Source organism: Rathayibacter sp. VKM Ac-2926, assembly GCF_022815565.1.
GTDB classification, from domain to species: domain Bacteria; phylum Actinomycetota; class Actinomycetes; order Actinomycetales; family Microbacteriaceae; genus Rathayibacter; species Rathayibacter festucae.
On sequence record NZ_JALGRS010000014.1, the window covers coordinates 1 to 109,599 of the forward strand.

Here is a 109,599-nt window from a genome sequence, read left to right on the forward strand (position 1 = left end):
CGACGGCGACTTCGGGAGGGCTCGACCACTGCTCGAGCGGTGCACTTCCCTTGCGTCATCGATAGACTTCTTCTCATGACCGAGCAGGAGCTGAAGTCCGTCGCCGATGTCGCACGAGAGCGCGGCGTCAGTGCGGCGCGCATCCGGCAGCTCATCGCCGAGGGGCGCATCCGGGCGGAGAAGGTCGGAGGCGTGCATGTCATCAGGGGTGATCAGAATGTCCCGGCCCCGCGTGTGTCCCGCCCACTCGGCGACCGGATGGCGTGGGGACTCGTCGCCACGCTCTCGGGTGTTGTGGACCCGGCTCTGACGAGGTCCGAGCGGAGTCGCATCACCCGGATGATCCAGCGACTCGAGAGCGCGGAGGATCCCGTGGCGGTGACGCGCTCGTGGACCGCGAAGCTTCTGCCGCCGGAGTCCCTAGAGCTGTCCACCGGTCTCGTCGAGCAGCTGCGGGGGGAGCGGGAGCTCCTTCCCGTCGGAGTATCGGATCCTCGAGCGGGCCTGCGTGACGCCAGCCGCCTCGAGATCCTCGTCTCCACCCGATTGAAGGCTCGGCTCCGAGGAGAGGACGCCGCAGCCGGCCCGTCAGCGACGTCCGTGATCCTGCATCACGTCCCCGATGCGCGGTGGCCGTTCGTCAGTGAGGGACCGGTGCCGATCGGGCTGAGCATCGCCGCGCTCGCGCGACGGACCGACCGGACGACGGCGCTCGCCGCGCGCCGTCTCCTGAGGCGAGCCCTCCCCTCTCACACGGAAGTCATGGCCGAGGTCGAGGCGGATCGTCTCGACCGTGATCGGTCCCTGCGTCGCGAGACCGCTCGCTCCGTCCAGCTCCACCGCGCCGCGTTGGAGCTCCTCGACCGCTCTCCGGACTCCCGTCCTCGGGCGGAAGAACGGCTCGAGCAGCTGCGAGGCAAGGTCCGCGGGGACGCGCACCGGTGGCTGGACGAGTGGGAAGAGCTGCTCCGCAGCCCGCTCTCCACGCAGATCGAGGCCCTGCTCGTCGAGACGGAGCACGCCCACGACCTGCGCTCGGTGTCACCGCTCGCCGGGCTGATCCCCGACGAGGAGCGATCGGCCGTGCTCGAGGCGAGCGCGTGAACCGGGCCGAGCTGGAGCACGGGATCCGCGCGGCGACGGAGATCATCCAGGCCGACGAGGTGATCATCATCGGCTCCCAGTCGGTGCTGGGCACCTGGAGCGAGTCGGAGCTGCCCGTCGAGGCGACGGCATCGAACGAGCTCGACGTCCTCCCGCTGAACGACACCGACAGTGAGACCCTGGCGACGAGACTCAGCGGAGTAGCCGGCGAGCTGTCCTCGTTCGACGCCACGCACGGGTTCCACCTGGACGGTGTCGGCCGGAGGACGGCGGTCCTGCCTCGCGGCTGGGAGGGCCGTCTCTTTCGAGTGCAGAACGACAACACCCGAGGGCGGATCGGCTGGTGCCTCGACCCGCACGACCTGTGCGTGGCGAAGCTTGTCGCGAACCGGGACAAGGACCGGTCCTTCGTCTCAGCCCTGGTCCGGCACGGTCTCATCGACCCGGAGCTCCTGCTGGAGAGGCTCGTCGACACCGATCTGGACGACGCGACGAGCGACACCGTCTGGAGCACGGCCCAGGGCCTTCTCGACCTCTGACCGCATCGCTCGCGGTCACGGCTGCACGAACCGCCGCCACCAACGAGAAGAACCCCCCGATCTCCATGAGATCGAGGGGTTCTGCCGGTGTCCGAGGGGGGACTTGAACCCCCACGCCCTATACGGGCACTAGCACCTCAAGCTAGCGCGTCTGCCATTTCCGCCACCCGGACGAGTGTTGTTTCCGGCCTGCGTTTCCGCGGCCGAAGAAGACATTAGCACGGTTCGAACGCCTCGGATGACACCGGGGGAGAGGGGGGCCGCGAGCCCGCCCGCTAGCGTGGGGGCATGACGTCCTCCGACAGCGCCGCCGCCCCCTCCGAGTCGGATCTCGACGAGACCGCGATCATCGCGCGGGACCTCATCCGCTTCGACACCAGCAACTACGGCGACGGGAAGGCCGAGCCCGAGCGCGAGGCCGCCGAGTACGTGGCCGCCCGTCTGCGCGATCTCGGCCTCGAGCCCGAGCTGATCGACTCCGATCCCGGCCGCACCAGCGTCGTCGCCCGGGTGGCGGGGGAGGACCGCGAGCGCGGCGCCCTCGTCGTGCACGGGCACCTCGACGTCGTCCCGGCCATCGCGGACAACTGGAGCGTCGATCCGTTCGGCGGCGTCATCAAGGACGGCATGCTCTGGGGCCGCGGCGCGGTCGACATGAAGAACATGGACGCGATGATCCTCGCCTCCCTCGGCGACATCCTCGGCAGTGGCCGGAAGCCCTCCCGCGACCTCGTCATCGCCTTCTTCGCCGACGAGGAGGCGGGCGGCGTCCGCGGCTCCGGCCACCTCGTCAAGACCCGCCCCGAGCTCTTCGCCGGCGCGACCGAGGCGATCAGCGAGGTCGGCGGCTACTCGATCGAGCTCGGCGGCAAGCGCGCCTACCTCGTGCAGACCGGCGAGAAGGCGCTGCTCTGGCTGACGCTGCGCGCCCGCGGCACGGCCGGCCACGGCTCGCAGATCAACGGCGAGAACGCGGTCACCCGCCTCGCCCAGGCGATCGCGCGCATCGGCAGCGAGGAGTGGCCCACCCGCCTCACCGACACCACCCGTGAGCTGCTCGGCGAGGTCGCCCGCATCCTCGGCCACGACCCTCAGCGCAGCACCCCGGAGGAGCTCGCGCTCGCCACCGGCACCGCCTCGCGCTTCATCGCGGCGACGCTGCGCACCACGGCGAATCCGTCGATGCTCTCCGCCGGCTACAAGGCCAACGTCATCCCGGACACCGCGGAGGCGACCATCGACGTCCGCGTGCTCCCCGGCGAGGAGGACGCCGTCCTCGAGCGCCTGAAGGTCCTCGCGGGCGAGCACGTCGAGATCCTGGTCCAGCACCGCGACATCGGACTCGAGGTGCCCTTCGCCGGTCCGCTCGTGGAGAGCATGGCGGCCTCGCTCCGCCGCTTCGACCCCGAGGCGGAGGTGCTGCCGTACCTCCTGTCCGGGGGCACCGACAACAAGGCTCTCTCGACGATCGGGATCACCGGCTACGGCTTCGCGCCGCTGCAGCTGCCGGGCTCGCTCGACTTCCCGGCGCTGTTCCACGGGGTCGATGAGCGGGTTCCGCTCGACGCACTAGTGTTTGGCAGGAAGGTCCTGACCGATCTCCTCCTGCGATCCTGATGGTCAGATCGACGACCACCACCGACCGCCTGCTGGCCGACGACGCCCCAGCCCTCCTCGAAAGTGACGCATGGGCCTGCTCGAAGCGCTGATCCTGGGACTCGTCCAGGGTCTGACCGAATTCCTCCCCATCTCCTCCAGCGCCCACCTCCGGATCGTGAGCGAGCTGCTCCCCGGGCTGGACGGCAAGGACACCGGAGCGGCGTTCACCGCCATCACGCAGCTGGGCACCGAGACCGCGGTCATCATCTACTTCTGGCGCGACATCGTGAAGATCGTGTCGAGCTGGTGCCGCTCGCTGGTCGGCAAGGTCCCGCGCACCGACGCGAACGCCCGGATGGGCTGGCTGATCATCATCGGCAGCCTCCCGATCATCGTGCTCGGCCTGCTCTTCCAGGACCAGATCGAGACGACGCTCCGCTCGCTCTGGGTCGTCGCCACCACGCTCATCGTCTTCGGCATCCTGCTCGGCGTCGCCGACGCCGTGGGCGCGAAGAAGCGCCGGCTGCGCGACCTGAACGGCCGCGACGGTCTGATCTTCGGTGGCGCGCAGGCGCTCGCCCTCGTCCCCGGCGTCTCGCGCTCCGGCGGCACGATCACTGCCGGCCTCTTCATGGGCTACGAGCGGAAGGCCGCCGCGCGCTACTCCTTCCTGCTCGCGATCCCCGCGGTGTTCGGCAGCGGGCTCTACCAGCTGTACAAGAGCATCAGCGACCCCGAGATCCTGCCCAACCAGATCCAGGTCGGCGGGCTCGAGACGCTCGTCGCGACGATCGTGGCCTTCGTCGTCGGCTTCGTCGTGATCGCCTTCTTCATGAGCTACATCTCGCGCCGCAGCTTCCTGCCGTTCGTGATCTACCGCATCGTCCTCGGCGTCGTCCTCATGGTCGCGCTGAGCACGGGCCTCCTCGCCGCGTAGATGCGCACCTGGAACGCGCCGGTCGTCCCGGCCCTGCCCGGTCGCGGACCCGTGCCGGCCGTGCACGACACCGCGACGGGTGCGCCCGTCGAGCTCGTCGCCGCGGACGGCACCGCGCGCCTCTACGTCTGCGGCATCACGCCGTACGACGCGACGCACCTCGGCCACGCCTCGACCTACCTCGCCTTCGACACGGTGCAGCGTCTCTGGCGCGACGCGGGGTACTCGGTGCTCTACGCGCAGAACGTGACCGACGTCGACGACCCGCTGCTCGAGCGGGCGACGCGCGACGGAGTCGACTGGCGCGACCTCGCCGAGGAGCAGGTCGAGCTGTTCCGCGGCGACATGACCGCGCTGCGGATCCTGCCGCCGGACCACTACGACGGGGTCACCGAGACGATCGCGCCGATCGCGGAGGCGGTCGCCCGCCTCGAGAGCGCCGGCATCGCCTACCGCGTCGCCACGCCCGAGGCCGCCGTCGACGGGGGCGAGGACCTCTACTACGACATCGCCGCCGGCGAGAGCGACGTCTGGCGCCTGGGCAGCGAGAGCAACCTGGACGTCGCGACGATGGCCGACCTCTTCTCGCAGCGCGGGGGAGACCCCGACCGCGCAGGCAAGCGCGACCCGCTCGACCCGCTGCTCTGGCGCGCCGAGCGCGCGGGCGAGCCCGCCTGGGACGCGGCCGTCGGCCGGGGCCGGCCGGGCTGGCACATCGAGTGCTCGGTGATCGCGCTCGACCGCCTCGGGCCGGAGTTCACCCTGCAGGGCGGCGGGAGCGACCTGGTCTTCCCGCACCACGAGTTCAGCGCCGCGCACGCCGCGTCGCTGTCCGGCCGACCACTCGCCCGCGCCTACGCGCACGCCGGCATGGTCGCGTACCAGGGCGAGAAGATGAGCAAGTCGCTCGGCAACCTCGTCCTCGTGTCGCGGCTGCGGGCGCAGGGGACGGATCCGCGCGCGATCCGCCTGGCGCTGCTGGCGCACCACTACCGCTCCGACTGGGAGTGGCTGCCCGAGGCTCTGCCCGCCGCCGAGGAGCGCCTCGCCCGGTGGCAGGCGTCGCTCGCCACGAGCGGGCCGGCGTCGGCCGCGGACGTGCTCGAGCGCCTGCGCGCCGTGCTCGCGGTGGACCTCGACACCCCGGGCGCCCTCGCGCTGCTCGACGCCGCGACGGCCGGCGGCGTCGACGACCCCGCGCTCCTGAGCGACGCGATCGACGCGCTGCTCGGCGTCCGCCTGGGCTGAGCCTTCGGCCCGCCGGATCTCGATACGCCCGCTGCGCGGGCTACTCGATCAGCATGAAGGGGACGCGCTGCGCGGGTCGTCCGATCAGCGCGCGGGCTACGGGCGCCAGGGCTCCTCGCCGGAGCGGCCGTCGCCGCGGCGGCGGAGGTAGCGCTCGAACTCCTGGGCGATGGCCTCGCCGCTCGCCTCGGGGGAGTCGACGGTGTCGCGCGCCTGCTCGAGCTGGGCGATGTAGGCCGCCATCTCCTCGTCGTCGAGGGCGAGGGCGTCGATGCCGCGCTCCCATTCGCCGGCCTCCTCGACCAGATCGCCGCGGGGGATCGCCAGTCCGACGACCTCCTCGAGCTTCTCGAGGAGCGCGAGCATCGCCTTGGGCGACGGCGCGTTGTGCACGTAGTGCGGCACGGAGGCCCAGAGCGAGACGGCCGGGATGCCGACCTTCTGCGCGGCCTCGCCGATGACGCTGAGGATGCCGACCGGCCCCTCGTAGGTGGAGCGCTCGAGCTCGAACTGGGCGCGCATCTCCGCGTTCTCGCTCGAGGCGAAGAGCGAGATCGGCCGGGTGTGCGGCACGTCGGCGAGCATCGCGCCGAGGAAGACGACGGCCGAGATGTCGATCGCGAGCATGGCGTCGACGACCTCCGACGCGAAGCTCTTCCAGCTGCGCGAGGGCTCGGTGCCGATCATCACGTAGAGGGCGCTCTCCGCGTCCACCGAGGTGTCGGCCGGTCCGAAGATCTGGGTGCCGGGCCAGGAGAGGCTGCGGCGCCCGTCCTCGCCGATCGACAGCATCGGGCGAGTGTACTGGAAGTCGTAGTACTGCTCGGCGTCGACCGAGAAGAGGGGCACGAACTCGCCCGCGTCCTTCACCAGGCGCACCGCTCCGCTGGCCGCGTCGCCCGCGTCGTTCCAGCCCTCGAAGGCGACGACGAGGACGTTCCCCTTGATCACGTTCATAGGCGAGGTCTCCGTGTTCGGCTCGATGTCCGGGGAGCGCTGCGTGCGCTGAACCCGTTCGTCAAGGATAGGACCCGGCCCCGGACCCCTCCGTCCGGCCCGCGTCTTTCCGCTGTGCGCGTACGGTCGGCCCGATCGGGGCTGCCGGTACGATGGTCGCTCGTGACTTCCGACACCTCCCTCCCCGTGTCCCGGCCGCAGCCCCCGCTCCCGGAGGGCGCTCCCGCCGCGGTCCTCTGGGACATGGACGGCACGCTCGTCGACACGGAGCCCTACTGGATGGCGTCCGAGCACGCGCTCGTCGCCTCGTTCGGCGGCGTCTGGACGCACGAGGACGCGATGAGCCTGGTCGGCTCCGGCCTCCCCGCCTCCGCCCGCATCCTCCAGGGCAAGGGCGTCGACCTCTCCATCGAGGCGATCATCGACCGGATGACCGACGAGGTCGTCGCGCAGCTCGCCGAGAGCATCCCGTGGCGCCCCGGCGCGCTCGAGCTGCTCGCCGCCGTCCGCGACGCGGGGGTGCCCCAGGCGCTGGTCACGATGTCGATCGGCCGAATGGCGCACGCCGTCGTCGACCGCCTCCCGTTCCCCGCCTTCGCCACCGTCGTCAGCGGCGACATGGTCGAGCAGAGCAAGCCGCACCCCGAGGCCTACCTCCTCGCCGCGCGCACCCTGGGCGTCGAGGTGGACGCCTGCGTCGCCATCGAGGACTCGCACGCCGGCCTCGCCTCCGCGGTCGCCTCGGGCGCCGCCGCGATCGGCGTGCCGCACCAGCTCGAGCTCGACGCCGACGCCCCCTATTCCCTCTGGCCCACCCTCGCGGGCCGAACCGTCGCGGACCTCGCGCTGGTGTCCTCCGAGCACCGCTCCCGCGCGCTCACGACCGAGACGGAGGCCCGCCGATGACCGGTGAGGCACTGCAGCATTCCGGACCCTTCCGCGCGGGCGACCGTGTGCAGCTGACCGGGCCGAAGGGGCGGATGAACACCATCACCCTCGTCCCGGGCAAGGTCTTCCACACCCACCGCGGCGGGATCGAGCACGACACGGTCATCGGGCTGCCCGACGGTTCCGTCGTCGTCAACACCGTCGGCGTCGAGCACCTCGCCCTGCGTCCGCTGCTCGCCGACTTCGTGATGTCGATGCCGCGCGGAGCGGCGATCGTCTACCCGAAGGACGCCGCGCAGATCCTCGCGCTCGCGGACGTCTTCCCCGGCGCCCGCGTCGTCGAGGCGGGCGTCGGCTCCGGAGCGCTCTCGCTCTGGCTGCTGCGCGCGATCGGCCCGGGCGGCCGGCTCTCCTCCTTCGAGCGCCGCGAGGAGTTCGCGGACGTGGCCCGCGCCAACATCGAGACGTTCCTCGGCTACACGCCCGACAACTGGAGCGTCACCGTCGGCGACCTCGTCGAGGAGCTGCCCGGCGCCGTCGCCCCCGGCGAGGCCGACCGCGTCGTCCTCGACATGCTCGCGCCCTGGGAGTGCCTCGACGTCGCCGCCGACGCGCTCACGCCCGGCGGCGTCCTGCTCTGCTACGTCGCGACCGTCACCCAGCTCTCGCGCGTCGCCGAGGCGATCCGCGCGTCGGGCCTGTTCACCAACCCGGCGTCGAACGAGACCATGGTCCGCGGCTGGCACGTCGAGGGTCTCGCCGTCCGCCCCGACCACCGGATGATCGGCCACACCGGCTTCCTCATCACCGCCCGCCGCCTGGCGCCGGGTGCGGTCCTGCCGGAGCTCAAGCGCCGCCCGTCCAAGACGGACTTCAGCGACGAGGACGTCGAGGCCTGGACCCCCGGCGCGCTCGGGGAGCGGGCCGTCAGCCCGAAGAGCCTGCGCAAGCGGGTGCGGGAGTCGGCCACCAGCGCCGAGCTCTCGCGGGCGCGGGGCTTCGGCGAGGCCGACGCGGACGGCGACGGCGGTGCCGCGACCGGCTCCGGTGACGACGAGGGCATCGTCTAAGCTGATCCCGGCTTTCCGGTCCCCGGGCCGAGCCGCCGTCCCGATCGTCTCGCACTCGGGCCCCACCACTCCCACTTCGTGAAACGAGGACCCGTGCGCAGGACCACCGCGCTCATCGCCGGCATCGGCATCGTCGCCGCCCTGACCGGATGCTCCGCGTCCTCGTCGAAGGCCGACTGCGACGCCCCCTACTCGTCCGGCGCCTCGTCGTCGGCCGTGAAGGCGACCGGCGACTTCGGCGAGCAGCCCGACGTGACGGTGCCCTCGCCGCTGAAGGCGGACGGCACCCAGGTCAGCACGCTGATCGAGGGCTCCGGCGACCCGCTCGAGAAGGGCCAGCTCGTCACGATCGACTACACGCTGGTCAACGGCGCCGACGGCTCGGTCCTCGAGGCCTCGCCCTACGACGGAGCGAGCACCGCCACCTTCACGGTGGGCGGCGCCGGGCTCGTCGGCCTCAACCAGGGTCTGCTCTGCAGCCAGGTCGGCTCGCGCGTCGCGATCGCGATCGCCCCGGAGGACGGCTTCGGCGACTCCTCCGCCCAGCTCGGCATCTCGGCCGACGACACCCTCGTGCTCGTCGCGGACATCGAGAAGGCGTCGCTGGCCCGCGCGAACGGCGAGGCCCAGCCGGTGCCGAACGGCTTCCCCGCCGTGACGCTGGACCCCGACGGCGTCCCCGGTCTGGCCAAGCCCTCCGGCGACGCGCCCACGACGCTCGAGATCGCCCAGCTGAAGAAGGGCGACGGCGCGGTCGTCGAGGACGGCGACACCGTCGTCGTCCAGTACACCGGCTGGCTCTGGGCCGACGGCAAGATCTTCGACTCCAGCTGGCAGAAGGGCGCCCCGGCGACCTTCGTCGCGACCGAGGGCCAGGGCGGCGTCATCCCCGGCTTCGCCAAGGCCCTGATCGGCCAGCCGGTCGGCTCCCAGGTCATCGCGATCATCCCGCCCGAGGACGGCTACGGGGACAACCCGCCGCAGTCCAGCGGCATCAGCCCCGACTCGACCATCGTCTTCGTCGCGGACGTCCTCGCCATCAACTGAGCGCGCTGCTCCGTCCTCGCTGATGGAGCAGCCCGCTGTGGGGGCGCATCGAGATCCCCTTCTACCCGGAGCCGGGTCTGCAGGCGCGGCCTTCTGACGGAGGCGGGGTCTCGATACGCCCCTGCGGGGCTACTCGACCAGCATGGTCGGGGTGTGGCTCTCCTCTGCTGATCGAGTAGCCCGCGGAGCGGGCGTATCGAGATCCGGCGCTGTCAGGGCTGAGGGCGTGGGTCTCGATACGCCCCTGCGGGGCTACTCGACCAGCCTGCTTGCGCGGGGCGGCCGCCGGTCCGCAAGGCATGTATGGGCACGTCGGGGGCGGCGGGGCCCGGCCCTAGACTGGAGGGCGTGCCCGCCGACGCTTCGACCTCGAGCCGCATCCCGGCCGAGGAGCGTCTGTTCAACCTGGTGCTGGCGCTCGTGGCCGCCGAGAACGGGCTGACGAAGGCCGACGTGCTCTCCACGGTGCAGGGCTATCGGCAGCGGTCCGACCCGGGAGACCGCGCCTCTCTCGAGCGGCAGTTCGAGCGCGACAAGGACGATCTGCGCGAGCTCGGCATCCCGATCGAGACGGTCGACGCGCCCGGCGACCCGGGCAACACCCAGACGGTCCGCTACCGGATCGCCAAGCGCAGCTACGACCTCCCCGCCGACCTCTCCTTCGACCAGGAGGAGATGGCGCTGCTGCGCCTCGCCGGCGCGGTCTGGCGCGAGGGCACGCTCTCCGCGGAGTCGCGCCGCGCCCTGATCAAGCTGCGCTCGCTCGGCGTCGACTCGGTCGACCCGGTGATCGGCATCAGCCCCTCGATCCGGGTGCGCGAGGCCTCCTTCGAGCCGCTCAACGCGGCGCTCGACCGCGGGCAGGTCGTCCGCTTCCCCTACCTCAAGCCCGGTGGCGACGAGCCGCGGACGCGCACCGTCCGTCCGCGCGCGCTCGTCAACCACCAGGGCCGCTGGCACCTGCACGGCTGGGACGAGACCGCCGAGGGCACCCGCACCTTCCTCCTCTCCCGCATCGTCGGACCCGTCGCGACCACCGGTCGCACCGCCCCGGCCGAGCCGGGCGACCACGCCGCCACCGCCCTCGCCCAGCTCGACGAGATCCTCGCCCGCAGCACCGCTCTCCTCCAGGTCGCGCCCGACTCCGACGCGGCACTCCGGCTCGGCGTGCGCGCCGAGGCGGCGGGGGAGGGCACAGACCTGCTGCGCCTGCACTTCACCGACGCCGACGTCCTCGCGGACGAGCTCGCCGGCTACGGCCCCGAGGTCGTCGTCCTCGAGCCGGAGGAGCTGCGTCGCAAGGTCGTCGACCGCCTGCGCCGCATCCTCGCCGACCACGCCGTCACCGAGCACGGGGGAGCCGCAGATGGCTAGGCCCCGCTCGCTCCAGGCGCGGGACCGCCTCGCCGTCCTGCTCTCGCTCGTCCCGTACCTCCTCGACCGCGGCCGGGTGAGCGTGGCCGAGGTCGCCGCGCACTTCGAGATCGCCGAGGAGGAGGTCCGCCGCGCCGTCCGGCTGATCGCCGTCTCCGGCATCCCCGGCGAGACCTCCCAGTACCAGTCCAACGACCTCTTCGACATCAGCTGGGACGACTTCGAGGAGAACGACCACATCGTCCTCACCCAGCAGGTCGCCATCGACGACTCGCCGCGTTTCTCGGCGCGCGAGGCCGCGGCGCTCATCGCCGGGATGCAGTACCTGGCCGCCCTGCCCGAGAACCAGGGCAACGATCGCATCGCCTCGCTGATGGGCAAGCTCGCCCGCGGCGCCTCCTCGGCTCCGACCGCCGTCGCGGTCGCCCGGGGCGTCGGCGCGGACGCCTCGCTCGCCACCCTCCGCACCTCGCTCGCCGCCGGGACGCAGCTCGCCTTCGACTACCGCAGCGCCCGCGGCGAGACCGAGTCGCGGCTCGTCGACCCGTTCCTGCTGGAGTCGGTCGACCGCGACTGGTACCTGCGCGGCTGGGACCACCTGCGCGAGGGCGTCCGCACCTTCCGCGTGGACCGGATGCGCGCGCTCACCGACACCGGGACCCCGATCGTCCGCCGCCGCAACGAGGTCACGCTGCCCGACCGGCTGTTCGAGGCGTCCGCCTCCGACCTCCTGATCGACCTCCGGGTCGCCCCGGGCTCGGTCGCGCTGCTGGGCGACTACGCCGCGGACGCCGAGTTCCCGTCGGTTCCCGCCGGAGACGAGGGTGCGGGAGTGCTCGTCCGGATCCGCGTCGCGCACCTCGCCGGTCTCACCCGCCTGGTCGCCTCGCTGCCCGGGCTCGTGACCGTCGTCGCCCCCGAGGCGGCGCGCACCGCCGTCGCCGAGTGGACCCGCGCCGCGCTGACGGCCAATGGAGAGGAGACCCCGTGACCTGGTGGTCCTGGATCCTGATCTGGCTCGTCCTCGCGATCGCCGCCCTGGCGGTGCTCGTGCTGTTCGGGCTGTCCTACTGGCGGAAGGGCCGGCTGCTGCTCGGCCAGCTGGAGGAGATCACCGCGAAGCTCGACGCCCTGCAGGTGCCGGAGCCCGCCGAGGCGTCGACCCGGCCGCCGTCCTCGCTCTTCGCCGACCGCGACGAGGTCCGCCGCGGCCACGAGTCCCGCCGGGACGCCCGCCGGGAGAGGACCGAGGATCGCCGGTCACTCCGGGTCGAACGGGGTAGGCTCCTGGTACACCGCAACCGACAAGTGAAGTGAGACTGCAATGTTCGCTGGCCTCCAGGGGTGGCACCTCCTCATCATCCTCGCCGTCATCCTCCTCCTCTTCGGTGCGCCCAAGCTTCCTCAGCTCGCGCGCAGCGTCGGGCAGTCGATGCGCATCTTCAAGAGCGAGGTCAAGACCATGAAGGACGAGGACGGGACCGAGCGCAAGGACGCGACGGACTCGACCACGGCTTCGGGCTCGACCACCGCCACGGGTACGACCACCGGCACCGGCACGACGCTGCCGCCCGAGTCCCCGCTCAAGTAATGACCTCCGTGGCAGCGAAGAAGCCACGGACGAAGCGAGCGGGGAAGAACCCCGAGGGACGCATGTCCCTCGGGTCCCACCTGATCGAGCTTCGCAACCGGCTCTTCATCGCGGCGATCGCGATCGCGGTCTGCTGCGTCGCCGGCTGGTTCCTCTCGGACTGGGTGCTCGAGGCCCTCAAGGCCCCGATCGCCGAGGTCGCCCGCGATCAGAACAAGACCGCGGTCCTCAACTTCGAGACGATCACCGGCGCGTTCGACCTCAAGCTCCAGATCGCGATGACCATCGGCATCGTGATCGCGAGCCCGGTCTGGCTGTTCCAGATCTGGGCGTTCCTCGTCCCCGGTCTGACCGGCAAGGAGGTCCGCTACGGCCTGGGCTTCATCCTCACCGCGATCCCGCTGTTCTTCGCGGGCTGCGCCTCGGGCTGGTTCGTCTTCCCGCACATCGTCGAGCTGCTGACGAGCTTCACCGGCTCGGACGCGGCGAGCGTGCTCAGCGCGAAGACGTACTACGACTTCGTGCTCAAGCTCGTGCTGGTCGTCGGCATCGCCTTCGTGCTGCCGGTCTTCCTGGTGCTGCTGAACTTCGTCGGCATCCTGCCCGGCTCGCTGATGATCAAGTCGTGGCGTGTCGCCATCATGGTGATCGTGCTCTTCACGGCGATCGCCACCCCGGCGGCGGACCCGATCTCGATGTTCCTGCTGGCGATCCCGATCACGATCCTGTTCTTCGCCGCCTGCGGCATCGCGATCCTGCACGACAGGCGCGTCGCCAAGCGGCAGATCGTCTTTGACGGCAGTCCCTCCGACCTGCCGGTGTGACCGGCGCCACTCCCGCCGAGCGCTTCGCGGCGTTCCGCACACGACAGGGCCACGCGAGGGTCGAGGCGTTCCGCTCGACCCTCGCGTTCGACCTCGACCCCTTCCAGTACGAGGCCTGCAGCGCGCTCGACGACGGGCGGAGCGTCCTCGTCGCCGCACCGACCGGTGCCGGCAAGACGGCAGTGGCCGAGTTCGCCATCCACCTGGCGATGCAGGATCCGAACGCCAAGGTCTTCTACACGACGCCGATGAAGGCGCTGAGCAACCAGAAGTTCCAGGAGTTCGTCGAGGACTACGGAGCGTCCGAGGTCGGCCTGCTCACCGGCGACTCGAACGTCAACGCGCGCGCCCGGATCGTCGTGATGACGACCGAGGTGCTCCGCAACATGCTCTACGCGGACTCCGACCTGCTCCGCGACCTCGCCTACGTCGTGATGGACGAGGTGCACTACCTGGCCGACCGCTTCCGCGGCGCGGTCTGGGAGGAGGTCATCATCCACCTCCCGCAGTCGGTCCGGCTGGTGTCGCTCAGCGCGACCGTGTCGAACGCCGAGGAGTTCGGCGACTGGCTGCAGACCGTCCGCGGCGAGACCGAGGTCATCGTCTCGGAGGAGCGGCCGGTGCCGCTCGACCAGCACGTCCTCGTCGGCGGCAAGCTGCTCGACCTCTTCGACTCGTCCGGGCGCGCGGCGACCAACCGCGTCAATCCCGAGCTGGCGCGCCTCGCGCAGGGCGGCACCCGCGTCGAGCGCGGCGGTCGCGGCTCCGGTCGCGGCCGGGGTGGCGGCGGCGGTCGCTTCCACGAGACCCGCACCGAGGACCTCGTCCCGCGCTCCGAGGTGGTCGAGATCCTGCGCGGCAAGAACCTGCTGCCGGCCATCTTCTTCGTCTTCAGCCGCAACGGCTGCGACCAGGCCGTTCGTCAGGTGCTGCGCTCGGGCGTCCGGCTCACCGAGCGGCACGAGCGCGACGAGATCCGCGCGATCGTCGAGGAGCGCTGCCGGACGATCCGCGACGAGGACCTCGCGGTCCTCGGCTACTGGGAGTGGCTCGACGGGCTGCAGCGCGGCGTCGCCGCGCACCACGCCGGCATGCTGCCCGCGTTCAAGGAGGTCGTCGAGGAGCTGTTCCTCCGCCGCCTGGTCCGAGTGGTCTTCGCCACCGAGACGCTCGCACTCGGCATCAACATGCCCGCCCGCACGGTCGTGCTCGAGAAGCTCGAGAAGTTCAACGGCGAGTCCCGGGTGCCGATCACCCCGGGCGAGTACACCCAGCTGACCGGTCGCGCCGGCCGCCGCGGGATCGACGTCGAGGGCCACTCGGTGATCCAGTGGCGCGGCGGGATGAACCCTCAGGCCGTGGCCTCGCTCGCCTCGCGCCGCACCTACCCGCTCAACTCGTCCTTCCGGCCCAGCTACAACATGGCGGCCAACCTGATCGACCAGTTCGGCCGGGCGCGCACGCGCGAGATCCTCGAGTCCTCGTTCGCGCAGTTCCAGGCGGACCGCTCCGTCGTCGACCTGGCGCGTCGCGTCCGGCAGCAGGAGACCTCGCTCGAGGGCTACGTCACCGCGATGCAGTGCCACCTCGGCGACTTCGAGCAGTACGCCGCGATCCGCCGCGAGATCGGCGAGCTGGAGCGCCGCGGCGCCGTCCGCGGCGAGTCCGCATCGCACAGCGAGCGCGAGAAGCGGCAGGGGCAGCTCAGCGATCTGCGCCGCCGGATGAAGGCGCACCCCTGCCACGCCTGCTCGGATCGCGAGCAGCACGCCCGCTGGGCCGAGCGCTGGTGGAAGCTGCGCAAGGAGACCGACGAGATCGAGCGGCAGATCCGCTCGCGCACCGGCGCGGTCGCTCGCATCTTCGACCGGATCACGGACGTGCTGAGGGAGCTCGGCTACTTCCGGCTCGACGAGGCCGGCGAGCTGTCCCTCACCCCGAACGGCCGGACGCTCAAGCGCATCTACGGCGACCGCGACCTGCTCGTGGCCGAGTGCCTGCGCAAGCAGGCCTGGACCGAGCTCGACCCGGCCGGTCTCGCCGCGATGGCCTGCTGCCTGGTCTTCGAGCCCCGCCGCGAGGAGGGCACCCTCGGTGAGAAGCACCTCCCGCGCGGCACCTTCCCCGAGGCGCTCGAGAAGACGCAGCTGCTGTGGGCGAAGCTCGACGACGTCGAGCGCGACCACCGGCTCCCGGGCAGCAACCCGATCTCCACCAGCCTGGCGCTGCCGATGAACATGTGGGCGCGCGGGATGCCGCTCGACGCGGTCCTCCGCGAGTCCGACATGGCCGCCGGCGACTTCGTCCGCTGGGCGAAGCAGACGATCGACCTACTCGACCAGCTCTCGCTCGTGGCCGAGGGCAAGGTCGGGCGCGCGGCCCGTGCCGCGCTCGAGCTCGTCCGGCACGGCATCGTCGCCTACTCGACGGTCGCATGAGGGCGATGATCTCGGCGCCCACCGGGCGCACGGCACCGCTGTGGCTGGCGATCCCGCTCGCAGCCCTCGGCGGGGCGACCCTCGACCGCGGCTTCCCCGACTCCGACGTCTGGCCGCTCGCGATCGTCGGCACCGCCGCGATCCTGTTCGCGCTGGCCGGCCGCGGCTTCTGGAGCGGTGCGCTGGTCGGCCTGGTCGGCGGTGCGGTCTTCTGGGGTGTGCACATCCAGTGGCTGACGCTCTACCTCGGCCTCGTGCCGTGGGCGGCGCTGGCAGGGCTGCAGGCGATCTTCTTCGCGCTCTCCTCCGGCCTGACGGCGATGCTGCTGACGCGGGGGCAGCGGGTCTGGACCGGGCCGCTCGGCCGGATGATCGGGCTGCCCGCGCTGGTCGCTGCGCTCTGGGTGGGCCGCGAGACGATCACGATCCAGTGGCCGTACGGCGGGTTCGCCTGGGGGCGGCTCGCGCTCTCGCAGTCGACGGGGCCGCTCGCGGACCTCGCCGCCTGGGTCGGCTTCTCCGGCCTGAGCTTCGTGGTCGCGTTCCTCGCGGCGACGCTGGCGCAGGCGGTTCGGACGACGTCGGTGCCGGCCTCGGGCCGCGCGGCCGTCGTCGCCGGCTTCTCGATCGTGGCGCTCGTCTTCCCGGCCTGGCCCGCGCCGACCGAGGGGACGACGCGGATCGCCGCGGTGCAGGGCGACTCCGACGCGGGTCTGTTCTCGCAGAGCTACCGCGGGCAGATCCTCGAGGACCACACCTCCGCGACGCTGCCGATCATCGACGAGGACGTCGACATGGTGGTCTGGCCGGAGAACGGCGTCGACGTCGATCCGACGCGGAACGCGCAGTCGGCCGCCGTCCTCGACTACCTCAGCAGCCGGATGGACGCGCCCTTCATCGTCGGGACGATCACGAACCCCTCCGACGACGTCTTCTACAACAGCTCGCTGCTCTGGAAGGCGGGGGAGGGCGCGACCCAGATCTACGACAAGGTGCACCCGGTGCCGTTCGCCGAGTACATGCCGGACCGCGCCTTCTGGCGGATGTTCGCGCCCGACCTGGTGGACCTGGTCAGCCGCGACTACTCGATCGGCACCCGCTCGAACGTCTTCGACATCAACGGGATCCTGGCGGGCATCGCGATCTGCTTCGACATCTCGGACGACTCGCTGACGAACGCCATGGTCGACGGCGGGGCGCAGCTGGTGCTCGCGCAGACCAACAACGCCGACTTCGGGCGGACGGACGAGAGCGTCCAGCAGCTGGCCATCGCGCGGCTGCGGGCGATCGAGACGGGCCGCAGCGTGGTCAACATCTCGACGGTCGGCACGAGCGCCATCATCGCACCGGACGGGTCGACGATCGACTCGCTGGAGTGGTTCGAGCCGGGTGCGATGGTGGACGAGGTGCCGCTCGCCTCGGTCACGACCCCGGCGCTGGTCTGGGCGCGGAACCTCGGCTGGTACTTCCTCGCCGCGAGTCTCATCGGGCTCGTGTCGTTCGTGCTCCGAACGCGCGAGCCGCGGCGCCGCCGCTAGCGCTCGATCCGCGTCCGGGCACGAAGAAGGGTCCGCCGGCCGGCGAGGACGCCGGCCGAGCAGGACCCTGGGGCGCTATGCGCCGATCTTGTGCTCTCCGCGACGGGCGCGGAGGTAGGCGAGGCGCTCCTCGAGCAGCTCCTCGAGTTCCGCACGGGTGCGGCGCTCCAGCAGCATGTCCCAGTGGGTGCGCGGTGCCTTCTGCTCGCCCCGGTCGACGACGACGGGCTTCGAATCCACCAGCAGCACGGCCTCGTGGCCGCAGTTGCGGCACTCCCAGGTCTCGGGCGCTTCGGCGTCGGCCGAGAACACCATGTCGGTGTCGTGGCCGCAATCCGAGCAGTGGTACGTGAACGTCGATCGCGGTGAGAAGACGACGCCTTCTTCGCTCTGCAGGCTCTGTGAGCCGAGCCTCATCCCGCGCAAGCTTCGATCTGCCATTGTGTGGTCTCCTCTCGCTGTGCTCCGACAAGTGTCGACCGCGGACCTGGGGGTGGTCCGGGGAGGCCTCCGTTTGCCAGAGGATCGTCAGGTGAACCGGGCTTCTCCAGCGTGATCGGAGGGGCCGTCGTCGCGGCCTGAAGCACCGTCCACGGCGGTGCGGGCGAGGTCGGTCCGGTCGGTCACGAGGCCGTCGACGCCGAGGTCGAGGAGGGCGCGCATCCGCCGCGGATCGTTGATCGTCCAGAGGTGGATCTCGGCTCCGGTGATCCGCAGTCGCGCGAGGATCCGGGGCGCGGTGACCCGCAGTCCGGCCGCGCGCTCGGGGACCTGGAGGGCGTCGATGCCGCGGAGCGCCCGCCGGACGAGGGACGGGGACCCGAGGTGCGCGCCGACGAGGGCGGCGACGAAGCGGGGGGCGGAGGCGGAGGTCGCGACCCCCGGGAGCCGCCGCACGGCCGCGCGGCGTCGCGACTCCGAGAAGGAGGTGATCAGCACGCGGTCCCGCGCACCCGCGGCGCGGACCGCCTCGACCACCGGGGCGACGGCCGTCCTCGCCTTGACGTCGATGTTGAAGCGGGCGTGCGGGAGGAGGCGGAGCGCCTCGGCGAGGGGGAGCAGCCCTTCCCCGGAGGGCAGGACGAGATCGGCCAGCTCCTCCCAGCGGGTGGTCTCGATCCGATGGCGGACACCTCGCTCGTCCGCGACCTCCTCGTCGTGCACGAGCACCGCGACGCCGTCGAGCGAGGCGCGGACGTCGGTCTCGAGCAGGTCCGCGCCCGCGGCGAGGGCGCGCTCGAAGGACTCCAGCGTGTTCCCCTCACCGCCCGGCGCGAAGCCGCGGTGGGCGATGACGCGCGGCCGCCGGCCCAAGAGGAACGGCGGCCGCGTGGTCGTCATGGCGGAGGAGCCCTAGAAGGACGGGGCCGGGGGAGTCTTCCCCGAGCCGTCCTGCTCGCGCTCCGGCCGGGTCGGCGAGTTCTTGCCGAACGCCTGACCCATGCCCTTGAGCGCCTCCGTGAGCTCGCTCGGCACGATCCAGAGCTTGTTGGCGCTGCCCTCTGCGATCTTGGGCAGCATCTGCAGGTACTCGTAGGCGAGCAGCTCGTTGTCCGGGCGGCCCTCGTGGATGGCGGAGAAGACGGTGGTGATCGCCTTCGCCTCACCCTCGGCGCGGAGGACCGCGGCCTTCGCATCACCCTCGGCCGCGAGGATCGCCGCCTGGCGGTGTCCCTCCGCGTTCAGGATCTGCGACTGCTTCGTGCCCTCGGCGGTGAGGATCACCGCGCGGCGGTCGCGCTCGGCGCGCATCTGCTTCTCCATCGAGTCCTGGATGGAGATCGGCGGGTCGATCGCCTTGAGCTCGACGCGTCCGACGCGGATGCCCCACTTGCCGGTGGCCTCGTCGAGGACGATGCGCAGCTGGCCGTTGATGTTGTCGCGGGAGGTCAGCGCCTCCTCGAGGTTGAGCCCGCCGACCACGTTGCGGAGCGTGGTGGTGGTGAGCTGCTCGACGGCACCGAGGTAGTTGGCGATCTCGTAGGTCGCGGCCCGGGCGTCGGTCACCTGGAAGTAGACGACCGTGTCGATCGAGACGACCAGGTTGTCCTCGGTGATGACGGGCTGCGGTGGGAAGGAGACGACCTGCTCGCGCAGATCGACGGACGGGCGGACCCGGTCGATGAAGGGGATCACCAGGTTGAGGCCCGGGAGGAGGGTGCGGTGGTACTTGCCCAGGCGCTCGACGACCCCGGCCGTGGCCTGCGGGACGATGCGGATGGCCTTGAACAGCACCACCAGGGCGAAGAGCACGATGACCGCGATGATCACCGTGGTCACGACTGCTGCGGTGTTCACGAGGAGCTCCTTTCGGCGGGGACGACGACCGCGGTCGCGCCCTCGATGGCGGTGACGACGACACGTTCGCCGAGACCGAGCGGACGGGATTCGACGAGCGGGGACAGCTTGAGCGTCCACGTCTCGCCGTTGACGAGTTTCACCTGGCCGGGGCCGGGCCCCGCGATGACGACGCTGCCGGCGAGGCCGAGCAGCGCGTCGGCTCCGGTCGGCGTCGGGTCGCCGCCGCGCTTGAGCAGCCGCAGCAGCGGGGGTCTGACCAGGAAGAGCAGCAGCACGGCGAGGACCGCGGCGACCGGGACCTGCACCCAGAACGGGGCGCCGGCGAGGCCGGTCGCGAGGCCGCCGATGCTGCCGACCGCGAGCATCAGGAAGGTGAACTCGAGAGTGATCATCTCGACGATCACGAAGATCAGGATGAGGGCGATCCAGAGGATCCAGGCGTACTGAGTCACTGCGTCCATGCGGTGCTCCTTCCCCTTACGAGCACGGGAGTCAACGGTAGCAAGGGGGGCTGGGAGGGGAGTGGGCGGCGCGGGACCGGCGCCGGTGGCGGTGGCTTGGTAGGCTCCTGCGTCGGGCCGTGGGCCCGTCACCCGTGCCCGATCCGGCTCCTGCGCCGGCGTCCTGGAGGATCTCCTCGTGTCCAACCCCCTCGCTCCCGGCTCGCTCGACGGCAAGCGCGTCCTCGTCACCGGCTCCTCGCGCGGCATCGGCGCCGACACCGTCCGCTACTTCGCCGAGGCCGGCGCGAGCGTCGTCGTCAACTACCGCTCGAAGGCGCCGCGCGCGACGAAGCTCGTCGACCAGATCACCGCCGCGGGCGGCTCGGCCTTCGCGGTGGGCGCCGACCTCACCGACGCGGAGTCGCGGACCGCGCTGTTCGCGGAGATCGAGGAGAGGCTCGGCGGTCTCGACGTCCTCGTGCTGAACGCCTCCGGCGGCATGGAGAGCAACATGGGCGAGGACTACGCGATGGTCCTCAACCGCGACTCGCAGGTCGCCACGCTCGAGGCGGCGCTGCCGCTGCTGGGCGAGGGCTCGCGCATCGTCTTCGTCACCAGCCACCAGGCGCACTTCATCCGGACCACGCCGACCATGCCGGAGTACGAGCCGGTCGCGCTGTCCAAGCGCGCGGGCGAGGACGCCCTCCGCGAGCGGATCCCGGCGCTGACCGAGCGCGGTGTCGAGTTCGTGGTCGTCTCCGGCGACATGATCGAGGGCACCATCACCGCGACGCTGCTCGAGCGCTCGAACCCCGGGGCGATCAGCTCGCGTCGCGAATCGGCGGGCAAGCTCTACAACGTCGGCGAGTTCGCGGCCGAGGTCGCCCTCGCGGCGGTCGAGCCGATCCCCGCCGAGAACACCCGCCTCGTCGGCGACACGGCCGACTTCGCCTGACTCCGGCGCCTGAGGGGCGCGTCCGGCGTTGCAGGGCGGAGCCTCATCGGGTTCGGCACCGCCCTGCGGGACCAGGACGTCCTGATGCTGTTCGCAGCGGCGGCCGCGGCGGATTGGTCGGGATCCCCGAGCGGTCAGCGGGTCGCGGTCGTCCTCGGGTCGGTCACGAACCTGATCGCGGGGAGGCCGGCCAGCTCCGGCGACACGCAGGCGAGGACCTCGGCGCAGTGGTCGACGGACCGCCGGCGCAGGAACGACCAGCACTTCAGCGAGGCGGGGCGGCGCTCCAGCGGCAGGTGCGCGGCCTCGACGAGGATCGCGGTGGGCGAGCGGTACAGGATCCGGACCGGGACGTGGATGCTGCGGCCGTCGAGCATCCACTCCGACACGGCCCGCAGGCGGCCGCGCTGCTGATCGACGCCGATGGTGAGGACGCTCCGGAAGTCCTCCGAGGCGGCTCCCATGCCGATCTGGAAGTCGCCGTCGGTGCCGTCGAGGAGGAAGGCGACGTCGAGTCCGCTCCGGTGACGGACGGCGAAGGTCGTGAGCGGGCGCGCGCTCTCGGGCGTCGACGCCGGGGCGCCGGTCTCGCGGGAGCGCTGCTGCGCGACGTCCACGTCCATGGGGGCACTCGTTCCGTCGGTGCGCGTCATCCTCGACACGCCCTGCTGCGAGTTTAGAGGCGGGCGCCCAGCCGTGTCCTCCTCCGCACACTCCGGCCGAGGGGACCGCCGCTGCGGACGCCGGTCACTGCTTCCCGGTCAGGGTGGTCAGCAGCTCCTGGATGCTCGTCTTCTCGGCGGCCGGGTCCGGGGTGCCGGCGCGGACGGAGGAGAGGACGGGGTCGATCTGCTGGTCGACGTAAGTCCACGTCTGGCAGTTCGCAGCGCTCAAGGCGGGCTCGGCGTCGTCCCAGGCGGTCTCGAGGTCGGTGGCGCGGGCTTTCGCGGCGGCCTGGTCGCCGCTGGTGACGAGGGCGAGGGTGTCGGCGGTGATCGTCTGGAAGTTCTGCACGTCGGCGGCCGGGAAGTCCGCCTGAACCGACGCCTGTGCGTCGGCCGCGGAGTAGGTCCCTGATGCGTCGCAGGCCGGGGCTGCGCCTTCCGGTGCCGGAGTGGTGTGCGGCTGGCTGTTCGTGAAGGCGAGCAGACCGACGACAGCGACGGCGAGGACCGCGAACGCGACGAGCGAGCGTCGCTCCCGAGCGACGGGCGGGTTGTGGTGCTCCTGAGCGCCCTTGTCGACGTCGGCCTTGCTGAGGGAGAGGTACACGACCGTGGCGAGGATGGCGAGCAGGAAGATGATGCTGGTGACGAAGGTGCCCAGGCCCAGGCCCTGTTCGTCGGGGGAGAGGCCCAGCCAGTCGCCGATGTTGGCGCCGAGGGGACGGGTGAGGATGTAGGCGATCCAGAACGCGAGGACGGGGTTCGCTCCGTAGCGCCAGAGTCCGGTGACGATGGCGATCAGGGCGAGGGGCAGGAGGATCGAGACGCCGGGGCCCCAGCCGGTGAGTTCGAGGGTCCAGTCGCCGAGGGCGGTGCCGAGCGCGAAGGTGACGAGGACGGTGAGCCAGTAGAAGGCCTCGCGCGGGGTGGTGTCGATGCTGTGGATGGAGAGGGTGCGCTCCTTGGAGTACCAGACGCCGAACACGATCGCGAGGAGCACGGAGAAGACGAGGGAGCTGGCCCAGAGGGGGACGCCGAGCTGGTCGGTGAGGATGTCGGTGAGCAGGGTGCCGGTGACGCTCATGACGACGACGGTCAGCCAGTACGCGGCGGGCAGGTAGCGGCGCAGACGCATCTGGATCGCGAGCACGACTGCGGTGACGATGATGAAGATCACGGCGGTCGCAATGAGGCCGACGCCGAGGACCATGTTGATCCAGTCGGCGAAGCTCTCACCGACGGTGGTGCAGAGGATCTTGATGATCCAGAACCAGATCGTGACCTCGGGGACCTTGCTGAGCAGCCGGTGCACCGGGAAGCGGGTCGTCGTCGTTGAAGTGTCCATGCCCGCAGAGTCCCAGCCGGGACGGGGGCGGCGGCTCGGGATGCGCCCTGCTGCGTTGTGTTTGCTCACAACGACCAGAAGCTCCGCGGTTCAACCAGGTCAGTACCGAGCCGATGGGCTGAGGTTCTGTGCTTTCACAACGGTTGCAGGGGAATCCTCTGCCGCAGGTGGACGTGCGTTCGTAGCGTGGACTCCTTCGGCGCGCTCCGCGTCGAGAGACGAGGACGACACTGATGCCGAACCGGGAACCCGTCACAGACGGTGCGATCGCGTATCGGGCGGCGCGACGCTGGCCGCTGATCTCGGCCGGCCTCGCGGTGCTGCTCACCGGACTCCTGGCCGCGCTGATCTTCTACCGCGAGCACGACAAGCCGTTCGGGTTCGACACCGCGTGGATGAACGAGGTCGTCGAGCACCGGTCCACGTTCTGGCTGGTGCCGTCGCTGGTGATGAACAGCCTCGGCGGCGGGATCGTCGGCACGGTCGTGGTCCCGCTCATCGTGTTCGTGACGCTGCTGGTCGGGCGCGGTCGGTGGGCGGCGACGTACTTCGCGATCGCCGCGCCGCTCAGTGGACTGCTGGTGCAAGTGCTCAAGAACGCGGTCGGGCGTCCGCGGCCGCTGGAGGTCCTCGTGAGCGCCGACTTCGGCTCGTTCCCCTCCGGCCACAGCGCGAACGCCGCGACGACCGCGATGGTCCTCGCGATCGTGTTCCCGCGGTGGTGGGTCCGCATCGCCGGCGCCGTGTACACGGTCGCGATGATGCTCAGCCGCACCTACCTCGGAGCGCACTGGATCTCCGACACCGTCGGCGGACTGCTGCTGGGCGCCGGAGTGGCGCTGATCGTCTGGGCGCCGCTCGCGGTCCGGCTGCACACCGAGCGCGTGTCGTCACCGCCGCCACTCCGGCGCCGCATCGCCCGACGGCGGGCCCTCAGCTGACGGCTCGTCAGGGTCGAGGCCTCACGACGTCGCCGCGGAGGATCGTCAGGAGCACGACGGCGACGATCGACCCGGATGCGATCAGGCCCGCGAGCACGACGATCTGGAAGACGCCCGCCGCGACGGGCGAGAGTCCGCCGAAGACGGCGCCGATGAACGCGCCGGGCAGGACGACGAGACCCGTGGTCCTGGTCTGGTCGGTCAGCGGCACCAGGCCGGTCCAGGCCGCCTCTCGCGCCAGGCCGAGCGTGGCCTGCCGCGGCCGGGCGCCGAGAGCCAGCCAGCCCTCGACCTGATCCCAGCGGTCGGCGAGCGTCGCGGCCAGCGCCCGCCCGGTGACGGTGGCGACGGTCATCGCGCCGCCGAGGAGGATCCCGCCGACCGCGAGGACGTAGCGGCCGGTGAACGGGACGGCCCCGAGCCCGAAGACGATCCCGCCACTCAGCGCGACGCCGGCCGCCATCGCTGCGGTGACGGCGAGGACCGTGCGGCGGGTGCGGCCGAGGCGACCGGACGCCGTGAGCACCGCGGCGCCGAACATGAGTGCGAGGAACAGGAGGACCCAGCGGACGTCCGCGATGACGCCGGAGAGGATCACGGCGAGGACCGCCAGCTGGGCCGCACCGCGCAGGATCGCCAGCGAAGGCCGTGCGAACGAGGCCACTCCGAACACGAGGAGCGCGACCGTGGAGGCCGCCGCGCAGATCGCGACGGCCGCGATCACGGCGAGCGGGGTCAGCTGGTCGATGGGCGTTCCTGGAGGACCCAGGTGTTGCCGTCGAGGTCGGTGAAGAAGACGAACGAGTTCCACTCGCCGCCGCGGCCTTCTAGGCGGACTCCGTCCTCGAAGTGCGTCACCGGGCTGACGTCCACCCCGCGTCCGGCGAGCTCGGCATGGGCGACGTCGATGTCATCGACGACGAGCTGCAGCCCTTCGAGACGGTTGGTGCCGGTCTTGAGCTGGATGCTGCTGTGCGAGCCGGGCGGGGTGAGCTGCACGATGCGCATCTCGTCGCTGATCCGCACGTCGAGGTCGAGGTGGAACCCGACCTGGTCGGCGTAGAACGCTTTCGCTCGGTCGACGTCCTCGACGCTGACGGGCACTACTTCAAGATTCCACTGCACAGGGTGCCCCTTCGAGGAAGTGATGGACGAGGCGATTCGTCGGTCGCCGTCCAGTGTGTCCGGCGGGAGGGCGCCGGGCAATCGGGTGTCAGCTCGCCGTGATCGTCCCGGTCAGCAGCAGCCCGGACACGACGAGGGCGAGGGCGACGCGGTAAGCCACGAAGACACCGAAGCCGTGGCCCGAGACGTAGCGCAGCAGCCACGCGATCGACGCGTACGCGACCACGAAGGAGACGACGGTGGCGACGAGGGTCGGGATCCAGCCGATACTCGCGCTGACCTCGGACGCGGCGGTCGCCGCTTCGTAGGCGCCGGCGGCGGTGAGTGCGGGGATGGAGAGGTAGAACGCGAACTTCGTGGCGGTCACTCGATCGAGGCCGCGGAACAGGCCTCCGCTGATGGTCGCTCCGGACCTCGAGACGCCGGGGATCAGCGCGATGCACTGCACGAGGCCGATGATGACCGCGTCCTTCCGGGTGATCGCGCGGCGGTCCTTGGTCTGGGCGCCGACGCGTTCGGCGACGAGCATCACGATGCTCCAGCCGAGCAGTGCGGCGACGACCACCCACAGGTTCCGCAGGCCCCCGCTGATGAGGTCCTTCCCGAGGAACCCGATGATCCCGATCGGGATCGACCCGAGGATCACGTACCAGGCGATCCGGTAGTTCGTCCGCTTGCGCTGCGTCGGGTGCCGCAGCCCGACGAACCATGCGACGGCGAGTTCGGCGATGTCCTTCCGGAAGTACAGGAGCACGGCGGCGATCGCGCCGACCTGGATGATCGCGGTGAACGCGGTCACCCCGAGGTCGTCGACCTTCAGGCCCATCAGCTTCTCGGCGATGGTGAGGTGCCCGGTGCTGGAGACCGGGAGGAACTCGGTCAGCCCCTCGATGATGCCGAGGATGATCGCCTGGAGGATGTCCATCGGGTCCGTTCCGGTCGGAGAGGAGTCGCGGGGGATCCCGCGAGCGCTTCCGAGAGTAGGGATCGTGACGGCCGTGCTCGGCCGGAATCCGGGTCGCTGTGTGCATCTTCAACGACCCCGGCGAACACCCCAGCATCCGATGCCGCACGCTCCTCGAGCATGACGGGATGACGCATCTCGCCGCCCCGCGCCGAACACCGCCCCTTCGACCTCGCGGCAGTATTCTCGCCGGACGGTACGTCGCCTCGACGGTGCCCGAGGCCACGGCGCTGTTCTGGATCCTCAAGGTGCTGACCACCGGGATGGGCGAGACGGCGTCGGACTTCCTGGCGACCGCGTTCGATCCGGTGCTCGTGGTCGGCGTGACCGGGCTCGCGTTCCTCGCGGCCCTCGCGCTCCAGTTCGCGGTTCGCCGGTACCTCCCCTGGGTGTACTGGCTGGCGGTGCTGATGGTGAGCGTCTTCGGCACGATGGCCGCCGATGTCCTGCACGTCATCGTCGGCGTCTCGTACCTCGTCTCCACGCTCGTGTTCGCGGCGGCTCTCGCGGGGGTCTTCGTCGTGTGGTGGCGGGTGGAGCGGACGCTGTCGATCCACTCGGTCACGACGCCGCGCCGCGCCCTGTTCTACTGGCTCGCCGTTTCGGGGACGTTCGCGCTCGGTACCGCAGCGGGTGACCTGACCGCCTCGACCCTGGGATTCGGTTACCTGCCCTCGGCCGTCCTGTTCGCGGTGATCATCACAGTGCCGGCGCTCGCGCACCGGTTCGCGGGGATGAACGCGGTCCTCGCGTTCTGGTTCGCCTACGTCGTCACCCGTCCGCTCGGGGCGTCCGTGTGCGACTGGCTCGCCGACCCCGAGAGCCGCAGCGGACTCGGGCTGGGCACCGGCCCGGTCACGCTCGCAGCCCTGGCGGTGTTCCTCCTCCTGGTCGCTGTGATCGCTCTCGGACGGAGACCGCGCGCCGGCACGTCGGCGCTCTGACGCGCGGACCGGCCGCCTCAGCCGGCGACCGGGCCGAGGTGGCGGGCGAAGAACCGGGTCGCGTCCTCGGCCGCGAAGTGCGGGACGCCGGTGTGGCCGCCGGTGTTCGCGGAGAGGGTCTTCTCGGGGGAGGCGAAGGCGTCGAAGAGAGCCAGGGCTGCTGCGCGGTCGTTTCCCTCGTCGTCCCACTGCAGGAGGACGTGGAGCGGGACGGTGACCCGCCGCGCCTCCTCCATCGTGATGCGGGGCACGTAGCTCCCGGCGAAGAGCCCGGCCGCAGCGATGCGCGGATCGAGGGCAGCGAGGCGGGTGCCGACGGCGATCACGCCGCCCGAGAATCCGACCTTCCCCGCGATCTCGGGACGACCGAGAACCTCGTCGAGTGTCGTCTGCCACTCCGGTACCGCCCGATCGACGAGGGGGAGGATCAGCCGGTCGACGACGTCCGTCCCCGGCAGGCGGCCGCTGGAGAGTGCCCGGCGGAGGTCTGCTCGAGCCTGTTCGGCGCCGGGCAGCGGGGTGCGGTCGCCGGCCCCGGGCATCTCGATCGCGACGGTGGCGAAGCCGTGGCCCGCGGCGTCGAGTGCTCGCGCGAGGAGTCGGGGACGCATGCGCCGCATCCCGAGCCCGCCGGGCTGGCCGAGGAGGATCAGCGGGACGGGCGCGGTGGCGGAGGCGGCGGGCGGCGTCCAGAGGATGCCGGAGAAGTCGGTGAGGGTGAACTCGCGCTCGAGGACACCCTCGTCGAGGGTGCGTGCGGTGAGGATGTGCATGGTCGTGCCTTTCGGGAGTGCTGCTCGGAGGCGGCGCTCCCGGACGATCTATCGCCCGACCGTGACTCCTCGGAGGAGCACACACGTCGATCCGTTCACGGGTACCACCTCCTGCGTTCCTGCACGGAAGGCAGACGATATCAGCGCCGGGTCGAACGCTGCGAGCAGAGACCCGACGCGCGGGATCGAGGGTCTCCTTCTCGCGTCGCGGTCCAGCAGTGCTCAGGCGTCGCGGCGGGCGCGGTTCTTCTGCCGCCAGTAGGTGAGCGCGATGCCGGCGAGGCTGATCACGACGATGCCGACGAGGACGATGTCGATGTACTTCCCGACGAAGTCCGCGACGCCGGGGATCTGTCCGAGGAAGAAGCCGAGGAGGATGACGCCGGTGGACCAGACGGCCGCGCCGAGGGCGTTGAAGCCGACGAAGTGGGCGTAGTGCATCTTCCCGACTCCGGCGGCGACGGGGGCGAAGGTGCGCACGACCGGGACGAAGCGGGCGATGGTGACGGCCCAGCCGCCGAAGCGGTCGAAGAACTTCTGGGTGCGGGCGACGCTCGAGCGGCTGAACAGGCCGCTGTCCTTGCGCTCGAAGATCCGCGGGCCGGTCTCGCGGCCGATGACGAACCCGAGCTGATCGCCCAGGAACGCGGACGCGGCGACCATCAGGATCACCAGCGGCACCGGGAGGGAGATCACGCCGGTCGCGACGAAGACTCCGGTGAAGAAGAGGAGGGTGTCGCCGGGGAGGAAGAACCCGATCAGCAGGCCCGTCTCGACGAACGCGATCAGGCAGACCAGGGCGATCGCCCAGGGGCCGGCACCGTCGAGGAGGGATTGGGGGTCGATCATCGGTTCTCCTTGCGAGAGGTCGGGTGGGGCTGCGTCGCGGGGATGCGGACGTCGACACCGAGGCCGTGGGGGACGAGGTTGCGGATCGTGAGGTGTCCGCCGGCGGCCCGGCTGAGGCCGGCGACGATCGCGAGCCCGAGGCCGGCACCGCCCTCGCGGGAGCGGGCGGCGTCGGGGCGGGTGAAGCGGTCGGTCGCGACGGCGAGGAACGCGTCGGGGACGCCCGGGCCGTCGTCGTCGACGGAGAGGACGATCTCCTCGGCGCGCTCGACGAGGGTCGCGGTGACGCTGCCGCCGTCGGGCGTCGCGGTGACGGCGTTGGCGAGCAGGTTGTCCAGGATCCGGCCGAAGTCGGTCGGGGAGACCGGGTAGCGGGCTGCAGCGATCGAGGCGGGGGCGACGAAGTCGATCGCGAGCTCCCGGTCGCGGGCGAGCATCCGGGCGCGGTCGACGCTGTCGGCGACCTCCTCGCGCAGGGCCGCCGAGGAGGCGTCCCCGGCGACGGTGCCGGCGTCGATCCTCGACAGGATCAGCAGCCCGTCGGTCAGGGCCTGGAGGCGGTCGATCGAGCGGCGCGCGTCGACGACGTCGGCGTAGAGCGCCGCCGGATCGTCGCGGACGCGCTCGGCGAGCTCGAGGCGGGTGCGCAGGGCGGCGAGCGGGGTGCGCAGCTCGTGACTCGCATCGGCGACGAGCCGCCGCTCCCGGTCCGCGGACTCCCGCAGATCCTCGATCAGCGCGTTCAGCGTCGAGGCGAGGTCGGAGAGCTCGTCGCGGGCCGGCCCGACGGGGAGCAGCTCGGTGGAGCGGCCGCGGCGCAGCCGGTCGGCGATGGCGCGCATCCGGCCGACGGGGCGCAGGGCGAGGCCGACCAGGGCCCAGGACGTGGCGGTGAACGCGACGAACAGGATCGCCAGGGCGATCAGCAGGGTGGTGCTGACGCCGCCGACGACCGCCTCGGCAGTGTCGCGGCTCTCCTCGATCAGCGCCTGCGACGCTCCCGAGCGGACGAGCTCGATCGTGGAGGCGTCGAGGATGTGATCGAGCTGCTCGCGGACGACGATCGCGACGATCCCGAAGAACAGCATCGCGACCAGCAGGCTCGACACCGTGATCCGCACGCGGATCGACAGCGACCGCCAGCTCACGGCTTCACTCCGAGGCGGTAGCCCGCACCGCGCCGGGTGACGATCTCGACCGACGCCCCGCCGGCGGCGAGCTTGCGGCGGAGGTAGCTGATGTACTGCTCCGCGATGTTGTGGTCGACGAACTCCGCGGAGCCCCAGACCTCGAGCAGGATCTCCTCCCGCGGCACGAACTCGCCGGCCCGCGCCGCGAGCGCGCGGAGCACCCCGAACTCCTTCGGGCTCAACGGCAGCACGGACCCGTCGACGGAGGCGGTGTGCGTGTAGGGGTCCACCCGGAGATCGCCGAGCACGACCGGGGCGCGGTTCGTCAGGCGCTCGCGGCGGATCATCGCCCGCAGGCGGGCGGAGAGCTCCTCGAAGTGGAACGGCTTCGCGAGGTAGTCGTCGGCGCCGGCATCGAGGCCGAAGACCCGGTCCTGCAGCGCGTCGCGGGCGGTGAGCATGATCACCGGGAGCGTGGCGCCGGTCGCGCGCAGGTGCCGGCAGATCTCGAAGCCGCTCATGCCGGGAAGCATCACGTCCAGGACGGCCGCCGCGTACTCGGTGCCGCGCGCCGCGTTCAGCGCACCGACGCCGTCGGGGAACAGGTCGACGTCGTAGCCGTCGCCGGTGAGACCTCGCACGAGGAGCTCCCCCATCTCGACGTCGTCTTCCACGACCAGCACCGCGTCACGCATCAGGGCCTCCCACGGTCATGGTCGCACCGACGACGGGCGGGAATCGGCCGGATCCGCGGAGATATGGACGTTCTCAGCGCCGACCGCCGGATGTGGAGGAAGCCACGGGGCGGACCTGCGCGGGTGGTGCGGCGGGTGTGCTGCGGCCCCGGTCCTTGCCGGGGTGGATCTCGATACGCCCGCTGCGCGGGCTACTCGATCAGCATGAATGCGGGCGCGGGCGAGTGCGTCGGGTGTTGTGCGGCAGATGTCCTCGCCGGGGTGGCTCTCCGTGGAAGAAACGCCCGCCCACATGCTGGTCGAGTAGCCCCGAAGGGGCGTATCGAGACCCTCCCACCCCGAGGACGTCGGTCTTTTCCCCGCCCTGCGCTGGCGCCGGAAGCGCCCCCTTCGCTCGATGCGCCCGCTGGGCGGGCTGCTCGATCAGCAGGACGACGCGCGGGGGTGGTCAGCAGCAGGTGCAGGAGGGGCTGCTCTCGGCGGTGAGGGCGGCGACCGGCTGCTTGCAGGCGTCACCCCGCCACGCCTCGAGGCCCTCGCGGACGGCGAAGGCGGCGATGACGAGACCGGCGACCGGGTCGGCCCAGGTCCAGCCGAGGGTGCTGTTGAGCAGCAGGCCGACGAGGACGGCGGCGGAGAGGTAGGAGCAGAGCAGGGTCTGCTTCGAGTCGGCCACGGCGGAGGCGGAGCCGAGCTCCAGGCCGGTGCGGCGCTCGACCAGGGAGAAGGCCGGCATCACGAGCAGGCTGACGGCCGCGAGTGCGATGCCGACGGGGGAGTGCTGCGCCTCGGAGAAGCCGAGCAGGGCGCGGACGGAGTCGACCGCGACGAAGCCCGCCAGGCCGAGGAAGGACAGGGCGATCACGCGCAGGGCCGTGCGCTCGCGGGCGTGCGGATCGCGGCCGGAGAACTGCCAGGCTACGGCGGCCGCCGAGAGCGCCTCGACGACGGAGTCGAGGCCGAAGCCGACGAGCGCGGCGGAGGACGCGACCGTCCCGGCCGCGAGGGCGACGATCGCCTCGACGATGTTGTAGCCGATGGTCGCCGCGACGATCCAGCGGATGCGCCGCTGCAGGACGCGGCGGCGGGCCGGGGCGAGCGGCGCGCGGAGCGGGAGGGCGCTCATGCGCAGTGGCAGCTCTCGCCGGAGCAGCAGTCCGGATCGACCACGAGGACCAGGCGCAGCAGGTCGTCGAGCGCGCCGGCCAGGCGGGTCTCGGCCAGGCGGTACCAGGTGTAGCGGCCGTCCTTGACGGCCTCGACGAGTCCGCAGCCGCGCAGGCAGGCGAGCTGGTTCGACATCACCTGCCGGGACACGCCGAGCGCGTCCGCCAGATCGGAGGGGACGGCCGGCGCCTCGCGCAGTGCGAGCAGGATCCGCGCCCGGGTCTCGTCCGCGAGAGCGGAGCCCAGGCGCGCGAGGGCGGCGGAGTGGGTCACGGTGACGGTGTCGGGCATGCGGCGACGATACACGGACTGCTGTATCGAGCGCGAGGCCCGGGGCGGGCCGGAGGAGCGGGCCGACGGTGGTGGGCGCAGGTGCGTGACGCCTGCGCCCACCAGGTCCTACTCGAAGAGCGAGAGGGTCAGCGAGCCGGAGTAGTCGCCGGCGGCGACGTCGGGCTCGGTGCTCAGGACGAGGTCCGCGGAGGCGGTCCACGCGCCCTCCTCCGCGACCGCGCCGGAGTCGAGGGCCAGGGCGAGCAGCTCCTGATCGACGAGGCCGACCGCGTCGTCCCCCTCGTCCAGCACCGTGTCGACCGGGTCGCCCTCGGTGACGAGACCGGAGTCGCCGCCGTCCAGGAGGCGGGGAGTCCAGCCGAGGTGGTCGGCGCCGATCGGCTCCTGGCCGTCGGGCGCGGTGAAGGCGGATGCGGAGCCGAGCACGTACCAGCCGGCTCCGGCGGGGATCTCCTCCGGGCTCCGCGTGTCGGTGACGGTCACCGTCGGCAGGGCGCCGGTGAACCGGCGGACGAGCTCGGTCGAGCCGTCCTCGGTCAGGGCGGTCGCGCCGGCGGCGACGGTCATCGCGAGCACCCCGGGCGCGGTGGGCTCGGCGATCGAGACGCCGATGTCGACGCTCCGGTCGTCGAGGACGTCGTCGGCGGCGGCCGCGGAGGCGACGGCGGTCAGCAGCAGGGCGCCTGCGGCGACGGCCGCGCAGCGGGCGGCGAGGGCGGGTCTTCTCATGGCGGGGTCTCCTCGGGTCGGGCGGGTCACTTGCAGGTGGTGGCGGAGTACGGGGCGCGCACGGTCGTGGTCGCGGGGGCGCCGTCGACCGTGGCGGTCGCGACGACCTCGACCGCTCCGGCGGGGATCGAGACCGCACGGGTGCTGAACGCGTGCGAGGTGGTCCGGCCCGGGGCGAGCGGAGCGAAGGTCTTCGTCCCGAAGGCCGAGGCGGCCGTCAGCGCGACGGGCACCGCGTCGTCGTTGCGCGCCTGGACGGTGACGACGGCCCTGCCGGCGAGGCAGCGGGTCGACGCGGTGGCCGTGACGGCGACCGCGGGAACGGCGGCCTGGGTGAGGGCGACCTGGTCGAGCGTCCAGAAGGCGCTGTTCTGGCCGGTGTAGCGGAACCGGAACTCGGCGGTGCGGGCGCCGGCCGGGACGTCGATCCGGAGCGTCTCGTTCGCGTTCGTGGTCGCGGTGTAGTTCTTCACCACGACGGGGGCGGCGCCGTCGAAGGAGACCGAGACGACGGCGCTCTGCGGTCCGTCGATGACGTAGTCGGTGGCGTAGGAGAGGGTCGCGGTGGCGCTGCCGTTCACGGGGTACGCCGGGCTGATCAGGGTGGAGTCGAACTGCCCCGCGGCGTGCGTCCTGTCGTCCCACTCGTCGGAGTCCGCGACGGCGAAGACGTCGCGGGCGCGGACGTTGGTCTCGCGCTTCTGGCCGGGCTCGACGCTCGTGAAGAACGAGTCGGTCGCGAAGGACCAGCCCGACCACTCCCGCACGCCTCCGGCGGGCATCGCCGAGTCGTCGATCCGCCAGCCCTGGGGGGCGGTGCGGGTCCAGCCGAGCAGCCCGGCCGCCGGTCGCGTCTCGTCGAGGCGCGGCTGCAGGGCGGGCCGCAGGGTGTCGAAGGCGTCGGTCGACGGCGTGCCGAGGGCGATGCCGTCGAGGGTCCAGGCGGGGTCGTTCGCGAGGCCGTTGACGGCGAGGACGGTGGGGGCGATGTCGACGATCTTCACGTCGTTCCGCGTGGAGCCCGCGGCGATGCCGGGGCCGGACGCGATGACGAAGACCTTCCGCTCGGCGAGGCTGTTCCCGCCGTGCCCGCCGGTGGGGGTGTGGCCGTGGTCCGCGGTGACCAGGATCGTCCACTGCTCGCTCGCGTAGCTCGGGCGGGCGCGGACGGCGGCGATCATCTCGCCCAGCTGGGCGTCGGCGCGGGCGAGGGCCGTGGCGTAGGCGGCCCCGTTCGTGCCGACCGAGTGCCCGGCGCCGTCGACCTCGTCGAGGTGGACGAAGGTGTTGTCGGGGTTGCCGTTCGCCAGGTAGTCGACGGCGGTGGCGGTGGTCTGCGCGTCGCCGCCGCCGGTGCGGCGGACGTCGACGGCCGAGCCGAAGATCGTCTCGGCGACGGGGGACCAGGTGGCGACGACCAGGCTCGAGCGGGAGGGGTCGGCGGCCTCGATGCGGCTGAGGTAGTCCGGGTACTGCCCGAAGCGCGGGGCGGTGAACGCGTTGTCGACGACGCCGTGCTTGTCGGGCCAGGCGCCCGTGGCGATGGTCGACCAGCCGGGCCCGGACACGGTGCCGGACATCGGCGCGGCGTAGAGGTTCGAGCTCGAGGTGAGTCCCTCGGCGCGGAGGGAGTCGAGCGCGGGCATGTCGGCCGCGTCGAGCTGGTCGAAGGAGGCGCCGTCGATGCCGACGACGAGGGTCTTCGCGGTGCGGGTGCCGGAGGGCAGGCCGTTGTAGGTGGTGCCGGCGGCGAAGGCGGACGGCGCGGCGAGCAGCAGGCCGCCGATCACCGCCGAGACGCAGACGGCGCCGAGGGCGCGGAGGGGCAGGGACATCGACGACTCCAGGAGGGGTGAGGTGGAGCGCGGAGGCGACCGCGCGCCGCCAGACTGCCCACGTCTGTACCTATCTGGACGCCGATGGCGAGGATATGAAGACACGTTCAGCGGCTGTTCACCCCGGGCGCGGCGGGCGGGACGGGCGCGGACGAGGCCGGGTGAACGATTCCGCGACGGCGACGAGGGGCCTCCGCCCGTGCGGTACCGTCGTCCCGATAGCGCCTAGGGTTCCGGGACGACACGTCGTCCGGCTGGTTCGAGCGGCGCCACGGATCTCCGCCATCGGAGTCCGTCATCTCAAGGGACAGAAGCCTGGAGGACCGCTGCGGCGCGCGTCGGCGCGCGCGGAAAGGTCCCGAACATGTCTGCCTTCGTCCTCGCCCTCGTGCTGACCGCGGCGCTCTGCCATGCGGCGTGGAACGTCGTCGCGCACCGGGTCAGCGGCATCGGGCTGCCCTTCCTCTGGTGGGGGGCGGTCGCGAGCACGCTGGTCTGGGGACCGCTCGTCCCCTTCACGGGAGGGCTCGGCTCGGGCGACGATCTGCCGCGCGGGCTGCTGCTCGGCGCGGGCGTCTCGGGGCTGCTGCACGTCGGCTACATGGTCGTGCTGCAGGCGGGCTACGCCCGGGGCCGGCTGTCGACGGTCTACGCGACCGCCCGGGGGACGGGTCCCGCGCTCAGCGCCGGGCTGGCGGTGCTGCTGCTCGGGGAGCGGATCTCGCCGGTGGCGGTGCTCGGCGTCGCCGTCGTGGTGACCGGGGTGATCGCCACCGGGCTGATCGACCGGCCGACCGCGCAGGCCCCCTCGGGGCGCCGCCTCGTCGACCCGGGCATCCTCTTCGGTGTGCTCACCGGCGTCGCGATCGCGGTGTACACGATCTGGGACGCGCACGCCCTCCGGACCTGGGGGCTGTCGCCGGTAGCGTTCATGGTCGGCTGCACGATGGTCGAGATCGTGGTCTACCTCGTGCCGCTGCGCCGGCGGCGGGCGGAGCTGCTGCCCGTCCTCCGGCAGCACTGGCCGCGGGTGCTGGCGTTCGGGGTGCTCTCGCCGCTCTCCTACATCCTGGTGCTGCAGGCGGTGACCCTCGCGCCGGTCGCCCTGGTCGCGCCGATGCGCGAGATGAGCGTGGTCCTGGTGTCGCTCTTCGGCGCACTGGTGCTCCGCGAGGGCTCGGCGGTGCGGCGGATCGCGGCCTCGCTGGTGGTGGCCGGCGGGATCGTGCTGCTCTCGGTCTGAGGGCGCGGCTCAGAGACCGACCGGGCGGATGAAGTGGGCGCCGTCGCGGCGCCGTCCGGTCGCCGAGACGGTGAAGCGGACGATGTCGCTGCGGTAGCGGTCGTCCGAGGCCTCGAAGGTCCGGCCGTCGGCGTCGCGGGTGATGCGGTGCAGGCGGAGCACGGGGGAGCCGGGCGCGAGCTCGAGCAGCTGCGCGTCGGTCTCGTCCGCGGCCACGGCGTCGATCTCGTGGTCGACCTCGGCCGACTTCCAGCCGCGCGAGTCGAGGAACTCGGTGATCGAGACCGTGTCGAGGTCGACGTCGAAGAGGTTGCGGCCGGCCGGCTCGATGAAGGTCAGCCGCTCGAGCATCGTCGGCCGGTCGTCCAGCGAGCGCAGCCGGAGGACGTCGACGACGAGCTCGCCCGGCTCGATGCCGAGCAGGGCGGCCTGGTCGGCGTCCGAGCGCCGGAGCGAGACCTGCTGGGTGAGCGCCCCGGGCCGCGCGCCCATCGTCCGCGCCCAGCGGGTGAAGGGGATCGAGACGTCGACGGCCTGCTGGGCCTTGCGCTCGATGACCCGGCTCGGGCGACCGCGGGTGGTCTCGATCAGGCCCTCGCTGCGCAGCGCCGCCAGGGCGTTGCGGATCGGGCCGCGCGACGTCTTCCACTTCGCGGCGAGCTCGCCCTCGGTCGGGACCTCGTCGCCGGGGGCCAGCAGGCCGCTCGCGATCGACTGACGCAGGTCGTCGGCGATCGCCTTGTACATCACATCAGCCACGTAGGCACCTTACTGGGCGGACGGTTCCTTTCTGAGCGGCGCGGCACCGGGCCCGCCGGTGAATCGCGTGCCGCGCGCGGCAGTCGCAGGAGATGGGTGAACACGTCGTGAACAGTGGCGAGATAGGTACATACGTAGGCACCCGGTGCGGCAGAGTTCCAGTCGTCCCCCTCGACGCCCTCCGCCCGAAAGGCCATCATGCAGACCCGTGCCCGCCTGACCCCCTTCTCCCGATCGGCCCTCACCGCGCTGGCCGCCGCCGGCGCCCTCGCGCTCCTGGCCGGCTGCTCCGGCACCGCGTCGGCCGGCTCGACCGCCGCCGGCGACGCCGAGGGCGGCTTCGCCGTCGACTCGAGCACCCTCGTCTTCGGCGTCGTCCCCGACTCCGTCGACACCGAGACCAACTACCAGCCGCTGATGGACTACATCGCGCAGGAGACCGGCAAGACCGTCGAGTACCACGAGTCGACCGACTACGCGGCGCTGATCGAGGCGGCCATCGCCGGGCAGATCGACGTCGCCAGCTTCTCCGGCTTCACCTACGTCACCGCCACGAACAACGGCGCCGAGCTCACCCCGATCTCCTCGATCGTGACCTCCGAGGGGCAGGAGCCCGGCTACTACTCCGAGGCCATCGTCCCCAACGGCAGCGACATCGCCTCGATCGCCGACATGAAGGGCAGGAAGGTCTGCTTCGTGGACCCGTCCTCCACCTCCGGCTACCTCTTCCCGAGCTACAACCTGATCGAGGCGGGCCTGGACCCCGAGACCGACATCACGCCGGTGTTCGCCGGCAAGCACGACGTGTCGGTGCAGAAGGTCGGCGAGAACGTCGAGTGCGAGGCCGGCTTCGCGGAGGACAGCGAGGTCGAGAAGTCCGACGCCGTCACCGTGATCGAGCGGACCATGGTCCCCGGCGCGCCGATCGTCGAGTCGGACGCCCTCCCGGACGACTTGAAGCAGCAGCTGAAGGACATCCTCTCCGACGTCACCATCGACGACATCATCGCCGCGGGCGTCGAGTCGGCCGACAGCGACGGTTTCCGCAGCGTCTTCTACGAGACCAAGCCGGTCGACGACGCGTACTACGACCAGATCCGCGAGATCTGCGAGGCGACCGACGCCACGCAGTGCCAGGCCTGACCCGGCGCCCCGCCGTCGAGCGCTGAACCGACCGACCCGACCTGGAGACTCCGATGACGACTTCCTCCCCTCCCGCGGCCGACGCCGTGGTCGAGATCACCGACCTCACCAAGCGCTTCGGCGCGACGACCGCGCTCGACGCGGTGTCGCTCACCGTGCGCCGCGGGGAGATCGTCGTCCTGCTCGGGCTCTCCGGGTCGGGCAAGTCCACCCTTCTGCGCCACGTCGACGCCCTCGAGGCGCCGACGAGCGGCGCGGTCCGGGTGCTCGGCGAGGACGTGCCCGCGCTGCGGGGCGGTCGGCTGCGCACGCTCCGCGGGAAGGTGGGCTTCATCTTCCAGCAGTTCGAGCTCGTGCCGTCGCTGACGGTGCTCGAGAACGTGCTGACCGGGGCGCTCGCGGAGCTGCGTGGCCCCAGGCTGGGCCTCTGGAGCTACCCGAAGGCGAAGAAGCTGCGCGCGCTGCAGCACCTCGAGCGGGTCGGCCTGCTCGAGCGCGCCTACCAGCGCGCCGACACCCTCTCGGGCGGGCAGCAGCAGCGCGTCGCGATCGCGCGCGCCCTGATGCAGAACCCCTCGATCCTCCTGGCGGACGAGCCCGTCGCCTCCCTGGACCCCGAGTCGAGCGATCAGGTCATGGGTCTGATCCGCGAGATCGCCGCGGAGGAGGGGCTCACCGTGCTCTGCAGCCTGCACCAGGTGGACCTCGCCATCTCCTGGGCCGACCGGATCGTCGGCCTCCGGCACGGCGCGGTCGTCCTCGACACTCCCGCGGCGGGGCTGTCCAAGGCCGAGGTCATGGAGATCTACGGCCGCGTGGCCACGACGACCTCGGAGCTCGAGGCCGTGCAGAACGAGCTGCTCACACCGGAGGCCACCCGATGACGGCCGTGCTGCCGCCGCGCACCGCGCGCCGCCCGGACCCGGCCGTCGCCGCGCGCGCTCCGCGGCCGCGGCGCTCCCCGGAGCGGATCGCCGCGGTCCTGACCCTGCTCGCCCTCGCGGGGCTCGCCGTCGCCGCGCTGATCGAGGTCGACATCTCGGTGCCGCGGATGCTGCAGTCGCTCTCGAACGCCGAGCGCTTCCTCGGCCGGGTCGGCGCGATCAGCTTCCCCGAGCCGGCCGAGCTGCTCGCCCTCACCGCGCAGACCCTCGGCCTGGTGCTCACGGGCACGCTGCTCGCGGCGGTGCTGTCAGTGCCGCTGGCGTACCTCGCGGCGGCCAACACGACGCCCGGCCACGCGGCCCGGGGTGTCGCGCGCTTCCTCGGCGTGCTGGCCCGTGCGATACCGGACGTCGTCCTCGCGATGGTCTTCGTGCTGATGTTCTCGCTCGGCTCGCTGCCCGGCATCCTCGCGATCGGCCTGCACTCCGTCGGCATGATCTCGAAGCTGTTCGCCGACGCGATCGAGCAGATCGACGAGGGACCGCGCCTGGCGATCCGCGCCGCCGGCGGCACGAGGCTGCAGGAGTTCACCTCGGGCGTGCTGCCCCAGGTGCTGCCGTCCTGGGTCGCGACGGTGCTGCACCGCAACGACATCAACCTGCGCGGCTCGGTGATCCTCGGCTACGTCGGCGTCGCGGGCCTCGGGCTCGAGATGTCCTACGCCTTCAAGTCGCTGCAGTACGGGCGGGGCATCGGCATCGCGCTGGTGATCTTCGCGCTCTGCGTGGCGATGGAGATCGTCTCGAGCTCGGTGCGCGCGGCGATGCTCGGCCGCGGCGCGTCCGGGTCCGGCGCGTCGGGCTCCGGCCCGGTCGGCGCGCTCGTGCGCCGGTTCCGAGGCGACCGCGCGAGCGGCACCGCGGGGCGGCCGGCGGCCACGACGCCGCGGTCGACCCCGGAGTCGGCGCTGCGCCGGCCGTGGACACCCGCGCGCCTGCGGAACGCCCTCGCCGGCGTCGTCACGGCCCTCGTGATCGTCGCGGGCGTCGTCGTCAGCGACATCACCTGGAGCGACGCGCTCACCTTCTGGGGCCGCGTCCCCGCCGTCGCGGCGCAGTTCTGGCCGCCGTCGTTCGGCAGCTACGACGCCGGCACGATGGTCGAGGCCATGCGCGAGACGATCGCCATCGCTCTCGCGGCGGCGCTGCTCACCGTCGTCGCGTCGGTGCTGATCGGCTCGCTCGCCGCCCGCAACGTCGCCCCGACCCGCGGCGCCCGCAGCGGCTTCCGGCTGCTGCTGGTCGCGGTCCGCGGCGTGCCCGAGCTGATCCTCGCCATCCTGCTGATCGTCGTCTCGGGGCTCGGCACCCAGGCCGGCACGATCGCCCTCGCGGTCGGCGGGGTCGGGCTGCTCGGCAAGCTGATCGCCGACTCGCTGGAGGAGGTCGACTCCGGACCGGAGCGCGCCCTCGTCGCGACCGGCGCCACCCGGCTGCAGGTCTACGCCGGAGCGACGCTGCCCCAGGGGGCGCGCGCGATGCTCGGCCACACCTTCTACTTGCTCGACACCAACATCCGCGCGGCGACCCTGCTGGGCATCGTCGGCGGCGGCGGGATCGGCTACTACCTGCTCAACGCCGCGCAGGGCTCGAACTACGCGACCGTGACCGCGATCGTCCTGATGATCCTGGTGACCGTGCTCGTCGTCGAGGGCCTGGCGATGTGGCTGCGGAAGGTGCTCCGATGAGCGCCCGGTACGACGTCGCCGTCGTCGGCTCCGGGATCGTCGGTCTCGGCGCGGCCTACGCCGCCGTCCGCCGGGGGCTGAGTGTCGTGGTGCTCGATCGCACCGCCGCGTCGATGGGCTCGACCGTCCGCAACTTCGGTCACCTCTGCTTCACCCCGCAGGCGGGCGAGGCGCTGCGCTACGGGCTCGCGGCCCGGGAGGCGTGGCTGCGGCTCTCGCGGGATGCGGGCTTCGCGCTCGGCCGCCGCGGCACGCACATCGTCGCGCGCCACGCCGACGAGCTCGCGCTGCTGGAGTCGGCGGCCGCGCAGGCGCCGTTCGGCTTCGGCGACGGCCCCGAGATCGAGCTGCTCGACGCGCGGCAGACCGCGGCGGTGACCCCGGTCGACCCCGCGGTCGTCGTCGGGGGAGCGGTGCTGCCCTACGACCTGCAGGCGGATCCGCGCACGGCCGCGGCCGCGATCGTCCGGCACCTCGCCGAGCTCGGCGTCGAGTTCCGGATGCGCACGGCCGTCGGGCGGGTCGCCGAGGGCGTCGTGGAGACCAGCCGGGGCGCGATCCTCGCCGACACGATCGTCGTCGCGGTCAACCACGACCTCGATCAGCTCCTCCCCGAGCTCGCCGAGGCGCACGACGTCGTCCGCTGCTCCCTCGACATGCTCCGCGTGGAGCTGCCGCTGCGCGCTCCGCTGGCCGCGCCGCTGCTGACGGGCTGGTCGCTCGTGCGCTACAGCGGCTTCGCGCGCCTGCCCGAGGCCGCCGCGGTGCGGGCCCGGCTGCACGCCGAGCGGCCGGACCTCGCGGCGATCGACCTCAACCAGATGTACACGCAGCTGCCCGACGGGAGCGTCGTCGTCGGCGACTCCCACCACCGCTCGATCACGCCGGAGCCGTTCCAGTCCGAGGCGACCGCGGAGCTCCTCCTCGAGGAGACCGCCCGCCTGTTCGGGGCGGCGCCGCGGGTGCTGGAGCGCTGGCAGGGCGTCTACGCCAGCGGGCGCGACGAGTTCCTCGTCGCCGAGCCGATCCCGGGCGTCCTCGTGCGCACCGTCACCACGGGCATCGGCATGACCACCGGGCTCGGTCTCGCCGAGACCACCCTCGCGGACCGCTTCGACAGCACCGCATCCCTCCTCGTCTCCTCGGAAGGCCGCTGATGACCAGCACGATCCCCGCTCCCGCTCCCCTCGGCACCGCCGGTCCCGGCCCGGCCCTCGCCGGCATCGAGCTCGTCGTCCTGGACATGGCGGGCACCACCGTCACCGACGACGGGGTCGTCGAGCAGGCGTTCCAGCGCGCGGCCGAGCGCACCGGCGTCGCCGACCGCCTGCCGTGGGCCGAGGCGCTCGACTACGTGCGCGAGACGATGGGGCAGTCGAAGATCGACGTGTTCACGCACCTCGCCGGGGGCGACGTCGCCGCCGCGGAGCGGGCGACCGCCGCGTTCGAGGACGCCTACGCCGAGCTGATCCTCGAGGGCGCCGCCGCGCCGATCCCCGGTGCCGAGGAGCTGCTGCGCGAGCTGCGCGCCGCGGGGGTCGCCGTGGCGCTGACCACCGGCTTCGCTCCCGTCACCCGCGACGCGATCCTCGACGCGCTCGGCTGGCGCGACCTCGTCGGGATCGCCCTCTCGCCGGCCGACGCCGGCCGGGGCCGCCCCGCGCCCGACCTCGTCCTGACCGCCGCTCTGCGCGCGCGGGTCAGCGCGATGAGCGCCGTCGCGGTGGTCGGCGACACGGCCAGCGACGTCCTCTCGGGACTGCGCGCGGGCGCCGGGCTCGTGGTGGGCGTGCTGAGCGGAGCGCACGACCGCAACCGCCTGAGCGCGGCCGGCGCGCACGCCGTGATCGAGGACGTCACCGCGCTGCGCACGCTGTCACTGCGATGAGGACGGCGACCGCGCCGCCGCGCATCGATCCGGAGTCGCGGCGCGTCGAGCTGCGGCCCTCCGCCACCGCCATGGTCTGGCTGGCACCGGACCGCCCGCACGAGGCGGTCGCGTTCGTCACGGTCCGGCTCGCGCCGGGCGACGTGCTGGTCGAGATCGAGCTGGCGACGATCTGCGGCTCGGACGTGCACACCGTGCACGGCGACCGGAGCGCTCCCGCGCCGCTCGTCCTCGGGCACGAGCAGCTCGGTCGCGTCGTCGAGCTCGGCACCGGCGGGCCCCGCGCGCTCGACGGCTCGCTCCTCGCCGTCGGCGACCGCGTGCTGTGGTCGATCGCCGCGAGCTGCGGATCCTGCGACCGCTGCGCGGGCGGGCTGCCGCAGAAGTGCCGGTCGCTGCGCAAGTACGGCCACGAGCGGATGAGCGACGCCTGGGCGCTGTCCGGCGGCTTCGCGACCCATGCGCACGTCGTCGCGGGCACGCCGATCATCCGGCTGCCCGAGGATGTGCCGGCCGCCGTCCTGGCACCCGCGTCCTGCGGGACCGCCACCGCCTGGGCCGCGCTCGCCGCCGCCGAGGCCGTCCGTCCGCTCGCCGGGGCCGACGTGCTGATCAGCGGCGCGGGCCTGATCGGGCTCACCGCGGCGGCGATGGCGACGGACCGCGGGGCGGTCGTCACCCTCCTCGAGCCGGATCCCGCTCGCCGCGCGCTCGCCGAGCGCTTCGGCGCCCGAGCGCGGCGACCGGAGGAGGAGGGCGGCGAGTTCGACGTGGTCCTCGAGGCGTCCGGTGCGCGGGCGGCCGTCGGCTCGGCGCTCGCCCGTGCCGCGGTCGGCGGCGTGGTCGTCCTGGTCGGCAGCGTCTTCCCGACCGAGCCGGTGCCGCTGGACCCGGAGCGCGTGGTGCGCGGGCTGCTGACCGTGCGGGGCGTGCACAACTACACGCCCGAGCACCTCGCCGCGGCCTCGGCGTACCTCGTCGACCGCTGGCAGGCGTGGCCGTTCGCCGGTCTGGTCGGCGAGACGGTGGCGCTGGCGGATCTCGACGAGGGGATCCGGCGCGCCTCGGGCGGTGCGGTCCGCGTGGGCGTCTCGCCGATCGCGCCGCACTGACACCGCCGCACTGACACCGCCGCACTGACACCGCCGCACTGACACCGCCGCGCGTGCTCAGCCGGAGTCCGGGCCGTCGCCGGGGACGAAGCGGTAGCCCATCCCCGATTCGGTGAGCAGGTAGCGGGGGCGAGCCGGCTCGGGCTCGAGCTTCTTCCGCAGCTGGGCGAGGTAGAGGCGGAGGTAGCCGGTGTCCGTGCTGTGGCTCGGTCCCCAGATCTCGTGCAGGAGGGTCTGCCGGGTGACGAGCCGGCCGGGGTTCCGGACGAGCAGCTCCAGCACCCGCCACTCGGTGGGGGTGAGCCGGACCGCGATCGGGCCGTCGCCGGTGCGCCGGGTGACGGCCCGCGCGGTGAGGTCGACGACGTGGTCGCCGAGGGCGACCAGCGAGCCGGTCTCCTGCGTGCCGAGCCGCCGGGTGAGGGCGCGGAGGCGGGCGAGCAGCTCGTCCATCGCGAAGGGCTTGGTGACGTAGTCGTCGGCGCCGGCGTCGAGGGCGTCGATCGTGTCGGCGGCGCCGGTGCGCCCGGAGACGACGAGGATCGGCGCGGTGCTCCAGCCGCGCAGTCCGCGGATCACGTCGAGGCCGTCGAGCCCGGGCAGGCCGAGGTCGAGCACCACGAGGTCGGGACGCCGCTCGGCGGCGAGCGCGAGGGCGCTGGTGCCGTTCTCGGCCGTGACGACCTCGTAGCCGCGGGCGCCGAGGGTGATCCGGAGGGCGCGCAGCAGCTGCGCGTCGTCGTCGGCGAGGAGGACCCTCACCGGTCTCCCTCCCGGGGCGTCGGTGTGGGCGTCGGTGCGGGTGCGGGTGCGGTCGGTGGCGGCGCGAGCGGGAGGGTGACGACCATGGTCAGCCCGCCGCCGGGGGTGTCCTCGGTGTCGAGGGTGCCGCCCATCCCCTCGGTGAAGCCCTTGGACAGGGCGAGGCCGAGGCCGAGGCCGGTGGTGTTGTCGGTGTCGCCGAGGCGCTGGAACGGGACGAAGACGTCGGCCCGGCGCTCGGGGGCGATGCCCGGTCCGTGGTCGGCGACCCGGATCTGGAGCGTGCCGCCGAAGCCGCTGGTCGAGATCCGCACGCGCCGGTCGGGCGGGGAGTGCCGGACGGCGTTGGCGAGCAGGTTCACCACCACGCGCTGGAGCAGCCCCGCGTCGGCGAGCGCCGGCGGCAGGTCGAGGTCGAGATCGAGGTCGAGCTCCGCCGGTCCGAGGCCGAGCTCGTCGATCGCGGGGAGGACGACGTCGGAGGGGTCGACGGGTGCGAGGGAGACAGCGAGCACTCCGGCCTGCAGCCGGGTGACGTCGAGGAGGTTCGTGACGAGGTCCGCGAGGGTGCCGAGGCTCTCGTCGGCGGTGGCGAGCAGCTCCGCGCGGTCCGCGGCGCTCCAGGCGATGTCGGTGGAGCGCAGTCCGCTGATCGCGGCGGTCGCGGCGGCGAGCGGCCGGCGCAGATCGTGGCTGACGGCCGAGAGCAGGGCGCTGCGCACCCGGTCGGTCTCGGCGAGGGGGGCGAGGCCGCTCGCCGTCTCGCTGAGGTCCTCGTGCTCGAGGGCGGCGTCGAGCTGCGCGACGACGACGGAGAGCAGGCGCCGCTCGCCCGCGCCGACGGGGCGGCCGTGCAGCTCGAGGACGGCGGTGCGGCCGACGGGGACGGTCTCGTGCTCGCCGCCCGGCTCGCCATCGGCGCCGACGAGCTCGGAGCCGCGGAGCAGGCGGACGCCGGTCAGCCCGAAGGCCTCGCGGGCGCGCTCGAGGATCGCCTGCAGGGCGTCCTGGCCGCGGATGACGCCGCCGGCGATGGTGGCGAGCAGCTCGGCCTCGGCGCCGGCCCGGCGGGCGGTGCGGGCGCGGCGGGCGGCGCGATCGACGACGGCGCTGACCAGGATCGCGTTGGCGATGTAGAGCAGGAGGGCGAGGGCGTGCAGCGGTTCGTCGACGGTGACGGTGTAGAGCGGGTCGACGAAGAAGAAGTCGAGGGTGAGCCCGGACAGCACGGCGGCGAACAGTGCCGGACCGAGGCCGCCGGCGAGGGCGACCAGGACGACGAGGACCTGGTAGGCGAGGACGTCGCTGGTGATCGACTCGTCGCTCCGGAAGGCGGCGAGCAGCCAGGTGAGCAGCGGCCCGCCGACGAGGGCGAGCAGCAGGCCGAGGACGCGCCGCTTCAGCGTCAGCGCTCCGCCGAGCCGGGGCAGCGCCGGGGAGCGGCCCGCCGAGGCGTGGGTGACGATGTGGACGTCGATCGTCCCGGACTCGCGGATGACCGTCGCGCCGATGCCGGGGCCGGTGAGCGCGGCGGCGAGCCGGCTCCTGCGGCTGACGCCGAGGACGAGCTGGGTGGCGTTGACGGAGCGGGCGAACTCGACGAGGGCGCGGGGCACGTCCTCGCCGACGATCTGGTGGTAGCTGCCGCCGAGGGTGTCGACGAGGGCGCGCTGCTCGGCGAGCACCTCCGGGCGGGCGGCGCGCAGGCCGTCCTGGCTGGTGACGTGCACGGCGAGGAGCTCGCCGCCAGAGGAGCGGGCGGCGATGCGGGCGCCGCGGCGGAGCAGGGTCTCGCCCTCGGGTCCGCCGGTGAGGGTGACGACGACGCGCTCGCGCGCCTCCCAGGTGCTGTCGATGCCGTGCTCGACGCGATAGCCGTTCAGCGCCGAGTCGACCTCGTCGGCCAGCCAGAGCAGCGCGAGCTCGCGCAGCGCCGTGAGGTTGCCGAGCCGGAAGTAGTTGGACAGGGCGGCGTCGATCCGCTCGGACGGGTAGACGCGGCCGGCCGCGAGGCGGTCGCGGAGGGCCTGCGGGGCGAGGTCGACGACCTCGATCTGGTCGGCGCCGCGCAGGATCGCGTCGGGGATCGTCTCGCGCTGCGGGACTCCGGTGATCTGCTGGACGACGTCGTTGAGCGACTCGATGTGCTGGATGTTGACGGTGGAGACGACGTCGATCCCGGCGTCCAGGAGGGTCCGCACGTCCTGCCAGCGCTTCTGGTGGGCCGAGCCGGGCGCGTTGGTGTGCGCGAGCTCGTCGACGAGGGCGATCCCGGGCCGCCGGGCGAGGACGGCGTCGAGGTCCAGCTCGTCGAGCCGCACGCCGCGGTGCTCGAGGGTGGTCCGCGGGACGACCTCGAGCCCGGTGACCATCGCGGCGGTGGCGGCGCGGCCGTGGGTCTCGACGAAGGCGACGACGACGTCGCGGCCCTCGCTCCGCAGGCGCCGGCCCTCCTCGAGCATCTCGTAGGTCTTGCCGACGCCCGGGGCGGCGCCCAGCAGCACCCGGAGCCGCCCCGTCCTCATCGCCGCCTCAGCTCGCCTGCGCCGCGAGGGCGAGGTTGAGCTCGAGGACGTTCACGGTCTCGTCGCCGAGGAACCCGAGGTCGCGTGCCCGGGTGTGCTCGGCGACGAGGGCGCGGACGTCCTCCTCGGTGAGCCCGCGGGCGGCGGCGACGCGGGCCACCTGGATCGCGGCGTAGGCCGGGCTGATCTGCGGGTCCAGACCCGAGGCGGAGGCGGTGAGGGCGTCGGCGGGGACGGCGGCCGGGTCGACGCCGTCGAACGCGGCGATCGCGGCGCGGCGCTCCTCGATCGCGGCGATGAGGTCCTCGTTCTCGGGGCCGAGGTTGGAGCCGCTGGAGGCGCTCGCGTCGTAGCCGTCGCCCGCGGCGGAGGGCCGGGACTGGAACCACTCGGGCAGCGGGTTCCCGTCGGCGTCGGTGAAGGACTGGCCGATGAGGCTGGAGCCGACGGTCTCGCCGTTCTCGGTGAGCAGGGAGCCGTTCGCCTGGCGGGCGAAGGCGAGCTGGCCGAGGCCGGTGATCGCGAGGGGATAGAGGACGCCGAGGGCGACGGTGAGCACGAGGAGGGCGCGGAGGGCGACTCCGTACTGCCGGAGCCCGGTGCGGGGGGTGGTCATGGGGTGGTCTGCTTCCTGGTGAGTCGTGGTGAGGAGTGCTGGGAGTGCTGGGAGTGCTGGGAGTGCTGGGAGCGCCGAGGACTGCGGGGTCCGGCTAGAAGCCGGGGAGGAGGGAGACGACGAGGTCGATCAGCTTGATGCCGACGAACGGCGCGATCACCCCGCCGAGCCCGTAGACGAGGAGGTTGCGGCTGAGGACCTTCGAGGCGCTGAGCGCGTGGTAGGCCACGCCGCGGAGGGCGAGCGGGATCAGGGCGATGATGACGAGCGCGTTGAAGACGATCGCCGAGAGGATCGCCGAGGACGGCGAGTGCAGCTGCATCACGTTCAGCACCGCGAGGCCCGGGAAGACCCCGGTGAACATCGCGGGGATGATCGCGAAGTACTTCGCGATGTCGTTGGCGATCGAGAAGGTGGTGAGCGCTCCGCGGGTGATCAGCAGCTGCTTGCCGATCCGGACGATGTCGATGAGCTTGGTCGGGTCGGAGTCGAGGTCGACCATGTTGCCGGCCTCCTTCGCCGCCGACGTGCCGGTGTTCATCGCGACCCCGACGTCGGCCTGCGCGAGCGCCGGGGCGTCGTTGGTGCCGTCGCCGGTCATCGCGACGAGGTTGCCGCCCTCCTGCTCCCGGCGGATGTACGCGAGCTTCTGCTCCGGTGTGGCCTCGGCGAGATAGTCGTCGACGCCGGCCTCCGCGGCGATCGCCTTCGCGGTGAGCGGGTTGTCGCCGGTGATCATCACCGTGCGGATGCCCATCGCGCGCAGGTCGGCGAAGCGCTCCTTGAGCCCCTCCTTGACGACGTCCTTGAGGTGGACGACGCCGAGGATCCGGCCGGTGCCGCTCGCGTCCTTCACCGCGACGACCAGCGGGGTGCCGCCGCTCTCGGAGACGCGGTGCACCTGCGCCTCGAGCTCCGCGGCGGCGAGCGGGCCGCCGTCCGCGAGCCAGGCGGTGACGGCCGAGCCGGCGCCCTTGCGGATCATCGCGCCGTCGGGGAGGTCGAGGCCGCTCATCCGGGTCTGCGCGGTGAAGGGCACGATCTCGGCGGAGAGGACCTCGCTCGCGAGCGCCTCCTCGCGGATCCCGCGGGCGGCGGCGAGGTCGACGATCGACTTCCCCTCGGGTGTCGGGTCGCTGAGGGAGGAGGACGCGGCGGCGCGGATCAGCTCGTCCTCGCCGGTCCCGCCGACGGGGACGAACTCGGTGGCGCGGCGGTTGCCGTAGGTGATGGTGCCGGTCTTGTCGAGCAGCAGCGTGGTGACGTCGCCGGCGGCCTCGACGGCGCGGCCGGACATCGCGAGCACGTTGCGCTGCACGAGCCGGTCCATCCCGGCGATGCCGATCGCGGAGAGCAGGGCGCCGATGGTGGTCGGGATGAGGCAGACCAGCAGGGCGACCAGCACCGGGACGCTGACGGGGGCGGCGGCGTAGGAGGCGATCGGGTTGAGGGTGAGGGTGACGACGAGGAAGACGATCGAGAGGCTCGCGAGGAGGATGTTCAGCGCGATCTCGTTCGGCGTCTTCTGGCGCGAGGCGCCCTCGACCAGGCCGATCATCCGGTCGACGAAGGTCTCGCCGGGCTTCGAGGTGATCCGCACCACGATGCGGTCGGAGAGCACCCGGGTGCCGCCGGTGACAGCGCTGCGGTCGCCGCCGGACTCGCGGACCACGGGGGCCGACTCGCCGGTGATCGCCGACTCGTCGACCGAGGCGATGCCCCAGACGATGTCGCCGTCGCCGGGGACCAGGTCGCCCGCCTCGACGACGACGTGGTCGCCGAGCTGCAGGTCCGCCGAGGAGACCTCGCGCACCTGGCCGTGGGCCGCGGCGCCGTCGCCGGCGCGGTACTCCAGCAGGCGGCGGGCCATCGTGCTGGTGCGGGTCTGCCGGAGGCTGTCGGCCTGCGCCTTGCCGCGGCCCTCGGCGACCGACTCGGCGAGGTTCGCGAAGACGACGGTCGCCCAGAGCCAGAGCGCGATGCCCCAGGTGAAGGAGCCGGGGACCGGGGAGCCGCCGGACTCCTGCGCGCCGCCGAGGAACGGCTCGGCGATCGCGAGGACCGTGGTCAGCGCGGCGCCGACCTCGACCAGGAACATCACCGGGTTCCGCACCATCAGGCGCGGGTCGAGCTTGCGGAACGCGCCGGGCACCGCGGCGAGGATCTGCTCGGGGCTGAACGCGGAGGCGCCGCGCCGCGGGGTCTTCTCGGGGGTGGGGGAGGCGGCGGGTCGGTCGAGAGTGGCGGTCATGACTGCAGTCCTTCTGCGAGGGGTCCGAGTGCGAGCACGGGGAAGTAGGTGAGGGCGGTCACGACGGCGGTGACGCCCACGAGGAGGCCGACGAACTGCGGCCGGTGGGTGGGGAGCGTGCCCGCGGTCGCCGGTGCGGCGCCCTGCCGGGCGAGCGAGCCGGCGAGGGCGAGCACCATCACGATCGGCAGGAACCGGCCGAGCAGCATCGCGACTCCGAGAGCGGCGTTGAACCACGGCGTGTTCGCGGTGAGCCCGGCGAACGCCGAGCCGTTGTTGTTGGCCGCGGAGGTGAAGGCGTAGAGCACCTCGGAGAGACCGTGCAGGCCGGGGTTCCAGATCGACGTGCTCTCGACGTCCGCCCGCACCGCGGGGATCGCGAAGCTGAGCGCGGTGCCCGCGAGCACCAGGGTCGGCGTGATCAGGATGGAGATGCTGGCGAGCTTGATCTCGAGCGGGCCGAGCTTCTTGCCCAGGTACTCCGGCGTCCGGCCGACGAGCAGCCCGCCGATGAAGACCGCGAGGACCGCGAGCACGAGCATCCCGTAGAGGCCGGAGCCGACGCCGCCGGGGGCGACCTCGCCGAGCATCATGTTCAGCATCGGCAGCATCCCGCCGAGCGCGGTGTAGGAGTCGTGCATCGAGTTGACCGCGCCGGTGGAGGTGAGGGTGCTGGTGGCGCCGAAGAGCGTCGATCCGGCGATCCCGAACCGGGTCTCCTTGCCCTCCATCGCGCCGCCGGCGGCCTGCGGGGCGCCGCCGCTCCCGCCGAGCTCCAGGAGCGTCAGCGCGGTGAGGGAGACGAGGAAGATCGTCGCCATCGCGGCGAGGATCGCGTAGCCCTGCTTCGCGTCGCCGACCATCCGCCCGAAGGTGCGGGGGAGGGAGAAGGGGATCGCCAGCATGAGGACCACCTGCAGCAGGCTGGTCCAGGCGGTGGGGTTCTCGAACGGGTGCGCCGAGTTGGCGTTGAAGAAGCCGCCGCCGTTGGTGCCGAGCATCTTGATCGCCTCCTGCGAGGCGACCGGGCCGCCGGGGATGCTCTGCGTAGCGCCGGTGACCGTGGTGACGTCGGTGAATCCGGTGACGTTCTGGATCACCCCGCCGGCCAGGAGCAGGACCGCGCTCAGCACGGCCAGGGGCAGGAGCAGCCGGAGGAGGCCGCGGGTGAGGTCGACCCAGAAGTTGCCGATCGTGCCGCTGCCGCGCCGGGCGAAGCCGCGGACGAGGGCGATGGCGACGGCGACGCCGACCGCGGCCGAGACGAAGTTCTGCACGGCGAGGCCGATCAGCTGGACGGAGTAGCCCATCGTCACGTCGGGGGAGTACGACTGCCAGTTCGTGTTGGTCACGAACGAGATCGCCGTGTTGAAGGACAGCCCCTCCGGGATCGCCGGGAAGCCGAGCGAGTAGGGCAGGACGGCCTGCGCCCGCTGGATCGCGTAGAGCAGCAGGACGCTGACGAGCGAGAACGCGAGGACGCCGCGCAGGTAGGCCTGCCAGCTCTGCTCGGCGCGGGCGTCCACGCCGATGAGCCGGTAGAAGCCGCGCTCGACGGCGAGGTCCTTCGGCGAGGAGTACAGGTGCGCCATGTAGTCGCCCAGCGGGCGGTGCAGCAGCACGAGGATCAGGGCGGCGGAGGCGACCTGCAGGATCGCGAGGAAGGCGTCCATCAGAAGCGCTCCGGCTTCACGAGGGCGACGACGAGGTAGCCGATCGCGGCGATCGCGAGGACCGCGGCGAGGGTGTCGAGGACGATCACGCCCGGTCCCCTCCCTTCCGCACGTCGCGGGGGTCGGCGACGCCGGCCCGGGGGCTCAGCTTCTCGACCCCCTTGGCGAGGACGCCGAGGAGGGTGAAGACGGCGAGGACGCCGATCACGGAGACGAGGTCGAGCACGGGAGGACTCCATCCGGAGGCGGATCGTGACCGCGGAACCGCGGGCACGTGCCAGAGCTGGCACGAGCACTCACTAGACACCTCCGCGGCCCGCCGTCCGGCGGTGCTCACGGTTCCCATACGGGTCGACGGCAGAACCTCACGGGTTCCCTACGACCGCGGCCCGAGCGCCTGCCGTCGGGAGCCCCGGACGCCGCGTCACTCCGGGACGGCGGCGGCCCTCCTCGCCTTCCGCTCGCGACGGCCGCTCCTGGCGACGCTGACCACCAGCGCGATCGAGAGGCCGATGAGGATGTACTCGACGAGCGCGGTGAACGCGTCGCCGCTGACCTCCGGGGCGGCCGACTGGTCGTCGCCGCCCTGCTGAAGGAAGCGGGCGAAGTCGCCGAGGCCGTGCAGCAGGATCGGCACCCACAGCGTCCCCGTCGCGCGCAGGGCGCCGTAGAAGATCGCGCCGTCCATGGCGAGGAAGGCCACGGCGACCGCGGTCGCGGGCAGCGGGACGCCGTTGAGGAGGTAGCCGGCGACGTGCCCGAGGCCGAACGCGATCGAGGTGATCAGCAGCGCGGCCAGCTCGCCGTGGTGCCCGCGGACGGCGACCCGGAAGAGACCGCGGAAGTAGAGCTCCTCGCCGAAGCCGATCAGCAGGCAGCCGACCAGGTAGACGAGGACCATCGGCAGCGCCCGCTCCGCCCACGGCACGGCGAGCAGGAGCTGCAGGGTCTGGACGGCGAGCACGACGGGGATCGCGAGCAGCCACCAGCGCCGCCGCTCGGTGAACGGCGACGGCGCCGTCCACGCCTCCCGCAGCCAGCCCGCACGCCGCGCGAACAGCAGCCCGATCACGATCAGGACGCCGACGGGCAGCCAGGTCCCGATCACGAAGTCGAGAGTGTCGTCGCCGCCGGCGAGCGGATCGAGCAGGGTGCCGACGCCGGCCGCGATCAGCACGTAGAGGACGGCGGCGGCGAGCCCGACTGGGATCGTGCGCGGGACCGGGCGCTGATCGGTGCTCGCGGTCATGCGAGTGCTCCCTCCGAGACGGCGCTCCGGGTCCGACGGCGCTCGCCGAGTATGAGGACGAGCAGCAGGACCAGCCCCGTCGCGATGACGAGGAAGGTGCTGAGGGCGGGCAGGAGACCGGCGATCGTGCCGGCGGGGTGCGCGCCGTGCAGGAAGAGCGTGGGATCGGTGGAGGCGTGCAGCAGGATCGGCCCGAGCAGGCTGCCGGTCACCCGGAGCGCCAGGTACATCACGATGCCGAAGCCGAAGGTGTAGGCGACCTGGAGCGCGGTGACGGCGACGCCCTGGTCGCTGGTGAAGACGTTGCCGATGTGCAGAGCCGCGAAGATCCCGGCCGAGACCAGCGCGACGCGGATCTCGCCGTGGCCGCGCTTGCGCATCAGGTTCACGACGAAGCCGCGGGTGAGCGTCTCCTCGGCGAAGCCGACGAACAGGCCGGTCAGCAGCCAGGAGGCGATGAGCGCGCCGCCCGCGCCGGCGTAGTCGAGATCGAGCAGGGCGGACACGTTGATCGCGAGGACGACGGCGACCCCGATCCACATCCAGCCGCGACCGCGGATCCGCTGCGGGGCGAACAGCTCGCGCAGCCAGCCGAGGGAGAGCGCGAAGAGCACCAGGAGCACGCTCGCGAGCAGGATCGGCAGCCCGATCGAGAAGAAGACATCGGTCGCCGATCCCTCCTCGCCGCGGAGGGGGCTGCCGGTGTCGCCGACCACGAAGCCGAGGAGGTAGCCGATCAGCTCGTAGAGGCCGTAGTAGACGGCCGCCAGCAGCAGCGCCCGCCAGCCCCCGCCGCGCTCCCAGAACCGCCGCCAGGCCGATGCCGTCCGCTGATCGTCCACGAGTACCCCCCTCGAGCCGGCCCGGTGCGGAGCCGACGGCCCCAGGCTAGCGGCGGGGGAGGCGCCGGCGTCGGTCGTGATCCCCCTCGGGGATCAGGCGGGGGCCGGTCGCCCCGGGAGCGCTCTCAGCCCGTCCGCTCCCCCCGCAGGAGGCGGCTCAGCTCGTCGTCGATCGTGGCCAGCGGGGAGCATCGGGCGATGGCCGCCGCCATCTCGACGGCTCGCGCGCGGTAGGCGGGGTCGCGCAGGACGGCGCGGATCGCCGTGCGCAGCGCCTCGACGGAGGGACGCCCGGTCCGCAGGTCGAGGCCGACGCCGAAGTGCGCGACGCGGGCGGCGACCTCGGGCTTGTCCTCGGCGGCGCCGGCGACCACGAGCGGGACGCCGTGGCGGAGGGCGAGCAGGGTGCCGCCGAAGCCGCCGTTGGTGACCATCACGGAGGTCAGCGGCAGCAGCTGCTCGTAGGGCAGGAACTCCGCGGCGCGGGCGTTCGCCGGCAGCGGGCCGAGGGAGGCGAGCGGCGCGCGGCCGGTGCTGACGACGACGAGCACGTCCTCGTGCGTGAGCGCCTCGAGGGTGGGTCGGACGACCTTCCCGAGGTCGTGGTTGTCGAGCGTGCCCTGGGTGACGTGCACCACCGGGCGGCCGTCGTGGAGGTCGGACCACCAGTCGGGCAGGGCGGCCGGAGAGGGGGTGCTCGGGATCGGTCCGGCGAAGACCACGTTCGCGCTGAGGTCCGAGCGGGGGTACTCGAACTCCGCCGGGCCCAGCTGCACGAAGCGGTCGAACGCCGCGGTGAAGTCCAGGACGAAGGTGCGGAGGGGCACGCCTGCGGACTCCTGGGTCAGCCGCTCCGCGAGCCGCTGGGTCTTCGCGAAGAGCAGGCGGGCCACGAGCAGGTTCAGCGCGCGGTTCCGCAGCCGCCCGAGCGGCGTGGCGGAGGGCGGCAGCGCCGTGTTGAACGGGGCGACGTCGCGGCTGACCTGGACCAGCGGGCCGATGCCGACGCCGAGGATCGGCGGTCGCGAGGCCGGGTCCGCCTCGAGCAGCGGCAGGATCCCGGCGAAGAAGGAGTCGGTCAGGACGGCGTCGATCCGCTCCCGGTCGAGGACCGCCCGGACGGCGCGGTGCTGCTCCGGCAGGGTCGCCACGAAGGTCTGCTCGACCTGGTACCGCGAGAGCGCGAGGCCGCGGTGCCGGTGCAGGTCGGGCAGGAAGCTCGCCTCGTCACGCTCGTCGAAGTCGGCTCGACCGGTCAGCGCCTCGTGGTGCAGGCCGGGGTCGTGCACGCGCTCCTCGAAGGCGGAGCCGGTCAGCACGATGACGTGGTGCCCCCGCTCGGCGAGATGCCTGCCGATGGCGAGCAGCGGTGCGAGGTGACCGTAGAGGGGAGTGCTGCAGAGCAGGATGGTGGCCACGACGGCTCCTCGATCAGGTCGATGCGGGGTGGTGCTCGGGGTCTTCGGGGTGGTGCGCGGGGCTCTCGGCGTGCGGCGGGAGGAGCAGGCGGGTGAGCGCGTCCCCGAGGAACCGCTCGAGCTGCTCGGCGCTCCAGCCGCGGTCGAGGGCGAGCATGTTCCAGAGCTGCGGGCTGGCGAGGGCGTAGAGGATGTCGCCCGCCTGCTCCGGGGTCATGTCGTCGCGCAGCGGACCGCGCACGAGCCGGGCGAACGCCTGCTGGTCGGCGAGGCGGCCGGCGCTCTGCCGGGCCAGGTCCTCGCTGAGGGCGGGGTCGTCCTGCGCGGCGGCGGCCATCACGTTCCAGAGCGGCGCGGCCCGCTGCGCGAGGGCGACGGAGTGGTGCGCGAGCTGCCGCAGCTGCCGCTCGGGATCGGACTCCGCCGCGACCGCCGCGACCCAGTCCTGGTCGGTGACGCCCGCCTCGGAGTCCGCCCCGGTCGTCATCGCCGCCGTGAGCGCGCGGAGCACGTCGGCCTTGCCGCCGATCGCGAGGTAGATGGTCTGCACGGAGGTTCCGGCCGCGCGGGCCAGCTGCGAGATCGTCGTCCCCGCGTAACCCTGGCTGAGGAACAGTCCCGCCGCGGCGTCGAGGATCCGCGCCCGGGTCTGCGCGCGATCGGTGTCGCCGCGCTCGCGCCGCCGACGGGCGTCGTAGGGCCGGGAGGCCGCCTTCTGCTCGTCGCCGCTCATCCCGTCGGACTCGCAACGGCGGGCGCCGGGGAGGTTGCGCCACGGGTGGCGATGAGTGCTGTCATGGAGGCGTTCCCAGGAGTAGAGAGGTGGCGGGTTCGGAGGGAGGCGGATCGCCTGTGGCGCCCCCGCGTCCCTCTGTGTTTCTCACTATAACCTTACTCCAGTGAGATAGGGGGGATCTCGTGGTCAGCGGGAGTCGTTCCCGTCCGCCGCACCCTCGGTGGGGGCCGCCCGGTCATCGACGACGCCGAGCTTCGCGACCGCGCTCGCGAACCCGCGTCGATCCCGGGTGGCGAGCACCCCGACGAGCGCCGCCAGGACGAGCAGCGTCGCGCCAGTGCCGGAACCGGGCAGCGGGGAGGCGAGCGCGGCCGCCCATCCGCCGGATCCCAGCGCCCAGCGGACCAGCCGCTGCCACAGCGCCGGCAGCGTCGAGGGCGTCAGGCGAACGACGGCCTCGCCGATCGTGCGCCCGGTGCGCAGCACGAGCACGAGCTGGATCGCCGGCGCTGCGAACGCGAGGACGCCCAGCACCAGCGGGCTGAGCCCCGCCGGCACGCCCGGCTCGAGGAGCGCGAGGCCGAGCGCGGTCACCGACGCCAGCGCTCCCGACACCAGGGTCAGCACGAGCGCGTCGCAGAGCATCCCGAACAGCCGGCGCCGCAGGGTGACCGGCCGCGGCTGCCCGGTGTCGCGCTCGCCGCGCCGCCCGGTGAGCAGGACGAGCACAGGAGCGAGCGCCGTGCCGAGCAGGGCACCGGCGGTGTTCGCGAGCAGATCGTCGACGTCGAAGAGGCGGTAGGCGCAGGGGAAGAGGAACCAGTCGCCCGTGAGCTGGGTGAACTCGATCAGCAGCGACACCGCCAGCCCGGCGAGACCGCCCGCGGCGACGCCCGCCGCGAGCCGGCCCCGCAGGACCACCTGGCGCACGAGCATCCCGAGCGGCACGAAGAGGATCACGTTGAACACGACCTGCGCCGACGCCCGGTTCGTCACGATCGAGAGCGGTCCGCTCAGCCCGCCCTCCTTCGCGATGTCGGCGAGGAAGGTGAAGGGCCGCAGCTGCGGCGACGACGGGGTGCGGCACAGCGCCTCCACGGTGCTCGCGTCCGGCAGCGGCAGCAGCGTGTAGGTGACGAGCGCCAGCGCGTAGACGACGGTGAGGAAGGCGAGGACCGCCGGCCCGAGCCCCAGCTCGCCCCGCCGCCGGTACTGCAGCGCCGCCCACGGCACCAGGCCGACGATCGCGAGAGCGGATCCGCCGAGCAGGGCGACGACGGCGGGCCAGACGGAGTCCAGGACTCGACCCTAGACAGCAGGCTTCGGGGGAGGAGCCCGTCGCGGGCGGGACGGTCTCGGTCGAGCCGGCGACCGGCGTCGTCAGAGGGGGTGCCGCTGACGGCGTCCGGCAGGAGACGACATCCTCGGCTTCGCCTGCTCCACCCGGAACGTCGGGATTATAGATTGGGCTATAGGAGGTGGTTCCCTTGTCCAGCATTCAGACACCCGACGCCAACACCGTCCGTCATCTTCGAGGTCGTGGCCCCCGTGTGACGGGTGCGATCCAGGCGATGAAGCAGCGACGCCTCGATCGAGCACAGCAGCCCTCGACGGTCTTCCGTCGTCCGGAGGTCGGTGGCGAGCCCCGCCAGGCGTCACAGGCGAATGGCGGTCCAGCGATGGGAGAACCGCGCAAGCCCGGCGTTCTCGACGAGACGCAGGGGGGCGTCGCCGGGACCGATCTCCTCCGCCGTCTGCGGAGCCGACAGGTCGTGACGAGAGTGTCGTACCTGCGGGAGCTGCGCCGGGTGTCGCAGGACACGACGCAGACGCAGCTCGCCCGGCTCATCGGCATCTCCCAGCCCTCGGTCAACAGCGCCTTGAAGTCCGCGGCCGCCGTACCGGACGTGCGCCCCGGATTCTCCGGCGCCACCACGTACGAGATCGCCCAGCGCTACGACGCGGGCGAGCTGACGCGCGAGCAGACCATCGACGAGCTCGGCCGCTGGTCCTACCGGCCCGGCTCGCCCAGCGACGGCTACGACTGGATCACCGGAGACGAGGGGGAGTTCGCGGATGTCGCGCGCGCCCATACCGAGCACCTGATCGACGGGGCGATGTACGAGGAGATCCTGCTCCGCTACAGCGAGCAAGGTCGGTGACGGGGGAGGACTCGTCAGCGATCGCCGCGCATCGCGAGACGGTCCGTGAGTGGAGTCGGGCGGACGGACCGCTGAGCCCTGCCGGTGCGTGCGCGACGGTCAACAACCCCGACTGGTTCATCCGTACCCCTGACGGCAGGCGTCGGCCGTTGCTCGAGCGCAAAGCCCTGCACGATCGTCTCGTCTCCGCTCACCGGAGGGAGTTCCCGGAGGCGCGCGCGGAGCGCAAGGCGATAGTCCTCGCAGGCCCTCCGGGAGCGGGGAAGTCGACCGCGCTCACGGACATCCTCGGCGCCGACAGCGGCGACTGGATCACCGTCGACCCGGACGCGTTCACGTGCGCCCTTCTCAGCGAGGCGATGAAGGACGGCAGCTACCACCGTTCGATCGTCCCGCCCGAAGTCCGCGCCGCCGAGGCGGCGGGGGAGCGGTTCTTCCCGCTCGAGCTGGCCTCCCTCGTTCACGAGGAGTCCACTCAACTCGCGATCCGCGTCCGCAACGACGCGGTGCGAGAGGGGCTGAACGTCGTGATCGACACCGTGCTCTCCTCTCCGGAGAAGGCCGTCGAGCTGGGACAGCGCCTCGGATCCGTGGGCTACAGCGTCGAGGTCATCGACGTGGAGGTGCCCTTCGAGCTGTCGGAGTCGAGGATCGCCGATCGCTGGCAGCAGTCCTATGAACGCGCCCTCGCCGGCGGCGATCAGCTCGGCGGCCGCTGGGTGCCCAGCGAGTACGCCCGCAGCGTCTACGCCGGACCGGACGGCCGCTCCCTACCCGAAGTCGCCGCCGAGCAGCTGGCCCACACCGGACCGACCGTCCTGCGATACCGCCGATACAGCACCCCCGCCGAAGGAGAGCCGCGCACCCTCGACGTCGATAAGTCCCGCACCGCCTTCGGAGAACCGCTGGTCGACACGGCCCTTCTTCAGGAGTGACCGATCGTCACCCGCAGTCTCGCCACCACGGCGATGGCCGAGACCCCTGAGCGCGCTCATCGAGCAGTTGCGGCCAGATCTCCGACGCAAGCGCCGGATCGCGGCGACCGCGGCCGCTGCGCTGACGGCCGCTGCGCCGGCCGTTCGGTGTGGGGTTCCTGCTCGGGCGTCATCAGGCGGAACGCTCGACCGTGCCGCCCGAGCATGGCGGCCTACTGGCTACCTCTCAAGGGAGACGGACCCGAAGGACGGGTAATCGGGGCCTTCGTAGTTCATGGCGGTGAGGGTTCTCATCGCCGGCATGGTGTGCGCTCCGGGTATGGCGATCTCCTGGTCCGGTTGTTCCGGGTCCAGAGGGCCGATGTCGAAGGAGTAGCCGGCAGTGTCGACCCAGGCGCCCGAGCTGTCCTGCTCGAGCGCGCCCTCCTTGAGCTGCAGCCTCAGGTCAGAGGCGTCACCGGTTGAGAATCCGGTGACGGTCGCCCAGGTCGATCCGTCCGCGCGGCGCTCGATCAGGACTGATCCTGTCGTCTCGGTCTGCTGACTGACGAAGTCGCCCCTCAGCGGGAGTTGCTGCTCGAACGCACTGAGCTGAGGGTCGTCGGACGCGTCCGGATCCGGCGAGCCCGCCGGATCCACGCCTGACGATTCGACAGCGACTGTCGACGATTCGTCGCCGGCGGTCTCGTCCGCGGTGCAGCCGGAGAGCACGAGTACGCCGGCGAGAGCCGTGATCGAGAGCGTGATTCCGGTTCTGCTGATCCCCATGGCCCGATCCTGGCATGAGGGCGCCCGCGAGACGAGCCGACGTGAGGTGGCGTCCCGCAAGGGCATCGTCTGGCGGGCGCTGATGGCCCGCTAGTCGCGGACGAGGACGAGAGTCCCGCCGCCTCCGAAGGCGAGGACGCTCACGAGGAAGCCGACCGTCGCAGGGAAGTCGTCGTGATGAATCGTCTGCGGGCCGATGTCATCACCGTCGGCGTCGTAGGTGCAGCTCACCCCCAGGGGCAGGAGCGTCGAATCGCCGGTGACGCGGACGGACTTGTCGGACAGACCGCCCGCCTCCGGGATCGGCCCTCGAAAGCGTCCCTTGGGGGGAACGTCGACCGGTGCGGAGTGGCGAGGCGGTTCTCGCGTCAGCGATCGAGGTCGACCGCCGCGAGCCGGAACACGGCGCAGCGAGGAGCCGCCGCTGCGAAGTCGTCCGGGCCCGCGTTCTCGCCTGCCTCGAAGATGCGGGCGGCCACTTTTCGTCCTTGGCTGTGCTGGTGCCAATACGCGCGGAGGACAGGGGCGCGCTGCTCCTCGGGGAGCTCCGTGAAGGCCACCCTCTCTCGTCGCCGGCCGCGCTGTATCTCGCCCTCGCCCGCCGCGCGGACGTTCTTCACCCACTCCATCCGCCGCCCGGCGACGACGTAGCGGGCGCCCTCGAGAGTGACGATCGAGACGGGCGTGGAACGCGGTTGTCCGCTGACGCGTCCGCGGACGGTGAGGATCCTCGGCGGCCCGGCCGGGACGCCGAGTCGGTTCAGGAGCTTCACCGCAGCGTTGCCGTACTTGAGCAGGGGCGGGAGGTCCGGTCGGTCGTTCATCATGCGTCCTTCGGGCGGGAGTCTGTGTCGTGGGCCTGGACCGCGGTGCCGATCGCGTGGAGCACGCGTCGGGCGGTGTCGACGGCGGCCGGATCGAGCCCTGCGGCGGCGTTCCCCGCCCAGGGCGCGGCGCGGGCGGCGGCGGCGGCGAGCACGGTCTCGCCCTCCGGCGTCAGGGTGACGAGCTGCGCGCGCCGGTGGTGCGGGTTGGGCTGGAAGGCCACGAAGCCGTCGCGTTCGAGGTCGTTCACGATTCGCTGGACGTTCTGCCGGGAGACGTCGAGGTCGCGGGCGAGCCACGCGACCGGCCGCGGCGCACCTGCGGCGAGGGCTCCGAGGATCTGCCAGCGCGCCGAGGTCAACCCGAGATCCGCGACGAGGCGGTCCCCGGACGCGGACAGCACGTTGCTCAGGTGGAAGACGCTGAGCACCAGATCCTGGAAGGGCGGGTCGTGCTCAGTGAGCTGCGGAGGGTGCATCCGACCACGGTATGTCATCATGCTGTCAAAACGTCACGTTAGTGACGGTATGGGAGGCTGCCCGCCCATCCCGTATGGGGATCGTCCACCGGTACATGGAGATGCGCCACCGAGCGCCGCGAGAATCTGTGCATCGCGGCACTGCGTGGCGGTGTTCTAGCGCCAGTTCGTGTCGCACCCACATGAAGGGCTGTCGTCGTTGTAGATGACGCGGGCGACGCCGGCGACGGTGCTCGTGCACTTCTGCAGTGCGTCGCCGGTCGGCTGGGCGCGGGTGTCGAAGAGCAGCGGACGAATGCGCAAGGGCTCTCGAGGTCGTCGTCGAACCGGTTCACTGGCGGGATGGATGGTCTTCCTCTTCTCGTGCTCGTCGTGATCTTCCTCGCCGCTGCGGCCGTGGTCTGGGTGGCAGGGATCCAGCTCTCGAAGGCGACGGATGTGCTGGACGCGCGCCTCCACCTCGGCAGCGCTCTGGGCGGGCTGATCGTCCTCGCTGTGGCCACGAACCTGCCGGAGATCGCGATCACCGTGTCCGCGGCGCTCTCGGGGAACCTCGACGTGGCCGTCGGCAACATCCTCGGCGGGATCGCTCTGCAGACGGTCGTGCTCGTCGTGCTCGACGTCTTCGGCAAGCGGGGGAAGGGCGTGAAGCCGCTCACCTACCGCGCGGCGTCGCTGACGCTCGTGCTCGAGGGCCTGGTGGTCGTCGCGGTGCTCACCGTGGTCGTCGCCGGCAGTCAGCTGCCCTCCGGTCTGGAGGTGCTGCGCCTGACACCCGATGTGGTGCTGATCGCAGCGCTGTGGGTGGTGGGCCTGCTGCTCGTGCAGCGAGCCGGCCACCACCTCCCGTGGCACGAGGACGGTCGCGCGCCCGACGCGACACCGCCCCGCTCCAGCGACACGAAGAAGCAGTCGATGAGCACCCGGAAGGCGGCGATCGTCTTCTCCGTCTCGGCCCTCGCGACTCTGATCGCCGGCGTCGTCCTCGAGCGCACGGGCGACGCCGCGTCCTCGCAGCTCGGCCTGTCGGGAGTCCTGTTCGGAGCAACGGTCCTCGCGCTGGCCACCTCCCTTCCCGAGATCTCGACCGGACTGCAGGCGATCAAGCAGGGTGACGACAACCTCGCCATCAGCGACATCTTCGGCGGGAACGCATTCCTGCCCGTCCTCTTCCTGGTTGCGACCGTCCTCTCCGGGAATGCGGTCCTCCCGCAGGCCGGCTCGTCGGACATCTACCTCACGGCGCTCGCCGCGCTGCTGACCCTCGTCTACGTCGTCGGCCTGATCTTCCGACCCTCGCGCCGCATCGCCGGCATGGGGGTGGACTCGTTGATCGTCCTGGTCCTCTACGCCGTCGGGATCGGCGGGCTCTTCGCGATCACCGCGGCATGAATCAGTTCGGTAGGGGGCGTCGACCGGTCCCTGATTCGGCGCGGGTCGGACCTGTGTGATCAGAGCGGGAGCGTGCGGTCCTCGATCACGTTCTTCATCACGAGGGTGGAGGTGAGGAGCTGCACGCCCGGGAGGGCGGCGAGCTGGTCGTCGTAGAACTGCTGGAAGGCGGGGAGGTCGCGGGCGGCGACGCGGAGGAGGTAGTCGGGCTTCCCGAAGAGGCGCTGCGCGTCGAGGATGTTCGGCTGGTCGCTGACGGCGCTCTCGAAGGCGCGCAGGGTGTCGCGGTCGCTGGAGCGCATCGTGACGAAGATGAGGGCCTGGAAGCCGAGGCCGAGGGCGGCGTGATCGAGCCGGGCGCGGTATCCGGTGATGACGCCGGCCTGCTCGAGCGCGCGGACGCGGCGGTGGCAGGGGGAGACGCTCAGCGTCACTCGCGCAGCGAGGTCGGTGAGCGAGATCCGCCCGTTCGCCTGCAGCTCGGCAAGGATCTTCCTGTCCACGGCGTCCATGTCGATGATTCTTCCCGATCGGGGTGTATCCCAGGCAGTATTCGCAAGCACTTCGCGCCGGATCCTCCCTACTCTTGCGTGCTGACGGCGCGGATCACGGCCGGGATGGAGCGTCGATCGTGCCGGTGGAGACTGTCGGAGCGTTCTGGCTGGTGTCGATCGCTCTGGCGATCACCCCGGGTGCGGACTGGGCGTTCGCGATCGCGGCGGGCCTGCGCGGGCGCGTCGTCCCGGCTGCTGTCGCCGGTCTGCTGCTCGGGCATGCTCTGCATGCCGCGATCGTCGCCGCGGGAGTCGGCGCGCTGCTCGCCGCTCTCCCGGGCGCGCTGACGGTCCTGACGATCGCCGGTGCCGGCTACCTGCTGTGGCTGGGTGTCGGGACGCTGCGCCGTCCGCCGGTGCCGCGGGCGGACGGCGAGCTCGCGCCGGATCGGCGGAGCCGGTGGCTGCTGCGCGGATTCGGGATCAGCGGCCTGAATCCGAAGGTGTTCCTGCTCTTCCTCGCGCTGCTGCCGCAGTTCACGAGGCCCGACGCGCCGCTGCCGCTGGTCGTGCAGATCGTGCTCCTCGCGGCGCTGCACATCGCGACCTGCGCTGTCGTCTATCTCGGCGTCGGCTTCGGCGCTCGAGCCGTTCTCTCCACTCGGCCGGCGGCGGCCCGGGTCGTCTCGCGGGTGTCGGGAGCGGCGATGATCGGCATCGGCCTGTTCCTGCTCGTCGAGCAGATCGCGCACCTCACCACCTCCCTCACCTGACCCACGAAGAACTCCCGATGCCTGAACAGCCCGCCCCCTACGCCGCCATTCCCGAGCCGGCCGCGCCCCGGCCGCGCGTGCGGATCCCGCACCTGCAGGCGATGAAGGAGCGCGGCGAGAAGTGGGCGATGCTGACCGCCTACGACATGTACACGGCCGCGATCTCCGACGACGCCGGGATCCCGGTGCTCCTGGTGGGGGTCTCCGCGTCGAACAACGTGCTGGGGAACGAGACGTCGCTGCCGATCACGGTGGACGAGCTGCTGCCCCTCGTGCGCGCGGTCGCCCGCGCGGCGACGCGCTCGCTCGTGCTCGCGGACCTGCCGTTCGGGTCGTACCAGGGCTCGCCGGAGCAGGCGTTCCACACCGCGGTGCGGTTCCTGAAGGAGGGCGGCGCGCACGCGGTGAAGCTCGAGGGCGGGATCGAGACGGTCCCGCAGGTCGAGAAGCTCGTCTCCTCCGGCATCCCCGTCATGGCGCACATCGGCTTCACCCCGCAGTCCGAGCACGTCCTCGGCGGCTACCGCGTCCAGGGTCGCGGCGGAGACGCCGAGCGCCTGATCGCCGTCGCGCGCGCGTTCGAGGCCGCCGGCGCGTTCGCGCTGCTGGTCGAGATGGTCCCCGGCGAGGTCGTCGCGGCGATCACCCGGGCCGTCTCCCTCCCGGTCGTCGGGATCGGCGCCGGCGTCGAGTGCGACGCGCAGGTCCTGGTCTGGCAGGACATGGCGGGACTGCGCACCGGGCGCCTCCCGCGCTTCGTCAAGCAGTACGCCGACCTGCACGGCGCCCTGCACACCGCCGCCCGCGACTTCGCGGCGGACGTCGCCGCGAGCACCTTCCCCGCCGACGAGCACACCTTCTGAGGACGACACCGTGACGCACCGATCCAACGACCTCGCCCTCGACGCTCGCATCCGACGCAGCTTCGACCGGCAGGGACTCATGCACCACCTCGGCGCCGAGCTGACCGGCGTCCGTCCCGTCGGGCAGCAGACCCTGATGCGAGTAGGGACGACACTGTCCCGTGAGGGGGCGGATACCCGGACGTCGCCGTGAATCAGGACGCATGAGGCACGGCCTCGCGCGGGAGGGGTGTCGCGGCGACGCTGCGGAGGATGTCGAGGGCGTCGGCCGACGCGCTGCCGGGGTCGGTGAGGTAGACGGCCAGGTGCAGGCCGGCGGCGGACGGGACGGGGAGCGACTCGTAGGCGACGGTCATCTCTCCGACGTCGGGGTGGTGGAGGCGCTTGGTGCCGGAGGTGTGGGTGCGGACGGTGTGCCCTCCCCACCAGGTGCGGAACTCGTCGCTGCGGGTGGACCTCACCCCGGACGAGGTCACCGCACTCGAGGAGCACTACCGGGTGCGCCCCGCGGGCGGCTTCTGAGCACCTGCTCCACCACCACGATGAAGCGGCCCGACGGCGCGCATGTGCCCGGGCCGCTTCGGCTGCGCGACCCGCGGGACCGGAGCATCGCCAGGGGATCACGGAGCCGCGACGTCTCCGTGTCTCCGTGTCTCCGCCCGTTCGTCGTCAGTCGCCCTGGAGCGGGAAGACGTCCCCGCTGAACGGGGAGAGGTCGAGCCACAGGCACCGGTAGCTGCGCTCGGCGAAGAGCCAGCGGCCGTCGCGGCGGACGAGGCGGTCGGTCCAGATGCCGTTGGTGCGGTAGTAGCGCTCGGGGCCGCGGGCGAACTCCTGGCAGAGGGACTCGGAGTGCGCCTCGTCGCCGTCGATGTCGATCGGCCCCTGAGTCGTGAACTGCAGGAAGTAGTCGTTGCCCTGCCAGAGCCGGTCGAGCATCTCGACGCAGGCGTCCGGCCCGGTCGCCTCCTGCGCGAAGGGCTCGCCGATGCGCCAGGTGCCCTCCTCCGCCCAGAGCGCGCGGAACGCGGGGGTGTCGTGCTTGGTGCACGCCAGGCCGAACCGCGCGACGAGGTTTCGGATCTCGGTGTCGGACGCCGGGTCCATGGCGGGGGCGGGGTCGGTCATAGGGTGCTCCTCGATCGGTCGTGGCAGCGGCCTCGTCGAGCCGCCCGGGTGCGGAGCCGGTCCGCGGTCCGGCCGGCGGGTGAGTTTCCGGACTCAGAGAACAGCGATCGCGGACGCCCGGCAAGAGCGGATCGGATGCTTGACAGCGAGCGCTCCGACTCGACGGGGTCCTCCACGAGGACGGTTCACCACCGTTCCGAGGGCTCTCACGCTAGGAAGGGACCATGCCGTCCACTCCCGATCGTCTCCGTCCCCTCCGCCGCAGCACGCGGGTCCGCTGATGACCTCGGACTCCAGCGGTTTCGACGCGGCGGTCGTCGCGTTCTCGGCCGCCCTCGAAGGGCGGATCGATCCAGAGGTCAGGACCTTCCCCGACCTCTTCTGCGAGGACGGGACGATCGAGGTGCCGTTCGACGGCGACGGCGACAGCGCGCCGATCGTCGGCCGGCCCGCGATCGAGCGCATGGTCGCCGGTCTCGCGGGCTTCCTGCGCTTCGAGCGGGTCGACTTCACCAGCGTCCTGCCGACCGATCGACCCGATGTCCTGGTCTGCGAGTACGTCGGCGTCCTCGTCCGCGCCGACATGCCGGGAGCGCAGCGCCGACGGTACATCTCCGTTCTCACCCTCCGCGACGGGAGGATCGCGCACATCCGCGAGTACGGCGGGCCGTTCCTGCCCGCTGACCGGTGACCGGGTCCGCTGTCCACGGGTGCCGGCACCTCGGATGACGGGACGGCTGTCCGGACGCTGCGTTGGCGCGCTTCTGTTGCCGCAGGAGCGACGATGAAAACGACCTCTCCGGTGAGCAGTGCAGCGACTGCCAGCCGGTGACGGCTGCGCGCTCGAGGTCCGGAACGCGAGCGCCACCACGATCGGTCTGCCGCTCTCTAATCCGTTCCGCGTCGTTTCGAGCGGGCGCGGAGAAGCGCCGCGATGACCAGGAGAGCAGCCAGGACAGTCAGGGCCCCGGGAAGCCATGCGGGCGTGACGAGCACGCGAGCATCGACCGAGGAGACGCCGTCGTTGCCGTCCGCGACGCTGACGCGGACCTGGCACCAGCAGAGGGGAGGCGGTGCCTCCACGGTGCCTGTGAGCACGCCGCTGGAGGCGGGCCGGACGGGGTTCCCCGCAATGACGAACGGCTGCCCGCCGTCGCTGATCGTCCCGGCGACTCCGCCGTCCGTGGAGCCGGGGACCACGGTGACGTTGCCGTCGTTGATCAGGGTGGCGGTGACGGGGAACGAACCGGTCGCGAAGCTCGGCACCGTCAGGCCCTCGACCCGGGCGCTACGGGAAGGAGTGCCGGTGCCCTGTACGTAGACGGAGGTGGTGATCGCGGTCGCCATTCCCACAGAACCCTCGCTCGAGTCGACGACTTCGGCGAAGGTCACGCCGACCCGGCGCTCTTCCGCACCGCGGTCGGCCGGCGCCTCGATGCGCACCGCTACGGGAGCCGAGGCGCCGGCGGACACCGTGACCCGCTGCTGATCGAACGAGACCCACGCGCCCGCATCGCCGGTCGCAGCGCTGATCGGTCGACCGCTGGAGTCGAGCTCGGCGGCCGACGCCTTGTAGGTCTTCTCCGCGTCGCCGACGTTCCCGATCGTGTACGCGAGCGTCACGTCCGGGGTCTCGGCAGGCACGACGCTCCGCACGGGCGAGACCGAGATCGCTCCCGCTCCGCCGCCGGTCGGCGCAGCACCGTCGCTCACATCAGGGACGACGGCCTCGCCACGGCCGAGCACGACCGCGATCAGAGCGACCGCGACGACTGCGAGAAGGACCGCGACGAGGATCCTGCGCCTCACCGTCAGTAGGTGACGGTCGCCGTCAGAGTGTCGGAGTAGCTGCCGACCGGCGAGTTCTGTCCCGCCGGGATCGTCCCGTAGACGGTCAGCGTCTGCGCGGACCCGGTGCCCACTTGCTGGACGACGCCACCCGCGGAGGAGCCCCAGACGTTCGTTCTGGCCGAGTCCGTGTACACCTGATACATGAGCGTGGACGCGCCAGCCCCCGAGTTGAGACGGCGTCCGGACGGGTCCTGGGAGTTGGTGCCGTTTCCGACAGCGACGGAGTACATCGTCCCGTTCGTCGAGGTCACCGTGATCGTGGAGGTCGCGTTGACGGCGGCACCGGCGTAGTTGCCGAAATCGAGCGGAGACGCGCTCAGGGTCGCGCTGCTGGCGATCCTCGCCGAGACGGGGATGCTCGACGTGCTCGACGCCGCGTAGGACGCGCTGGGCGCGGCGACCGCGAGGACGCCTCCCGCGAGGAGGGAGAGGGCGAGAGCAGAACGGGAACGCACGGCAGAGTCCTTCGATAGAGACGGCGCGGATTCGCCGTCGTGGGCCGCGCGAGAACTCGCCGGACCGGCCGGCGTTCCCTGACGAGCACACCGCACTGGCAAAATTAGGGACCGCGCCGAGCGTGCCGCTACCCCCCGAAAAGCCCGCCTCGCCCACCGGAGGACGGAGGGGGACGGTCGAGCGGGGTGGCGGCCACGTCCTACTCTCGGAGGACTCGTGATCGCGACAGAAGGGCATCGCCGTGCGGATTCTCATCATCGGAGCGGGCGCGACCGGTGGTGCGTTCGGGAGCCGCCTGCAGGAAGCCGGCCGTGACGTCACCTACCTGGTGCGTGCCGGCAGGGCCGAGTCGCTGCGGAGAGACGGACTCCGCTTCGTCTCGCCGTCGGAGGATCGCACCCTCGACGTGACGACACTGGTCGTGGGGGAGGAGGCGCCCGCCTTCGATCTGGTGCTCGTGACGGTCAAGGCGTCGGCGCTGGAGGACGCTGTGGCCGATGTTCGCGCCTGGGTCACCGAGAAGACGCTCGTGCTGCCGATCCTCAACGGCATGGCGCACATCGACCTGCTGGAGACCGAGTTCCCCGGGCGAGTGCTCGGCGGCTCGGCCAAGATCGTCGCGACTCTCGACGGCGGCGCGGTCCGCCAGATGACCGGGCTCTCGGTGCTCACGATCGGCTCGCTGACGGACGCACCGGTGCCGGCTCACGTGACCGAGGCGCTCGACGTCCCCGGTATCGACCTGCGGGTGTCCGATGACGTGCTCTCCGCACTGTGGGAGAAGTGGGTCTTCATCGCCGCAGCGGGCGTCGTCACCTGCCTCTTCCGCAGCGCGATCGGCCCGGCCCTCGAGGCGGGCGCCCTCCCGTGGATCCTCGACGCGATCGAGGAGGCGGAGACCGTCGCCGACGCGGCAGGCCTGCCGGTGTCCGGCGCGGCGCACGAGCAGTCCCTCGCGATCCTCACCGAGGAGGGGTCAGCCTTCACGACCTCGCTCTACCGCGACCTCGTCGCCGGCCTGCCCACCGAGGCCGAGCACCTGCTCGGCGACCTCGCTCGCCGAGCGCGGGAGCTGAGCGTCCCGACGCCGCTCCTCGACCTCACCCTCGTGCAGATCCGAGCAGGAGCTCCGGCTCAGGCGCCCGCCATCGCCGCTGAAGCCTCCCGCACCCCCCTTCGGGGCGACCTCGAGCATCGTCCGTGAGGGGATGGTCGACCGGCCCGTCGCCCGTCGACGCCGATCAGGTGCGGTAGCGCTTGCGCATTCCGTCGAGGAAGAGCTTCCTGGGCAGGAGGGTGTGCAGCGCGGCGACGCGTCGTGCGTCAGCTCCGACGAGCTTGTGGAGTGGGGGCCGGGACGACAGGAGGACCTGGGCGACGGCGTCGGCGACGGTCGAAGGAGCGGCGCCGGCGGCGACGTCGTCGTCGAACGCTGCTTCGACGCGTCGTCGCGCTCGGTCGTAGACGTCGAGGCGGGTGGCGACAGGGGATTTCCCCGCACGCAGGTCGGTGCGGATGAACCCCGGCTCGATGATCGTGCAGTGGATCCCGAACGGCCCGACCTCCAGCTGCAGAGCCTCGATCCAGCCTTCGAGCGCGTGCTTCGATGCGGTGTAGAACGCGTCGAAGGGCACAGGGACGATCCCGGACAGCGACCCGACGACCACGACGCGGCCCGCACCGTTGCTGCGCAGGTGGGGGAGGACTTCGCGGGTCACGCGGTGCACCCCGAAGAAGTTCGTCGCGAAGAGCGCCTCCGCCTCGGCGACGGTGGTCTCCTCGATCGCTCCGGACGTGTCCACACCAGCGTTGTTCACGAGCGCGTCGAGGCGGCCGGTCCTGCCGATGAGGGTGCAGATGGCGGCGCGGACGCTGTCGTCGTCCGTGACGTCGAGAGGAAGCGAGTCCTCATCACTCGGATCCGTCCGGCGCTGCCCGCCGAACACTCGCCAGCCGTCGCTGCGCAGGCGCTCGGCGACGGCGCGCCCGATGCCGCTCGAGGTCCCGGTGACCAGTGCGACCTGCTGCTCGCCCATGACGCCAGCGTAGAACCGACCGGCCGTCGGTGGCGAACGTCTGCCTTCGCCATCGAGCTCGCCCGGCTCGGCCCGGTGCAGGGCTCCGGATCGTGCTGGTCGATGTGCGGGACGTCCTCGTCGCCCGGCTGTCCCGCACGAGGATCGCGACGTGCCTCACTCGGCTCTTCAATGCTGTGAGAGGTCCTGCTCGAGGGGAGCCCGGATGGAGGGTGTGACGACGGTGTCGCCCAGGGTCTGTTCGAGGTCGGCTGCGGCCGTGCCGATCGCGTCCGCACCGTCCGCGCCGAGGTCTTCGAGGAGCCGGGTCCGGACGCCGCCGGGGGTCGAGGCCCACACGCCGACGATGCGGCCGTCCCACCAGATCGTCGGGCCGACGTTGCCTCGGCTGTCGTAGAGGCCGGCGGTGTCGGCTGGGCTGTACCAGTGGCGGTGTCTCCATCCCATGGCTGTCGAGTCGAGAGACGGGAGAAGCGCCGCGACGGGCTCCGTCGCCTCGATGTCATCCGGAGCATCGTGTCGATGAGGCAGGTCGATGCCGTCAATGCCGTCGAGGTCGGTGTCGACGACGGCGAGAGCGGTCAGGGTCGCGCGGGTCGCAGTCTTCGTCCACCCGGTCCACCACTGCAGGTCGTCCACCGTCGCCGGCCCGTACGACTGCAGCCACCGTCGGGCGATCCGCGTCCGAGCCTCGAGGGCGTCCCGAGGGGGTACGCCGTCCTCCCACCAGGCCTCGACGGCCTGCCACCGATGCTGTCGCGTCGTCCACGCACCGACGGGGGTGCCCCGGACGATCTCTCCGGCGGCGCTCATCAGGGCGAGGAGACTGCTCGTGACCGTCTGCTTCGTGTCGGACGGAAGCCGAGGCGGAATCGGTGTCTTCAGGCCCGGCACCGCAGCGCTCAGCTGCGCGCCGGTCGCGTCACCGATCTCGCGGAGACCCGCCCGGACGTCCCTCTCGACGCTGCGGACCCACGCGGGGACGTCCGGGACGTCCGGTAGAGCCTGATTCTTCTCCAGTGTCGTCACGAGGCGGCGCCGCAGGACGTCGGCGAGGGGCGCGCTCACGGCGGCGTGCACGTCCGGTACGAGGTCGCGGTCCAGCAGGAACACGGTGCGCCGCATCGCGAGCCACCGCACCAGCAGTCGTCGCTCGTACATCTCCGCCGCGATGTCCTCGAGGGTGACGCCCGTCGTCCGGGCGAGGATCGAGAGGTACGGGGTCGCGGGGTCGGTCGCATGCACGGCGACGAGTGCATTCGTGATGTGCCGAGGAGACGTGCCGGACCGATCGAGAAGATGCCGACGCACGAGGAGGCGCCGGCGCTGCACGCTGGAGACGTGCACTGGTCTCATCCGACGTCCTCACCCTGTGGCAGTGATCGAGATGTCCGCGTCACGCCGGGCCGGCTCGGTGGACCCAGGGGCTCGGAGCGATCGCGGGAGGGTCAGTCGCAGCCGATGATCCAGGTCGTGCCGAACATGTCGGTAAGCATGCCGTACAGGGGAGCGAACGGGCTCGGTCCCAAGTCGGTCAGCACGGTTCCCCCGTCGGCGAGGCGCCGCCACTGCTCGCTGATCTCGGCCTGATCGTCGCCGTGCAGGGTGAGGTAGAAGGGGTTCCGGCCGGCGTCGTACGGCTTCGCCGTCTGGACGTCGTAGGCCATGATGCTGAAGCCGTTGGGCGCGGTGAGCCGACCGAACGAGACAGCGTCGGCCTGAGCGGGGTCGTCGACCTGATGCGTGTCCGCATACGTGGCGAGTGCGACGTCGCCTCCGAAGACCGATCGGTAGAAGGCGAGCGCCTCCCGGGCCTGACCGCGGAAGTTCAGGTGCGGGGTGACGGAAACGGTCATGGTGGGGCTCCTGGGGGATGTCGGGGTGGGAATCACCGACGTCCGCGCAGCGCGGGGACGACGACGTGGTCGATGAGGTCGGCGACGAATTCGCGGGTGACCGGTGTGCGCTGGACGGCGGTGCGGTGCACGCACATCGTGGGGATGACCGTCGCCAGCGTGTCGATGTCGCCAGGGGGGAACTCCCCGCGGTCGATGGCACGGCGCAGGAGCGATCGACTCACCTCGACCCAGGGATCAGCGCTGGCCGACGCGGTCAGGCTCGCCAGAGCAGGGTCCGTGCGGCCGGCGTCCGCGAGGGTGCTCATCACATCGATGCGGAGCTGCTGTTCCGCCTCGGACATCGTCACGGTCGTGGCCAGGAGGTCGTCGCGGAGGCTCCCGAGATCCGGCAGGTCGGTGCTCCCGGCATCAGCCGCGGTGAGGTGAGCAACAGCCGCTGCAGCGAGGGCCGTCTTCGTCGGCCAGCGACGGTAGACGGTCGCGCGAGCCGCACCAGCACGAGCCGCAACGGCATCCACTGTCGCCGCCTCGTACCCGACCTCGGCCATGACGGCGAGTGCCGCGTCCAGGATCACGCCGTCCCGAGAGCGGTCGAGCTTTCGACCGGGCTGGCGACGCGGGGAGGAGGTCATGAGTGAAAAAGATACTGCTACGTATCGATATACACAAGACTCGAAAATGATTCGACGAAGCTCCGCTGGTTCGTCCCTGAGGGGGACGGGTGAGCGGGACGCTTGCGAGCCGGGGAAGGCGTCAGCGTCACACCGTCGTCGCCTCCCGAGCGAGCAGCTGCTGGATGACCGGTCCGACCGTGGCGACGATCCGGTCGAGATCTGCGGCGAGCAGGGCCGGCACGCCGACGACGCGGCGGCCGACGACGACGCCGATCAGCATCGAGGCGGCGAGGCCGGCGCGGAGCGTCGCGTCCTCGCCCCGGCCGGCCGTGCCGTGGGTGAGCCGGGACTGGATGAAGTCCCGCAGGGTCTCGCTCGCCTGCGTTTTCGTGACGGCGCCGCGGAGCATCGCCATCAGCGGCTCCGACTCCGCGTCGTCGCCCTCGAAGGCTTCGAGGTAGGCGCGGACGACCCGCTCGCCGAGGTGCTCGTCGGCGCCGTCGAAGGCGGTGTCGAAGCGGTGCAGCGCGGAGGCGGGGACCGCCATCACCGCGGCGAACAGCTCGTCCTTCGAGCCGAAGAACTGCATGACCTGGGACGGGTCGACTCCGGCATCCGTCGCGATCCGGCGGATGGTCGTTCCGGCGTAGCCGTCGGCGGCGAAGCTCGCCCGAGCCGCCGTCAGCACGGCGCCCCTCGTGGTGGCGGAGCCGGGGCGTCGACCGGGGCGCGCCGACCGCGGAGTCTCGTTCATGCTCCGACGCTACCTCGCCGTGCCCAGATTCTCAACGCCTGTTGAGTTCGTGACCGATCGGACGTACGCTCGGCCCGACGCGAGCCCACGGAGGACTCACCGCACGATCGCCAGAACCTGGAGCACGCCATGACCGAGAAGATCTACACCGCCTCCCACCCGCTGCCCGCCGTGCGCAGCGGAGTGCTCACCGCGTTCGAGCCCGGTGCCCGCGTCCTGGAGGCAGGCTTCCGCCTCGCCCCGCCGTTCCGGGAGCTGCCGGTCGACGTCGTGCTCGAGAAGGACGTCGCTGTGACGCTGCGCGATGGAGTGACGATCCGCGTCGACGTGCTCCGCCCGGTCGGCTCGGAGCCGGTCCCGGTGATCGTCGCGTGGAGCCCGTACGGGAAGGGTCAGGGCAGCTCGCCCAGCGTGATGGGAGTCTTCGGGCTGGTCGGCCTCGACAACGGCGTCGTCTCCGGGCTGGAGAAGTTCGAGGGCCCGGACCCGGCGTACTGGTGCGCCCGCGGCTATGCGATCTGCAACCCGGACGTGCGCGGCGTGGTCGGCTCCGAGGGCGACAGCGTGCTCTGGGATCGACAGGAGGGCCGCGACTGCCACGACCTGATCGAGTGGCTCGCCGAGCAGGAGTGGTGCACGGGCAAGGTCGGCATGTCCGGCACGTCCTACCTCGCGGTCTCGCAGTGGTTCACCGCGGCCGAGCAGCCGCCGCACCTGGCGGCGATCAACCCGTGGGAGGGCGTCAGCGACGTCTACCGCGACCTCGTCTTCCGCGGCGGAATGCCCGACACCGGCTTCGCGCGGCAGCTGCAGGACGGCAGCTTCTTCGGCAGGAACCGCAAGGAGGACGTCCTGGCCGAGGCGGAGGCGCACCCCCTCGTCGACGAGCTGTGGGAGCAGAAGATCCCCGCATTCGAGAGGATCACCGTCCCCGCCTACGTCGTCGCCAGCTACTCCAACACCCTGCACACCGCCGGCACCTTCCGCGCCTGGCGCCGGATCGCGTCCGAGGAGAAGTGGCTGCGCATCCACAACACGCAGGAGTGGCCCGACTACTACGACGAGGCCAACGTCGTGGATCTGCGCCGCTTCTTCGACCACTACCTCCGCGGCGAGGACTCGGGCTGGGAGCACACGCCCCGGGTCCGCTACTCCCTCCTCGACCTCGAGGGCGGCGACCGTGTCGGCCTCGAGGCGGAGTCGTTCCCGCCCGCGGACGTCGTGCCGACGCGGTACTACCTCGACGGCGCAGCCCGCGTGCTGACGGCGACCGCGCCACCTGCTCCGGTCGAGGCCGCGTACACGGTCGACGCGAACCCCAGCGCCGTATCGTTCCTGACCCGGTTCGACGAGGAGACGGTGCTCGTCGGCTACCCGAAGGCGCACCTGTTCGTCGAGGCGCGCGGTTCCGACGACCTCGACCTCTTCGTCCTCGTGCAGAAGCTCGACGCGCACGGCACCCCGCTGCAGGCGTTCACTGTGGCGAACCGCACCGCCCGGGCGCACGACCTCACCGACCACGGCGCCACGATCCTCCGCTACAAGGGCTCCGACGGACGCCTGCGCGTCTCGGCCCGCCGCCTGGACCCGGCGCTCACGACCGACGACGTCCCCGCGCACGCCTTCGACCGCGTCGAGAAGCTCGCCGACGGCGAGATCGCCGAGGTCGAGATCGATCTGCTGCCGCTCGGCCTGCTCTTCCACCCGGGGGAGCAGCTGCGCTTCGTCATCAGCTCGCGCAACCTGATGGGCACCCTCATGCCCGGCATCCGCGAGTACGTCGGTGCGAACGCCGGGCAGCACATCGTCCACACCGGCGGCGAGCACGCCTCTTTCCTCCAGCTGCCCGTCCAGAGCCGCTGACCGTCCTCGAATCGAAGGAGCACCCCTCATGACCGTCACTCTCGGCGATGTCCGCCTCGCCGCTCTCGACCCCTCGCTTCCCGGGGGAGCGGTGGACGTCGAGTTCGACCGCACGATCCGCGGCATCCGCCGCTCGGGCAGCGGGGTCGCGCGCGGCGACGTCATCGACGGGGCGGGCCGGTTCCTCGTGCCCGGGCTGATCGACACGCATGTCCACCTCGGCTCGCGCGGCGCGCTCGAGTCCGCTGCCCGCGCGGGCGTGACGACGATGATCGACCTCGGCACGCATCCCGACAGCCTCGTCGCCGAGCAGCGGATGCTGCGGGGTGCCCCGTCGCTGCGGAGCGCCGGCTCGGCCGCCTCGGCGCCGGGCAGCACTCAGATCGCGCTGATGGGGAACCCCGAGGAGAGCGCGGTCACCGGCGCGGCGGACGCCGAGCGATTCCTCACTTGGCGGAGCAACAACGGCTCCGACCTGATCAAGATCATCATCGAGGACCCGGACGCGACCGACGTCCCCGCCCTCGACGTCCCGACGATCACCGCTCTCGTCGAAGGCGCCCACCGCCGCGGCTGGACGACCGTGGCGCACGTCGTGACCGCGAACGCGTTCTCACGCGGTCTCGACGCCGGCGTGGACGTCCTCACCCACGCGCCCCTCGATCGGCCGCTGCCGGAGGAGACCGCCGCGAGGATGCTCGCGCAGGGGACGATCGCGTCGCCGACCCTGGTGATGATGCAGGTCATGGCCCGCGCCCGCCTCGGCGACCGCGCCGACGCGGCGATCGGCAACGCCGTCGAGAGCGCGCGCCGGATGCACGCCGCGGGCGTCCGGATCGTCGCCGGTACCGACGCCAATGAGAGCCCGTTCGCCCCCGTCCCGCATGGCGCGTCCCTGCATACCGAGCTCGGCCTCCTCCGTCAGGCCGGTCTCTCCGCTGTCGACGCGGTCCGCGCCGCGACGAGCGGAGCCGCTTCCGCGCTCGGCCTCGCCGACCGGGGAGTCGTCGCCGTCGGCCGGCGCGCGGACCTGCTCCTCGTCGACGGCGACCCCGTGAGCGACGTCTCCGTCCTGACCCGGCCGGTCGCCGTCTGGATCGCCGGACAGCCGGTCGCGTGACGACTCCGCTCCGCTGCCGCTCCGCTGCCACTGCACCGACCTCTCCGCTGCAGCCCTCATCCGCTGATCCTGACCAGCGTCGAGTTCCGCTGACGGTGCGTCCCGAAAGGGGATGGCTGAGCGGTCATCGGCGGTCTGCCGTCACGGCTGGCGTCGTGCGTGCTTCGAGCGTGCGGCCCAGTCGTTCGGCAGGTCCTCGGGAGGTCGATCGCCGACGACGGCCGTGAGTCCTCTGAGGTAGTGGTCGCCGGTCCGGACGAGGGCGATGGTTCGGGGTCGGTAGCCAAGCGGCCGTTTGTCCCAGACGGCCTGCGCATCGACTTCCCAGAGGGAGAGCCAGTTGCGAGTGAGCAGGAAGGGGACGCCCACCCACATCGCGCTGTACTTCTTGCGGCGTTCGATGCTGACCAGGGTGCCCGGGTCGAGGAAGGTGGCCAGCAGCCCCGAGGTGGTGACCAGGTCGATCGCGGGGCGATCGGTGGGCGGGTGAGGTGGCCACTCCGGTCGGGTTCGTGAGAATCGTGCTTCCCAGGACCGGTTGGGTCGAGCTCGTGCGATCTCCGCGAGGCGGACGGCGGCGTACCCGTCGAAGAAGCCGCCGGTCATCGTCACTGCGAGAAGTGCCCACTTCCTGCCCAAACCGATGACGAACCCGTCGATCGTCTCGCGGTTCCCGAACGTGAAACGGACGGTGATGTGCGTCTGGTCACGCTGAGCGGTGGTCAGCAGTGCTCGGATCTTCTTCGGACAGGACACCAGCACAGTCTGCCGACTGAGAGGAGCCGCCGCTCAGCCGGCCGCGCTCGACCGCGGCGTCCCACATGGGGATCGTCTGGCGGGCGCTGGTGGTCGCTAGTCGCGGACGAGGACGAGGACCCCGCCTCCGCCGAAGGCGAGGACGCTCACGAGCAGGCCGACCGTCGCGGGGAAGTCGTAGTGGTGAATCGTCTGCGGGCCGATGTCGTCGTGGTCGGCGTCGTACGTGCAGTCCACCCCCAAGGGTAGGAGCGTCGGATCGCCGGTGATGCGGACGGACTCGTCGGACAGATCGCCCGCCTCAGGGAACGTTCCTCGCGAGCACTGAACGCTGAAGGGATCGATCCCATCGAAGGTCCATCCGAGGGCGATCGAGGCCAGACCGAGCGGGATCGACAGGAGCACGAGCGCCCAGCCGGGCAGTCGTCTCCTCAGCGGCCGCATGCCCACAGGCTACGGGCGGCGTCCCGGAGAAGGATGGTCGTCTGGACGCCGCGATCATCCGACGTCGAACTCGCCTACGAGGGTGGTGCCGTCCGAGTCGTAGACGGGGATGGTGTGGGTGATCCCCTTGTTCTGCTCCTGCCATTCGAGGGCGTCCTCGGGTGTGGTGAAGGAGCGTTGAGCGGTGGTGCCGTCGGCGTCTTCGAGGTCGCCGCGATGCACGTAGCCCTGCGCGCCGTTGTTCGCGACGACGGCGATGAGGTCCGGATCACCGTTCTCGTTGGTGACGCCGTAGCTCTGGCCGGCGGCGTTCTCCGCCCACGCGGTCGTCTCGGACGTGGCGTACGCGACGATCGCCCGCCATCCACTGCCTGCGGAGGCAGTGACGGTGAACGCTCCATCGGGGGCGTCGGTGAGGGGAGTGAAGAAGGAGTTGAAGCCCGGCACCTGCTCTGGTCGGAGGAAGTCGTTCGCGGAGCAGGTGAGACTCGTTCCTCCGGTGAGCGTGAAGGTGCCCGGGGTGAGGCAGTTCAGCGAGACGGTCAGCCCTGTCGCGCCGTCCGGGGCGGGTCCGAGCTGGAGGGTCGCGGTGCCGGTGTAGGTGCCGACCGCGGACGCGCTCACCGGTGTGACGACCGCGGCGCCTGGCAGAGGGAGCAGGCCCGTGGCGGCCGCTGTGGCGGTGCCGGCGAATATCGCGACCGCGCCGATTCCGCCTCCCAGCAGCCATCGGTGTCGGCGGGAGCGGGAGGGGATCTCGACGTGCTCGATCAGCGCGCGCCGGAAGGCGGCGGTGAACTCGTCGCTCATCTGCGGGGCGGTCATGACGGATCTCCTAGCGTCGATTGGACGTAGAGGCTGAGGGTCGGGTGCCCGAGCTGATCGCGCAGCGCCGCGCGAGCGCGGTGCAGCCTGGTCCGGGTGGCGCCGGCGCTGAGCCCGAGGAGGGGCGCGGCGTCGGTGGGGCTGTAGCCCTCGATCATCACGAGCGTCACGAGGTGCAGGTCCGCCGGCGAGAGGCGTCCGAGTGCTTCGGAGAGGCGCCGGTCATCGATCACGTCTTGCAGCGCAGCGTCCTCCGCGGAGGACTGATGTTCGCCGTGGGGGAGCGAGGTGAGGAGGGCGCGGTACCGGCCGCGGCCGCGGCTGAGGTTGCGGGCGGTGTTGGTGACGGTCACGAGTAACCAAGGGAGGACGGATCCGTTGACGAGCTCGACGTTGCGGCGCCGACGCCACAGCTCGAGGAACGCGACCGCTGCCGCGTCCTCCGCATCGGTCGTATCGACAAGGAGTCGGTACGCGTGCCGGAATACCCGAGCGCGGTGCTCGTCGAAGATCGACGCGAACGCCGCACCGTCACCGGAGGACGCACGCGCCCAGGCGGCGGCTTCGTCCGTCCTGATGATCCCCACATCTACTAGTGTCCGCAGGTCCTCGCAGCGTTACACCGATCCCGACCGGAGGCGCGTCCCGTATGGGGATCGATCAGTGAGATGAGCGTGGGTTGTGTTGTCCCTGCCGCTCTCAGAGGCTGACGGTGAGGTCATAGGGGTCGGCGCGCCAGCCGCATCCCGGGCCATTTGGTTCGTCGACGAGGTTCCAGTCGATGTCGTGGTCCTGTTCGTCGAGGGCGCGGCCTGCGTTGTCGAGGAGTGTGAGGTGCACTGTGTCGGGGTGGTGGTCACTGAAGGCGTATATCCACAGACCGGAGGTGTTGTGGACGACCCAGTAGGAGCGTCCGGTTGCGGGGGCTGCATCGACGGAGGGATAGGCGCAGATCTCATCCGCACACAGCCGGATGTCGGCGACATCAACGGATCGCGCACCTGCCGCCGTCACGCGAAGCTCGTTGGTGTAGCCGATTTCATGGCAGCCGTACCCGCAAGACGTCAGCGAGAGGGCGGCGACGACGCCGACCGCGCCGGATGCTACTGCGAGGAGATGGCGGTCGAGCCTCGTTCGACTGGTCACGGTCAGCTCGCACAAGATGTGCGCCGAAGGCGCTGCTTCGCGGCCCTCTCGGTGAGAACGGATAGGTAGTCGCGCACGGGCCTGTCAAGGAGTTCGCGCAGCTCCTCGCGAACGACATGGTCGACATCGGGGACAGTAGTCATGCCGCTAGCGTGCAGGACAAAGGCTAACGACTCCGCGAAATACGTTCTCTATTCGCTTCCCTGGACAGCGGGACCTGCGGCTCGCCAACACGCTGGCGGAATGTTTTGTGTGGGATCGCCAACCGGTTCGGCCGTTGGCCCTCGTCCGAGCGTCGGCCTGTCGTGAGCCATGAGTGGCCGGGAACCGAGTGCGTCGCGAGGGTGCTAGCTGCTGGTCGCTCGAAGCGTCTTCACGAGCTCCTGGAGTTCGGTCGCGTGGTCTTGCTTCCACTCGCGGATCGCAGAGGTCGCGAGCGGGTCCGTTTCCTCGGACACGGAGTCGTACTGCACCACGGCCACGTCGAGAACAGTGGCGAACACGTCATCGTTCGGCTCCATGGAAGTGCCGGCGACACCGACAGTCGCAGTGTGATCGATGCCTACTCCGGAGAGGGCGATCGTCCACATCTGGATCGGACCGTCGGGTGTCGGAGTCGCGTCACCGATTCTCGCGTGCGTGACCTCGATGAGGACTCCGCCTACTGTGCGCTGCATGGCCCGATCGTACTCAGCTGCTCTCTGCGCAGCCGGGTGTTCCGTATGGGGATCCGCTAGCGGCCGTGGTCGGCCGTAGTAGTGCCCGCGGTCGGGAGCCGGCGCTGTGAACCCGAGGTGAATGGGGACGGGCTGGCAGTGAGTTCTCGACTAATCGTCGTGAGAGTGGGTGGTGTCGTCGCTCCCTCCTTCACGAGACCACCTCTATTTCTCAGTCCTAGCGGTAGCTCTGCTCTGATCGGGTGATCGGCCAGGAGTCGCCCTCGGGGCTCAGGTGCTGGTTCGCTACGACCTCGAGGGCCCGGACGAGGGCGTTCTGATCACCCTTCGGACCGACACGGATCTCGCTGATCAGATCGAAGGGCAGTGGGTTGAGCGGCTGTCCGTTCGGGCCCCGTGGTGAGAGAAGCAACTCGATGTAGGGGGAGAGGCCCACCTCCCCTTCCCGGAACTGCACTCGGGCCGCCTCGCGGCCTCCATCGTGCGAGTGCACGAGGCCAACGAACCTGTACTCCTTCTCGTCGGACCAGTGGGCGCTCTTATGGCTTGCCGCCAGGATCGCCACCTCGTAGGGGCCTGCGGGGTCGGTGCTGTCGGGTGCCAGGAGCGTGCTGAGCCGTTCTTCGAGGTCGATCTCCTCGTAGCTTGTCTGTGCGAAGCGGGCACCGACGTCGCGGTTCAGCTCCTCGACCGTCGCGACCAGCCGCTCGGTATTGAAGACGATCTCGATTCGAGAGTTGTATGGGCGCCACATCCCGAGGTGGTCCTGTGCGGCGCTGAGTGAACTGACGAACAGGTCATCCCTGTCTCGCACCTTGTATGTCTGCACGTACAGCTGCTCGTCGATCGCATGTACCTTCTCCAGCACGCCGACGGCCGTCTGATTCTCGTTCGGGTCGTTCAGCTGCGTGATATGAGTGGCCCAGAGCGCTGACGACTTCATGATCCCGATCAGCCCGGCGATGCTCGTGTAGTGCGAGACGTGCTCAGGCAGAAGCAGATCGTGGGTCACATCCCGATAGCAGGTCGACCGGCGCGACCTCCTGTTCCGACCGTTCGATAGCGGATGGTTGAGAGAGGGTCAGCGCCGACTCTTCGCGTTCCGTCCTCGGCTGAACTCGCGTCCGACGACGACGAGGACGAGGACAGCAAGAGTGGCTCCGCTGAGTGCGGCCAGGTTCATCGATCCGAAGCCGACGACGGCCGGCCAGACGGGTTGCGGGCCGTCGAGGCTGCTCCATTCCTGGCCGAAGCTTCGTCCTACCGATACGTAGGCGATCACCAGGAGTAGTGCGGCGATGCTCAGCCCGAGAACGCTCGCAGCAATGACGATGGCGCGCTTCATCAGGTCCCCCTTGGTTGACTGCACCATGAGGCTACGCGACGGCAAGAAGCCGCGGTCTGACCTCAAGGCAGGACGACGGGTTCAACCCGAAGTCCGTCCCATAAGCGGATGGTCATCCGGACGCGTGGTCAGTCGTTCGCGGACGTGGCGAGTGCTGCGGCGACGTCGGCCTACGGACTGTCGAGTTCGGCAAGTCGACGGGCATAGCGGGCCAGCTCGTTCCGCATCTGCTCGATCGACCTCGGCATGAAGCGCCTCACCTGCATGTCGAGAATCGCATCGGCCACCACGTCGCTGACCTCGAATGCCGCGGCGACGGCCGCCCTCTCGTCGTCGCGACCTCCCGAGACGTTCGCGCACACCCGAAACAGCTTCTCGGGGTTCTCGACAGCTCTGATGCAGGCGTTGAGGATCTCGATACTCGTCACAAGGCTCTGACGTTCGGTGTCGTCGTCCATGCGGTCACCGTACCGGCCCGATTCGATGTGGACCCAAGTACTCACCGCATCATCTACTCATGTGAGTTCGGACAGCATGCGTCCCGTCAGCGGATCGATCAGTGAGACGAGTGTGGGTCGGGTTGCCCTCGCCGCTTCGCCGGCGCGACGGCGAGTGCGAGCCCGCCGAGTGTCAGGCCCAGAGCCGCAAGCGTGCGTGGCCAGCGCCCGGAGTAAGTCGTGACGGTCCCTTCACCATCGGCGCGCGCCCACGCGCACGCGCGACCGAGTGGCCACAGCGCCGCGGAACCCTCCACGATGCCGGAACGTTCGGAGACCTCCGCGTCCGGTGAGAAAGGCCCATCCACCATGCACTTGTAGGTCGCTCCCTGATACTGGCTCACCCAGACCTGTCCTGCGCCGAAGAGCAGCCCCACCACCAGAAGAAACGACCCCCACGCGATCCGCTGCGCACGCAGATGACCAGGGGAACTCATCGCGTGATCCCAATCGGTAGTTCGACGTCGATCGGGTCGCTGCTCTGTGTGCGCAGGGCAAGCACGGCAGGGCCGATAGGGAGATCGGCGGGGAGGTCGAAGGACGCGTCGACCGTCGACCGTTCGCCCTGAGGGGTCGGTCGACCGAGCAGTATCTCCTCGCCGCTCGCGGAGGGGGTGATGGTGACCGTGACATCTGAAGCGGCGCGGCTCGTGCCTCCGGTGTCCTCGCAGGTCTCCCAGATGAAGTCGGCGCTGAGGTGGACGACTCCGCCGGGGTGCAGGGACGACTCCTGGAGTTCGATCACCTTGACGGCACAGGATCCGGCCGAGCTCGACGTGATGCCGGTGCAGCCGCCGGCGCTGAGCGCGATGGCGGCAACGACGAGAATGGATGTCATTCGTCTTCGCCGTCCCTGCATCATGCGGGTCAGTGAACCACTGCTCGCCGCCGCCTGCATCGTGAGTACCGCGAACGTCATCAGATCGTTGATGCTCGCGGCCGATGACGTGCAATTCGCGCTCGGGCAAGCTGATCGGAGTGTCGACCGATCGTCGTCCCGTATGGGGATGGTGCTCCGGGTGCTTCGCGGCTTGATTGCCGGAACCGATAGAGGCGGGGTCGTCGCAGTGCAGGTCTGCGCGCTGTGCAGCCCTGTAGTCCTTTCCGCTTCGACCTAGGCTGATCGGTGTTGGGTGCCGCGCAGAGGAGGAACGATGAAGGCCGCTGTGCTGCGTTGTGCTGGCCTGCTCCTGGTCACGAGTGCGATGGCAGGGTGCGCTCCCGTCTTCGTGTCGGAGTTCAATGAACCGGCCTGCCTGGACTGGAGGTCGTACGACTCTCTGGAGGAGGCCGCTGGCTCGCACGACTTCATCGTGCGAGCCGAGCTCGAGCCGACTGAGACGACAGTGACGATGTACGGCGAAGAGGCGTCGCTTCACCGCGCGACCGTCACCCAGGTCTTCGGCGGTGAGGCGGAGGTGGGTGACGTCCTCGACGTCGTGTCGACGCCAGCGAGCTGCACCACCGGAGCGCCCTACCCGAACGGAGATCCAATGCTGCGCGAGGAGGCGACCCTCGTTCTGATCCCCGGCGATCCTGCGTGGGGAAGCGCAGAGTTCATGAAGACGATCACGCCCTACGACGGGGTCTGGGACGAACGACCCTCAAGCTGATCGGCGTCAATCGGACCCGTCTCCTTCGTCCCGTATGGGGATCGGTGACCGGACGCGTTGAGTCGGTCACGCTCGGTCTGTGATTCCAGTCCCTTACGGGCCGTGCGCGACTGGCGCGGCTCGAGGGAGAGTGGAGGCCTCTCGCTCCGCAATGCTGACTTCAAGAGGGAAAGCTGGCCGCGGCTCACCTCGCGACGAGGCGAATGTACATGTCTCCGGTGACGAAAACGGTGTCGCTGGCTACCTTGCCGCCTTCGCACGTGGCTCTCACGTCGTACTCCCGGAATCCGAAGACTCGAAACGGCCATGGGAACGTGCCGTCCCGGCGCGTGGACATACCCGACTCCTCTCCCGTCAAGGAATCGAGGAGGCATCGACCCATCGGCTCATCAGCCTCATTCACGACGACGCCCGAAACGGAGAACTGAGGCGGCGGCGATGACCGGGGGAACCATGTCTCGGCAGCGCAGACGAGTGCGGTCACCGCGACCCCCGTCACCAACAGCCAACGATCCCTCATCCCCTGACGATACGAGCAGACCGTCATCTGCGGGCGTGCAGGAAAGATGACGGTCGAGCAACCGCGTCCCAAGAGGGGATCGGTCAGCGGTGCGCTATCAGTGTCGTCGGTCAGACATCGCCGATCCGTCGGCATCAGGCGCCTGCTCCGCGGCGTCGCCTTCTGCGGACGGGTAGCCGAAGAAGTACCCGCGCAACTGTTCGAAACCGCTCGCGGGTCGCCCCTGTCGCGTCCGGCGAGACGCGAACCCGACTATCTCGTTGAGTCGGTGACCGAGGCTTGCTGCGAAGCAGAGGAGCAGCAGCACCCACCACGTCGCCTTGAAGATCGGCTCGTCGTAGCCGAGCGCGATGGGGATGTGGCCGATCACGGCAGCGACGCTGCCCAGCACGTACAGCACGATGAGCGCGAGCCAGAGGTTCTGACGCTTCGTCCGTTGCATGGGTAACCCTCAGTCAGTCCTCTCGCGCGAGCGAGGCCGGCGGTGGTTGTGTCGGTCATGTGCGTTCCCCCTGCCTCAGGCGCCGGCGCCGCCGTCGACGGGCACGATGGCGCCCGTCACGGCTGAGGCGCGGTCGCTCAGGAGGAAACCGGCGACTTCGGCGACTTCGAGGGCGGTCGCCATGCGGCCGAGGGGGCTGGCTGCGTCGCTCGCCTCGATGATGCCCGGCGTCCTCTTCTCCCACTCGTCCATCATTTCCGTTGCGGTTCCACCTGGCGTGATCCCATTGACGCGGATGCCCTCCCCGGCCCAGGTCACGGCCGCGGTCTCGGTGATGCTGTTCAGTGCTCGTTTCATCGCCCCGTAGGCGGGCAGGGGTGGAACGGCGCGGCGGCTGCCGATGCTGGAGGTGTTGACGATCGCACCTCCTCCGGACTTCCTCATGAGGGCTGCTTCGGCGACCATCGCGACCCAGTGAGCACGGAAGTTCACCGCGAACTGCTCGTCGATGTCGTCGTCGGAAGTGGTGTCGAGGGGACCGGCGTTCTGCTGGTTCACGCCGCCGTTGTTGAAGGCGCCGTCGAGGCGTCCGTGGAGCTCCTCGACGTGGTCCACGGCGGCACGGATACTCGCCCGGTCAGCGAGGTCCATGGCAACGGCATCAGCCGTGCCGCCCTGACCGCGGATCTCGTCGACGATCGAGCCGAGCGCTTTCATGTTGCGGGCCGCCAGCACGACAGCGGCACCCTCGCCGGCGAAGAGGCGAGCCGCTGCGGCGCCGATGCCACGGCTGGCTCCGGTGATGAAGACGACTTTGCCGGTCAGCAGGCCGACCCGTGTGGATTCGTTGGTGTGTGTCATACGACCACCGTCGCCGCCCGCAAGATCCGCATCCAGGCACGAACGGTACGGGGATCCATCGCCGGCTCGGGCGCACACTGGGGAGCATGGACAAGGGTGAGCTCGCAGCGTTCCTCCGAAGTCGCCGCGAGCGTCTTCGGCCGGAGGACGTCGGACTGCCGTCGGGACCACGCCGCAGAACACCGGGACTGCGCCGGGAGGAGATCGCCGTTCTCGCGCACATCTCCACCGAGTACTACGCCCGACTCGAACAGGGCCGCGCTCCTCGACCCTCGGACGTCGTCCTCGGTGGTATCGCAGGTGCTCTCCGTCTCACGTCCGAGGAGTCCGACCACCTGCACCGGCTCGCCGGCACCGCTCCGACCCCGTCGGGCTTGCACCGTCGCGACGTTCGACCGAGCGTTCTCGCGCTCCTCGAACGACTCCCGCACACCGCCGGCATCGTCCTGTCCGCCACCTTCGAGGTGCTCGCGTGGAACGAGCTCGCAGCAGCCCTCATGGAGGACTTCTCGCTGCTGCCGCCGCGCGACCGCAACCTCGCGAGGAAGACCTTCCTCGCCGCAGAGCAGCCACCGGAAGCGATCTACGGCATCTCGGACGAGATCGCATTCCAAGAGGGCGTCGTCACGCAGCTCCGCAACGCTCACGCCACGTACCCCTCGGACCCCGTCGTCGTGGAACTGATCGACGACCTCCGGACCGGCAGCGCCGAGTTCGCACGGCTCTGGAAACGGCACGACGTCCAGACGCCGCCACCCCTGCGGAAGACGTTCCGCCGCACACCGGTGGGGGCGATCACCGTCGACTGCGACTCCCTCGCCATCACCGAACGCGACCAGCACATCGTGCTCTACACCGCACCGGCAGGCTCACGCGACGCCGAGAACCTCGCCTTGCTGGAGGTCATCGGCTCCGAGCCACTCACCGCCCGGCGAGACCTCTGACCAGCGAGCTCCGGGCCGCGCGTCTGTCGAGTCGAGCGGTGGGCGAAGCGAGTCCGATGAGAACTTGTCACCCCGGTCCAAGCCGGCGCGCTTGTCCCGTGAGGGGATTCCTCATCGGGACGGCGAGGAGTCCTGCGCGAGCCGCTCGAGCACCTGCATCAGGGTCGCGCGATCGATGCCGTCAGTGCGATCGACGAGGTGCCTGCGGACAGCGGCGGCGTGGATCGGCCGGGCAGCGCGGACGACATCCCGCCCCTCATCGGTGATCTGCACGTGAACGCCGGCGTCCACGCTCCGACGACCGAGCAGACCGCGCTGCTCCATGCGGGTCAGTTGGTGCGAGAGCCGGCTGCGGTGCCACTGCATCGAGGTGGCGAGGTCGCTCTGGCGGAGCTCCCCGCCGCCGAGCTCGACCAGGCGCGTCAGGATACCGAAGTCCGGGTCGGAGAGACCCGTGCCGGTCTTGATCTCCTCGGCGACGCGCTGCCGGACCTGGTCCGCTGCGATCTTCCACGCATGCCAGAGAAGTTGGTCCTGCTCGCTCAGCGGTGCGGTCATCCGCCCAGCCTACGGTGCCGGTGTTGACACGACAACGGCCGGAGCACAGAGTGTTGACATGACAACACTTGAAAATTCAGCGACGAAGCTCGCCCTCGTCACCGGCGGCAACAAGGGCATCGGCCTCGCCATCGCGCGCGGCCTCGCACGGCAGGGGTTCACCGTCCTGCTCGGAGCGAGGAGCATCGACGCCGGCCGGGACGCGGCGGGGACCCTCGACGGCGACGTCCGGCCCGTCCTTCTCGACGTCACCCGGCAGGACCATGTCGATGCCCTCGCGGCGCGCGTCGCGGAGGAGTTCGGGCATCTCGACGTGCTGGTGAACAATGCCGGCGTCAACACGCTCACCTTCCACCCGATGGATCACCTGCCGACGCCGACCGAGGAGACGGTCGACGACATCAGGAGCGTGTACGAGGTCAACGTCTTCGCCGTCGTGCGGATGATGACGGCGTTCCTGCCGCTCCTCACCCGAGTGAAGGATGCGCGGGTGGTGAACGTCACGAGCAAGCGCGGCTCGCTCGGCGAGGAGGGCGCCTGGGTGGGGCAGCCCTCCATGGCCTACTCCAGCTCGAAGACCGCCCTCAACGCGCTGACCGTGCACTACGCCCGCGAGTTCGCCGCCACGACGCTGAAGATCAACGGCGCGGCCCCGGGGCACGTCGCCACTGACTTCAACGACTTCCGCGGCAGCAGGACGCCGGACGAAGGCGCGGCGGTCGCCGTCCGCCTGGCCACCCTGCCCGCCGACGGCCCGACCGGCGCGGTCTTCGAGGACGACCACCGGCTCGCCTGGTGAGCGACCGGCAGGCCATGGCTCAGTGCGTCGCCGTTCGGTTCTCTCGGCGCGATGCTTTCGAGCGGGCCGTCCAGTGGTGCGGGAGATCTTCGGACGGGGGACTGTCGGCGACCACGGTCAGTCCCTGGAGGTAGAGGTGGCCGGTCCGGACCAGGGTGACGGTTCGGGGTCTGTAGCCCCGCGGTGCGGGGTCCCATACGGCGTTCGCATCGACCTCCCAGAGGTAGAACCAGTTGCGTGTGAGCTCGTTCGGTACGCCGACCCACATCGCGTGCTTCTTCCTGCGTTCGATGGAGAGAAGGACGCCCGGCTCGAGGAAGGTCGCCAGCATGCCCGACGTGGTGTCCAGATCGATTGCAGACCTGCCGGCGGGTGGTCGCGGCGGCCATTCGGGCAGTGTTTGGAAGAAGCGGTGCTCCCAGGAGTCGTAGGGTCGCGCGCGGGTGATGTCGGTCATGCGGATCGTGGCGTAGCCGTCGAAGAAGCCCCCTGTCGTCGTCGTCGCGATGAGCGTCCATTTGCGACCGACTCCTACGACGAACCCTTCGATCGTTTCGGCCCGCTTCCAGCCTCGGTGGATCCTGACGGCCGAGTCTTCCGCGCGAGCGGTGAGCAGTACTTTCCGGATCTTCTTCTGCTTCGACACCGGCCTATTCTCGCGGAGACGAAGACACTCGGTGCGTCCCGTATGGGGGTCGTTCACCGCGTCACCTCGACGAGCGGGGTTCACCCCGCAGGGGCGCGGGCGGCAGCGTCCCGTTAGACCCGCCCGATGAGATGCCCGGTGACGGGGCGGCTATCGGGACACGGGGACGGTGGATTTCAAGACGAGGCCCCGTACCCGAGCCGTGGTGCTCGGCGCTCTCGAGCGGCAGCTGCGTTCCGATCCCCGTTTCGCGGAGGAGCGGATCGTGTGGACAGAGAACGCAGACGGCAGCCGACAAGCCGCACCGCCCGCTCGGACGCGCGCTTGAGTTCGTCGTGTCGGAGTTGCGGATAGGGCGCTCGCTCCCTCACGGATGTCGCCGCCGAGCAGACGGCCTGCACCGGACCGGCCGTCATGCGGTACCGCTGCAGCACCCCGGCGGAAGGGGAACCGCGCACGCTCGACGTCGACGAGTCCCACACCGCCTTCGGAGAGCCGTCGATCGACACGGCCTCCCGCAGGAACGACCGACCATCGCCCGCAGCATCCTCACGGCGGAGTTCCGCAAGCGGGCGGTACGACGATCGCGGGGACCCGGCTGCTGACCTCGGACTCGGTTCAGCGTCCGCTCGCGTCCGCGCCTCAGCGCCGCAGCGCCTGCACGTAGTCGAGCACGTCCCGGCCGAGCGTCGAGGTGTGCGGCCAGGAGTCCGAGATCCGGCGGGCGAGAGGGGCGAGCAGCGCGGCCTCGGCCTCGCGGTCGCCCCGGAGGCGCGCCTCCAGCGCCGCCGTCAGCGTGTGGTGCGCGTCGGCCCGCACGCCCGGGGGGAGGTCGTCGTCCGCGGCGTCGGTGGTCCGCTGGATCAGCCGCTCGAGAGTCGTCGTCATCGCCGTCGTCGCATCCCTCGGAGGCTCAGCAGCCTGAGCCGTCCGCGCCGAGAGCCGCCGCCGTGCCGAGCGCGATCAGCGACTGGTCGGTCGCGACGGCGACCCGCGGGAAGCCGAGCGCGCGCAGCTGCCGGGCGCGGTCCGGGTCGCCGGCGTAGGCACCGGCGCCCCTGCCCGCGTTCCTGGCGGCCGCGGCGATCCTCGGCAGCGGGTCCCCGGGTCCGTCCGCGGCGAGCAGGTCGGGCAGCGCCCGGCCGAGTCCGATCGCGAGGTCGAACGGGCCGACGAAGACGCCGGCGACCCCCGGCACCGCGAGGATCTCCTCGACCGCGTCGAGGCCGGCCTGCGTCTCGATCATCAGCCACAGGGCCGGCCGCGCCTCGGCGGCCGACGGGGGCGCCGCGTCCCAGAGGTCGGTCATCGGTCCCCAGCTGCGTCGGCCGAGCGGCGGGTAGTGCGCGGCGCGGACCGCCGCGGCCGCGTCCTCGACCGACTCCATCATCGGGACGACGACGATGTCCGCTCCGGCGTCGAGCGCCCGCCCGATCAGCGGGTCCGAGAGCCCGGCGACACGGACGGCGACGGGCGGACGCTCGCTCACGGTCGCCAGCGCGCGCATGGTCGCGAGGACCGCGGCGTCGTCGAAGGCGCCGTGCTGCGCGTCCAGGCAGAGCCAGGCGGGTCCGCCGCGCGCGATCTGCGCCACCGTCAGCGGCTCGCCGAGCCGGCACCACACCCCGTCGGCACGACCGTCTCCGAGAACCCGCTCCGCATCCACGGGTCCGATCCTCGCGCATCGGAGGCGGCCGCGAGCGAGGAGCCTCCGGTGCCGATGTCGGTGGGGTCGACCTACACTCGGACATGTTCGAACACATGTTCGATCCCGTGAGGAGGGCCGAGAATGAGCGTGACCGTGGTGGACCGCATCGCGACCCCGGCCCGGGACGCCGTGGCCGTCTCCCTCCTCGTCCCCGCCGACGCGGTGGCGGCGGGCTTCCCGTCGCCGGCGCAGGACTACTTCGACGGCTCCCTCGACCTCAACGACCACCTGATCCGGGACAAGACCTCGACGTTCATCGTCCGCGTCTCGGGCGAGAGCATGACCGGCGCCGGCATCAGCGACGGCGACGAGCTGGTGGTCGATCGCTCGCTGACCCCGACGCACGGCAGCGTCGTGATCGCGATCCTCGACGGTGAGCTGACCGTCAAGCGGCTCGAGCTGAGCCCCGGGGGAGTGGTGCTGCGCGCGGAGAACCCGGACTATCCGCCGATCCTCGTCGCGGAGCTGAGCGACCTCCAGATCTGGGGCGTCGTCACCGTCTGCCTGCACCGGCTGCACCGTGCGCTCTGAGCGGCGGATCGGCCTGGTCGACGTGAACAGCTTCTACGTCTCTTGCGAGCGGCTGTTCGACCCGAAGCTGCAGGGGCGGCCGGTCGTCGTCCTCTCGAACAACGACGGCTGCGTGGTCGCCCGCTCGGACGAGGTGAAGAGGCTCGGGATCGAGAACGGAACGCCGTGGTTCACGGTCGAGCCGCTCATCCGCTCGGGGCGCCTCCCGGAGGTGATCGCCCGCTCCAGCAACTACGAGCTGTACGGCGAGCTGTCCGCGCGGGTGATGGAGCTGCTGGGCCGCTACTCGGCCTGGCAGGAGGTGTACTCGATCGACGAGAGCTTCCTCGGCGTCGACGGCGACGTGGCCGAGCGGGCGAGGATCGGGCGGGCGATGCGCGCCGCCGTCGCGAAGAACGTCGGCCTGCCCGTGTGCGTCGGGTTCGGGCCGAGCAAGACGCTCGCGAAGTTCGTCAACAAGGGCGGTGCGAAGAAGCACCCGCGCCTGGGAGGCGTCTGCGACACCGACTGGTACACACCCGAGCAGCTCGACGCGCTGATGGCGTCGCAGCACGTCACCGAGCTGTGGGGAGTCGCCGGCCGCACCGGGAAGCGCCTCGCCGAGCTGTCCATCCACACGATCCGCGACCTGCGCGATGCAGACCCGGCGCTGATCCGGAAGAAGTTCTCAGTGGTGCTGCAGCGCTCCGTCTACGAGCTGCGCGGGGTCGACTGCATCCCGCTCGAGGCGGCCCGCACCGTCCGAGATCAGCTGATCTTCTCGCGCTCGTTCGCCACTCCGGTGACGACGATCGCGGACATGGAGCAGGTGCTCTCCGTCTACGCGCAGCGCGCGGCCCACCGGCTGCGCGCGCAGGGGTCGGTGACGAAGACGATGAGCGTCTTCGCGTCGACGTCGCCGTTCTCGGACGCGCCGTACGAGTCCGCGGGCGGCCTCGCCGGCTTCCCCGTGCCGACCGACGACCCGGTGGCGATCGTCAAGGCGGCGATCGGCACGCTGCGGCCGCGACTGCGCGAGGGCGCGCGTTACGTGCGGGCCGGCGTGATCCTGACGAACCTGTCGCCGCGGGACTCGCACGCCCTCCTCGAGGTGTTCGACACCGCGTTCGACAGCAAGGGCCTCGGCGCGACGATCGACGCCGTCACCAAGCGCCACGGCCGCTCCGCCGTCGGCCTCGGGCTCGCCGGGATCCGCAAGGGGCCGGTCTGGACGATGAAGCGCGGCGCGCTGTCGCTGCGCGCGACGACCCACTGGGGGGAGCTGGCGACGGCGCACGCGCGGTGATCCGCTTCGTTCGGCTCGAGCGGATGTCCGTGAAGGTGCGCGGGCAGGTGAGCGACGGTGGGGGACGGGATCGCGCTGAGCGTCGTCGCGTGCAGCGCCGGATTGCCGTCACCGCTGCATGCCAGAATAGTTCCTCGACGGGAGGTTATCTGCAATGGCCGAATTGACGACGTCCGAGCTCGCCGCGCGCCTCGAGATCTCGCGGCGCCACGCCACGGACCTCGTGGCTTCCGGGTCCATCGGTGGCCGTCGACTCTCGTCGGGCGTGTGGCTGGCCCACAGTGACTCAGTCGTTCGCTACGAGGCCCGTGCCCGCCGCGGCAAGGGCCGGAAGATGGATCCGGCGACCGCCTGGGGGCTGCTGTGGGAGTTGAGCGGTCTCAGGGCGACCTGGCTCCAGCCCAGCACCCGCTCCCGCGTGAGAGGGCGCATCCGAGAGATGACTCCCGACGAGATCGCGCGCGCGGTCGCCGGTCGGACGCGCGCCTACTCCTTCACGGCGGCCAACCCGGCCAAGGCGGCCGCCGGCCTGATCGCGACCGGCCGCGCCGTCGGCAGCGCTCTGAACGTCGGCCTCATGGATGATGCTCGGCAGGTGTCCGGGTACACGCGACAGGGGAGCGTCGAGGACTACGCCCGGAAGAGCTTCATGGTCGCGTCGCCGTCCGGGGGCGACACGATCTACGCCAACACTCTCCCCTTCGACTACGACGGTGATGTGATGCCCGTGGCGGTCATCGCCGCGGATCTCGCAGCCGGCTCGGACACCCGCGAGCGCAGCGGCGGGTTGCGGGCACTGGCGGACTTGAGGCAGGAATGGCAGGCGCGGCACTGACGGTCGACACGGCGGACGACGACCTCCTCCCCGCCTGGCAGACCGTCGTCGAGGTCGCCGGCAGCGGCATCGCGGAGAACCTCAGCGTCGGCGCGCTGCGGCGCCGGCCCGGGCGCGGGCCGACTCCGATGCGGGCCATGGCGGGTTCATCGGGAGTGCATAGCGTCGTCGCCGATCCTGATCTCCCGGCGGGGACCCCGCGAAGGGTGACGCTCAGGGAAGGTCGATGCGATGAGCACGGTGCTGCGAACAGTTCGACCGGCGCCCGCAGCGGCGGACGGCCCGGGGGTGGACGTCTCTTCGGGTGAGCGCCGCCGCCGGGCCCTCCGGCGGCGGAGGCGTTCGGCCGACGCGCTGGTGACCGCGTGCGTCGTCTCGGTCGCCGTCGCGATCGCGCTGTTCCTCGCCTCCGGTGGTCCCGAGGCCGTGACCGGCATCGCGACTGCGCTGTCGGCGGCGGGGATCGTCGCCGGGCTGGTGGGGACCGATCTGCTCCTGCTGATGCTGGTGCTCGCCGCGCGCATCCCGTGGATCGATCGCACCTTCGGTCAGGACGTCGCGACGGCGCTGCACCGGCGGCTCGGCAAGCCCGCCCTCCTGCTGATCCTCGGTCACGGCCTGCTCCTCACGGTCGGCTACGCCATGACGGACGGGCTCGACCTCGTGCAGGAGAGCCTCGCCCTGTACTCCGGCAGCGACCTGCTGCTCGCCCTGCTCGCGACCGCGCTGCTGCTGCTCGTCGTGGTCACCTCGCTGGTCGCGGTCCGCCGCCGGTTCGCCTACGAGGCGTGGCACGCGATCCACCTCCTCAGCTACGCGGCCGTGCTCGTCGCGGTGCCCCATCAGCTCTCCGCCGGTCAGGTCCTCGCCGAGGGGTCCGTGCAGCGCGCCTACTGGATCGCCCTCTACGTCGCGGCGTTCGGCTCCGTCGCGTGGTTCCGATTCGCCGTGCCCGTCGTGCGCACCGTCCGCCACCGCATCCGGGTCGAGGCGGTCGAGACGATCGCACCCGGGGTGTTCTCGCTGCACCTGACCGGGCGACGGATGCGCTCCCTCGGCGCCGTCGGCGGTCAGTACGCGATCTGGCGGTTCTGGAGCGCCGGCACCTGGTGGCACGCCCACCCCGTCTCCTTCTCCGCCGTCCCCACCGACCGCACCGCCCGGATCACCGTCCGCGTGCTGGGCGCCGGCACCGCACGCCTCGCTCGACTGCGGCCGGGCACGGCCGTGTCGATCGAGGGCCCCTACGGGATCTTCACCGACACGGCGCGCACCGCTCCACTCCTCGCCGTCGTCGCCGCGGGCATCGGCATCACCCCCGCGCGCGCACTCCTCGAGCACAGTGCCCTGCAGCCGGGCGAGGCCACCGTCCTCCTGCGCGGGGCGGACCACGCGCAGGACCGCCTCTGGGACGAGACGGGCGAGCTCGTGCGCCGCGGGGGCGGCACGCTCTACTGGATGCAGGGGCATCGCCCGTCCGGCAGCGACACCTGGCTGTCCGCCGAGGCTCTCTCGCGAGGCGTCACGCTGACCTCGGTGTTCCCGAGGCTGCTCGACTCCGACCTCTACGTCTGCGGACCGGACGCCTGGAGCGAGCTCGTCCTCCGCGACGCCCGCAGCGCGGGCCTCCCCGAGCACCGGATCCACGTCGAGAGGTTCAGCTGGTGAGGACGCGCGCCGCCCTCGCGAGCGTCCTCGCGTCCACGGCCGTCCTCGTCATCGGCTGGGACCTCGGCGCCGCGGGGAGCACTCCCGCCGGACCGGCACCGGAGGCCGCAGCGCCGGCCGTCTCGACTCCGACTCCGGTTCCGACCTCCTCGAGCGGCCCGGGCGGCTCGGGCACGTTCGAGGTGCCGACGCCGAGCTCCACCCCGTCGACGCCCTCGGCGCCCGCCGGCACCGGAGGAACCGACAGCAGCGGCGGCACCGACAGCACCGACAGCACCGGCGGCACCGGCAGCACCGGCGGAACGGACGGCACCTACACGGGGACCGCCGTCTCGACCCGCTACGGCGACGTGCAGGTCGCGATCACCGTCGCCGGTGGCGCGATCACGGACGTGACCGCGCTGCAGCTGACGGACAAGGAGAACCGGTCGGTCTCGATCTCGAACCGTGCCGCACCGATCCTGCGCAGCGAGGTCCTCGCCGCCCAGAGCGCCGACGTCGCCTCGGTCAGCGGCGCGACCTACACCAGCGACGCCTACCTCGACTCGCTGCAGTCCGCGATCGACCAGGCCGGCCTGTGATCTCGACCTTTCCCACGATGGGAACGGTCGCGAGCCTCCGGGCCGAGGCCGACGCGCCGCTGGCGGCGATCCGGGCGGTCTTCCGGTCCGCGGACGAGCGGTTCAGCCTGTACCGGCCGGAGTCGGAGGCGAGCAGGATCGCCGACGGCCGCCTCCGCCTCGCCGACGCGAGCGCGGAGATACGCGACGCCTACGCCGAGGCCCTCGAGTGGCGGACCGCCACCGACGGCGCCTTCACCCCGCACCGCCCGGACGGCGTGCTCGACCTCGCCGGCACGGTCAAGGCCCGCGCGATCGCGGCGGCGGGGAGGCTGCTGGAGCGCGGCGGCGACGCGCCGTGGCTCCTGACCGTCGGGGGCGACGTCCTCGGATCCCGCGCCGTCGACGCCCACGACGCACCGGTCCGGATCGGGATCGTCGATCCCGACGACCGCCGATCGCTCCTGTGCGCCGTCCCGCTCACCGGCGACCGGCGCGCCGTCGCGACGTCGGGCACCGCGGAGCGCGGGGAGCACGTCTGGCGGCGCCCGCACGACGCGGACGGGGTGCGCTTCCGCCAGGTCACCGTCCTCGCGGGCGACATCCTCACCGCCGACGTCCTCGCCACCGCGGTCCTCGCCGGCGGCGAGCCGACCCTCGACCGCGTCCTCTCCCGCTGGGACGTCGACGTCCTCGCCTGCGGCACCGGGGGAGACCTGCTGGTCTCCGAACGGCTCCGCGCGGCGATCAGCGCCCGCCCGACGATGCAGGCGAGCGTCATAGACGGGTCATAGGAAGCGCAAAGGACGCGGCGGCTGAATGGGGACACCTCGCTCGCCGACCTCGGGTCGGCCCGTCTTCAGGAGTTCTCGTGCTCGCATTCGCCACCGTCGCCATCGACCTCGTCGCCATCGCTCTGCTGACGTTCGGCATCTACTTCCCCCGCCACCGGCGTCGGGACCTCGTCGCCGCGTTCCTCGGCGTGAACGTCGGCGTCCTCGCCGTCTCGCTGGTCCTGGCCTCCAGCACGGTCGGAGCGGGACTCGGGCTGGGTCTCTTCGGGGTCCTCTCGATCATCCGTCTGCGCTCGGACGAGATCGAGCAGCACGAGGTCGCCTACTACTTCTCCGCTCTGGCCATCGGCCTCATCAGCGGCCTGGGCACCGCGCCGTCCGCGCTGACGGTCGGTCTGATCGCGCTGATCATCGCGGTCCTGTTCATCGCCGACCACCCGCGGCTGTTCCCGCGCACCCGTCAGCAGACGATCACCCTGGACAGCGCCTTCACCGACGAGGGCGCCCTGACCGCTCACCTGGCCGCGCTGCTCGGTGGCCGCATCCGGTCGGTGCAGGTCCGTCAGCTCGATCTCGTCAACGACACCACGCAGGTCGACGTCCGCTTCGACGTCGCGGAGCGCCGCGCCCGCGGCGGGCAGCACGACGAGCTCGCCCCGGCCACCTCCGCCGTCGGCGTCCCGGTCTCGCGATGACCGCCGTGACGACGTCGCGTCTGCAGTCTTTCGAAGCGATCAGCCTCCCCGAGCTCGTCGACCAGGCGTCCCTGCAGACCCGCATCGACCGCAAGTACCTGATTCCCGCCGGCAGCCTGGACGCCGTGCTCGCCCGGCTGGACGACAGCACGCGCGTGCTCGAGATCGGCGGGCGCCGCGACTGCGACTACGAATCGGTCTACTTCGACACCCCGCAGCTGGACAGCTACCACCTCGCCGTGCGCGGCCGCCGGCGGCGCTTCAAGATCCGCACCCGCACCTATCTCGACTCCGCGACGAGCTACCTCGAGGTGAAGACGCGCGGATCCCGCAGCAGCACCGTCAAGGAGCGGATCGACCACCCGGCCGGTCGGCGCGACGAGCTCACCGCGGAGGGTCTCGCCTACATCGACGAGACCCTCGCGGCGACGGGAATCGCCCTGGACTCCCGAGAACTCGCCCCGGTGCTGTCCACCGAGTACGCCCGGACGACGCTCTTCCTCCCCGGATCCGCCACCCGCGCCACGATCGACACCCGCCTCGTCTGGCGGCTGCGCAGCGCACCCGCCCGAGTGCTGGATCGACCGGCCGTGGTCGTCGTCGAGACCAAGTCGGCCTCCCGCCCGTCCGAGGTCGACCGGGCGCTCTGGGCCGAAGGCCACCGCCCCGTCTCGCTCTCGAAGTACGGGACCGGGATGGCCGCGTTCCGCTCCGAGCTCCCCGCCAACAAGTGGACCCGCACCCTCGACCGACATTTCGACCGGGCCCCCGCCCGAGTCGGCTCTCCCCGATAGGACCACCATGCACAACCGCTCCCGCCCGCTGTCCGTCCTCGCCGTCCTGGGTCTCACCGGTGCTCTCCTCACCGGCTGCAGCGCCGCCGCGGTCGCCGGCTCCGCCTTCGGCACCGCGACCGACTCGAGCTCCACCGCCCCCACCGGCACGAGCACCGACGACACGGAGGCGGGCACCACCGTCGAGGCCGTCGGCACCTCCCTCGACTCCACCGCCACGCAGATCCTCGCGGCGAACACCGCCGTGCACGCCACCGACCAGGCCGCGGACGCCGCCTCGACGAGCATCACCCTCTCCGGCGACAGCGCCGCGGCCGACGGGGACGCCGTGCGCGTCGACGGCTCGACCGTCACCATCACCGACGCCGGCACCTACGTCCTCAGCGGCACCCTCACCGACGGCCAGGTCGTGGTGGACACCACCGCCGAAGGAACCGTGCAACTCGTGCTCGACGGCGTCGACATCACGAGCTCCACCGGCTCCGCGATCACGGTCACCGCCGCCTCCGACGTCGTCGTCGAACTCGCCACCGGATCGACGAACACCCTCAGCGACACCGCCTCCTACGCCGAGGACGCGGAGTCGAACGCCGCGCTGTACAGCGCCGCCGACCTCACCGTCACGGGCGAGGGCTCGCTCGAGGTGCACGGCAACGGCAACGACGGCATCACCGGCAAGGACGGCCTCGTCATCCTCTCCGGTACCATCACCGTCGATGCGGTCGACGACGGCATCCGCGGCAAGGACTACCTCGTCGTCCGGGGCGGCACCCTCGCCGTCACCGCCGGCGGCGACGGACTCACCTCCGACAACGAGGAGGACGCCACCGCGGGCTTCGTCTCGATCACCGGCGGCGACATCACCGTCGACGCGCAGGGCGACGCCGTCGTCGCCGTCACGGACATCGTCGTCACCGGGGGCACCCTGAACCTCACCGCGGGAGGCGGGAGCGGCGCGCAGCTCGCGACCGACGCCTCCGCCAAGGGTCTCAAGGCCGGGATCATCGTCGACCTCGAGGGCGGCGACGTGACCATCGACTCCGCCGACGACGCCGTGCACTCCGACACCTGGGTGCACACCACCGCCGGAACCCTGACGCTCGCCACCGGCGACGACGGCATCCACGCCGATTCGGCCCTGCTCCTCGATGGAGCCGACATCGCCGTGACCGACTCGGTCGAGGGGATCGAGAGCGCCGACATCCGGATCACCGACGGCGACGTCTCCGTGGTCTCCAGCGACGACGGCCTGAACGCCTCCGGCGGAACCGGCACGGACTCCGACGGGGCCGCGACCGGCACGACGGGCGGCCCCGGCGGAGGCATGGGCGGCGAGGGCGACGACGGCTCCGTGATCACCCTCAGCGGCGGCACGGTCACCATCGATGCCGAGGGCGACGGCTTCGACTCGAACGGCAGTGCGACGATCAGCGGCGGCAGCCTCGTCGTGAACGGCCCCGAGCAGAGCGGCAACGGCGCACTCGACGTCAACGGCACCCTCGTCGTCACCGGCGGAGAGGTGCTCGCCACCGGCAGCGCCGGGATGATGGTCTCGCCCGACGCGTCCTCGACCCAGGGCTGGATCTCCTCCGCCCTCAGCAGCACCCTCCCCGCGGGCACCGATGTGACGATCACCGACGCGGACGGCACCACCGTCACGACGTTCACGACGTCGAAGACGATCGCGGGCGTCGTCTACGCCGGCCCGGAGATCACCTCCGGCGAGAGCTACACCCTCACCGCCGACGGCACGACCCTCGCCACCGTCACCGCGGGCACGGCCGCCGCCGGAGGTGGCGGCATGCGCGGCGGCCGCTGACCCTCGAGGATCGACACCACTGAAGGGCCGGCCGGACTTTCTTCGGGCCGGGTGTCGATCCGGGATCGCGCCGTTCGACCTCGAGGTGAGAAGGTCGCGAGACGCTCCTTCCATCACCGAGAGACGGGAATCCCCTGATGCCGAAGTACATGCTGATCTGGCGCGCGACCGACGAGTCGCTGGCCGCGATGATGAACACCGATTTCAGCCAGATGCTGGAGTCGATGGGTCGCTTCAACGACGAGCTGATCCGGGCCGGAGTGCTTCTGGCCGCGGAGGGGCTGGACGACCCGAGCCAGGGGGTCGTCGTCGACTTCAGCGGCGAGACTCCGGTCGTCACGGACGGGCCCTACGGGGAGACGAAGGAGCTGTTCAACGGCTACTACGTCCTCGACGTCGCCTCGATCCAGGAGGCGGTCGAGTGGGCCAAGCGCGCGCCGATGACCGGCGGCGGCAAGGCCGAGATCCGCCGGATCCCCTCGATCGACGAGTTCCCGCAGGACAACGAGTACGTGCAGCGGGAGCGCGCCTGGCGTGAGCAGACCGGCCAGCTCTGACGCGAGGGCCGCCGTCGAGACGGTCTGGCGGATGGAGTCCGCCCGCATCGTCGGCGCCCTCGCCCGCTACACCGGCGACGTCGATCTCGCCGAGGATCTCGCCCAGGAGGCGGTCGCGGAAGCGCTCGTCTCCTGGGCGGTCGGCGGCGTGCCGGCGGAGCCCGTCGGCTGGCTGCTGACCACGGGCCGGCGCCGCGCGATCGACGCCTTCCGCCGGCGCGGGGCGCGCGACGCGCGGTACGCGCTGCTCGCCCGCGATCTCGACGAGGCGGGCCCGGGTCCGGATGCGCTCTTCGATCCCGACGCCATCGAGGACGACGTGCTCGCGCTGATGTTCACGGCCTGCCATCCGCTGCTGGCGAAGGAGGCCCGGATCGCGCTGACGCTGCGGCTGGTCGGCGGGCTCACCACGACGGAGATCGCGCAGGCGTTCCTCGTTCCGGTGGCGACGATCCAGGCCCGGATCACGAGGGCGAAGAAGACCCTCTCCGCCGCCCGGATCCCGTTCGCCGTCCCCGACGCGGAGGAGCGCCCCGCCCGCCTGGGCTCGGTGCTGCAGGTGGTCTACCTGATCTTCACGGAGGGCTCGTCCGCCACCGCCGGGGACGACTGGATGCGCACCGACCTCGCCGACGACGCCAGGCGCCTCGCGCGGGGACTGGTCGCCCTCGCACCCGAGCCCGAGGTGCTCGCGCTCCTCGCCCTGCTCGAGCTCACCGCCGCCCGGTTCCCCGCCCGGCTCGGGGCGGACGGGCGCGCGATCCTGCTCGAGGACCAGGACCGGCGGCTCTGGGATCGGAGCGCGATCCGGCGCGGGCGCGCCGCTCTCGCTCAGGCCGTCTCGCCGCGCGGTCTCGGTGCCTTCGGTCTCCAGGCGTCGATCGCGGAGTGCCATGCGGTCGCCCCGTCGGTCGCGGAGACCGACTGGCGGCGGATCGTGGTCCTCTACGAGGCGCTCGGCCGGCTGACGCCCTCGCCGATCATCGAGCTCAACCGGGCGGTCGCCGTCGCGATGGCGACCGGACCCCGGGACGCGCTCGCCCTCGTCGACGACCTCGACGCGCGCGGGGTGCTCGCCGGCAGCCACCTCCTCCCCGCGGTCCGCGGAGAGCTGCTCGCCCGGCTCGGCCGCACCGCCGACGCGCGCGCCGAGTGGACGCGGGCGCTCGCGCGGTGCACGAACGCGGCGGAGCGCACCGTCCTCGAGGAGAAGATCGCCCGCTGAGTCACCGCCCGGGTCGCTCCTCCCCTTCGAGGCGCCGGCGGTCAGGCCGCCGAGCCGGCGAGCTCCGCGCGGACGATCGCGGCACCGGCGGTCAGCGCGCTCAGCTTCCCGAGCGCGACCCCGCGCGGCAGGGGAGCCAGGCCGCAGTTCGAGCTCGGCAGGAGATCCGCCGCGTCGACGAACCGCAGTGCCTTGCGGAGGGTGTCGGCGACCTCCTCCGGGGTCTCGACGGTCTCGCTCGCCACGTCGATCGCGCCGAGCATGACCTTCTTGCCGCGGAGGAGCTCGATGAGCTCCATCGGGACGCGGGAGTGGTGGCACTCCAGCGAGACGATGTCGATCGTGGAGCGCTGCAGCAGCGGGAACGACGTCTCGTACTGGCGCCACTCCGGCCCGAGGGTCTGCTTCCAGTCGGTGTTGGCCTTGATCCCGTAGCCGTAGCAGATGTGCACGGCCGTCTGGGCGCGCAGCCCCTCCGCCGCCCGCTCCAGGACCGCGACCCCCCAGTCCCGCACGTCGTCGTGGAAGACGTTGAAGGCCGGCTCGTCGAACTGGACGATGTCGACGCCGGCGGCCTCGAGCTCCCGCGCCTCCTGGTTGAGGATCGCCGCGAACTCCCAGGCCAGCTCCTCCCGGCTCCCGTAGTAGCGGTCGGCGAGGGTGTCGATCATGGTCATCGGCCCGGGGAGCGCCCACTTGATCGGCTGGGACGTGTGCCGGCGGAGGAACGTCGCGTCGTCGACGAACACGGGCCGCTCGCGGCTCACGGCGCCGACGACGGTCGGCACGCTCGCGTCGTAGCGGTCCCGGATCCGCACCGTCTCGCGGTTCACGTGGTCCACTCCGGCGAGGTGCTCGATGAAGGTCGTGACGAAGTGCTGGCGGGTCTGCTCGCCGTCGCTGATGATGTCGATGCCGCGCCGGTGCTGCTCATGGGCGGCGATGCGCAGGGCGTCCTGCTTGCCCTCGACCAGCTCGTCGCCCTCGAGCTTCCAGGGGGACCACAGGGTCTCCGGCTCCGCGAGCCAGGAGGGCTTGGGCAGGCTGCCGGCGATGGAGGTGGGCAGAAGAGTGTTCACGGGTGGCGATCCTTCTCTGATCAGCGGGCAGGGGTCCGGTGCTTCGACACCCAGGCGTCCAGCAGCTCCCGGTGCGGCTCGATGAAGTGCTCCGCCGTGTACGCGCCCTGCTCGACGGCGAGCCGATCGCGCTCGGCACGGTCGTAGTCGATCTGCGTCCGCGAGTAGTCCTGCTGCTGCAGGCTCGGCCGGAAGACGTCCGCCGCGGCGGAGTTCGTGTTGTAGATCTCCGGGCGGTAGATCTTCTGGAACGTCTCCATCGTGCTGATCGTGCCGGCCAGCTGGAGGTTCGAGTGGTCGTTGAGCAGGTCGCCGCGGAAGTAGTACGCGAGCGGCGCGACGGAGCCGGGGGCCAGGAAGTAGCGGACCTGCAGTCCCATCCGGCCGAAGTACTCGTCGGTCAGGGACCGCTCGTCCTGCCGGTACTCGACGCCGAGGACCGGGTGGTGGTTCGAGGTCCGGTGGTAGGTCCTGCTCGTCGACACGCTGATGCAGATGACGGGCGGCTCGGAGAAGCGCTCCCGATAGGCGTCGGAGTCGAGGAAGCTCTGGAACAGGGCGCCGTGCAGATCGCCGAAGTCGTCCGGAACGGTGAACTCCGCCGCCCCCTTGTTCGCGGCCGGCAGCCGCACGCTGAAGTCGAAGTCGCGGACGTAGGAGGAGAAGTTGTTGCCGACGATCCCGCGGTGGCGCACGCCGGTCAGCTTGTCGCAGATCGTGACGTCGAGGACCTCGAGGAGAGGGAAGTCGCGGACCGCCTCCTCGGCGGGGAACCGCACCTCGACCGAGACGATCTCGAGCTCGACGGCGTAGCGGTCCCGGCCGGGGTTGTCCCAGTGCGCGAGGTCGTTGAACCGGCGCTCGATCATCGTCAGGGCGTTGCGGAGGTTCTGCCGGCGGTGCTCGCCCCGGGCGAGGTTGGCGAAGTTCGTGGTGGCCCGGGAGCTCGACGACGGCGAGTAGTGCTCGTCGAAGCAGGTCGTGGTGATCCTGAAGGTGACGTCGTTCGCCATGAGCGCCCAATCCGATGATCAGCAGGCCGCACCGGCCCTGGTGGAAGCGTGCGGGACCAGAGTGCCCGTCACCGGGAGGCATCGAAGAATCCGGCGCGACTATGCCGAGGTATAGTCCCGACCTATGGCACGTCGAACGGGCGGGATCTCGCTCCAGCAGCTGCACTACTTCGTCGAGGTCGCCTCCGAGGGGTCGATCTCCGCTGCGGCCGATCTGCTCTACGTCGCCCAACCGACCATGTCCGCGGCGATGAAGGACCTCGAGACCCGGGTGGGACGCGCCCTCCTCGTCCGCGTCGCGCGCGGGGTCACGCTCACCACCGAGGGGACCGAGTTCCTCGGCTACGCCCGGCAGGTCATCGAGCAGGTGGCGCTCCTCGAGCAGCGCTACCTGGGGCGTCCGCCGTCGCGGCGCCTGCTCGGGGTCTCCACCCAGCACTACTCGTTCGCCGTGGACGCCTTCGTCCGGATGGTCCGGGGCACGGAGGGGGAGAAGTACGAGTTCTCGCTGCGCGAGACCCGCACCCGCGACATCATCGAGGACGTCCGCACTCTCCGCAGCGAGCTGGGGATCCTGTACCGGAACGACTTCAACCGGGACGTCATCGACAAGATCCTCCGGGACGCGGGGCTCGCCTTCCATCCCCTCTTCCTCGCCCTGCCGCACATCTTCGTCTCGCGGAGGAACCCGCTGGCCTCGCGCGAGCGGGTCACCCTCACCGATCTCGCCGACCTGCCGCGGCTCACCTTCGACCAGGGGGCGGACAACTCCTTCTACTTCGCCGAGGAGATCCTGTCCACGCTGTCGAGCGACCGGGAGATCCGGGTGTCCGACCGGGCGACGATCTTCAATCTGATGATCGGCCTCGACGGCTACACCATCTCGACCGGGATCATCAGCGACGACCTCGACCCGGCCATCGTCGCCGTCCCGCTCGACGTCGACGAGCGCATCGAGATCGGCTGGATCGGGCATTCCGCGATCCCCCTCACCGAGCAGGCCCGGCGCTACCTGACCGAGGTGCGGGCCGTCGTGACCGAGGGCGGCCTCGACCTGCTCGGCTGAGCGGGTCGGCGACGGCGGCCCCGCCCCGCCCATGCTGGTCGAGGAGCCCCGCAGGGGCGTATCGAGACCCGCCACTACCAGCAGGGTGGCTCTGCAGACTCGCGTTCCGACGGTGGTGGATCTCGATACGCCCGCTGCGCGGGCTACTCGATCAGCATGGAAGGGATGCGTCCGCTGCGCGGGCTACTCGATCAGCAAGCTCTTCCCCCTACGGACCAGGTGATCTCTCCCAGGAGCGGCGAAGCCGCTTCGCGTCTCGGTGGTGAGGGAGAGGACGCGGCGCCGCGTCATGGTGGTCACGAACGCGGGGCACTCCGAATCTCGCGCTCCTCCGATCCGGTGACCGCCGGCCGGCCGAGGGACCGGAGGTCGAGGCCTCGGTCCCGGTCCGCGGCCGACCGTCGCTCCTTCTCGACCTCGAGCACCGCGCTCCTCACCCTCCCTGGGTGAGGCCGGTGATCAGGTTGATGGCGACGGCGACGACGAAGGTGCCGAAGAAGTAGGACAGCAGAGCGTGGGCCAGCGCGATGCGGCGTGAGGGGGTGGAGGACTGGGTGATGTTGCTCGCGCTGTAGGCCATGCCGATCGAGAAGGCGGTGTAGGCGAAGTCGCTGTAGGACGGGTCCTCGTCCTGGTCGAAGTCGAAGCGGTGGCGGTCGTCGAGGTAGTACATGCGCGCGTATTTGAAGGCGTAGACGGTGTTGATGAGCGCCCAGGCCGCGACGACCCCGACGACCGCGAGGATCGCGGCCGCGGATCCGACGGGGTCCTTCTGCTGGCTGCGGAGGAGCGCGACGACCACGAGGACGAGGCTGAGGAAGGTGGCGGTGATGATGAGCGAGTCGACCAGCTTCCGGGACCGGTCCTCGTGGCGGGCGAGGTCACGGGTGCGCTCGGGGTCGGCCGGCCACGCCGTCGACCAGGCCCAGACGAGGAACACCGCCGCGGCGATCGCCCAGCCGAGCAGAGGCGACAGATCGGGGACACCGAGGAGCGCGGTGATCGCCGCGACGGCTGCCCCGACGAGTGCGGCGACACCGGCCTTGACGGACAGGTGGGACATGACGGTTCCTTTCTGAACGGTGGTTCGCCCGGTCGCGCAGTGCAGTGATGCCCCACACGGAGCTCATCCGGGGTGGACTCACCCGGCCCGGGCTCGTGAGAGGGGGACGTAGAGGCCGGCGCGCTCGGCGCGGACGGCGGCGAGCGTGCGCGACGTGGCGTCCAGCTTGACCAGGATGTGCTCGAGGTGAGCGGCGACCGTGCGGGGAGCGACTCTCAGCGCCCGGGCGATCTCGAGATTGGAGCACCCCTCGATCACGTGGCCCAGCACCTCCAGCTCCCGTGGTGTCAGGCCCCGCAGGCGCGTCGCGGGGGAGAGCACGACGACTCCGCGGGTCACTGCGGCCAGTTCTCTCTCGCAGGCCAGCACCGTCACCCGCACGTAGCCGTCCGGCGACCGCCGGCGTCCGCGGGGCCAGAGGAACGAGGCGTAGTTCTGCCCCTCGGCGAGGGCCTCCCTCGCGGCGTCGATCAGAGCCGAATCGGCGGTGAGCAGCTCGTCCGCGGAGAGGCCCGGAAGGGAGGTGACGCCGTGGTCGGGGAGGAGGACCACGCCTGCTCCGGCTCCGCCGACGACCGAGGCCGACGCGGCGAGCGAGCGGACGGGGTCGATGCCCGAGGTGAGCGTCGGCAGGAGTCGTGCGAGGCGTCGGCGGATCGCCGGCGACGGCGGTTCCGCGCTCCGGAACAGCACCGTCATGAAGCCCACGTGCCGGCCCCCGTCCTCGAACAGGGCGACGGACAGGGTCTCGTGAAATCCCGCGGGGAGCAGGCACTCCGCCCAGGTCTGCAGGTCCCGCGGCGAGTAGGGGACGTCCGACAGGCTGGTGGGAGGCCGTTCGCGATCGGCACCGGTCCTCTCGATGTCGTGCGCCATCTGCGGGCCGCTGAGGTAGCGGACGCAGGACTCGTCGAGGTCGGTGCTGGCGACCGAGCGGTATCCCGTGCCGTTCGGCTCGGCCAGCGCCAGCCACGCACCGTCGAAGGGGAGGTGGTGGTGCAGCTCGTCCAGCATCGCCTGAGCCCGCTCGCGGACCGGGCCGGGGCGCGCGGCCGTCTCGGCGAGCTGGAGCGCAGCAGTGCGTGACACGGGACTCGACCACCTCAGGACCGGGGGCAGGGGAAGCGAAGGAATTGTCCGAAGACCGTTGCTACTGGGGTACCACCAGGAGCCCCTTCACGGGGACCCCCTCGACGGAGGACCGCATCGGCAGTCCTGCCGATGGTGCCTTTCGTCCCGCAGGGCGTGAGATCGAGGTGTCGCCGGGTCGACCGACCTGCGGCGGCTTCCACGGAACGTCACGCACGGGAGGGAAACGAGCATGAGAGCAGTGGTGTACGAGGGGCCGCGCACAGTCGCGGTGAGAGACGTCCCGGATGCGCGCATCGAGCGCTCCACCGACGTGCTGGTGCGCATCACGACCACGAACATCTGCGGGTCCGACCTGCACATGTACGAGGGGCGCACCAGCTTCGAGACCGGGCGGTGGTTCGGTCACGAGAACATGGGCGAGGTGATCGAGGTCGGCGACGGCGTCGACAAGGTCGCGGTGGGGGACCACGTCGTCCTGCCGTTCAATGTGGCGTGCGGGCACTGCAAGAACTGCGAGCGCGGGCTGACCAACTACTGCCTCACCGCTCAGCCCGTCCCGGAATGGGCCGGCGCGGCCTACGGCTTCGCCGACATGGGGCCGTGGGCCGGCGGCCAGGCCGAGCTGCTGCGGGTGCCCTGGGGCGACTTCAACTGCCTCCGCCTGGGAGAGGACGCGGAGGAGAAGTCCGCCGACTACGTGATGCTGGCCGACATCTTCCCGACCGGCTATCACGCGACGGAGATGGCGGGGGTGAAGCCGGGGGACCAGACCGTGATCTACGGTGCCGGCCCCGTCGGCCTGATGGCCGCGCTGTCCGCCACCATCAAGGGTGCGAGCCGAGTCATGGTCGTCGATCGGCATCCGGATCGTCTTCGACTGGCGGAGTCCCTCGGCGCGATCGCGATCGACGACTCGAAAGTCGATCCCGTGGAGGCCGTGCTGGAGCACACGATGGGGCTCGGCGCCGACAACGGCTGCGAGTGCGTCGGCTATCAGGCGCACGACCCCGGCGGCGACGAGCAGCCGAACCTCACGCTGAACCGCCTGGTCCAGTCGGTGCGCTTCACCGGGCGGATCGGCACCGTCGGCGTCTTCGTGCCGCAGGATCCCGGCGGCCCCGACGAGCTCGCGAAGGAGGGGCGGATCGCCTTCGACATCGGCCTGCACTGGTTCAAGGGCCAGACCATGGGAACCGGGCAGGCGCCCGTCAAGAAGTACAACCGCCGGCTCCGCGACCTGATCGCCGCGGGTAAGGCGACGCCGTCCTTCATCGTCAGTCACGAGCTGCCGCTCGAGCAGGCACCGGACGCCTACGAGCACTTCGACAACCGCGACGACGGCTGGACCAAGGTCGTCCTCAAGCCGGGAAAGGCGGCGTGACCATGGCCGGCAAGGTGGCTGCCGCCGTCGGCATCGTGGGTGTCGCGGCCGGCCTCGTCGCCCGTTCCCTGGTGAAGAAGGAGCGCGAGTCGGACGGGGACGGAGCGCATCCCCAGGGGTGGAAGGCCGTCACCGTGCTGGGCGACGCCGAGGACTTCGCCGTCGGCGGGTATCCCGAGCCGCTGGAGCGTCTGGCGGAGTCGCTCGACATCCGCATCGACCCGGCTCCCGGGGACAAGGGCTTCGAAGTCCATGCGCGAGTCCGCGACGGGGTCGATCTCAGCGAGGACCGCGATCCGGGCAAGGCGCTGCGGGAGGCTCTGCGCGACGCGAAGCAGGTCTTCGAGACGGGCGAGATCCTCCGCGCCACGCCGAGACCGCACGGAGAACGTCCGCGCACGCTGCTCGGTGGCGTGGTCGACAAGGCAAAGGACGAGGCGAAAGGCGGAGGTGTGCTGTGAAGGCTCTGTGCTGGACCGGAGTGAACGAGCTCTCGGTCGAGACCGTCGAGGATCCCGGGATCCTCAATGCTCAGGACGCGATCGTCAAGGTGACCCTGAGCACGAGCTGCGGCTCGGATCTCCACCTGCTCGGCGGGTACGTCCCGACCATGCGAGCGGGCGACGTGCTCGGGCACGAGTTCCTCGGCGAGATCGTCGAGGTCGGATCCGCCGTCACGAAGCACCAGGTCGGCGACCGTGTCGTGGTCTGCTCGTTCATCAGCTGCGGGAAGTGCTGGTACTGCCGCAACGAGCTCTACTCCCTGTGCGACAACGGCAACCCGAACGCGGGGATCCCCGAGATGCTCTGGGGCCAGGCGCCCGGCGGCTGCTACGGCTACTCCCACGCGCTGGGCGGGTGGGCCGGCAGCCACGCCGAGTACATCCGCGTGCCGTACGCGGACCAGGGCGCCTTCCCCGTTCCCGACGGGATCAGCGACCAGCGGGCGCTCTTCGCCTCCGACGCCGCTCCGACCGGATGGATGGGAGCGGACCTCGGCGGCGTCCGGCCCGGAGACACCGTCGCGGTCTGGGGCGCCGGCGGTGTCGGGCAGATGGCGGCGCGCGCGTCGCTGCTGCTCGGCGCCGAGCGCGTCATCGTGATCGACCGCTTCCAGGAGCGGCTGACCCAGGTCGAGCAGGTCATCGGCGCGGAGACCATGAACTACGAGACCAGCGAGGTGACGGCCGAGCTCCGCGAGCTGACGGGCGGACGCGGCCCCGACGTGTGCATCGAGGCGGTCGGCATGGAGGCGCACCGCGACGGACCCGACTTCGCCTACGACCAGCTGAAGCAGCAGCTGCGGCTGCAGACGGACAGGCCCACCGCCGTGCGTGAGGCGATCTTCGCCGCGCGCAAGGGCGGCAGCGTCTTCGTGCTGGGCGTCTTCGGCGGCTTCGTCGACAAGTTCCCCCTGGGGGCGGTGATGAACAAGGGCCTCACGCTCCGATCCGCTCAGCAGCACGGGCACCGGTACATCCCGATGCTCCTCGAGCGGATGGCGCGGGACGAGATCGTCACCGAGCACCTCGCCACGCACGTCCTGCCGCTCGAGGACGGCCCCGCCGGCTACGCCATGTTCAAGGAGAAGACCGACGGGTGCGTGCGGGCGGTCTTCCGACCCTGAGCGTCGAGGAACCGCTCCCGCTCCACCCGAGGAGCAGAGGCGGTTCCGTCACCGGGTGGACGTGATCCAGGGCCGGTTGCGCCGACCAGCAAGGAAGACCGATGATGGCGACCCGAATGAGCAAGGGAGACCGATGATGGCAACCCAGGTGAGCAAGGCACTCCTCGTCCGTCTGGAGGCGATGCCCGGCAAGGCGGACGACCTGCGGGCGTTCCTGAACCAGGGGCTGACGATCGTGGAAGGGGAGCCGAAGACGGTCCGGTGGTTCGCGCTGGAGTTCGGACCCACGTCGTTCGGCATCTTCGACGCGTTCCCCGACGACTCCGGGCGCCAGGCGCACCTGTCGGGCGAGGTCGGCCGAGCGCTCGGCGAGAACACCGGGGTCCTGTTCGGGGAGCCCCCCGTCGAAGAGGTCGATGTCGTCGCCGAGAAGCAGCCCGCGTAGGCGCGGCAGGACGACGCTCATGGAGCACCGCCCCTTCGGCCGCCCTCCGTCGGAGGTCTCCGTGATCGGGCAGGGCACCTGGTACATCGACGATGCCCACCGCCCGACCGCCGTGGCCGCGCTGCGTCACGGGATCGACAGCGGCATGACGCACATCGACACCGCCGAGATGTACGGCGACGCCGAGCCGGTGGTCGGTGCGGCGATCAACGGCCGGCGGGACGAGGTCTTCCTCGTCTCGAAGGTGCTCCCGAGCAACGCCTCGCGTGCCGGAGTGGTGGCGGCGTGCGAGCGCACGCTGACGCGGTTGGGCACCGACACGCTGGACTGCTACCTCCTGCACTGGCGCGGCTCGCACCCCCTGGAGGAGACGTTCGCCGGCTTCGAGCAGCTGCGCGAGCAGGGCAAGATCCGGTCGTGGGGCGTGAGCAACTTCGATGTCGACGATCTGGAGGAGGCCTGGCGGTCGGGCGGGGAAGGACACCTCGCCTGCAATCAGGTGCTGTACCACCTCGAGGAGCGCGCGATCGAGCACGCCGTGCTCCCGTGGTGCGAGCGGCGGGGCGTCGCCGTCGTCGCGTACAGTCCCTTCGGTCACGACCGCTTCCCCGATCCGCGGACGCCGGGGGGCCGCGTGCTGGAGCAGATCGCGGCGGAGCACGGCGCGAGCGTCCGGCAGGTCGCACTGCGCTTCCTCGTGCGCCGGCCGGCCGTCTTCGCCATCCCCAAGGCCTCCACCGCCGCGCACGCCGCCGACAAT

The 109,599-nt window shown here is 71.3% G+C and carries 124 protein-coding genes and 1 tRNA gene (1 of these 125 only partly in view); 55 read left to right on the forward strand and 70 right to left on the reverse strand.

Annotated features, from left to right (window positions below; all coding sequences use genetic code 11):
• Positions 1–198 (reverse strand): hypothetical protein (locus tag MT351_RS16760; RefSeq protein WP_243582728.1); only part of this gene is annotated, 198 nt, incomplete at its 3' end.
• 651 nt (positions 199–849) lie between these two features.
• Here MT351_RS16760 and MT351_RS16765 point away from each other — a divergent pair.
• On the forward strand, positions 850–1,104 hold the full coding sequence (locus MT351_RS16765; protein WP_132436212.1) for a hypothetical protein: 255 nt from the start codon (positions 850–852) through the stop codon (positions 1,102–1,104).
• A complete protein-coding gene (locus tag MT351_RS16770) occupies positions 1,101–1,643 on the forward strand; it encodes a DUF6036 family nucleotidyltransferase (RefSeq protein WP_243582729.1) in 543 nt (180 codons plus the stop codon). The genes MT351_RS16765 and MT351_RS16770 overlap by 4 nt, the downstream gene beginning before the upstream one ends.
• Before the next feature lie 88 nt (positions 1,644–1,731).
• Here MT351_RS16770 and MT351_RS16775 read toward each other — a convergent pair.
• Positions 1,732–1,816 (reverse strand) — tRNA-Leu (locus MT351_RS16775).
• Between the two features lie 115 nt (positions 1,817–1,931).
• On the opposite strand from MT351_RS16775, the gene MT351_RS16780 reads away from it, so the two are divergent.
• From MT351_RS16780 to mshC, 3 genes are all read left to right on the forward strand, one after another.
• Positions 1,932–3,260 (forward strand): M20/M25/M40 family metallo-hydrolase, encoded by a 1,329-nt coding sequence (locus MT351_RS16780; protein ID WP_123735753.1) that lies wholly within the window; start codon positions 1,932–1,934, stop codon positions 3,258–3,260.
• A 70-nt stretch (positions 3,261–3,330) separates the two neighbouring features.
• Positions 3,331–4,179, forward strand: a complete 849-nt coding sequence (locus tag MT351_RS16785) for an undecaprenyl-diphosphate phosphatase (protein ID WP_123446324.1) — start codon at positions 3,331–3,333, stop codon at positions 4,177–4,179.
• Positions 4,180–5,427 (forward strand): cysteine--1-D-myo-inosityl 2-amino-2-deoxy-alpha-D-glucopyranoside ligase, encoded by a 1,248-nt coding sequence (mshC, locus tag MT351_RS16790; protein WP_243582730.1) that lies wholly within the window; start codon positions 4,180–4,182, stop codon positions 5,425–5,427.
• Between the two features lie 96 nt (positions 5,428–5,523).
• On the opposite strand, the gene MT351_RS16795 is transcribed toward mshC, so the two are convergent.
• Positions 5,524–6,384, reverse strand: a complete 861-nt coding sequence (locus MT351_RS16795; RefSeq protein WP_123704219.1) for a proteasome assembly chaperone family protein — start codon at positions 6,382–6,384, stop codon at positions 5,524–5,526.
• A gap of 162 nt (positions 6,385–6,546) precedes the next feature.
• Here MT351_RS16795 and MT351_RS16800 point away from each other — a divergent pair, with 162 nt between their 5' ends.
• The 10 genes from MT351_RS16800 to lnt all read left to right on the forward strand — a co-directional run bounded on the left by MT351_RS16800 (position 6,547) and on the right by lnt (position 17,154).
• A complete protein-coding gene (locus MT351_RS16800) occupies positions 6,547–7,290 on the forward strand; it encodes an HAD family phosphatase (RefSeq protein WP_308197773.1) in 744 nt (247 codons plus the stop codon).
• A complete protein-coding gene (locus MT351_RS16805) occupies positions 7,287–8,342 on the forward strand; it encodes a tRNA (adenine-N1)-methyltransferase (RefSeq protein WP_243582731.1) in 1,056 nt (351 codons plus the stop codon). The genes MT351_RS16800 and MT351_RS16805 overlap by 4 nt, the downstream gene beginning before the upstream one ends.
• 93 nt (positions 8,343–8,435) lie before the next feature.
• Entirely contained in the window at positions 8,436–9,389 is a 954-nt protein-coding gene (locus MT351_RS16810; protein ID WP_243582732.1) for an FKBP-type peptidyl-prolyl cis-trans isomerase, read from the forward strand.
• Between the two features lie 348 nt (positions 9,390–9,737).
• Positions 9,738–10,763 (forward strand): YafY family protein, encoded by a 1,026-nt coding sequence (locus MT351_RS16815; protein ID WP_243582733.1) that lies wholly within the window; start codon positions 9,738–9,740, stop codon positions 10,761–10,763.
• Complete coding sequence (locus MT351_RS16820) at positions 10,756–11,754, forward strand: YafY family protein (protein WP_123735748.1); 999 nt, start codon at positions 10,756–10,758, stop codon at positions 11,752–11,754. The genes MT351_RS16815 and MT351_RS16820 overlap by 8 nt, the downstream gene beginning before the upstream one ends.
• On the forward strand, positions 11,751–12,080 hold the full coding sequence (locus MT351_RS16825; RefSeq protein WP_243582734.1) for a hypothetical protein: 330 nt from the start codon (positions 11,751–11,753) through the stop codon (positions 12,078–12,080). The genes MT351_RS16820 and MT351_RS16825 overlap by 4 nt, the downstream gene beginning before the upstream one ends.
• A gap of 7 nt (positions 12,081–12,087) precedes the next feature.
• Entirely contained in the window at positions 12,088–12,354 is a 267-nt protein-coding gene (gene tatA, locus MT351_RS16830) for a Sec-independent protein translocase subunit TatA (protein WP_123446332.1), read from the forward strand.
• Positions 12,355–12,416: 62 nt separating this feature from the next.
• The gene (gene tatC, locus MT351_RS16835; RefSeq protein ID WP_243582735.1) at positions 12,417–13,178 is read left to right on the forward strand and encodes a twin-arginine translocase subunit TatC; all 762 of its coding nucleotides are present in this window, start codon (positions 12,417–12,419) and stop codon (positions 13,176–13,178) included.
• Positions 13,175–15,616 (forward strand): RNA helicase, encoded by a 2,442-nt coding sequence (locus tag MT351_RS16840; protein ID WP_132436206.1) that lies wholly within the window; start codon positions 13,175–13,177, stop codon positions 15,614–15,616. The genes tatC and MT351_RS16840 overlap by 4 nt, the downstream gene beginning before the upstream one ends.
• A 5-nt stretch (positions 15,617–15,621) precedes the next feature.
• The gene (lnt, locus tag MT351_RS16845; protein ID WP_243582736.1) at positions 15,622–17,154 is read left to right on the forward strand and encodes an apolipoprotein N-acyltransferase; all 1,533 of its coding nucleotides are present in this window, start codon (positions 15,622–15,624) and stop codon (positions 17,152–17,154) included.
• 75 nt (positions 17,155–17,229) lie between these two features.
• Here the strand turns inward: lnt and MT351_RS16850 are convergent, their stop codons facing one another.
• From MT351_RS16850 to MT351_RS16865, 4 genes are all read right to left on the reverse strand, one after another.
• Complete coding sequence (locus MT351_RS16850; protein ID WP_123446336.1) at positions 17,230–17,595, reverse strand: RNA polymerase-binding protein RbpA; 366 nt, start codon at positions 17,593–17,595, stop codon at positions 17,230–17,232.
• Between the two features lie 87 nt (positions 17,596–17,682).
• Positions 17,683–18,495 carry a glycerophosphodiester phosphodiesterase family protein gene (locus tag MT351_RS16855; protein WP_243582737.1) on the reverse strand — a complete coding sequence of 271 codons (813 nt, stop codon included), beginning with the start codon at positions 18,493–18,495 and terminating at the stop codon, positions 17,683–17,685.
• A gap of 12 nt (positions 18,496–18,507) precedes the next feature.
• Positions 18,508–19,425, reverse strand: coding sequence for an SPFH domain-containing protein (locus MT351_RS16860; RefSeq protein ID WP_374204785.1), 918 nt, complete (start codon positions 19,423–19,425; stop codon positions 18,508–18,510).
• Between the two features lie 23 nt (positions 19,426–19,448).
• Positions 19,449–19,916 (reverse strand): NfeD family protein, encoded by a 468-nt coding sequence (locus MT351_RS16865; RefSeq protein WP_132436202.1) that lies wholly within the window; start codon positions 19,914–19,916, stop codon positions 19,449–19,451.
• Between the two features lie 178 nt (positions 19,917–20,094).
• Here MT351_RS16865 and MT351_RS16870 point away from each other — a divergent pair, with 178 nt between their 5' ends.
• Positions 20,095–20,853, forward strand: a complete 759-nt coding sequence (locus MT351_RS16870) for an SDR family oxidoreductase (RefSeq protein ID WP_243582739.1) — start codon at positions 20,095–20,097, stop codon at positions 20,851–20,853.
• Between the two features lie 134 nt (positions 20,854–20,987).
• Here MT351_RS16870 and MT351_RS16875 read toward each other — a convergent pair whose 3' ends face one another.
• Both MT351_RS16875 and MT351_RS16880 read right to left on the reverse strand, forming a co-directional pair.
• Positions 20,988–21,476 carry a hypothetical protein gene (locus MT351_RS16875; RefSeq protein ID WP_243582740.1) on the reverse strand — a complete coding sequence of 163 codons (489 nt, stop codon included), beginning with the start codon at positions 21,474–21,476 and terminating at the stop codon, positions 20,988–20,990.
• 124 nt (positions 21,477–21,600) lie between these two features.
• The gene (locus MT351_RS16880) at positions 21,601–22,863 is read right to left on the reverse strand and encodes a hypothetical protein (protein ID WP_243582741.1); all 1,263 of its coding nucleotides are present in this window, start codon (positions 22,861–22,863) and stop codon (positions 21,601–21,603) included.
• 233 nt (positions 22,864–23,096) lie between these two features.
• Between MT351_RS16880 and MT351_RS16885 the strand changes: the two genes are divergently transcribed.
• Positions 23,097–23,804 carry a phosphatase PAP2 family protein gene (locus tag MT351_RS16885; RefSeq protein ID WP_243582742.1) on the forward strand — a complete coding sequence of 236 codons (708 nt, stop codon included), beginning with the start codon at positions 23,097–23,099 and terminating at the stop codon, positions 23,802–23,804.
• Positions 23,805–23,811: 7 nt separating this feature from the next.
• On the opposite strand, the gene MT351_RS16890 is transcribed toward MT351_RS16885, so the two are convergent.
• The 3 genes from MT351_RS16890 to MT351_RS16900 all read right to left on the reverse strand — a co-directional run bounded on the left by MT351_RS16890 (position 23,812) and on the right by MT351_RS16900 (position 25,854).
• Complete coding sequence (locus MT351_RS16890; RefSeq protein WP_243582743.1) at positions 23,812–24,528, reverse strand: ABC transporter permease; 717 nt, start codon at positions 24,526–24,528, stop codon at positions 23,812–23,814.
• A gap of 11 nt (positions 24,529–24,539) precedes the next feature.
• Positions 24,540–24,908, reverse strand: coding sequence for a VOC family protein (locus tag MT351_RS16895; protein WP_243582744.1), 369 nt, complete (start codon positions 24,906–24,908; stop codon positions 24,540–24,542).
• A gap of 109 nt (positions 24,909–25,017) precedes the next feature.
• Positions 25,018–25,854, reverse strand: coding sequence for an undecaprenyl-diphosphate phosphatase (locus MT351_RS16900; protein ID WP_243582745.1), 837 nt, complete (start codon positions 25,852–25,854; stop codon positions 25,018–25,020).
• A gap of 167 nt (positions 25,855–26,021) precedes the next feature.
• Between MT351_RS16900 and MT351_RS16905 the strand changes: the two genes are divergently transcribed.
• A complete protein-coding gene (locus MT351_RS16905; protein ID WP_243582746.1) occupies positions 26,022–26,837 on the forward strand; it encodes a hypothetical protein in 816 nt (271 codons plus the stop codon).
• 17 nt (positions 26,838–26,854) lie between these two features.
• Here the strand turns inward: MT351_RS16905 and MT351_RS16910 are convergent, their stop codons facing one another.
• The 8 genes from MT351_RS16910 to MT351_RS16945 form a co-directional block, all read right to left on the reverse strand.
• Positions 26,855–27,610, reverse strand: a complete 756-nt coding sequence (locus tag MT351_RS16910) for an alpha/beta hydrolase (protein ID WP_123735736.1) — start codon at positions 27,608–27,610, stop codon at positions 26,855–26,857.
• A gap of 222 nt (positions 27,611–27,832) precedes the next feature.
• Positions 27,833–28,459: a DedA family protein gene (locus MT351_RS16915; RefSeq protein WP_243582747.1), complete on the reverse strand. Its 627-nt coding sequence runs from the start codon at positions 28,457–28,459 to the stop codon at positions 27,833–27,835.
• Positions 28,456–29,607, reverse strand: coding sequence for a cell wall metabolism sensor histidine kinase WalK (locus MT351_RS16920; protein WP_243582748.1), 1,152 nt, complete (start codon positions 29,605–29,607; stop codon positions 28,456–28,458). Before MT351_RS16920 ends, MT351_RS16915 begins: the two co-directional genes overlap by 4 nt.
• Positions 29,604–30,284: a response regulator transcription factor gene (locus MT351_RS16925; RefSeq protein WP_123735733.1), complete on the reverse strand. Its 681-nt coding sequence runs from the start codon at positions 30,282–30,284 to the stop codon at positions 29,604–29,606. Before MT351_RS16925 ends, MT351_RS16920 begins: the two co-directional genes overlap by 4 nt.
• A 448-nt stretch (positions 30,285–30,732) precedes the next feature.
• Positions 30,733–31,410 carry a cation diffusion facilitator family transporter gene (locus MT351_RS16930; RefSeq protein ID WP_243582749.1) on the reverse strand — a complete coding sequence of 226 codons (678 nt, stop codon included), beginning with the start codon at positions 31,408–31,410 and terminating at the stop codon, positions 30,733–30,735.
• A complete protein-coding gene (locus MT351_RS16935; protein ID WP_243582750.1) occupies positions 31,407–31,742 on the reverse strand; it encodes a helix-turn-helix transcriptional regulator in 336 nt (111 codons plus the stop codon). Before MT351_RS16935 ends, MT351_RS16930 begins: the two co-directional genes overlap by 4 nt.
• Positions 31,743–31,850: 108 nt before the next feature.
• Positions 31,851–32,474: a hypothetical protein gene (locus MT351_RS16940; RefSeq protein ID WP_243582751.1), complete on the reverse strand. Its 624-nt coding sequence runs from the start codon at positions 32,472–32,474 to the stop codon at positions 31,851–31,853.
• Between the two features lie 26 nt (positions 32,475–32,500).
• Positions 32,501–34,309: an alkaline phosphatase family protein gene (locus MT351_RS16945; RefSeq protein WP_243582752.1), complete on the reverse strand. Its 1,809-nt coding sequence runs from the start codon at positions 34,307–34,309 to the stop codon at positions 32,501–32,503.
• A gap of 364 nt (positions 34,310–34,673) precedes the next feature.
• On the opposite strand from MT351_RS16945, the gene MT351_RS16950 reads away from it, so the two are divergent.
• Entirely contained in the window at positions 34,674–35,552 is an 879-nt protein-coding gene (locus MT351_RS16950) for an EamA family transporter (RefSeq protein WP_243582753.1), read from the forward strand.
• 9 nt (positions 35,553–35,561) lie between these two features.
• Here the strand turns inward: MT351_RS16950 and MT351_RS16955 are convergent, their stop codons facing one another.
• A complete protein-coding gene (locus MT351_RS16955; protein ID WP_243582754.1) occupies positions 35,562–36,311 on the reverse strand; it encodes a GntR family transcriptional regulator in 750 nt (249 codons plus the stop codon).
• Between the two features lie 198 nt (positions 36,312–36,509).
• On the opposite strand from MT351_RS16955, the gene MT351_RS16960 reads away from it, so the two are divergent.
• From MT351_RS16960 to MT351_RS16985, 6 genes are read left to right on the forward strand one after another with little or no spacing between them, the layout of a single operon-like run.
• Entirely contained in the window at positions 36,510–37,454 is a 945-nt protein-coding gene (locus tag MT351_RS16960) for a phosphate/phosphite/phosphonate ABC transporter substrate-binding protein (protein ID WP_243582755.1), read from the forward strand.
• 53 nt (positions 37,455–37,507) lie between these two features.
• Positions 37,508–38,338 (forward strand): phosphonate ABC transporter ATP-binding protein, encoded by an 831-nt coding sequence (gene phnC / locus MT351_RS16965; protein ID WP_123733147.1) that lies wholly within the window; start codon positions 37,508–37,510, stop codon positions 38,336–38,338.
• A complete protein-coding gene (locus MT351_RS16970) occupies positions 38,335–40,086 on the forward strand; it encodes an ABC transporter permease (protein ID WP_243582756.1) in 1,752 nt (583 codons plus the stop codon). The genes phnC and MT351_RS16970 overlap by 4 nt, the downstream gene beginning before the upstream one ends.
• Positions 40,083–41,243 (forward strand): TIGR03364 family FAD-dependent oxidoreductase, encoded by a 1,161-nt coding sequence (locus MT351_RS16975; protein ID WP_243582757.1) that lies wholly within the window; start codon positions 40,083–40,085, stop codon positions 41,241–41,243. Before MT351_RS16970 ends, MT351_RS16975 begins: the two co-directional genes overlap by 4 nt.
• The gene (locus MT351_RS16980; protein WP_132436184.1) at positions 41,243–41,974 is read left to right on the forward strand and encodes an HAD-IA family hydrolase; all 732 of its coding nucleotides are present in this window, start codon (positions 41,243–41,245) and stop codon (positions 41,972–41,974) included. Before MT351_RS16975 ends, MT351_RS16980 begins: the two co-directional genes overlap by 1 nt.
• A complete protein-coding gene (locus tag MT351_RS16985) occupies positions 41,971–43,086 on the forward strand; it encodes a zinc-binding dehydrogenase (RefSeq protein WP_243582758.1) in 1,116 nt (371 codons plus the stop codon). Before MT351_RS16980 ends, MT351_RS16985 begins: the two co-directional genes overlap by 4 nt.
• A 57-nt stretch (positions 43,087–43,143) precedes the next feature.
• Here the strand turns inward: MT351_RS16985 and MT351_RS16990 are convergent, their stop codons facing one another.
• From MT351_RS16990 to MT351_RS17045, 12 genes are all read right to left on the reverse strand, one after another.
• On the reverse strand, positions 43,144–43,848 hold the full coding sequence (locus tag MT351_RS16990) for a response regulator (RefSeq protein ID WP_243582759.1): 705 nt from the start codon (positions 43,846–43,848) through the stop codon (positions 43,144–43,146).
• Positions 43,845–46,373 carry an ATP-binding protein gene (locus tag MT351_RS16995; protein ID WP_243582760.1) on the reverse strand — a complete coding sequence of 843 codons (2,529 nt, stop codon included), beginning with the start codon at positions 46,371–46,373 and terminating at the stop codon, positions 43,845–43,847. The genes MT351_RS16990 and MT351_RS16995 overlap by 4 nt, the downstream gene beginning before the upstream one ends.
• A 7-nt stretch (positions 46,374–46,380) precedes the next feature.
• Positions 46,381–46,989: a potassium-transporting ATPase subunit KdpC gene (gene kdpC / locus MT351_RS17000; protein ID WP_243582761.1), complete on the reverse strand. Its 609-nt coding sequence runs from the start codon at positions 46,987–46,989 to the stop codon at positions 46,381–46,383.
• A gap of 94 nt (positions 46,990–47,083) precedes the next feature.
• Positions 47,084–49,240, reverse strand: coding sequence for a potassium-transporting ATPase subunit KdpB (gene kdpB / locus MT351_RS17005; protein WP_243582762.1), 2,157 nt, complete (start codon positions 49,238–49,240; stop codon positions 47,084–47,086).
• Complete coding sequence (kdpA, locus tag MT351_RS17010; protein ID WP_243582763.1) at positions 49,237–50,913, reverse strand: potassium-transporting ATPase subunit KdpA; 1,677 nt, start codon at positions 50,911–50,913, stop codon at positions 49,237–49,239. The genes kdpB and kdpA overlap by 4 nt, the downstream gene beginning before the upstream one ends.
• Positions 50,913–51,002: a potassium-transporting ATPase subunit F gene (locus MT351_RS17015; protein ID WP_123446358.1), complete on the reverse strand. Its 90-nt coding sequence runs from the start codon at positions 51,000–51,002 to the stop codon at positions 50,913–50,915. Before MT351_RS17015 ends, kdpA begins: the two co-directional genes overlap by 1 nt.
• Positions 50,999–51,139, reverse strand: a complete 141-nt coding sequence (locus MT351_RS17020) for a hypothetical protein (protein ID WP_243582764.1) — start codon at positions 51,137–51,139, stop codon at positions 50,999–51,001. Before MT351_RS17020 ends, MT351_RS17015 begins: the two co-directional genes overlap by 4 nt.
• A gap of 198 nt (positions 51,140–51,337) precedes the next feature.
• On the reverse strand, positions 51,338–52,162 hold the full coding sequence (locus tag MT351_RS17025; RefSeq protein WP_243582765.1) for a CPBP family intramembrane glutamic endopeptidase: 825 nt from the start codon (positions 52,160–52,162) through the stop codon (positions 51,338–51,340).
• Positions 52,159–53,004 (reverse strand): CPBP family intramembrane glutamic endopeptidase, encoded by an 846-nt coding sequence (locus tag MT351_RS20385; RefSeq protein ID WP_243582766.1) that lies wholly within the window; start codon positions 53,002–53,004, stop codon positions 52,159–52,161. Before MT351_RS20385 ends, MT351_RS17025 begins: the two co-directional genes overlap by 4 nt.
• A 125-nt stretch (positions 53,005–53,129) precedes the next feature.
• The gene (locus tag MT351_RS17035) at positions 53,130–54,422 is read right to left on the reverse strand and encodes a glycosyltransferase (RefSeq protein WP_243582767.1); all 1,293 of its coding nucleotides are present in this window, start codon (positions 54,420–54,422) and stop codon (positions 53,130–53,132) included.
• A 13-nt stretch (positions 54,423–54,435) separates the two neighbouring features.
• Positions 54,436–55,155: a TetR/AcrR family transcriptional regulator gene (locus MT351_RS17040; protein WP_243582768.1), complete on the reverse strand. Its 720-nt coding sequence runs from the start codon at positions 55,153–55,155 to the stop codon at positions 54,436–54,438.
• Positions 55,156–55,344: 189 nt separating this feature from the next.
• Positions 55,345–56,391, reverse strand: coding sequence for a VanZ family protein (locus MT351_RS17045; protein ID WP_243582769.1), 1,047 nt, complete (start codon positions 56,389–56,391; stop codon positions 55,345–55,347).
• A 245-nt stretch (positions 56,392–56,636) separates the two neighbouring features.
• Here MT351_RS17045 and MT351_RS17050 point away from each other — a divergent pair, with 245 nt between their 5' ends.
• Positions 56,637–57,320, forward strand: a complete 684-nt coding sequence (locus tag MT351_RS17050) for a hypothetical protein (protein ID WP_243582770.1) — start codon at positions 56,637–56,639, stop codon at positions 57,318–57,320.
• 149 nt (positions 57,321–57,469) lie between these two features.
• On the forward strand, positions 57,470–58,255 hold the full coding sequence (locus tag MT351_RS17055) for a zeta toxin family protein (RefSeq protein WP_243582771.1): 786 nt from the start codon (positions 57,470–57,472) through the stop codon (positions 58,253–58,255).
• A 219-nt stretch (positions 58,256–58,474) separates the two neighbouring features.
• Here the strand turns inward: MT351_RS17055 and MT351_RS17060 are convergent, their stop codons facing one another.
• From MT351_RS17060 to MT351_RS17080, 5 genes are all read right to left on the reverse strand, one after another.
• Positions 58,475–59,023: a hypothetical protein gene (locus MT351_RS17060; RefSeq protein ID WP_243582772.1), complete on the reverse strand. Its 549-nt coding sequence runs from the start codon at positions 59,021–59,023 to the stop codon at positions 58,475–58,477.
• A 90-nt stretch (positions 59,024–59,113) separates the two neighbouring features.
• Complete coding sequence (locus MT351_RS17065; RefSeq protein WP_243582773.1) at positions 59,114–59,254, reverse strand: hypothetical protein; 141 nt, start codon at positions 59,252–59,254, stop codon at positions 59,114–59,116.
• A gap of 137 nt (positions 59,255–59,391) precedes the next feature.
• Entirely contained in the window at positions 59,392–59,847 is a 456-nt protein-coding gene (locus MT351_RS17070; RefSeq protein ID WP_123735708.1) for a nitroreductase family deazaflavin-dependent oxidoreductase, read from the reverse strand.
• Positions 59,847–60,326, reverse strand: a complete 480-nt coding sequence (locus MT351_RS17075; RefSeq protein ID WP_243582774.1) for a MarR family winged helix-turn-helix transcriptional regulator — start codon at positions 60,324–60,326, stop codon at positions 59,847–59,849. Before MT351_RS17075 ends, MT351_RS17070 begins: the two co-directional genes overlap by 1 nt.
• Before the next feature lie 156 nt (positions 60,327–60,482).
• Entirely contained in the window at positions 60,483–60,629 is a 147-nt protein-coding gene (locus tag MT351_RS17080) for a hypothetical protein (RefSeq protein WP_185020130.1), read from the reverse strand.
• 39 nt (positions 60,630–60,668) lie between these two features.
• Here MT351_RS17080 and MT351_RS17085 point away from each other — a divergent pair, with 39 nt between their 5' ends.
• The gene (locus MT351_RS17085; protein WP_243582775.1) at positions 60,669–61,718 is read left to right on the forward strand and encodes a sodium:calcium antiporter; all 1,050 of its coding nucleotides are present in this window, start codon (positions 60,669–60,671) and stop codon (positions 61,716–61,718) included.
• Between the two features lie 59 nt (positions 61,719–61,777).
• Here the strand turns inward: MT351_RS17085 and MT351_RS17090 are convergent, their stop codons facing one another.
• Positions 61,778–62,230 carry an Lrp/AsnC family transcriptional regulator gene (locus MT351_RS17090; protein ID WP_243582776.1) on the reverse strand — a complete coding sequence of 151 codons (453 nt, stop codon included), beginning with the start codon at positions 62,228–62,230 and terminating at the stop codon, positions 61,778–61,780.
• Between the two features lie 119 nt (positions 62,231–62,349).
• Between MT351_RS17090 and MT351_RS17095 the strand changes: the two genes are divergently transcribed.
• The 3 genes from MT351_RS17095 to MT351_RS17105 are packed head-to-tail and all read left to right on the forward strand — an operon-like array spanning position 62,350 to position 64,041.
• Positions 62,350–62,985 (forward strand): LysE family translocator, encoded by a 636-nt coding sequence (locus MT351_RS17095; protein WP_243582777.1) that lies wholly within the window; start codon positions 62,350–62,352, stop codon positions 62,983–62,985.
• A gap of 17 nt (positions 62,986–63,002) precedes the next feature.
• Positions 63,003–63,848: a 3-methyl-2-oxobutanoate hydroxymethyltransferase gene (panB, locus tag MT351_RS17100; RefSeq protein ID WP_243582783.1), complete on the forward strand. Its 846-nt coding sequence runs from the start codon at positions 63,003–63,005 to the stop codon at positions 63,846–63,848.
• Between the two features lie 10 nt (positions 63,849–63,858).
• Positions 63,859–64,041: a hypothetical protein gene (locus tag MT351_RS17105; RefSeq protein ID WP_123735702.1), complete on the forward strand. Its 183-nt coding sequence runs from the start codon at positions 63,859–63,861 to the stop codon at positions 64,039–64,041.
• Position 64,042: 1 nt separating this feature from the next.
• On the opposite strand, the gene MT351_RS17110 is transcribed toward MT351_RS17105, so the two are convergent.
• Together MT351_RS17110 and MT351_RS17115 are read right to left on the reverse strand one after the other, a co-directional pair.
• A complete protein-coding gene (locus tag MT351_RS17110) occupies positions 64,043–64,309 on the reverse strand; it encodes a hypothetical protein (RefSeq protein WP_132436165.1) in 267 nt (88 codons plus the stop codon).
• A 208-nt stretch (positions 64,310–64,517) separates the two neighbouring features.
• Complete coding sequence (locus MT351_RS17115) at positions 64,518–64,976, reverse strand: nuclear transport factor 2 family protein (RefSeq protein WP_123735700.1); 459 nt, start codon at positions 64,974–64,976, stop codon at positions 64,518–64,520.
• A 280-nt stretch (positions 64,977–65,256) separates the two neighbouring features.
• On the opposite strand from MT351_RS17115, the gene MT351_RS17120 reads away from it, so the two are divergent.
• A complete protein-coding gene (locus MT351_RS17120) occupies positions 65,257–65,667 on the forward strand; it encodes a nuclear transport factor 2 family protein (protein WP_123735699.1) in 411 nt (136 codons plus the stop codon).
• Between the two features lie 197 nt (positions 65,668–65,864).
• On the opposite strand, the gene MT351_RS17125 is transcribed toward MT351_RS17120, so the two are convergent.
• Both MT351_RS17125 and MT351_RS17130 read right to left on the reverse strand, forming a co-directional pair.
• Positions 65,865–66,785: a hypothetical protein gene (locus MT351_RS17125; RefSeq protein ID WP_243582785.1), complete on the reverse strand. Its 921-nt coding sequence runs from the start codon at positions 66,783–66,785 to the stop codon at positions 65,865–65,867.
• 2 nt (positions 66,786–66,787) lie between these two features.
• A complete protein-coding gene (locus MT351_RS17130; protein ID WP_165909048.1) occupies positions 66,788–67,282 on the reverse strand; it encodes a spore coat U domain-containing protein in 495 nt (164 codons plus the stop codon).
• A gap of 242 nt (positions 67,283–67,524) precedes the next feature.
• Here MT351_RS17130 and MT351_RS17135 point away from each other — a divergent pair, with 242 nt between their 5' ends.
• A complete protein-coding gene (locus tag MT351_RS17135; protein ID WP_243582787.1) occupies positions 67,525–68,487 on the forward strand; it encodes a 2-dehydropantoate 2-reductase in 963 nt (320 codons plus the stop codon).
• A gap of 37 nt (positions 68,488–68,524) precedes the next feature.
• Here MT351_RS17135 and MT351_RS17140 read toward each other — a convergent pair whose 3' ends face one another.
• The 5 genes from MT351_RS17140 to MT351_RS17160 form a co-directional block, all read right to left on the reverse strand.
• The gene (locus MT351_RS17140; RefSeq protein WP_243582790.1) at positions 68,525–69,319 is read right to left on the reverse strand and encodes an SDR family NAD(P)-dependent oxidoreductase; all 795 of its coding nucleotides are present in this window, start codon (positions 69,317–69,319) and stop codon (positions 68,525–68,527) included.
• 168 nt (positions 69,320–69,487) lie between these two features.
• Positions 69,488–70,675, reverse strand: a complete 1,188-nt coding sequence (locus MT351_RS17145; RefSeq protein ID WP_243582791.1) for a winged helix DNA-binding domain-containing protein — start codon at positions 70,673–70,675, stop codon at positions 69,488–69,490.
• Positions 70,676–70,767: 92 nt separating this feature from the next.
• Positions 70,768–71,175 carry a VOC family protein gene (locus MT351_RS17150; protein ID WP_123735693.1) on the reverse strand — a complete coding sequence of 136 codons (408 nt, stop codon included), beginning with the start codon at positions 71,173–71,175 and terminating at the stop codon, positions 70,768–70,770.
• A 32-nt stretch (positions 71,176–71,207) separates the two neighbouring features.
• Positions 71,208–71,810 (reverse strand): TetR/AcrR family transcriptional regulator, encoded by a 603-nt coding sequence (locus MT351_RS17155; RefSeq protein WP_243582792.1) that lies wholly within the window; start codon positions 71,808–71,810, stop codon positions 71,208–71,210.
• A 127-nt stretch (positions 71,811–71,937) separates the two neighbouring features.
• Entirely contained in the window at positions 71,938–72,546 is a 609-nt protein-coding gene (locus tag MT351_RS17160; RefSeq protein ID WP_243582793.1) for a TetR/AcrR family transcriptional regulator, read from the reverse strand.
• 129 nt (positions 72,547–72,675) lie between these two features.
• Between MT351_RS17160 and MT351_RS17165 the strand changes: the two genes are divergently transcribed.
• Both MT351_RS17165 and MT351_RS17170 read left to right on the forward strand, forming a co-directional pair.
• The gene (locus MT351_RS17165) at positions 72,676–74,409 is read left to right on the forward strand and encodes a CocE/NonD family hydrolase (protein ID WP_243582797.1); all 1,734 of its coding nucleotides are present in this window, start codon (positions 72,676–72,678) and stop codon (positions 74,407–74,409) included.
• Positions 74,410–74,437: 28 nt separating this feature from the next.
• Positions 74,438–75,529, forward strand: a complete 1,092-nt coding sequence (locus MT351_RS17170) for an amidohydrolase family protein (RefSeq protein WP_243582798.1) — start codon at positions 74,438–74,440, stop codon at positions 75,527–75,529.
• A 141-nt stretch (positions 75,530–75,670) separates the two neighbouring features.
• Here the strand turns inward: MT351_RS17170 and MT351_RS17175 are convergent, their stop codons facing one another.
• The 11 genes from MT351_RS17175 to MT351_RS17220 all read right to left on the reverse strand — a co-directional run bounded on the left by MT351_RS17175 (position 75,671) and on the right by MT351_RS17220 (position 82,138).
• Positions 75,671–76,285, reverse strand: coding sequence for a hypothetical protein (locus tag MT351_RS17175; protein ID WP_243582799.1), 615 nt, complete (start codon positions 76,283–76,285; stop codon positions 75,671–75,673).
• A gap of 96 nt (positions 76,286–76,381) precedes the next feature.
• Positions 76,382–76,522 carry a hypothetical protein gene (locus tag MT351_RS17180; protein WP_243582800.1) on the reverse strand — a complete coding sequence of 47 codons (141 nt, stop codon included), beginning with the start codon at positions 76,520–76,522 and terminating at the stop codon, positions 76,382–76,384.
• Positions 76,523–76,783: 261 nt separating this feature from the next.
• Complete coding sequence (locus tag MT351_RS17185; RefSeq protein ID WP_243582801.1) at positions 76,784–77,554, reverse strand: peptidase M56 family protein; 771 nt, start codon at positions 77,552–77,554, stop codon at positions 76,784–76,786.
• The gene (locus MT351_RS17190; protein WP_243582802.1) at positions 77,551–78,141 is read right to left on the reverse strand and encodes an RNA polymerase sigma factor; all 591 of its coding nucleotides are present in this window, start codon (positions 78,139–78,141) and stop codon (positions 77,551–77,553) included. Before MT351_RS17190 ends, MT351_RS17185 begins: the two co-directional genes overlap by 4 nt.
• Positions 78,142–78,253: 112 nt before the next feature.
• The gene (locus tag MT351_RS17195) at positions 78,254–78,700 is read right to left on the reverse strand and encodes a hypothetical protein (protein ID WP_243582804.1); all 447 of its coding nucleotides are present in this window, start codon (positions 78,698–78,700) and stop codon (positions 78,254–78,256) included.
• A 2-nt stretch (positions 78,701–78,702) separates the two neighbouring features.
• Positions 78,703–78,843, reverse strand: a complete 141-nt coding sequence (locus tag MT351_RS20440) for a three-helix bundle dimerization domain-containing protein (protein WP_374204783.1) — start codon at positions 78,841–78,843, stop codon at positions 78,703–78,705.
• Positions 78,844–79,047: 204 nt separating this feature from the next.
• Positions 79,048–79,377: a hypothetical protein gene (locus tag MT351_RS17200; protein WP_243582805.1), complete on the reverse strand. Its 330-nt coding sequence runs from the start codon at positions 79,375–79,377 to the stop codon at positions 79,048–79,050.
• A gap of 217 nt (positions 79,378–79,594) precedes the next feature.
• The gene (locus MT351_RS17205; RefSeq protein WP_243582806.1) at positions 79,595–80,389 is read right to left on the reverse strand and encodes a hypothetical protein; all 795 of its coding nucleotides are present in this window, start codon (positions 80,387–80,389) and stop codon (positions 79,595–79,597) included.
• A gap of 69 nt (positions 80,390–80,458) precedes the next feature.
• On the reverse strand, positions 80,459–80,722 hold the full coding sequence (locus tag MT351_RS17210) for a hypothetical protein (RefSeq protein WP_243582807.1): 264 nt from the start codon (positions 80,720–80,722) through the stop codon (positions 80,459–80,461).
• A 170-nt stretch (positions 80,723–80,892) separates the two neighbouring features.
• On the reverse strand, positions 80,893–81,180 hold the full coding sequence (locus MT351_RS17215) for a hypothetical protein (RefSeq protein ID WP_148060243.1): 288 nt from the start codon (positions 81,178–81,180) through the stop codon (positions 80,893–80,895).
• A gap of 472 nt (positions 81,181–81,652) precedes the next feature.
• Positions 81,653–82,138, reverse strand: a complete 486-nt coding sequence (locus tag MT351_RS17220; protein WP_243582808.1) for a hypothetical protein — start codon at positions 82,136–82,138, stop codon at positions 81,653–81,655.
• 235 nt (positions 82,139–82,373) lie between these two features.
• Here MT351_RS17220 and MT351_RS17225 point away from each other — a divergent pair, with 235 nt between their 5' ends.
• Positions 82,374–82,832, forward strand: coding sequence for a hypothetical protein (locus tag MT351_RS17225; RefSeq protein WP_243582809.1), 459 nt, complete (start codon positions 82,374–82,376; stop codon positions 82,830–82,832).
• A gap of 184 nt (positions 82,833–83,016) precedes the next feature.
• Here MT351_RS17225 and MT351_RS17230 read toward each other — a convergent pair whose 3' ends face one another.
• The 3 genes from MT351_RS17230 to MT351_RS17240 form a co-directional block, all read right to left on the reverse strand.
• On the reverse strand, positions 83,017–83,352 hold the full coding sequence (locus tag MT351_RS17230; protein ID WP_243582810.1) for a hypothetical protein: 336 nt from the start codon (positions 83,350–83,352) through the stop codon (positions 83,017–83,019).
• Between the two features lie 97 nt (positions 83,353–83,449).
• Entirely contained in the window at positions 83,450–83,794 is a 345-nt protein-coding gene (locus MT351_RS17235; protein ID WP_243582811.1) for a hypothetical protein, read from the reverse strand.
• Between the two features lie 75 nt (positions 83,795–83,869).
• Complete coding sequence (locus tag MT351_RS17240; protein WP_243582812.1) at positions 83,870–84,655, reverse strand: SDR family NAD(P)-dependent oxidoreductase; 786 nt, start codon at positions 84,653–84,655, stop codon at positions 83,870–83,872.
• On the opposite strand from MT351_RS17240, the gene MT351_RS17245 reads away from it, so the two are divergent.
• Complete coding sequence (locus MT351_RS17245; protein WP_243582813.1) at positions 84,649–85,599, forward strand: helix-turn-helix transcriptional regulator; 951 nt, start codon at positions 84,649–84,651, stop codon at positions 85,597–85,599. The two genes, MT351_RS17240 and MT351_RS17245, sit on opposite strands and share 7 nt — an antisense overlap.
• 111 nt (positions 85,600–85,710) lie before the next feature.
• On the opposite strand, the gene MT351_RS17250 is transcribed toward MT351_RS17245, so the two are convergent.
• The gene (locus tag MT351_RS17250; RefSeq protein WP_123735675.1) at positions 85,711–86,157 is read right to left on the reverse strand and encodes a MarR family winged helix-turn-helix transcriptional regulator; all 447 of its coding nucleotides are present in this window, start codon (positions 86,155–86,157) and stop codon (positions 85,711–85,713) included.
• A gap of 58 nt (positions 86,158–86,215) precedes the next feature.
• Here MT351_RS17250 and MT351_RS17255 point away from each other — a divergent pair, with 58 nt between their 5' ends.
• On the forward strand, positions 86,216–86,956 hold the full coding sequence (locus MT351_RS17255) for an SDR family NAD(P)-dependent oxidoreductase (RefSeq protein ID WP_243582814.1): 741 nt from the start codon (positions 86,216–86,218) through the stop codon (positions 86,954–86,956).
• A 19-nt stretch (positions 86,957–86,975) separates the two neighbouring features.
• On the opposite strand, the gene MT351_RS17260 is transcribed toward MT351_RS17255, so the two are convergent.
• From MT351_RS17260 to MT351_RS17270, 3 genes are all read right to left on the reverse strand, one after another.
• Positions 86,976–87,602 (reverse strand): hypothetical protein, encoded by a 627-nt coding sequence (locus MT351_RS17260; protein ID WP_243582815.1) that lies wholly within the window; start codon positions 87,600–87,602, stop codon positions 86,976–86,978.
• Positions 87,603–88,244: 642 nt separating this feature from the next.
• Positions 88,245–88,490 carry a hypothetical protein gene (locus MT351_RS17265; protein WP_243582816.1) on the reverse strand — a complete coding sequence of 82 codons (246 nt, stop codon included), beginning with the start codon at positions 88,488–88,490 and terminating at the stop codon, positions 88,245–88,247.
• Positions 88,491–88,515: 25 nt separating this feature from the next.
• Positions 88,516–89,268: an aldolase/citrate lyase family protein gene (locus tag MT351_RS17270; protein WP_243582817.1), complete on the reverse strand. Its 753-nt coding sequence runs from the start codon at positions 89,266–89,268 to the stop codon at positions 88,516–88,518.
• Positions 89,269–89,391: 123 nt separating this feature from the next.
• On the opposite strand from MT351_RS17270, the gene MT351_RS17275 reads away from it, so the two are divergent.
• From MT351_RS17275 to MT351_RS17325, 11 genes are all read left to right on the forward strand, one after another.
• A complete protein-coding gene (locus MT351_RS17275; protein WP_123446383.1) occupies positions 89,392–89,841 on the forward strand; it encodes a LexA family transcriptional regulator in 450 nt (149 codons plus the stop codon).
• A complete protein-coding gene (locus MT351_RS17280) occupies positions 89,831–91,126 on the forward strand; it encodes a Y-family DNA polymerase (protein ID WP_243582818.1) in 1,296 nt (431 codons plus the stop codon). Before MT351_RS17275 ends, MT351_RS17280 begins: the two co-directional genes overlap by 11 nt.
• A 154-nt stretch (positions 91,127–91,280) precedes the next feature.
• Positions 91,281–91,961 (forward strand): hypothetical protein, encoded by a 681-nt coding sequence (locus MT351_RS17285; RefSeq protein WP_243582819.1) that lies wholly within the window; start codon positions 91,281–91,283, stop codon positions 91,959–91,961.
• Between the two features lie 231 nt (positions 91,962–92,192).
• Positions 92,193–93,629, forward strand: coding sequence for a ferric reductase-like transmembrane domain-containing protein (locus tag MT351_RS17290; RefSeq protein WP_243582820.1), 1,437 nt, complete (start codon positions 92,193–92,195; stop codon positions 93,627–93,629).
• Positions 93,626–94,210 (forward strand): FMN-binding protein, encoded by a 585-nt coding sequence (locus MT351_RS17295; protein WP_243582821.1) that lies wholly within the window; start codon positions 93,626–93,628, stop codon positions 94,208–94,210. Before MT351_RS17290 ends, MT351_RS17295 begins: the two co-directional genes overlap by 4 nt.
• The gene (locus MT351_RS17300) at positions 94,207–94,983 is read left to right on the forward strand and encodes an FAD:protein FMN transferase (protein WP_243582822.1); all 777 of its coding nucleotides are present in this window, start codon (positions 94,207–94,209) and stop codon (positions 94,981–94,983) included. Before MT351_RS17295 ends, MT351_RS17300 begins: the two co-directional genes overlap by 4 nt.
• 77 nt (positions 94,984–95,060) lie before the next feature.
• A complete protein-coding gene (locus MT351_RS17305) occupies positions 95,061–95,678 on the forward strand; it encodes a DUF4956 domain-containing protein (protein ID WP_123733210.1) in 618 nt (205 codons plus the stop codon).
• Positions 95,675–96,472 carry a polyphosphate polymerase domain-containing protein gene (locus MT351_RS17310; RefSeq protein WP_243582823.1) on the forward strand — a complete coding sequence of 266 codons (798 nt, stop codon included), beginning with the start codon at positions 95,675–95,677 and terminating at the stop codon, positions 96,470–96,472. The genes MT351_RS17305 and MT351_RS17310 overlap by 4 nt, the downstream gene beginning before the upstream one ends.
• 7 nt (positions 96,473–96,479) lie before the next feature.
• Positions 96,480–98,291, forward strand: coding sequence for a carbohydrate-binding domain-containing protein (locus MT351_RS17315; protein ID WP_243582824.1), 1,812 nt, complete (start codon positions 96,480–96,482; stop codon positions 98,289–98,291).
• Positions 98,292–98,428: 137 nt separating this feature from the next.
• A complete protein-coding gene (locus MT351_RS17320; RefSeq protein WP_123704001.1) occupies positions 98,429–98,848 on the forward strand; it encodes a YciI family protein in 420 nt (139 codons plus the stop codon).
• 31 nt (positions 98,849–98,879) lie between these two features.
• On the forward strand, positions 98,880–100,073 hold the full coding sequence (locus tag MT351_RS17325; protein WP_243582825.1) for an RNA polymerase sigma factor: 1,194 nt from the start codon (positions 98,880–98,882) through the stop codon (positions 100,071–100,073).
• A gap of 41 nt (positions 100,074–100,114) precedes the next feature.
• Here the strand turns inward: MT351_RS17325 and MT351_RS17330 are convergent, their stop codons facing one another.
• Both MT351_RS17330 and MT351_RS17335 read right to left on the reverse strand, forming a co-directional pair.
• A complete protein-coding gene (locus MT351_RS17330; RefSeq protein WP_243582826.1) occupies positions 100,115–101,152 on the reverse strand; it encodes a methionine synthase in 1,038 nt (345 codons plus the stop codon).
• A gap of 20 nt (positions 101,153–101,172) precedes the next feature.
• Complete coding sequence (locus tag MT351_RS17335) at positions 101,173–102,165, reverse strand: putative oxygenase MesX (RefSeq protein ID WP_243582827.1); 993 nt, start codon at positions 102,163–102,165, stop codon at positions 101,173–101,175.
• A 124-nt stretch (positions 102,166–102,289) separates the two neighbouring features.
• Here MT351_RS17335 and MT351_RS17340 point away from each other — a divergent pair, with 124 nt between their 5' ends.
• Positions 102,290–103,231, forward strand: a complete 942-nt coding sequence (locus tag MT351_RS17340; protein ID WP_243582828.1) for a LysR family transcriptional regulator — start codon at positions 102,290–102,292, stop codon at positions 103,229–103,231.
• A gap of 433 nt (positions 103,232–103,664) precedes the next feature.
• On the opposite strand, the gene MT351_RS17345 is transcribed toward MT351_RS17340, so the two are convergent.
• Positions 103,665–104,294: a DUF1345 domain-containing protein gene (locus MT351_RS17345; protein ID WP_243582829.1), complete on the reverse strand. Its 630-nt coding sequence runs from the start codon at positions 104,292–104,294 to the stop codon at positions 103,665–103,667.
• A 78-nt stretch (positions 104,295–104,372) separates the two neighbouring features.
• Positions 104,373–105,383: a LuxR C-terminal-related transcriptional regulator gene (locus tag MT351_RS20390; protein WP_243582830.1), complete on the reverse strand. Its 1,011-nt coding sequence runs from the start codon at positions 105,381–105,383 to the stop codon at positions 104,373–104,375.
• Positions 105,384–105,654: 271 nt separating this feature from the next.
• Between MT351_RS20390 and MT351_RS17355 the strand changes: the two genes are divergently transcribed.
• From MT351_RS17355 to MT351_RS17375, 5 genes are all read left to right on the forward strand, one after another.
• A complete protein-coding gene (locus MT351_RS17355) occupies positions 105,655–106,767 on the forward strand; it encodes a glutathione-independent formaldehyde dehydrogenase (RefSeq protein WP_374204784.1) in 1,113 nt (370 codons plus the stop codon).
• 2 nt (positions 106,768–106,769) lie between these two features.
• Positions 106,770–107,228, forward strand: coding sequence for a hypothetical protein (locus tag MT351_RS17360; RefSeq protein ID WP_243582832.1), 459 nt, complete (start codon positions 106,770–106,772; stop codon positions 107,226–107,228).
• Entirely contained in the window at positions 107,225–108,394 is a 1,170-nt protein-coding gene (locus tag MT351_RS17365; RefSeq protein WP_243582833.1) for a zinc-dependent alcohol dehydrogenase, read from the forward strand. Before MT351_RS17360 ends, MT351_RS17365 begins: the two co-directional genes overlap by 4 nt.
• Positions 108,395–108,530: 136 nt before the next feature.
• Complete coding sequence (locus MT351_RS17370; RefSeq protein WP_374204786.1) at positions 108,531–108,839, forward strand: putative quinol monooxygenase; 309 nt, start codon at positions 108,531–108,533, stop codon at positions 108,837–108,839.
• A gap of 19 nt (positions 108,840–108,858) precedes the next feature.
• Positions 108,859–109,599, forward strand: partial view of an aldo/keto reductase gene (locus MT351_RS17375; RefSeq protein ID WP_243582835.1) — the 5' portion only. It continues 99 nt past the right edge of the window; 741 of the gene's 840 nt are visible here — the first part of the coding sequence; its start codon is at positions 108,859–108,861; its stop codon lies beyond the right edge, outside the window.

Bases quoted from the DNA above. Each gene is read 5' to 3' on its own strand.
- MT351_RS16780 (WP_123735753.1), top strand. From the start codon at position 1,932: ATGACGTCCTCCGACAGCGCCGCCGCCCCCTCCGAGTCGGATCTCGAC.
- MT351_RS16785 (WP_123446324.1), top strand. From the start codon at position 3,331: ATGGGCCTGCTCGAAGCGCTGATCCTGGGACTCGTCCAGGGTCTGACC.
- mshC (WP_243582730.1), top strand. From the start codon at position 4,180: ATGCGCACCTGGAACGCGCCGGTCGTCCCGGCCCTGCCCGGTCGCGGA.
- MT351_RS16795 (WP_123704219.1), bottom strand. From the start codon at position 6,384: ATGAACGTGATCAAGGGGAACGTCCTCGTCGTCGCCTTCGAGGGCTGG.
- MT351_RS16805 (WP_243582731.1), top strand. From the start codon at position 7,287: ATGACCGGTGAGGCACTGCAGCATTCCGGACCCTTCCGCGCGGGCGAC.
- MT351_RS16820 (WP_123735748.1), top strand. From the start codon at position 10,756: ATGGCTAGGCCCCGCTCGCTCCAGGCGCGGGACCGCCTCGCCGTCCTG.
- tatA (WP_123446332.1), top strand. From the start codon at position 12,088: ATGTTCGCTGGCCTCCAGGGGTGGCACCTCCTCATCATCCTCGCCGTC.
- tatC (WP_243582735.1), top strand. From the start codon at position 12,417: ATGTCCCTCGGGTCCCACCTGATCGAGCTTCGCAACCGGCTCTTCATC.
- lnt (WP_243582736.1), top strand. From the start codon at position 15,622: ATGATCTCGGCGCCCACCGGGCGCACGGCACCGCTGTGGCTGGCGATC.
- MT351_RS16850 (WP_123446336.1), bottom strand. From the start codon at position 17,595: ATGGCAGATCGAAGCTTGCGCGGGATGAGGCTCGGCTCACAGAGCCTG.
- MT351_RS16855 (WP_243582737.1), bottom strand. From the start codon at position 18,495: ATGACGACCACGCGGCCGCCGTTCCTCTTGGGCCGGCGGCCGCGCGTC.
- MT351_RS16865 (WP_132436202.1), bottom strand. From the start codon at position 19,916: ATGGACGCAGTGACTCAGTACGCCTGGATCCTCTGGATCGCCCTCATC.
- MT351_RS16875 (WP_243582740.1), bottom strand. From the start codon at position 21,476: ATGGACGTGGACGTCGCGCAGCAGCGCTCCCGCGAGACCGGCGCCCCG.
- MT351_RS16880 (WP_243582741.1), bottom strand. From the start codon at position 22,863: ATGGACACTTCAACGACGACGACCCGCTTCCCGGTGCACCGGCTGCTC.
- MT351_RS16885 (WP_243582742.1), top strand. From the start codon at position 23,097: ATGCCGAACCGGGAACCCGTCACAGACGGTGCGATCGCGTATCGGGCG.
- MT351_RS16900 (WP_243582745.1), bottom strand. From the start codon at position 25,854: ATGGACATCCTCCAGGCGATCATCCTCGGCATCATCGAGGGGCTGACC.
- MT351_RS16905 (WP_243582746.1), top strand. From the start codon at position 26,022: ATGACGCATCTCGCCGCCCCGCGCCGAACACCGCCCCTTCGACCTCGC.
- MT351_RS16910 (WP_123735736.1), bottom strand. From the start codon at position 27,610: ATGCACATCCTCACCGCACGCACCCTCGACGAGGGTGTCCTCGAGCGC.
- MT351_RS16915 (WP_243582747.1), bottom strand. From the start codon at position 28,459: ATGATCGACCCCCAATCCCTCCTCGACGGTGCCGGCCCCTGGGCGATC.
- MT351_RS16925 (WP_123735733.1), bottom strand. From the start codon at position 30,284: ATGCGTGACGCGGTGCTGGTCGTGGAAGACGACGTCGAGATGGGGGAG.
- MT351_RS16930 (WP_243582749.1), bottom strand. From the start codon at position 31,410: ATGAGCGCCCTCCCGCTCCGCGCGCCGCTCGCCCCGGCCCGCCGCCGC.
- MT351_RS16935 (WP_243582750.1), bottom strand. From the start codon at position 31,742: ATGCCCGACACCGTCACCGTGACCCACTCCGCCGCCCTCGCGCGCCTG.
- MT351_RS16940 (WP_243582751.1), bottom strand. From the start codon at position 32,474: ATGAGAAGACCCGCCCTCGCCGCCCGCTGCGCGGCCGTCGCCGCAGGC.
- MT351_RS16945 (WP_243582752.1), bottom strand. From the start codon at position 34,309: ATGTCCCTGCCCCTCCGCGCCCTCGGCGCCGTCTGCGTCTCGGCGGTG.
- MT351_RS16950 (WP_243582753.1), top strand. From the start codon at position 34,674: ATGTCTGCCTTCGTCCTCGCCCTCGTGCTGACCGCGGCGCTCTGCCAT.
- MT351_RS16960 (WP_243582755.1), top strand. From the start codon at position 36,510: ATGCAGACCCGTGCCCGCCTGACCCCCTTCTCCCGATCGGCCCTCACC.
- phnC (WP_123733147.1), top strand. From the start codon at position 37,508: ATGACGACTTCCTCCCCTCCCGCGGCCGACGCCGTGGTCGAGATCACC.
- MT351_RS16970 (WP_243582756.1), top strand. From the start codon at position 38,335: ATGACGGCCGTGCTGCCGCCGCGCACCGCGCGCCGCCCGGACCCGGCC.
- MT351_RS16975 (WP_243582757.1), top strand. From the start codon at position 40,083: ATGAGCGCCCGGTACGACGTCGCCGTCGTCGGCTCCGGGATCGTCGGT.
- MT351_RS16980 (WP_132436184.1), top strand. From the start codon at position 41,243: ATGACCAGCACGATCCCCGCTCCCGCTCCCCTCGGCACCGCCGGTCCC.
- MT351_RS16985 (WP_243582758.1), top strand. From the start codon at position 41,971: ATGAGGACGGCGACCGCGCCGCCGCGCATCGATCCGGAGTCGCGGCGC.
- MT351_RS16995 (WP_243582760.1), bottom strand. From the start codon at position 46,373: ATGAGGACGGGGCGGCTCCGGGTGCTGCTGGGCGCCGCCCCGGGCGTC.
- kdpC (WP_243582761.1), bottom strand. From the start codon at position 46,989: ATGACCACCCCCCGCACCGGGCTCCGGCAGTACGGAGTCGCCCTCCGC.
- kdpB (WP_243582762.1), bottom strand. From the start codon at position 49,240: ATGACCGCCACTCTCGACCGACCCGCCGCCTCCCCCACCCCCGAGAAG.
- kdpA (WP_243582763.1), bottom strand. From the start codon at position 50,913: ATGGACGCCTTCCTCGCGATCCTGCAGGTCGCCTCCGCCGCCCTGATC.
- MT351_RS17025 (WP_243582765.1), bottom strand. From the start codon at position 52,162: ATGACCGCGAGCACCGATCAGCGCCCGGTCCCGCGCACGATCCCAGTC.
- MT351_RS17040 (WP_243582768.1), bottom strand. From the start codon at position 55,155: ATGAGCGGCGACGAGCAGAAGGCGGCCTCCCGGCCCTACGACGCCCGT.
- MT351_RS17060 (WP_243582772.1), bottom strand. From the start codon at position 59,023: ATGGGGATCAGCAGAACCGGAATCACGCTCTCGATCACGGCTCTCGCC.
- MT351_RS17070 (WP_123735708.1), bottom strand. From the start codon at position 59,847: ATGAACGACCGACCGGACCTCCCGCCCCTGCTCAAGTACGGCAACGCT.
- MT351_RS17075 (WP_243582774.1), bottom strand. From the start codon at position 60,326: ATGCACCCTCCGCAGCTCACTGAGCACGACCCGCCCTTCCAGGATCTG.
- MT351_RS17085 (WP_243582775.1), top strand. From the start codon at position 60,669: ATGGATGGTCTTCCTCTTCTCGTGCTCGTCGTGATCTTCCTCGCCGCT.
- MT351_RS17090 (WP_243582776.1), bottom strand. From the start codon at position 62,230: ATGGACGCCGTGGACAGGAAGATCCTTGCCGAGCTGCAGGCGAACGGG.
- panB (WP_243582783.1), top strand. From the start codon at position 63,003: ATGCCTGAACAGCCCGCCCCCTACGCCGCCATTCCCGAGCCGGCCGCG.
- MT351_RS17115 (WP_123735700.1), bottom strand. From the start codon at position 64,976: ATGACCGACCCCGCCCCCGCCATGGACCCGGCGTCCGACACCGAGATC.
- MT351_RS17120 (WP_123735699.1), top strand. From the start codon at position 65,257: ATGACCTCGGACTCCAGCGGTTTCGACGCGGCGGTCGTCGCGTTCTCG.
- MT351_RS17140 (WP_243582790.1), bottom strand. From the start codon at position 69,319: ATGGGCGAGCAGCAGGTCGCACTGGTCACCGGGACCTCGAGCGGCATC.
- MT351_RS17145 (WP_243582791.1), bottom strand. From the start codon at position 70,675: ATGAGACCAGTGCACGTCTCCAGCGTGCAGCGCCGGCGCCTCCTCGTG.
- MT351_RS17150 (WP_123735693.1), bottom strand. From the start codon at position 71,175: ATGACCGTTTCCGTCACCCCGCACCTGAACTTCCGCGGTCAGGCCCGG.
- MT351_RS17155 (WP_243582792.1), bottom strand. From the start codon at position 71,810: ATGACCTCCTCCCCGCGTCGCCAGCCCGGTCGAAAGCTCGACCGCTCT.
- MT351_RS17160 (WP_243582793.1), bottom strand. From the start codon at position 72,546: ATGAACGAGACTCCGCGGTCGGCGCGCCCCGGTCGACGCCCCGGCTCC.
- MT351_RS17165 (WP_243582797.1), top strand. From the start codon at position 72,676: ATGACCGAGAAGATCTACACCGCCTCCCACCCGCTGCCCGCCGTGCGC.
- MT351_RS17170 (WP_243582798.1), top strand. From the start codon at position 74,438: ATGACCGTCACTCTCGGCGATGTCCGCCTCGCCGCTCTCGACCCCTCG.
- MT351_RS17185 (WP_243582801.1), bottom strand. From the start codon at position 77,554: ATGACCGCCCCGCAGATGAGCGACGAGTTCACCGCCGCCTTCCGGCGC.
- MT351_RS20440 (WP_374204783.1), bottom strand. From the start codon at position 78,843: ATGACTACTGTCCCCGATGTCGACCATGTCGTTCGCGAGGAGCTGCGC.
- MT351_RS17200 (WP_243582805.1), bottom strand. From the start codon at position 79,377: ATGCAGCGCACAGTAGGCGGAGTCCTCATCGAGGTCACGCACGCGAGA.
- MT351_RS17210 (WP_243582807.1), bottom strand. From the start codon at position 80,722: ATGAAGCGCGCCATCGTCATTGCTGCGAGCGTTCTCGGGCTGAGCATC.
- MT351_RS17215 (WP_148060243.1), bottom strand. From the start codon at position 81,180: ATGGACGACGACACCGAACGTCAGAGCCTTGTGACGAGTATCGAGATC.
- MT351_RS17220 (WP_243582808.1), bottom strand. From the start codon at position 82,138: ATGACGTTCGCGGTACTCACGATGCAGGCGGCGGCGAGCAGTGGTTCA.
- MT351_RS17225 (WP_243582809.1), top strand. From the start codon at position 82,374: ATGAAGGCCGCTGTGCTGCGTTGTGCTGGCCTGCTCCTGGTCACGAGT.
- MT351_RS17230 (WP_243582810.1), bottom strand. From the start codon at position 83,352: ATGAGGGATCGTTGGCTGTTGGTGACGGGGGTCGCGGTGACCGCACTC.
- MT351_RS17235 (WP_243582811.1), bottom strand. From the start codon at position 83,794: ATGCAACGGACGAAGCGTCAGAACCTCTGGCTCGCGCTCATCGTGCTG.
- MT351_RS17240 (WP_243582812.1), bottom strand. From the start codon at position 84,655: ATGACACACACCAACGAATCCACACGGGTCGGCCTGCTGACCGGCAAA.
- MT351_RS17250 (WP_123735675.1), bottom strand. From the start codon at position 86,157: ATGACCGCACCGCTGAGCGAGCAGGACCAACTTCTCTGGCATGCGTGG.
- MT351_RS17255 (WP_243582814.1), top strand. From the start codon at position 86,216: ATGACAACACTTGAAAATTCAGCGACGAAGCTCGCCCTCGTCACCGGC.
- MT351_RS17265 (WP_243582816.1), bottom strand. From the start codon at position 88,490: ATGACGACGACTCTCGAGCGGCTGATCCAGCGGACCACCGACGCCGCG.
- MT351_RS17275 (WP_123446383.1), top strand. From the start codon at position 89,392: ATGAGCGTGACCGTGGTGGACCGCATCGCGACCCCGGCCCGGGACGCC.
- MT351_RS17285 (WP_243582819.1), top strand. From the start codon at position 91,281: ATGGCCGAATTGACGACGTCCGAGCTCGCCGCGCGCCTCGAGATCTCG.
- MT351_RS17290 (WP_243582820.1), top strand. From the start codon at position 92,193: ATGAGCACGGTGCTGCGAACAGTTCGACCGGCGCCCGCAGCGGCGGAC.
- MT351_RS17310 (WP_243582823.1), top strand. From the start codon at position 95,675: ATGACCGCCGTGACGACGTCGCGTCTGCAGTCTTTCGAAGCGATCAGC.
- MT351_RS17315 (WP_243582824.1), top strand. From the start codon at position 96,480: ATGCACAACCGCTCCCGCCCGCTGTCCGTCCTCGCCGTCCTGGGTCTC.
- MT351_RS17320 (WP_123704001.1), top strand. From the start codon at position 98,429: ATGCCGAAGTACATGCTGATCTGGCGCGCGACCGACGAGTCGCTGGCC.
- MT351_RS17325 (WP_243582825.1), top strand. From the start codon at position 98,880: ATGGAGTCCGCCCGCATCGTCGGCGCCCTCGCCCGCTACACCGGCGAC.
- MT351_RS17335 (WP_243582827.1), bottom strand. From the start codon at position 102,165: ATGGCGAACGACGTCACCTTCAGGATCACCACGACCTGCTTCGACGAG.
- MT351_RS17340 (WP_243582828.1), top strand. From the start codon at position 102,290: ATGGCACGTCGAACGGGCGGGATCTCGCTCCAGCAGCTGCACTACTTC.
- MT351_RS17345 (WP_243582829.1), bottom strand. From the start codon at position 104,294: ATGTCCCACCTGTCCGTCAAGGCCGGTGTCGCCGCACTCGTCGGGGCA.
- MT351_RS17360 (WP_243582832.1), top strand. From the start codon at position 106,770: ATGGCCGGCAAGGTGGCTGCCGCCGTCGGCATCGTGGGTGTCGCGGCC.
- MT351_RS17370 (WP_374204786.1), top strand. From the start codon at position 108,531: ATGGCAACCCAGGTGAGCAAGGCACTCCTCGTCCGTCTGGAGGCGATG.